Genomic DNA, 84,758 nt, shown 5'->3' on the forward strand with positions numbered 1-84,758 from the left:
CCGGCTCATGGTGATGGGCCGGTTCTATGCTGCTGCCACGATGACGACGTCGGCGTGGTCGTCGAAGCTCGCGTCGCGCGTGCGCCTCACCGACCTGCTCGTGCTGCTCTGGGTCGTCTTCGGCACCCAGATCGGGTGGGTCGGCCTCGACCGCACCGCGAGAGGCTTCAGCGGGTCGCGCGGCGATATCGCCGTCAGTTACACGATCGTCTCGTTCGTCATCGTCGCGGCGTGGATGATCGCGCTCGAACTCTTCGACACGCGCTCGCCGCGCGTACTCGGCCTCGGAACCCAGGAGTACCGGGCGGTCGCCGACTCCGCGGTGCGACTGTTCGGGCTCGTCGCCATCGTGGCCTTCCTGTTCAAGATCGACATCGGTCGCGGCTACATCCTGATCGCATTCCCCCTCGGCGTTCTCGTGCTGGTCTTCTCGCGGTGGATGTGGCGGCAATGGCTCGGGGTCATGCGCCGACGGGGGGAGTATTCATCCCGCGTGCTCCTCGTGGGTTCCGAAGCATCCGTGACCGTGATCGCCCGCGAGTTCGCCAGGATGCCGGAGGCCGGCTACCGCGTCGCCGGGGCGTGCGTGCCCGGCAGTGGTGGCGATCACCTGCCGGGCACACGCATCCCCGTCGAGTACGGAGTCGAACACGCGCTCGCCGTGATGCGCGACTTCGGCGCCGACACCGTCGTGATCACGAGTGCCGATGAGCTCGGACCCGATCAAGTACGTCGATTGAGCTGGGGATTGATCCCCGGCGCTGAGCACCTCGTCGTGGCGCCGAGCCTCATCGACATCGGCGGCCCGCGCATTCACACGAGGCCCGTTGCGGGACTGCCGCTCATGCACGTGGAGACCCCGAGGTTCGAGGGTCGAAAACTCGTGGCGAAGCGGATCTTCGACCTCATCATCTCGTTCGCCATCGTGGTGATGCTCTCGCCGCTCCTGGCGGTGCTCGCCATCTGCGTCAAGGCCACGTCACCCGGCCCCGTCTTCTATCGTCAGGTTCGCGTCGGGCTCAAGGGCCGGCCGTTCACGATGCTGAAGTTCCGCTCGATGAGCGACGGAGCCGACGCGCACCTCGCCGCGTTGCTCGCTCGCGACGGCACCGACACGAAACCGCTGTTCAAGGTGCAGAACGACCCGCGGGTCACGTCCATCGGCAGCGTGCTCCGCAAGTACTCGCTCGACGAGCTGCCGCAACTGTTCAACGTGCTCCACGGCAGCATGAGTCTCGTGGGTCCGCGTCCGCAGCGCAGCGCCGAGGTCGAACTGTACGACCACGCTGCCGGCCGTCGGCTGTTCGTGCAGCCGGGAATGACCGGACTCTGGCAGGTGAGCGGCCGTTCGACCCTCTCGTGGGAGGAGAGCGTTCGCCTCGACCTCTATTACGTCGAGAACTGGTCGATCACGGGCGACCTGACCATTCTGGTGCGGACGTTCCGCGCCGTGATCCTCCCCGGACGGAGCGCGATATGAACGACATCGATGGAGGCAGTGCGGAGCGGATCGTGGATCTCGATGTCGTCATCGTCACGTACGGCAGGAGCGACCTCGTTCGCGAATGCCTGGACTCGCTCGAGTCCGCGAAGCCACGCATCCCCATTCGCGTGTCGGTGGTCGACAACAATTCGCCGGACGACACACCTGCGATGGTCGAGCGCGAGTTCCCCAACGTGTTGCTGACACGCCGATCGGGAAACGACGGGTTCGCGGTGGCGAACAACGTCGTGCTTCGTGAGTCGGCCGCGGCCTATGTGCTGCTGCTCAATCCCGATACTCGCGTGGAGCCCGGCACCATCGATCACCTCATCGAGGTGCTCGAACGAGAAACGGATGTCGGCATGATCGGTTGCCGCCTCCTGACTGCCGACGGCTCGCCTGACCATGCGGCGAAGCGGAGCATCCCGACCCTGTCGACCGCAGCCCACTACTTTCTGCTTCGCGCACTCGGTCGGACCGGCTCCGCCTATGTCCGTCCGGATATCACCGATGACACGGTTGCGGACGTCGATGCCGTCAATGGCGCATTCATGTTGGTGAGGAGGGAGGCGCTGGCCGAGGTCGGCCCGCTCGATGAGCGCTATTGGATGTACGCCGAAGATCTCGATTGGTGCGTGAGGTTTCGGAACACCGGTTGGCGAGTGGTCTACGACGGAAGCGTCATCGCACATCACCTCAAGGGTGGCAGCTCGAGCGGGCCACGGCGTGTTCCGCTGAACTACCAGTTCCACCGCAGCATGGCGCTGTTCTACCTTCGGCACCTGCGATCGCGCAGCGTTGTCGTCGACGTGCTCGTGGTGGCCGCCATCTGGAGCCGGTTCGGCGTGTCGGTGGTCGTCAACGCGATGAGCCGGGGTGCTGGGCGTCTTCGTGCGGTGGCAGTCGGTGCGCATGCCTGACGTGGTGAGCGTGATCATGCCGACGTACAACCGGCTCCACGTTCTCGCACGCGCGATGGACAGTGTGCTCGAGCAGACTGCGGCGGTTCTGGAGCTCATCGTGGTCGACGACGGTTCCACGGACGGCTCGGTCGAATATCTGCGACATCGCGCGTCGGCCGACCCACGGATCAAGGTCATCGAGACCGCGCATGCGGGCGCTGCGGCCGCTCGGAACCGCGGAATCGAGGCTGCCGGTGGCGAGTTCATCGCGTTCCAGGACAGTGACGACGAATGGCATCCCGACTTCATCGAGCGTCTGCTGCCGCATGTACGCGGCCGGTCCGATCTCGTGGCATTCGTCTCGCACAGCGTCCGTTTCCGTGACGGCTCGCAGATGGTCGTGCCCCGATCGGCGATCGAACGACCAGAGCGTGAGCTGCTGTACCGGAGCGTGGCATCGACGCAGACACTGCTCATCCCATCCGTACTGCTGCGTGACGGAGCGTTCGACCCCGCGCTTCGTCGCTTCCAGGACTGGGACCTGTGCCTGAGCCTGCTCGAGCGAGGCGGAGTCACGTTCCGACATGTCCCGGTGATCGCGGCCACCCTGTACCGCTTGGACGACAGCATCTCGGAAGGCAGCACGAAGTTGCGATCCGCGAGCCTCCGCAGAATCCTGCGACGGCATCGGCCGTTGTTCCGGCGGCATCCGCTCGCGCTGGCCAGGCTCCTCGTGCGCGCCTACTTGCGGCCGGGCATCGGATCTCGGAGCACGGCGGTCGATCGGTCACCTGAGGCGGCCGGTCTTCGCGACTTGGGGGCACTGTGAGCCGGGTCGCGACCAGTGCCGCGGTCACTGTTCCTCTGATGCCGACCGCGGCGGCACCATCGCGTCGAGCGGCCACCGGTGTCACGGTGTCCGTCGTCATCGCGATCGTCGGTGCTCTGCTCAGCTACAAGATCGGGGGGCGATTCGCTCTGTCGAATGTGGCGCAGATCGTTGCGGTCGTCGTGCTCTTCGCCTCGCTGCCCCGTCTTCTGCGTGCTCGCGACGTCATGTTCCTGCTGCTCGGTTTCGCGGGAGTGCTGCTCGCCGCCGTGCTCGTCTCGAACGAGTACGGCTACCGGCTCGCTCCCGAGTTCAGCGCGTACTACGGCCTCGCGGCGCTCTGGCTGCTGGGGATCTATCGCGCATGCCGAACCTATGACGCGGGCGCTGCCGTCGCACAGGGGTTCCGCTGGGCGATCCCGTTCGCGCTCGTCTACCTCCTACTCCAACTCGGTCTCGACCTGTCCGGTGGAACTGATCGTCGCCGACTCGGATTCGACGACAAATCGCATGCGTCCGTCTACGCCAGCTTTCTCGCATTCGCGGCGCTTCGCTTCCTTCCGGGGCGTGCTCGGCTGCTGGTCTCGCTGGTGTTCCTGATCGTGGCCTTCCTGACGATCTCTCGGCTGCCGTTCGTGTTCGCGCCGGTGTACGTGCTCGCATTCCTCGTGGAGTACCGAAAGGTGCGTGCTGAAGCGCGGACTCCGTTGGAGGTCTATTTCGCTCACCTCACGCTCGCCGGCACCGTCCTCACGCCGCTCGTGCTTGCCGCGCAGGCCGCAGGTCTCTTCCGCTCGTTCGATCGGTTCTTCGGGTCGGGCGAGTTCACGAACGCGTCCACCACCGCTCACCTACTCCTCCTCCAGTACGCCGCGCAGCTGAAAATCGATACGGTCGGAAACATGCTCTTCGGCATCACGCCGGGTGGGTTCGCGGGCGTTCTCTCTCGAAGCGATATCGACGTCGGCCAATTCGCGATGACCGATCCACCCGGGTATGAGAAGTTGTTGGAGGGCACCGCGCCGATGCATTCGAGCCTCGGTTCGATCGTCCTCGAGTTCCCCTTGTGGGTATCAGTTGCATATCTCGTGCTCGTGGCATGGGCGTTCCTGCGCTTGTATCGCAACCGCGAGTGGGTGATGCTCTGTTTCCTGACGGGGTTCTTCGCGGCGACCATCTTCTACAGCAGCCAGACCGAGCTGTACTTCTGCGTGGCGTGGACGAGCATCATCGCGGTCGCGGCCGCCTCGGTCCCGACGCCAAGCGACTCCGGCGGCCGTGCTCGCCGCTCGCCGCCCCGGGCCGGAGGTGTGCGATGGTGACCAACGAACTCGACGCGCCGACGCAGGAGGCGACCTCGGATGGGGGTCGACAGCGCATCGTGCATGTGTGGCTGAGCGGGCAGAGCGACAACGTCGGCGACTCCATGCTCCGCCGGGTCTATGCCGACCGCCTGCGCGTCTTGGGCCGTCTCTCCGCATGGGTCGGCGCACCAGAGTCGGGATACGCCGCCGGCTTGCGCCTCGGATCCGACGAGGTCGCCTCGAGCTACGCCAAGTGGTGCGCGGAGTTCGCCCGCACGGCCGCGACAGGCAATGGCGTCTTCGCCTTCAACGCGGGTGAATTCGTGCCCACTCGACGCTATGTCGCCGGTGTTGCGGCGCTCCTGCCCCTGATCCTCCTGCTCAAGCTTCGGGGTGGCCACATCGTCTGGCTCGGCGCGGGTGTGCGACGAACACGCCCAGGTTTCACCTGGCCGTTCTCACTCCTCGCTCGGTGGAGCGATCTCCTGCTCTGGCGCGATGCGACGTCTGTCCGACTGATGGGCCGTGGAGGCACGATGCCCGACTGGGCATTCGCGTCGAGGGGGCGCTCCCCTGAGGAGTCCACGGCGACGCGCGACCTCCTGACGGTCTCACTTCGAGGGGATCGAGAGCCGCCTGGAGACCGCTGGGTGGAGGCGGTACGGTCGCTCGCCGAACGACTGGATCTCGCCGTCGTCGTTGTCGTGCAGGTCGCCAGAGACCAGTCTGCGGCCGAGGTGCTGGCCACCCGCCTCGGATCGCCCCTGCACTCGTGGGCGACGGAGAATCATTGGGAGCAGGAACTCGCCGTCCGAGCGTTGTATCGAAGATCGCGTCTCGTGCTCTCCGACCGGCTTCACGCGCTGGTGATGGGCATGACCGAGTCGGCTGTGCCTCTCGGATGGTGCGAGTCGGCGGGTGACAAGATCACGCGGCATTTCGATGTGATCGGTGCATCGTGGGTGAGTACCGGAAGCGTCGACCCGGCGAAACTCGTGGATCGACTCGACGCGAGCAGACTCCTGGAGCTCGAGGAGGCGACCAGATCAGCCCTGTCGACCGCACAGCACGAGATCGAGGGGGTGAGCGTCCGGATGTCACGGCTCACTGGGACGCGCACGTGATCCGAGTTCTGCATACGCTGGCGGCTCCCGACGGGACGACCAGGTACGTCGACCATATGCTCGGTAGCGCTCCGCCCGATGTGCACGTGCTGACATTCTCATGGCCTCGAGCGATCTTCGGGCGCTATGACGTGTTGCACGTGCATTGGCCCGAGTATCTCGTACGTCATCGCAGCCGAGTCGGCCAGTTCGCCAAGCGCACCGCTCTCCGAGTGCTGCTCGCTCGGCTTCGATGGACGCGCACGCCGATCGTTCGCACCGCGCACAACAGAGAGCCGCACGAGAGCGGTTCGGCACGCGAGCACCGACTCATCGCCATGATCGACGAGCGCACGATGTTGTGGATACGTCTGAATCCCACGACGGAGGTTGCTCCAGGCGCAAGCTCCATCGATATTCCTCACGGTCATTATCGAGAGGTGTACTCCGGTGAAGATCACCCACCGGTCGCGGGCCGCATACTGCAATTCGGGCTTCTGCGCCCGTACAAGGGCGTCGAGACGCTGATCTCCGCGTTCCAACTGCTTCACGAGCCTTCGGCGAGCCTGCGACTCGTCGGCCGGCCCTACACCGCCGAATATGGTGCTCGGATCCGAGACCTCTGCGCAGAGACGGCGGCCATCTCATTGAAGCTCGAGTTCGTCCCCGACAGCGAGCTCGCTGAGGAGGTCCGCCGGGCAGAACTGGTCGTCCTTCCGTACACCGAGATGCACAACTCCGGCGCGATCCTCGTCGCGCTCTCGCTCGCCCGACCGGTGCTCGCCCCGAGAACGCGCGCGAACGAGATGTTGGCCGAAGAAGTGGGAGCGGGGTGGATCGAACTCTTCGACGGCGTGCTGGAACGCAGCGACATCGAGTCAGCGCTCCGGGCGATACGGTCGAGCGAGCGCGGCCGGGCCCCCGATCTCTCGTCGCGCGACTGGTCGGTCGTCGGGCAGCGGCATCGCGACGCCTACCTGCGGGCGCTCGACCGACGGGATACCTGATGGCCGAGCCGCTCGCTTCGCTTGCCGCCAAAGGGGCCGTTGTGACGTTGGCCGGACAGATCACACGCTTGATCGTCCAACTCGCCGGCATCGCGATCCTCGCTCGGCTGCTGCTGCCAGAAGATTTCGGTCTCGTCGTGATGGTTGCAGCCGTCATCGGCTTCGGGGAACTCGTTCGCGATTTCGGGCTCTCCAACGCTGCCATCCAGACTCCGCACCTGTCGCGGCAGCAACGCGATTCCCTCTTCTGGATCAATCTCGGGATCGGGGCCCTGCTGGCGGTCGCGACTGCAGCGGCAGCGCCACTGATCGCGGGACTGTACGGCGACGAGCGTCTCGTCGCCGTGACCAGAGCGCTTGCGGTCATCTTCGTGCTGAACGGCCTGGCCACGCAGCATCGAGCAGGTCTTGCGCGTTCTCTGAAGTTCACTGCACTCGCCGTCATCGATGCCGTGACCCCCTTGCTCGGATTGGGCGTCGCCATCACCACGGCGTATCTCGGATGGGCGTACTGGGCGTTGGTCGCACAACAGGTCACGATCGCCGCGGTCGGGGCGGTGTCCGTCATCGCCATCGGCCGATGGTGGCCGGGTCTTCCACGAAGGACCACCGGACTGATGCCGCTCCTCAAATACGGGATGAATCTCCTCGGCGCCCAGATGATCGCCTATCTCGGTCGGAACGCGGACTCGGTCGTGATCGGCGTGCGACTCGGCGCGCAGCCGCTCGGCTATTACGACCGCGCGTTCCAGTTGGTCATGGCGCCGCTCAACCAGATCCAGGCGCCGGCATCGAAGGTCGCCGTACCGGTGTTGTCGAGACTTCAGGGCGAGCAGGAGCGTTTCCGCTCATTCCTCCTGCTCGGTCAATCGATCCTCGTGCACACGCTCATGCCCGCATTCCTCATCGCGGCGGCGCTCGCCGCACCACTCGTGAGCCTGGTGCTCGGGCCGGCGTGGGCGGCGAGCATACCGGTGGTCCAGATCCTCGCGGTGGCCGCGGCAGTCCGTATAGCGGGGTACGCGACGTTCTGGGTCGGCCTCTCGAAGGGATTCACGAGAGTGTCGTTGTACGTGGCGTTGATCAGCACGCCACTGCTCATCGTCGCCGTCCTGGTGGGTTCGGCCGCCGGCATCGTGGGAGTCGCAATCGGGTTCGCGGTCGTCAACGTGGTGATGTGGCCCGTGGGCATCTACATCTACGGTCGGCTCGCTGCAGCGCCGGCAGCGGCGCTGTTCAAGAACGGTTCCGTCGCTCTGGCCGGCTACGGAGCGCCGGCGCTTGCGGCATTCGGCCTCGTGACGGCGGTTGAATCGTCATTCGCCGATTGGGTCCTGCTCGCCGGTGGCCTCGGTGTGTACGGGGTGTTCCTGACCATCGCGATGGTGTGCTGGCCGCAACTCCGAGGTGATGCGCGGCGGGTCATCCGAAGCGGTCGACATCTCAGGCGCTACGTCGAGCGCAGTTGAGGAATGTTGAGCCGTGCGAGCTCGATGGCATGCGGAACGTTCCGATCCAGCGTGGCGCGAGCAGAGGTATCGGCGATCAACTCCGTCAAGCGGCTCCCGAGATCGTCGACGAGACTGCCTCCCGGGTTGATCCAGTAGTCGATGCCGATGAGGGCGTAGAGGCCCGAAACCTTGTCTTGATAGGACAAGGAGAGAGCCGGGGTGCGAGCAACCGAACAGAGGATCGCGAAGTGCATGCGACCGGTGACCGCGACATCGGCGAGCGCAGCCGCGCGAACGATTTCGGCCGGCGCGAGCAGCGAAGGTTGGCGGAAGAGATGTGGCGAAGGCCCCGTCTGAAGAAACAGTCGCTCCTCGTACGTCAGGTCGTTGGTGACGCCCGACGTGTCATGCGGAATGAGCGCGAATGACACACCCGCTGCGAGCCCGTTCGAGAGCACATCGAGATACGCGCGGAACTGATCGGGGAACCAACGCTCCAGATACGGATTGGCGTTCATAAGAACGACGACTCGCCCTGATCTTCGTTCCGCGGCGATCCACTGCTCGAGATCGGTTTCACCGGAGTTCGGGACGGTGAGGAATGCGAGATCCGCCACGTTCACGGCACGCACCGCTCCATCGGCCACGATCCGCTCGAACGACGCTCGATCGCGGAGCAGGTAGTCCACGTGCGGCGAAGTTCGCCGCATCTCACGCAACGCGTGCTTGGTCGGGCTCCGGTTCCAGCTGAACCCGAGGATGCGAGCCGATGTTCCGACACCGGCGGCTTGGCGAGCGGTGCGGAACCGGCGCACCGAACTGGCATTGCTGTAGACGCCGTCCATGGTGTCGGCGCCGATGAACGAGACGCTGGCAGCAGACCGTGCCAGCCTCAGAAATACGAGCAGTTGCGGAAGGCGTCGAATGGGTGACCCGTACAGCAGGTTGGGGAGGAAGACGTATTCGATGTCGGTGTCAAGAACGAGAAGGTCGGATCGCCGCCGAGCAACGACGGTCACCGGTCCTGCGACGTTTCGCGCGAACGCGAGGTACATCGCCTCGTCACCGACGCTGCCGTTGCCTGGCCCGGCGACCAGAACGTGCCCTGCAACCCGACTCCGGCCCGATTTCGCCCGCGTGAAACGGATGACGACCGACTCGGCCACTCGCTCGAGCGACAGAACGGCATTTCGCAACCAAGTCCGCACGCTAACACCGTAGGGCCTCCCTGAAACGGGGTGCACCACTCGCCGCGGAGCGTCGCCATGGATTCGGATCCCGATATCGGGACCGTGCATCACCACCCACGGGCTACGCTACTGATCGTGACGCCGTCTTCCGGGGGTTGGGAGTCGTCGAGTCGGAACCATGGGGATGGGGCATCCGATCGACGCAGTGAATCGAGCCATTCGCGAGAGCCGCGTGCGTCGGCCTCGTCATCGACTCATCATCGTTCGCAACAGTCCGGTTCCGGTCGTTCGCACGGTTCGAGTTCGCGATCCGCTTCAGGGTCGGGGCGCTCCCGTCAGCATCATCGATCGAGCAAGACCCGTCGTGCCAAGCGTCGTCGGCGCATCATCGTCTGGTCCGCGATCGGAGCCGGCGCGCTGCTCCTCTTCGCGGTCGCGTGGGTCGGCATCCGGGCGCTCATCGCGAAGGGGGAGCTCGAGGCAGCCGTACCGCTCGCGAAGACCGCCCAGGCTCAGGTCGTCGGCGGCGACGCTGCGGCTGGGCAGGCTTCGGCCGAAGCGTTGGCCGGCCACGCGGCATCCGCCGCCGCACTGACGAGCGACCCGATCTGGCGCGGCGCCGAACTCGTGCCGTTCGTCGGGCCGAACCTCGAGGTGATGCGGGTCGTCGCGGCATCCGTCGATCTCATCGCCCGCGATGCCGTCGTGCCGCTCGCGACCGGCGCGGGCACGATGGACCTCGCGGCATTCGCACCGACCGGGGGCGCCGTGAACCTGCAGCCCATGCTCGACATGCAGCCCGCCATCCACGACGCCCGGGTCGCCTTCGATGGTGCCTCGACGGCACTCGAGGCTCACGCCGTCGCGAACGCACCGATCATCGCCCCACTCGCGGAAGCACGCGACGAACTCACGTCAATGGTCGTCGATGCCGGCGCGGCGGTGGCGGGCCTCGATCGTGCAGCGCGTCTGCTGCCCGCCATGCTCGGCGCGACAGGGCCACGCGACACGTTGCTGCTGTTCCAGAACAACGCCGAATTGCGCTCGACCGGCGGCATTTCCGGAGCGCTCGCGGTGGTGCATGCCGAAGGCGGCGCGGTCTCCATGACTCAGCAGGCCAGCTCACGCGACTTTCCGAAGTACACGCCGCCGGTCGTGCAACTGCCCATCGAGACGCGCGCACTCTGGGGCGACAACACGGCCAGCTACATCCAGGACGTCAACTTCACGCCGCAGTTCCCGCTCGCTGCAACGATCGCCCGCGAGATGTGGAAGCGGGAGTTCGGCACCGAGGTGCAGTCCGTCGTCGCCGTCGATCCCGTCATGCTGAGCTACCTGCTTCGTGCCACAGGTCCCGTGACCCTCGCCACGGGCGAGGTGCTCACGAGCGAGAACGCGGTGCAGTTCCTGCTGCGCGACGTCTACGAGCGATATCCTGCCGGGGCGCAGGATGCGATCTTCGCGGATGCTGCCGCAGCTGCGTTCGCCGCCCTCACCGCGGGAGGCATCGAGCCGAAGGTGCTCATCGAGGCGCTCGCCCAAGCGGGCGCCGAGCGTCGCATCCTGGTCTGGAACGCCGATGTCGCCGAGCAGGCGATCCTCGCCGACACCACGCTCGCGGGTGGGCTGCCCGTGAGCGATGCCGACCGGCAGACGTTCGGCGTCTACCTCAACGACATGACCGGTTCGAAGATGGACCCATACCTCGCCGTCGAGCTCGCCGCAGGCTCGGTCACCTGCCGCAACGACGGCCTGCCGAACTACGAGATCGTGGTGCGGTTGACGAACACTGCGCCCGCCGATGCCGCGACGAGCCTGCCCGCGTACGTCACGGGCGGCGGTCAGTTCGGCACACCGCCGGGTGCGATCGCGACGTCGGTGCACGTCTACAGCGCACAGGGCACCTACAACCTTGGCGTCATGCTCAATGGCGAGCCGACGGCCTACCACCCCACCTCTGACGCGGGCTACACGCTCAGCAAGATCGTCGCCGAACTCGGGCCCGGGGAAAGCGCCGAATATCGCTTTGGATTCCTCGGCGGGGGAGCAGGCGAGAAGCAGGCGGTCATCGAGTCCACACCACTCGTTTACACGCTCGAAACCTCCAGGGTCGCGCTGACCTGTGAATCTGCCCTATGGTGATTGGGTGTCACCTTTGGGGAGGTGGCACCTCTGGGGGAAATCCGAGCCAGCCTCCCGCAGGGTTCATGAAGCAATACTGGGGGTAACGCAATCATGATCCGAAAGATCTTGGCGACGGTGGCCATCGCGGCCATCGCGCTCGTCGCAGCACCGACCGCGGCTCAGGCGGCGGGCTACACCGGCCAGGGCACCAGCCTGACGCTCACCGTCGGCGAAGTCGGCACCATGACGTTCAGCGGGCTACCGGCCAGCACGCCGTCGACGGCCACTGCGCCCGACGCCGTCACCTTGGCGGTGCTCAAGGCGGCCAGCGCATCCAAGCCGACGGATGCGTCCGGCACCGTCTCGTACAACGTCTCGGCGAACGCACCCGGCACCTACACGATCACCGCGACGGCCGGGCAGTATGTCGCCACCGGAACCCTGACCGTCGTGCCCGCCGACTCGGCGACCAGCACCGGCATCGCCACGACCGGCTACGACGTACCGATGCTGTGGCTCTGGATCGCCGGCGGCGCATTGCTGCTCGGCGCGGCGCTCATCGTCGTGCTCAACACCGTGCGGCGCGCCAGAAATCAGGCCTGAACCTGCTGCGGCGCATCGTTGAGCAGCAGCCTCGCGGCACATCGATCGCGCCGTCGAGACCCGGATCGGCTGGTCCGGGTCTCAGTGCTGCCGCTGGAGCGAGTCGCCACCGATGGCGTTGACGACGACCTCGGCGCGCGTCATCGGCGTCGACACGGCGCGTGGGCTCGCGCTGATCGGCATGTTCGTCGCCCATGTGGCGCCCGTCGTCGCCGATCCGACAGGCGCGGCGCTGCTGGCGATCGCCGATGAACGGCCCCGCCTCCTGTTCGCCCTCACTGCCGGTGTCGGCCTCGGCTTCATGTCGGGCGGCATTCACCCGATCGACGAAGCCGGGCCGGCCCGCGGGGTGCTGCGGAGGCAGATCGCGATCCGTGCGATCGCGCTGATCGTGTTGGGCGTCACCATCGCGCTGACGCTGCACCCGCTCGTGTTCATCATCCTCGACGTCTACGGTGTCGCGTTCCTCCTCATGCTGCCGCTCCTGTTCCTGCCGCCGAGAGTCGCGCTCGGCGTCGGAGTCGGCCTGCTCGCAGTCATGCCGGCGATCGCCGAGATCGCGACCCGCACCGCGTTCGTCGCCGAGGTTCGTGCGACACCGTTCGGCATCATCGCCGACTGGTTCGTCGGCGGCGCCTACCCGGTGATCATCTGGGTGCCGGTGATGCTCATCGGGCTCGCACTCGCTCGCCTGGATCTCGGCTCCCCTCGAACCGTCGGCCTCACGGGACTGTTCGGAGCGGCGTCCGCCGCTCTTCTGCTGCCGCTCGCGGCGATACTGCCCTCGCCGCAGTCACTGCCGGATGCCACGTGGTCGGTCCCGCTGCGCGCTGCCCTCGAGACGGTCGCCAACGTGGGCGTCGGAGCAGCGGTGCTCGCCGTGCTGCTCTGGTTGACGGGCCTCGCATCGACAGGCGTTCGACGGGCCGCCACCGCGGTCGCATCGCCGGTCACGGCGATGGGTTCGATGCCCCTCAGCGTGTATACCGTGCACCTCGTCGTCATCGCGCTGGCCATCCGCACCGACCCCGCGACAGGCATGCCGACCGATGACTCGTGGGGCCTGCTCGTGGGGCTCATCGTCGGGTCGATGTTGTTCGCGTGGCTGTGGCGCAGGTTCGTCGGCCGCGGACCACTGGAGTGGGCGCTGCGAGTGCTGAGCGGACGATCCCGCCGCTCATCGGGCGCATCGACGGGAGACGTCGTGTGACCGAGTGCCGCCGGCGATCGCGAACACGATGGCGACACCGACTGCGACGCCGAGCGTGTTGGCGATGACGTCGGACGCGGTGGCCACCCGGGAGGGGATCGCGAGCTGCACGAGTTCGATGAACGCACTGGCGAGGAACCCGGCAACGACGATCCACCACGACCGCACTCGGTCGAATGCCAGTCTCACCAGCATGCCGAGCGGAATGAATAACGCGATGTTCGCCACGAACTCGAGGACGACTGCGGCGGGGCGCCGTGGCACGCCCCACGACGCGAGCAGGTCGGCGGCCCACCAGACGAACCCCGTGACCCGGGCGGCGTCCTGCGCCGGGGAGAAGACGATGAGTGCCAGCAGTACCACGTACGGCACCAACAGCACCCGCGCGGTGCGGCGCAGACGATCGTGCGGCTGACTTCTCGGCTCGGTCGACGGCCTCGCGGCATCCGTCATCTGCTCGTCGTCCGACTCCATCCCGGCCATCTTAGGGCGACGCGATCCAAAGGTTGCGGGAGTGTGCCGGCGTGAGGTCGTACGAGAGAATGAGAATCCACCCCGAATGAAGGGCGTCCAATGCGCATCTCGGTCATCGGCTGCGGCTACCTCGGTGCGGTGCATGCTTCGGCCATGGCCGAGCTCGGCCACGACGTCATCGGCATCGACGTCGACGCGCGCAAGATCGCCGCGTTGCAGGCCGGTCGACCACCGTTCTACGAGCCGGGCCTGCCCGAGATCCTGAAATCGGCAACCGCGAGCGGCCGCTTGCGCTTCAGCACCGACATCGCGGATGCCGCGGGCGCCGAGGTGCACTTCGTCGCCGTCGGCACGCCACAGGCCGCCGACACATCCGCAGCCGACATCTCGTACGTGGATGCCGCGTTCAGGGGCCTGCTGCCGCATCTCGCCGAAGGCTCGCTCATCGTCGGCAAGAGCACCGTGCCTGTCGGCACGGCCGCTCGTCTCGCGGCGCTGCTCGCTGCAGCAGCACCGCAAGCGAGCCTTGCGTGGAACCCGGAGTTCCTGCGGGAGGGGTTCGCGGTGAAAGACACCCTCGAACCCGACCGGCTGGTCTACGGCGTCTCCGCTGATGACGACGGGCGTGCGGCATCCGTGCTCGACCACGTCTACCGAGCCGCGATCGAGGCAGGCACGCCGCGCATCGTCACGGACTACGCGACCTCCGAGCTCGTGAAGGCGGCAGCGAACGCGTTCCTCGCGACCAAGATCAGCTTCATCAACGCCATGTCCGAGATCGCCGACGTGACCGGAGCGGATGTCACGGCCCTCGCCGACGCGATCGGGCACGACGTGCGAATCGGGCGTCGTTTTCTCAATGCCGGCGTCGGGTTCGGCGGTGGCTGCCTGCCGAAGGACATCCGCGCGTTCACGGCACGCGCCGAAGAGCTGGGTCGCGGCGACGCCGTCGCCTTTCTCAAAGAGGTCGACACGATCAACCTGCGCCAGCGCCAGCGCGTCGTCGACCTCGCGGTGGCGGCGCTCGGCGGCTCGGTGCACCGCAAGAAGATCGCCGTGCTCGGCGTCACATTCAAGCCCGAGTCCGACGATGTGCGCGACTCGCCGGCGCTCGACGTCGCGGTGCTGCTGAAAGGGCTCGGCGCCGACGTCGTCGCGACCGACCCGCAGGGTGTCGAGAACGCGCGCGAGCGGCATCCGCAGCTCGAATACGCCACGGCTGCACGTGACGCGCTCGCCGGAGCCGAACTCGTCGTGCTCGTCACCGAGTGGCGCGAGTACCGCTCGCTCGACCCGGCCGACGTCGGCCGACTCGTCGCGAGCCGGCGCATCATCGACGGGCGCAACGTGCTCGACCCCTCGGTCTGGCGAGCCGCCGGTTGGGAGTACCGCGGTCTCGGTCGCCCGTAGGCGAAATGCAAGAACCCCCTCCGTGAGGAGGGGGTTCTGACCCGGTCGGGGTGACAGGATTTGAACCTGCGACCTCGTCGTCCCGAACGACGCGCGCTACCAAGCTGCGCCACACCCCGGGTCGGCCCTTGCGGGCCTCAACAAGAATAGCCGATAAATGCGCGTCGCCCGACCAACGTGCGACGCCCTGTTCGGTGTCTATTCGGTGGGCACGAGCGTCAACAGCGTCGCTTCGGGCGGGCACGCGAACCGCACAGGGGCGTAGATCGAGGTGCCGAGCCCGGCAGAGACGTTGAGGAAGGCGGCACGGAATCCGTGATGCCAGACGCTGAGACCCTTGACCTGATCGCGGGGGATGTCGCAGTTGGTGACGAGGGCACCGAACCCGGGTACGCAGACCTGGCCGCCGTGCGTGTGCCCGGCGAGCAGGAGTTGCGCTCCATGGTTCACGAACGAGTTCAGCACCCGTTGGTACGGCGCGTGCGTCACGCCGACGGTCACCGTCGGTCGAGCTTCGGATGCCGCGTCGGGCCAGGTCTCGTCGCCGAGCGGGTCGTCGGCGCGCAGTTCGTCGATCGCGGCGGTGATCAGGTCGAGTCTGTCGTAGCCCTTATGGGGGTCGTCGACGCCGAAGAACTCGAAGTGCGTACCCCGGATGTCGAGGGCGGCGGCGGTGTTGTCGAGGTCATGCCAGCCGAGCTCATCGAAGAAGGCGTGCAGCTCGGCGATGTCGAGCGGCTTCGCCCGTGGACCGTATCGGGACGGACCGGTGAAGTACGCGAGCGGATTCTTCACCACCGGTCCGAAGTAGTCGTTCGACCCGTTGACGAACACCCCGGGCACCCCGCGGAAGGGTTCGAGTGCATGCCGAATGCCCTCGATGCCGCGCTCGTGGCCGAGGTTGTCGCCGGTGTCGACGATCAGGTCGGGCTTCAGGCCGGCGAGACTCCGGACCCACTGCTGCTTGTCGCGCTGCCACGGCGCCATGTGCAGGTCGGAGAGATGGAGCACGCGGATCGGCGCCGACCCCGGCGGGAGCACAGGCACCTCGGCCTGCCTGAGCGTCCAGCGTGTGCGCTCGACGAGGCTGCCCCACGCGAATGCCGCGGCACCGGCGGCGGCGATCGCGATGGCGATCGCCGCAACCGGCGAAGTGCGAGGCTTCGTCACCGTTCGCCGACTAGTCGTCGGCGGGCGCATTGCCGCCCGCGGCGAGCTTGCCAACGCTGATCGTGACCTGATCACCCGGCTTGGCTGCGCCGCCCCCGGCGGGGTTCTGCGAGATGACGACGTTGACCTTGGTCGGGTCGGTCGTGTTCTCGTTCTGACGCTGCACTCTGAAACCGGCCTGTTTGAGCGCGGCATCGGCCTGATCGCCGGTCATGCCGACGACGTTCGGCACGCCGACCATCGATCCGTTGCTCGTGAAGACCCGGATGGTGGAGCCCTTGCCGGCCTGACCCGAAGGGTCGGTTCCGGTCACCGTGCCCGCCGGCAGGTTGGAGTCCTGAGGTCCGCCGTCTTCGAAGACGAATCCGGCCGCTTCGATCGCCTGCTTCGCGGCGTCGAGGCTGAGCCCGGCGACCTGGGGGATGTCGGCGAGCACTTGCTTGAACGCGCTCTGGTCGGGCTCGGGGAACTCGTCGCCGCCGTACTTGTTGTCGGCGACCGTCATGATCTGCTTCCACATGCGGTGACGCGCAGTGGCGACGGGGCCGCTGTCCCAGTCGTCGAGTTGGCGCTGATTCGCCGTGCCCGTGACGCTGCCGACCCAGACTGCTGTCGCGACGCGGGTTGATGCGCCGTTCATCCAGGTGTCCTTGTTCTCGTCGGTGGTGCCGGTCTTGCCGATGTGCGGCACACCCGTGCCGGTGCCCGACGCGCTCGCCGTGCCGCTGAACGTCTGCTCCATGGCGTACGCCATCGCGTGAGCGACCTCGGGGGTGACCGACTGCGGGCACTCCGTCTTGGGAACTTCTTTGTCGGCGCCCTTGCTGTCGACGATGCGCGCGATCGCGATGGGGGAACACGTCGCACCGTTGTTGGCGACTCCGGCGAAGGCGGCCACCATGCTCAGCGGCGCGACCTCTTCGGTGCCGAGGATGGCGCTGGGGCCGAAGACATCGTCTGGCGTCGCCTGGCGGGTGCCATCGGCGTTGAAGAGCGGAGCGCCCGTCTCTTTGTCATAGGCAGGCTTCTGGCCCAGGTCGAGGCCGTCGGCCCGACGAACACCGAACGCCTGCGCGGCGTCTTTGATCTTGCAGAGATCGAGTTGCTGCCCCATTGCGACGAAGGCGGTGTTCACGGAGTACTTCGTGGCATCCACCGCATTGTTCGCGCCGCGGCCGTCATCGTTCTTCGGGTCGTAGGCGCCATTCCAGCCGCCGTAGCACGCAGCCGGGAACGACGTGAAGTTGCGTCGTGAACCGTTGAACGTCTCGCGGAGCGAGTGTCCTTCGTTCAGCCACTCCGCGAGCGTGAACACCTTGAACGTCGAGCCGGGCTGGAAGCCGAGGGATCCACCGTGCTCGTAGTCGGTGCTGTAGTTGATCGAGCTGTAGTCGCCGGCGCTCGCGGCGATGACGTCGGGATCCTGCGTGTAGTTCTTGTTCTGCGCCATCGCGAGGATCTTGCCGGTGCCGACTTCCATGCTCACCGCGACCGAGCCGACGTCGAAGCGCGGGTCGGCGAACGGCACGTTCTCACGCATGGTCGCCTCTGCCTCGTTCTGCAGCTCGAGGTCGAGCGTCGTGTAGATGTCGAGCCCGCCCTTCTGCAGCAGGCGGGCGCCCTCGTTGACGTCGGGCGTGGCCGGGTCGTCGTACTTGTCTTTGATGACCCACGTCACGTAATCGCAGAAGAAGGCCGAACCGCCGGCGGTCTGGCAACCGGTGCTCGGTTCCTTGATCACCGGGGCGACGGGAGTCGCGATCGCCACGTCGTACTGCTCTTGCGTGATCTTCTTGAGCTTCAACATCTCGGTGAGGATGTAGTCGCGTCGCTCTTTATTCGCGGCGTAGGGCACCGGTTCGCCCTTGTCGTTGACGGTCGCCGCTCCGTTCTTCTCGTTCTCGGGGTAATCGAGGCGGAACTTCTCGGGGTTGTTGACGATCGCGATGAGGCTCGCGGCCTGCTCCACAGTCAGGTTGGCAGCGGACGTGTCGTTGAAGTAGTACCGAGCAGCGGATTCGATGCCGTACACCCGTCCGCCGAAGTGCGCGATGTTCAGGTAGCTGCGGAGGATGTCGTCTTTCGGGTACTTCTTCTCGATCGAGATCGCGTATCGCATCTCTTTCAGCTTGCGATCGATCGTCGTCTCGGTCGCGGCCTCGTAGGCGGCCTCTTCTTCTTCGGGCGTCGTCGCCTCGGAGATGCCGTCTTGGATCAGTACGTTCTTGACGTACTGCTGCGTGATCGACGAGCCACCCTGCGTGTTGCCCTTCAACACGGTGTTGAGCGCACCGCGCACGGTGCCCTGCACATCGATGCCGCCGTGCTCGTAGAACCGGGGGTCCTCACCGGCGACCGCGGCGTCTTTCACGAACTGAGAGATCGCCTCCCACGGCACTTCTTCACGGTTCTGGTCGTAGAACGACGCCAGCGGGTACGGGGAGCCATCGGGTGCCGTCGCGTACACGGTCGACTTCTGCGCGAGGTCGTCGATCTCGAGGTACCCGGGCAGGTTCTCGAACATCGAGATGCTGTTGTTCGCGGCCATGCCGGTGACGGCGAGGGCCGGAGTCACGGCGGCCGTGACGAGCACGCCGGCGAGAGCACTCATGCCGACGAAGCCGAGGATTCCGGCGCCGACGTCGCTCATCGTACGTTTTTGGGCAGACATATAGTGGAGCTTAACGGAGAAGGCTGACAAATCCCGCTATGCAGGCCGTCGGCCGTTTCGTGGCGCAGGCGCGCCGATCCTCGTGGATCTCGCGCCCATTCGACCTCGCCGCAACGCGTGAACCACTTGACGCGACTGAGCGACCCACAGAGAGACGAGAACCCATGACGACCTGGGAATACATCACCACCCCGCTGCTGATCCACAACACGGCCGCGATCCTGAACAACTGGGGCTCGGAAGGGTGGGAGCTCGTGCAGATCGTGCAGGGCCCCGAGGGCGGGCTCGTCGCCTACCTGAAGCGCCGCACCGGCGGCGAGTCGTCGGCCGCGGCATCCGCGGGCGCAGCGGCGGCCGCACAGGCCGCCAAGCAGTTCGAGGGCGAAGCCTGATGGCCGCCTTCGAGGCGCGACTCGCCGAACTCGGCATCGTCCTGCCCGACGTCGCACCGCCCGTCGCCGCGTACGTGCCTGCTGTCGTCACCGGCACCCACGTCTACACCTCGGGTCAGCTGCCCTTCACCGCGGGCACGCTGCCCGCGACCGGCAAGGTCGGCGACGGCCACGGGCTCGTGCCCGCCGACGACGCGAAGGCGTATGCCCGCACGTGCGTGCTCAACGCCCTCGCAGCGGTGCGGGCGGAGATCGGCTCGATCGACCGGGTCACCCGCATCGTGAAGCTCGTCGGCTTCGTGGCGTCCGACCCGTCGTTCTCGGGCCAGCCCGGCGTCATCAACGGCGCATCCGAGGTGCTCGGCGAGATCTTCGGCGATGCGGGCCGCCACGCCCGCTCCGCGGTCGGCGTCGCCGTGCTGCCGCTCGACTCGCCAGTCGAGCTCGAACTGGTGGTCGAGTTCGCCTAGTCGAACTTCACCACGAACGACGGATGCCGCGTCGGGAGCGATCCCGACGCGGCATCCGTCGTCTCAGGGCTGGTGGCGCCCTACTTCACCTGTTCGCTGATGACCTGCATGATCGAAGTGTCGGCCAGCGTCGTCGTGTCGCCGATCTCGCGGCCCTCTGCGAGGTCGCGCAGGAGCCGGCGCATGATCTTGCCCGAGCGCGTCTTCGGCAGCTCGTTGACGATGAACACCTGACGGGGTCGGGCGATCGCGCCGATCTGCTGGGCGACGTGCTTGCGCAGCTCGTCGCTCGCCGCCGCGATGTCGGTCACCTGGTCGGCCTGGCTGGCCTTCAGGATCACGAATGCGACGACGGCCTGGCCGGTCGCCTCGTCGGAGGCGCCGACGACCGCGGCCTCGGCCGTCCACGGGTGGGCGACGAGCGAGGACTCGATCTCGGCGGTCGAGAGCCGGTGGCCCGAGACGTTCATGACGTCGTCGACCCGGCCGAGCAGCCAGATGTCGCCGTCTTCGTCGCGGCGCGCGCCGTCGCCGGCGAAGTACTTGTCGCCGAACTTCTCCCAGTACGTCTCCTTGAACCGCTCGGGGTCGCCCCAGATGCCGCGCAGCATCGACGGCCACGGCTCGGTGATCGTGAGGAGGCCGCCGCCCTCTCCTTCGATCGGAGTGCCCTCGTCGTCGACGATGTCGATCGAGATGCCGGGAATCGCGACTTGCGCCGAGCCGGGCTTGAGGTCGGTGATGCCGGGCAGCGCCGAGATCATGATCGCCCCGGTCTCGGTCTGCCACCAGGTGTCGACCACCGGGATCGAGCCGCCGCCGATGACGTGGCGGTACCAGATCCATGCCTCGGGGTTGATCGGCTCGCCGACCGAGCCGAGCAGGCGGAGCGATCGCACGTTGAAGTCGCGCACGACGTCGCGGCCCTGCTTCATGAAGGAGCGGATCGCAGTCGGTGCCGTGTAGAGGATCGAGACCTTGTACTTCTCGATGATCTCCCACCAGCGCCCCGCGTGCGGCGTGTCGGGAGTGCCCTCGTAGAGCACCTGCGTGGCGCCGTTCGCGAGGGGCCCGTAGACGACGTAGGAGTGGCCGGTGATCCAGCCGACGTCGGCCGTGCACCAGTACACATCGCGCTCGGGGTGCAGGTCGAACACGTTCTTGTGGGTGAACGCGGTCTGCGTGAGGTAGCCGCCCGAGGTGTGCAGGATGCCCTTGGGATTGCCGGTGGTGCCCGAGGTGTAGAGGATGAAGAGCGGGTGCTCGGCGTTGAATGCCTGCGCCGCGTGCTCGGCACCGACGGCGGCGAGCTGCTCGCTCCACCAGACGTCGCGCCCTTCGGTCCACGCGACGTCGCCGCCCGTGCGGTTGACGACGAGCACCGAGCGCACGGTCGTCTCAGCGGCCTCGATGGCCTCGTCGACGGTGGGCTTCAGCGGGAACGCCTTGCCCTTGCGATAGCCGCCGTCGGCCGTGATGACGACCTCGGCCTGGGCGTCGTCGATGCGGGACTGCAGGCTCTTCGACGAGAAACCGCCGAACACGACCGAGTGCACGGCGCCAATGCGAGCGCAGGCGAGCATCGCGATGACGGCTTCGGGGATCATCGGCAGGTAGATGGCGACGCGGTCGCCGGCCTGCACGCCCAGCGCGATCAGGGCGTTCGCCGCCCGCTTGACCTCGGCGGTGAGCTCGGCGTACGTGATCGAGCGGCTGTCGCCGGGCTCACCCTCGAAGTGGAGGGCGACGCGGTCGCCGAGACCGGCCTCGACGTGACGGTCGAGGCAGTTGTAGGCGACGTTGAGCTCGCCGTCGTGGAACCACTTGGCGAACGGCGGGTTCGACCAGTCGAGGGTCTGCGTGAACGGCGTGCTCCAGGTGAGCAGGTCGCGGGCCTGGTCGGCCCAGAATCCGAGCCGGTCGGCCGCGGCGTCCTCGTAGAGGCGCTCGTCGGCGACGGCTTGGGCGGCGAACTCGGGACTCGGGCGGAATCGCCGGATCTCCTCGAGCGCGTGATCGATCTGAACGGTCATGGTTCTTCAGTCGCTCCTTCGCGAGTGTTCTTCGGATGGGTCGCCTGCCCCACGCAGCACACTACCGGCCGCTCGAAGCGCACGTGGAATCGCATCGTCGCGGGGCGTCGCAAGGCGTTCTCCGGCATGTTCGAAAACGGCTTCCTGTGTGCAAGCGCAGAGATTTCTGTATGTCGGCACAAATGAGGACAGAAAATGCTTGCGCATCCTTCTACAAGCCGTATGCTGATTACCGCCCGAACACTCGTTTCGAGGCCTGCAGCGCTCGTGATTCCCCCCAATCCTTGCGCTGCCGAGGCGGCACCTGTTCCCCCCAATGGGTGCCGCCCCCTTTCGTTAAAGGGTTGCTGAGCAATCAGCAACCTCGGGCCGAGTCCTCCTCCACAACGGTGTGGGGGAGGACTTTTCCGTTTCGGGCGCACGGTCCTTTTCCGCACGCCGCTTCCGTCGTCTCGAGCCGAGTTCTCCTCCACAGGCGTTCGGCGGCGCCGCTTGTCCAGAGCTGTGGCGAACGGATGCTTCGGGCCGCCACCGATTCCTACGCTCGCCTCATGTCTCTTCCCTTCGTGGCGTCTCCCTCCTGGCAGCGCGAGCCGTCGGTGTCGGCCGCGACCGTGCGAGCGTTCGCGCCGAGCTCGACTGATCCAGTCGGCGACGATCCGGCTTCGCAGTCCGACGCGGCTTCGGAGCGGAGGTCGGTCTCCGGAGACAACGTTTCACAGGGAGTCGAGCGATCGGCCGACCGCGGCACCCGCGCCCGCGGAATCGACCTCTCGCTGCTGGGCCCGCTCGAGGCGTTCGCGTCGGCGGGGCCGGTCACCGATCTCTTCGTCAACGGCGAGCGCGGCCTCTGGATCGATCGCGGCTCGGGTGCCGAGCACCAGCCGTCATGGACAGCAGACGAGTCCGAGGTGCGCGCCCTCGCCGTGCGCCTCATCGCGCGCGGCGGTCGGCACATCGACGAGGCGACGCCCGCGGTCGACGTGCGTCTGGGCCAGGGCATCCGAATTCATGCAGTGCTACCACCGGTGTCGACGACGGGCACGACCATCTCGGTGCGGGTGCCGAGGGCCGGCGGTTTCTCGCTCGCCGCGCTCGCGCGAGCGGGCATGATCGCTACCGCGCAGGAGTCGGAGCTGCGGTCTGCAGTTGCCTCGCGCAAGAACCTCCTCGTCACCGGAGCCGGCGGCACCGGCAAGACGACCCTGCTCGCCGCCTTGCTCGCCGAGGCGCCCGAGCACGAACGGCTCGTGATCATCGAAGACGTCGCCGAGCTCCAGGTCGAGCATCCGCATGTCGTCTCGCTCGAAGCGAGACAGGCGAACCTCGAGGGCAGCGGGCGAGTCGGCCTCGATGCGCTGCTCCGCGAGGCGCTGCGCATGCGCCCCGATCGGCTCGTCGTGGGGGAGTGCCGGGGCGCCGAGCTCCGCGAACTCCTCGCCGCGCTCAACACCGGGCACGACGGCGGCGCCGGCACGCTGCACGCGAACTCGCTCGCCGACGTGCCTGCGCGGCTCGAGGCTCTCGGATCGATCGCGGGGCTGTCACCCGACGCGCTCGCCAGGCAGACGGTGAGCGCCTTCGACCTCGTGCTGCACCTCGAGCGGGTCGACGGTCGACGGCGGCTCGCGCAGATGGGTCGCTTCGAGCTGCGCGGCGACCGACTCATCGTCGAGGCGATATGAGGGGGCGGATGCCGCGGCCGCCACGGTTGTTCGAGGGGAGACGCCCGGCCGGCCTGCTCAGCCGGCGCCGCCGCCGTGACCTGGCCGGCGAGGTCGATGCGATCGCCGCCATCACCGAGCGCCTGGCGGTGCTGCTCTCGGCCGGGGTTCCCGCGTCGAGCGCGTGGAGTCACGTCGGTGCCGAGTCGGCGAGCGACGCCGACGCCGGGGTACTCGCGAGTGCGGCCGCAGCTGCCCAGAGCGGCGATCCCGTCGCGCCGGCCATCGCGGCGGCTCGGAGCGAGCGTTCCGAGTCGTCGGCCTCCTGGTCGGTGCTCGCTGCGGCGTGGGCGGTCGCGTCCGAGTCTGGAGCGCCACTTGCCGGCAGCCTCCGAACGTTCGCCGCCGTGCTCCGCGACGAGGCGCAGTTGCGCAGAGAGGTGCGTGCAGCACTCGCGGGCCCTGCAGCGAGCGCCCGGCTGGTCATGGCACTGCCCGCGATCGCGATGGTCTTCGGCGCCACGTTCGGGTTCGACACCCTCAACGTGCTGTTCGGCACTCCGATCGGCATCGCCTGCCTGGTGCTCGGTCTCACGTGCCTCGGCATCGGGCAGCGCTGGAATGCGGCACTCGCTGCGCGGGCCGCGCGCTCCCGCGCCGATGCCGGGCTCGAGCTCGAGCTGCTCGCGATCGCGATGTCGAGTGGAGTGTCGATCGAGCTCGCACGAGACCTGGCGCGTCGATCGATCGAGTCGCACGTGCCGCACGCGGGTGACGGAGCCGAGGTCGAAGCCGTGTTGGGGCTCGCGGCTCGCGCCGGTGCACCGGTCGCCGAACTCCTTCGCGCAGAGGCGTTCCGCCTGCGGCGGGCGGCCCGGTCGGCCGGTGCCGAACGTGCCGCGGCGCTCGGCGTTCGACTCATGGTTCCGCTCGGGCTGTGCGTGCTTCCGGCCTTCGTGCTCCTCGGGGTCGCTCCGCTCATGATCTCGGTCATCACCGGCACCCTCGGGGCACCGGCATGACCGCATTGACTCGTGCCACCCGAGCGCCGGCCGAGCGCCGGCTCCATAGGAAAGGAACACCATGCACGAACACGCTGACCTCCACGCCCGACGAGCCGGCGACCGACCCGACCGGCGCGATCGACGGCGTCGGCTTGCACGGCGATTCACCGCACGCATCGCCGGCGAACGTGGTGCGGCCACGGCCGAGTACGCGGTGGCCACGATGGCTGCGGTCGGGTTCGCGGGGCTGCTCGTCATCATCCTGCGCGGCGACGAGGTGCGCGGTATCCTCACCGACCTCGTGCGGAATGCGCTCACCGTCGGTTGACGGCGAGCGGGGCGGCGTGACCGCGGAGTTCGCGGTCGCGCTGCCGGCGATCGCGCTCGTGCTCGCCACATGCCTGGCTTCGGTGCAACTCGTCGCGCAGCAGGTTCGGCTGACTGATGCAGCAGCAGATGCCGCGCGAGCACTCGGGCGCGGTGAATCGCACGGCGAGGCTGCGGCCATCGCCGACCGTGTCTCGGGTGGTGCCGACCTCTCGGTGGCCACCGATCAGCAGTTCGTGTGCGCAACGCTCAGTGCCTCGGGCGCCGGCCTGCTCGCCGCGATCGAGCTGCGCGCCGAATCGTGCGCGCTGACCGGTGGCCGCTGATGCGAGCGGCAGCCGATGGAGCACGCGGGCGTCGACGATCGCGCCGCTGCTCGCTCGCCGCTGAGGTCGCTGCCCGAGAGACGGGCGCCGCCTCGGTGCTGGCGCTCGGCATCATCGGCGCGGTTGCCGCGCTGACGGTGGCGTTCGTCGCGCTCCTCGGCGTCTTCGTGCTCTCGCAACGAGCCGCCAACGCGGCCGACGCCGCCGCGCTGGCCGCCGCGGATGCGATGTCGGGTGCCGTCGCGGGTGTTCCCTGCGAACTGGCGGCGGAGGTTGCCGCTCGCAACGGGGCGCGACTCGGCGCGTGCGACGGCGAGGGCCCTGCGGCAACCGTCATGGTCAGCATCGCCATGCCCGGGTTCGAGCTCACTGCATCCGCTCGCGCCGGCCCGCCGGGTTGGCCGGGCTGACGCGATCGCGACCTCTGCCGCCCACCCTCACGAGCGTTGTCGTCTCAATCGAAGACGGTCTCCACGAAGCGGTACTCCACCGCGGTGGGGCGTTCATCGTCGGACGACGCGAATTCCATCCCCGCTCCTCGTGCGTACACGTAGTGCTTGCCCTGATCGGTGGGGAGCTCGATGCGCGGGCGAGGATCCCCGGTGTCGAGGAAGGCGGTGGCCACCGTCTTGCCCTCGAGCGGTCCGTCGATCAGCTTCGCGGTGTACGAGCTCGTCGTTGAGGTGTCCATGAGGCCAATTCTCCTCAGCGGAGCATTAACCGCAAGGGGGCGCACGAGGTACCGCCGAAGTGGTCGACCGGTCACCCGGTGCGTGTCCTCCCGGTCAGTATGTGTATGGTGTGGCTGTCGGCGCAGCATTCGCCGGCTGACGGCACACCGCTCGGGGGCGCGGCAACTTCATGTGCGTTTCCGTCTCAATCGTCAACAAAGAGGAGTCTGGTGTCAGGCGCGAAAAAGCTGGTCATCGTCGAGTCGCCGACCAAGATGAAATCGATCGCCCAGTACTTGGGCGACGGCTACGAGGTGCTCTCCTCAGTGGGTCACATTCGTGACCTCATCGAGCCCAAGAACCTGCCGGCCGAACTGAAGAAGGGGCCGCTCGGCAAGTTCTCGGTCGATGTCGACAACGGCTTCGAGCCCTATTACGTGGTGTCGGAATCGAAGAAGAAGACGGTCGCCGAACTCAAGCGTGCGCTGAAGAACGCCGACGAACTCCTGCTCGCAACCGATGAGGACCGCGAGGGCGAGGCCATCGCGTGGCACCTGCTGCAGGAGCTCAAGCCCAAGGTGCCCGTCCGGCGCATGGTCTTCCACGAGATCACCAAAGAGGCGATCGAGAAGGCGAAAGACAACACCCGCGAGCTCGACACCGCGCTCGTCGACGCGCAGGAGACCCGACGCATCCTCGACCGTCTCTACGGTTACGAGGTCTCGCCGGTGCTGTGGCGCAAGGTCGGCCCCGGCCTCTCGGCCGGTCGAGTGCAGTCGGCGGCGACGCGGCTCGTCGTCGATCGCGAGCGCGAGCGCCTCGCCTTCGTCGCTGCCGGCTACTGGGATCTCGCTGCTCGCTTCGCCGCCGAGGCATCCGAGAGCGCCACGTCGTTCGAAGCCAAGCTCGTGCGCCTCGGCGGAGAGCGCGTCGCCAGCGGCCGCGACTTCGATGACGCCGGAACACTGAAGAACAAAGCCGTCGTGCTCGACGAGGCGACGGCTGCCGCGCTCGTCACCGCGCTCTCCGACGATGTCGTGTCGCGCACCGTGTCGAAGGTCGAGTCGAAGCCGTACTCCCGCCGCCCGGCCGCGCCGTTCACGACCTCGACGCTGCAGCAGGAGTCGGCGCGCAAACTCCGCCTCTCGGCGCGTGACACCATGCGCGTTGCGCAGTCGCTCTACGAGAACGGCTACATCACCTATATGCGTACCGACTCGTCGTCGCTGTCGCAGCAGGCGATCACCGCTGCCCGCACGCAGGCGACGAAGCTCTACGGCGCCGACTCGATTCCCGACAAGCCCCGCGTCTACGCCGGAAAGTCGAAGAACGCGCAGGAGGCCCACGAAGCCATCCGGCCCTCCGGCGAAGTCTTCCGCACTCCGTCCGAGCTGCAGAGTGTGCTGCGCGGCAGCGAATTCAAGCTCTACGACCTCATCTGGAAGCGCACCGTCGCCTCGCAGATGGCCGACGCGAAGGGCCAGACCGCCACGGTCACGATCGAGGTCGGTCCGACGGCGACGGATGCTGCGGCTCCCGCCGAGGCGTCCGCCCCGGTCGGCGGCACGATCGCCGAGTTCACCGCCAGCGGCACCGTGATCACCTTCCGCGGCTTCCTCGCTGCATACGAAGAGAGCCGCGACGAGGAACGCAACGCAGAAGAGGCTCCCGGCGAGGCGAAGCTGCCGCCGCTCAAAGAGGGCCAGTCGCTCAGCATGGCCGACCTCGAGGCCAAGGGCCACGAGACCTCGCCGCCCCCGCGCTACACCGAGGCGAGCCTCGTCAAGCGACTCGAAGAGCTCGGCATCGGCCGTCCCTCGACGTTCGCCTCGATCATCTCGACCATCCTCGACCGCGGCTACGTCACGCAGCGCGGCCAAGCACTCGTGCCGAGCTGGATCGCCTTCTCGGTCGTTCGACTGCTCGAGGAGCACTTCGGCGACCTCGTCGAATACGACTTCACCGCCGAGATGGAAGATGACCTCGACCACATCGCCGCAGGCGAGGCCGACCGCGTCGACTGGCTCTCGAGCTTCTACTTCGGCTCCGAGAAGCACCGGGGCCTGCGCCAGGTCGTCGACAACCTCGGCGAGATCGACGCGCGAGAGATCAACTCGGTCGTCATCGCGCCGGACATCACCCTGCGCATCGGCAAGTACGGCCCCTATCTCGAGACGCTCGATGAGGGCGCTGCGCCCGACGCGCCGCCCCGACGGGTGAACCTGCCCGAGGGCCTCGCCCCCGACGAGCTCACCGAGGCGAAGGCGCGAGAGCTCATCGCGGCGCCGGTGCAAGAGGCGCGCGTGCTCGGCGTGAACCCCGAGAACGGTAAAGAGATCGTGGTGAAAGACGGTCGTTTCGGGCCGTACGTCACCGAGCTCGACCCGGCGCCCGTCGCAGTTCCCGAGACGGATGCCGCGGCATCCGCAGCACCAGAAGCCGCCGTCGACCCGGCGACCGGCGAGGTGATCGATGCACCGAAGCCCAAGGCCAAGCGTGCCGCGAAGAAGCCGCCGGCCGAGAAGCCGCGCACTGCGTCGCTCTTCAAGAGCATGCAGGTCGGCGAGATCGACTTCGACACGGCGATGAAGCTACTGAGCCTCCCGCGTGTCGTCGGGCTCGACCCCGAGACCGGTGCCGAGATCACCGCGCAGAACGGCCGCTACGGTCCGTACCTGAAGAAGGGCGTCGAGACTCGCACCCTTCCGAGCGAAGACGCCATCTTCGAGATCGAGCTCGACGCGGCACTCGAGCTGCTCGCGCAGCCGAAGTACGGCGCCAGAGCGGCATCGAGTGCGCTCAAGGAGTTCGAGGCCGACCCCGTGAGCGGCAAGCCGATCAAGGTGAAAGACGGCCGTTTCGGCCCCTACGTCACCGACGGCACCACGAACGCCACCATTCCGCGCGCCGAGTCGGTCGAAGAGATCACGTTCGAGCGTGCCGTCGAGCTGCTGCAGATCAAGCGCGACAAGGGGCCCGCAGCGCCGAAGAAGAAGGCGCCGGCCAAGCGTGCTCCGGCGAAGAAGGCTGCGACCAAGAAGTGAGCGGCGGGCTCTTCATCACCTTCGAGGGCGGCGACGGGTCCGGCAAGACGACCCAGGCCGAGCTGCTCGGTGCCTGGCTCGTGGAGGCCGGACGCACCGTGGTGCGCACTCGCGAGCCGGGCGGCACCGAGGTCGGAGTCGAGGTTCGCGAGATCGTGCTGCACCACCGCGGCGACATCGCGCCTCGCGCCGAGGCCCTGCTCTACGCGGCCGACCGCGCACATCACGTCGCGACCCTCGTGCGGCCGGCGCTCGAACGGGGCGACGTCGTGATCCAGGATCGCTACGTCGACTCGTCAGTGGCGTACCAGGGCGCCGGCCGAGTGCTCGATCCCGATGCCGTCCGCGGCCTCTCGGAGTGGGCGACCGAAGGGCTGGCGCCCGATCTGACGATCCTGCTCGACCTCGACGCCGATGTGGCGCGCACCCGACTCGACAGCGCGCGCACCCGTTACGACCGGCTCGAGGCCGAGGCATCCGCGTTCCACACTCGAGTGCGCGCTGCGTTCCTGGCGCTCGCCGAGGCCGAGCCCTCACGTTTCCTCGTCGTCGATGCCTCACTCCCGGTCGCCGAGATCGCCGCGGCGATCCGCGAGCGCGTGGCGGGCCTGCTCTGAGCACGGAGCACCCGCCGTCGCCGGCTGAGGGTAGCGTTGACGCGTGAGCGTGTGGAGTGAACTGACGGGGCAGGATGCCGCGATCGCGCTCTTCCGCGCCGCAGCGGAGTCCGCCGGGGCGCCGGGCAGCACGCCGGGCCAGCAGATGACGCATTCCTGGCTCGTGACCGGCCCGCCGGGCTCGGGGCGCTCGAACCTCGCCTACGCGTTCGCCACCGCGCTCATCTCGGGCCTGCCCGACGGCGACGAGCGCACCCGCGCCCAGGTCGACGCGCGCAGCCACCCCGACCTGCACGTGCTCGCCACCGAGGGCGTCATCATCAAGCGCGACGATGTGCGCGACATCGTGCGCCGTTCGCACTACGCGCCGTCGATCGGGCGACACCGGGTCATCATCGTCGAAGACGCCGACCGCATGACCGAGCAGACCTCGAACTTCCTGCTCAAAGAGCTCGAAGAGCCGCCCGAGCGCACCGTCTGGATCCTCTGCGCACCGAGCGAGGCCGACCTCATTCCCACGATCCGCTCGCGGGTGCGTTCGGTTCGGCTCCAAGTGCCGAGCGTCGCGGATGTCGCGGCTCTGCTCGAGCGCCGCGACGGTGTCGACCCCGTGCTCGCCGAGCGGGCGGCGCGCGAGGCCCAGAGCCACATCGGCATGGCGCACCGGCTCGCGACCAACGAAGAGGCGCGGCGCCGCCGGTCGGAGACGCTCGAGCTGGCCCTCGCGGTGCGGTCGACGTCGGGGGCCGTGGCCACGGCCGCCAGGTACCTCGAGATCGCGGGCGAAGATGCCAAGGCCATCAGCGAGCTGCGCGACGCCGAAGAACGTGCGCACGCCCTGCACTCGCTCGGCGTGGCACCGGGCCAGGCCGTTCCCAATGCGCTGCGGCCGCAACTGAAGGCGCTCGAAGACGACCAGAAGCGTCGGGCGACCCGAAGCCTCCGCGATGGCATCGACCGCATCCTCGTCGACCTCGCTTCGCTCTACCGCGACATCCTGCTCGTCCAACTCGACGCCGACGTGCCGCTCGTCAATCGCGAGCTCGAGTCGGGCATGCAGCGGGCCGCGGCATCCGCGACGCCGGCTCGCACACTCGCGACGCTCGATGCCATCCAGCTGGCGCGCACACGCATCGACGGCAACGTGCAGCCGGCGCTCGCGCTCGAGGCGATGCTCGTCTCCGCCATTCGACGACCGACCACCGAACGAGGGGCCGCATGAACGACACGACCACTGCCCGACGACGCCTGCCCCGCGCAGCGCGAACCGCAGCGATCGTCGGCGCACTCGCCGCGCTGCTCGCCGTGAGCGGGTGCGCGCCCACGTTCCTGAATCCCCAGCAGCCGGTCTCGACGCCGACCGGTGAAGAGGTCGACGCCGAACTCGAGCCCTTCTACACGCAAGTGCTGAAATGGGAGCGCTGCGGCGACGGCATGGGCTGTACAACGGCCAAGGCGCCTCTCGACTGGAGCGACCCCGCAGCAGGTGAGACCGAGCTCGCGTTCGTGCGACACGTGGCGACGGGCGACAGAATCGGGTCCCTGCTGGTCAACCCCGGTGGGCCGGGCGGCTCCGGTTACGACATGATCATGGATTCCCTCGACTTCGCCGTCGGCCAGCCGCTGCAGGAGCGATTCGACGTCGTCGGGTTCGACCCTCGTGGTGTCGGCCGCTCCGACGGGGTGGCCTGCTACGAGGCACCCGAGATGGACGAATACCTCTACGGCATCACCCCCGGTGAACGCGGCAGCGACGAGTGGATCGCCAACAGCGAGGCCATCGAACGCGACTTCGGTCAGGCCTGCAGCGACCAGACGGGTGAGCTGCTCGCGAACGTCGACACCGAGAGCGCGGCCCGTGACCTCGACCTGATGCGAGCCATTCTGGGCGACGAGAAGCTCAACTACCTCGGGTACTCGTACGGCACCTACCTCGGCGCGACCTTCGCCGATCTCTATCCCGACAAGGTCGGCCGGCTCGTGCTCGACGGCGCCATCGACCCCGCCGCAAGCGGCTCAGAGGTCTCGCAGACCCAGGCCATCGGCTTCGAGAACGCGCTGAGGTCCTACCTCGAGTACTGCCTCGCGGGCAGCGAGTGCCCCTTCGACGGCACCGTCGACGAAGCCGCCGACGAGATCGGCCGGCTCCTGGCATCCGTCGACCAGAGCCCGCTGCGCGGCACCGACGGCCGCCTCGTGGGTGCTGACGCGCTCGTGACCGCGATCATCTACCCGCTCTACAGTGCCGATTCGTGGCAGTACCTCAGCGACATGTTCGAATCGGTGATGTTCGGCGACGCCGACATGGCACTCTCGTTCGCCGACGGCTACAACGGCCGAAGCGAAGACGGCACGTACCTCGACAACTCGACCGAGGCGTTCAGCGCCGTCAACTGCCTCGACTACACCTCCCAGTCCGACGTCGCCGTCATGCGAGCAGAGGCGGCCACTCTCGCAGAGGTCGCGCCGATCATCGGCCCGTACTTCGGGTTCGGCGATCTCGGTTGCATCAACTGGCCGTACCAGGGCGACCGCGAGCGTGTCGAGCTCCATGCTGCCGGCGCAGACCCGATCCTCGTCATCGGCACCACGGGCGACCCGGCGACGCCGTATGAATGGGCCGTGCGACTCGCCGACCAGCTCGAGAGCGGCGCGCTCGTCAGCTACGAGGGCGAGGGGCACACGGCGTACAACAAGTCGAACCAGTGCGTCAACAACGCGGTCGAGTCGTATCTCATCGACGGCACCGTGCCGGCGAGCGACCCGAAGTGCTGACGTGGTCATGAGGGCTCTCGAAACCCGCTAACATTGATTCTCGTGCCAGTCGGTGCGCTTTCGAGTGCGTCGCATGTCACGCCGCCTTAGCTCAGTCGGCAGAGCGTCTCACTCGTAATGAGAAGGTCGTGGGTTCGATTCCCACAGGCGGCTCCACCACCTCGAATCCACCAGGTTCTCTCCCCAGAACGGGAGTGAAGACTGGTGGATTCGGCGTTTGTTCAGCCTCTCTCATTGCCGCTCACTGGTTGGAGGCTCTTCAGGAGATCGACCCCCTGCGCAGCTCACGCCGCCGGGACGATGACGTCACGCACAAGGGCGTCAAGCTGCGCGCCCGCGTCGAGGAACTGCCGGAGCGTGTTGCGTGATGCGCCGAAGTGCTCGAACTCATCCGGAGACATGCCGTCGGTCTCGTACGCGCGTCGGAACTCCGAGAGCCCGCTCAGCTCATCGAGGATCGCGTCTGGAACCGGAGTGTCGATCCGGTGGCCGTCGACCACGATCTTGTTGGCGTTGATGCGCTCCTGCCACTCGAAGGGAGGCGAGATCACCAGGTCCCCGCCGACGAATTCGGAGAACTGGAGGTGGCTGCGGAACGCGGCAGAGAGCATCCGGCTCCGGTAGCCGCGTTCGATGAACATCGCGTACGCGCGCTTGAGGGCGGCGACGCCGGCCCAGTCCAGTACCCCCGGGGTGGTGAGGATGCCCTCGTTGGCCGTCCAGCGCTTCAGCCAGTCGTCCAGGCGGCCACCCATGATCGTCACCACGTGGCCGAACTCCCAGTTGGGAAGGCCTTGCGCGGTTCGGCGATCGAGGGCGCGTTCGAGCGCTGCGCCGACGGCGAGTGCTTGCGGAACCGTGAAGCTCAGCGTCGCGTTGATGCTCACGCCGCGGTACGCCGCCTCCTCCATTGCGACGATCCCGGATGCGGTCGCGGGAATCTTGACGATGATGTTGTCGGCGAGCTTCGAGAACTCCACGGCTTGCTCGACGAGCGCTGCGGTGTCTCGGTGCAATCGGGGGTCGGTCTGGATCGAGAGTCGGCCGTCGCGCCCACCGCTCGCTTCGAACGCTGGCTCGAGCAGGCCGGCCGCCTCGATCGAGAGTGCCTTGACCGCGGCCCAGCCGAGCTGCGATTCACCCCAGGTTGGATGCTCGACAGCGAGGTCGCGGATGCGCGGCACCCAGACATCGGGATGCCGTTTGATCACCGTGTAGGCGATCACAGGGTTGCAGGTCGCGCCCACTGCACCGAAGCTGATGGAGCGCTCGAGCTCGGCGGGGTCCGCGGAGTCGTTCCAGAGAGAGGTCGCGGTCGCGGCGGCGCGCGCCAGCGGCCCCGTGGCGCGATCAGTGAGCGTGGACATCGGCGTCCTTTCGTAGATTCTGTGGGTTCGCCTGGTATGGGTCGGTTCGGCGTCGGGCGGAGAGAACGTCGCGTCAGTCGAGGTCGACCGGGACGGCGACGTGTTCGGTGGCGGATCGCTGTGCCGCGTCGGCGAGGATCAGCGCAGCCCGGCCGTCCTCGAACGTCGGGCTCGTCGAGGGTTCGCGGCGCACGAGTCGCACGAATTCGCGCAGTTCGGCCCGGTACGCGCCGGCATATCGTTCGAGGAAGAACTCGAGGTAGGGCGGTTTGGCCTCGACGGCGTGCGCGGTCGAGAGGCTCACGAGGCTGCTCGGCGCGTTGGCGACCTGCAGCATCCCGTCGGCGCCGAACGCCTCGATGCGCTGGTCGTACCCGACCGCGCTGTGCCGTGAGTTCGTGATCGTGACGATGGCACCGGATGCCGCGCGGAGCACGGTCACCGCCGTGTCGAAGTCGCCGTGCGTGCGGGCTCCCACGTCGAACGCGGCGGTGGCCACGGCCGACACCTCGATGATGTCGGGCAGGAAGAAGCGGGCCATGTCGAAGTCGTGGATCGTCATGTCACGGAAGATGCCGCCCGAGGCCGCGATGTACGACGCAGGCGGCGGCGCGGGGTCGCGGCTGATGATCGCGAGTTGCTCGAGCTCGCCGATCTCGCCGGCCGCCACGCGCCGGCGAGCGCTCGCGAAATCGGCGTCGAAGCGCCGGTTGAACCCGAGTGCGACGGGGATGCCCGAGGCGGCGATCTTGGGCCGGAGCGCGTCGACTCGTGCGATGTCGAGGTCGATGGGCTTCTCGCAGAGCACGGGTATGCCGGCGTCGACGGACCGCTCGATGAGATCGACGTGCGTCGGCGTCGGCGATGCCACGAGCACGGCGTCGACCTCGCCGGAGGCGAAGAGCTCCTCGGCAGTGTCCGTGACGGAGCCGCCGTACCGCGCGGCGACCGTACGCGCGCCGTCGACGATTGGGTCGCACACCCATGCGAGGGTGGCGTCGGGGTCGGCGGCGATGCTCGCCGCGTGGACCTGCCCGATCCGGCCGGTGCCGATGAGTCCGAAGCGCAAGGGGCGCTCAGTCATGTTCCCTCTCTCTTCCCTGTCGGCTCACGCCCAGCGGCGGAGCGCCTCGCGGTTCCGGCGCTGGTCGTCTGCGCGTTCCGCCTCGAATGCGGCGAGGGAGACGTCGTCACCGTTGAGCACGTCCTGCTCGACGACGATCCAGCCGTCGTAGCCGTGCTCGTCGATGCCGGCCATCACGCCCGCCAAGTCGATGTCGCCGCTGCCGAAGGTCACGAAGGAGCCCGACTGCCAGACTTCGCGCATCCCGCCGCCCGCGGCGAGCACACGCCGGAGCTCGGCGAGGTCGACGTCCTTCAGGTGCAGGTGATTGATGCGCGCACCCCATCGGCGCACGGCCTCGACCGGGTCGCCGCCGGCGATGAGGAGGTGCCCCGTGTCGAGGGTCAGGTCGATGTCGACCTCGGCGAGGAAGCGATCGATCTCCTCCTGCGACTCCACGAAGGTCCCGGCATGATGGTGGAACGTCGGCTCGAATCCGGCGTCGCGCACGATTTCGGCAGCGCGCCCTGCGTTGGCGACGAGCCGATCCCAACGAACCGTGTCGAGCGGGTCGGTCTCGGCACCACGCCCGGGAAGCGCACGACGGGCGGCTGAGCCATCGTCGGCAAGCGTCGGCAGTGGCAGCCGCGTCGGCCCCGACTCGGCGGCAGAGACGAATGCGCGCAGCGCCTCGTCGAGTGCGGGGAGTGACGCGGCGAACGCCTCGTCGTCGGAGAACGGCAGTTGCACCCAGCCTCCGGCGAGCTCGAGCCCGAAACGCTCGAGTCGGCGGCGAAGCGCGGCGTCGCGGCCGAGGTAGCCGACGGGGCCGAGGTCCACGCCGCCGTATCCGGTCTCGACGAGGATCGCGAGCAGGTCGTCGGGCGCGACCGTCTCCGCGCCCTCGGGCGTCAGCTCGAAGACGCCGAAGCTGACCGGGGCGCCGGCCACCGTCGCCCTCATTCCGGGCCCTCCGTGCCGAGCAGCGGTCGCTGCGCCTGCCGGAGTCGGTCGTACTCCGCGCGGGCTCGCTGCGTCGATTCGAGTGTGGATGCGCCGGGCACCGGAACGTCCCACCATCCCTCGCCGCCGGGTCCGTAGATCAGCGGGTCGCTGTGCACCTGGATGAACGTGCCGCGGTCGGACGCCTTCGCGGCGACGACCGCCACATGCAGAGCGTCGATCGACCCGGGTCCCGGCGGGATCTCGACGACGTCGATGCCGTAGCTGCGTGCGTTCATCGCGAGGTCGACGGGCAGGACCTCGCCCTGGAAGTTCCGCGTCTCGGGGTCGTACATGCGGTACTTGGTGCCGAACCGCTCCGACCCCACGGTCTCCGAGAGATGGCCGATCGAGGCGAAGCCGTGGTTCTGGATGAGGATCACGATGACCTTGATCCCCTCGGCCACGGCCGTCAGGAGCTCGGAGTTCAGCATGAGGTAGGAACCGTCGCCGACCATGATGATCACGTCGCGATCGTCACCCGACGCCGTGAGCCCTCGCTTGACGCCGAGTCCGCCCGCGATCTCGTACCCCATGCATGAGTACGCGTACTCGACGTGGTACCCGAGCGGGTCGCGTACGCGCCAGAGCTTGTGAAGGTCGCCCGGAAGCGATCCGGCCGCCTGCACGATGACGTCCGCGGGGCCCGTCGCCGACTGCACCGCGCCGATGATCTCGGGCTGGCCGGGCAAGTCGCGACCGGATGGCGCGAACGCTGCGTCGACCGCGTCATCCCATTCGGCCTTCTCACGCGCGATGCGCTCGGCGTAGGGGGCCTCGACTCGATGCCCGGCCAGTTCGCCGGCCAGGGCGACGAGCGTCTCCCTGGCGTCCGCGATCACCGGCAACTGCGTGCCGTGCTTGTACGCGTCGAACGCCGCCACGTTGATGTTGACGAACTGCACACCCGGATCTCGGAACGCCGTGCGGGACGCGGTCGTGAAGTCGCTGTACCGCGTGCCGATGCCGATGACGAGGTCGGCCTCGGAGGCGAGCCGGTTGGCCGCGGTCGTGCCGGTCGCACCGACCGCGCCGACATACAGCGGATGGTTCCACACGAGCGAGCCGCCGCCCGCCTGCGTGGTACCGACCGGGATGCCAGTGGCTTCGACGACCGCCTTCAGGGCTTCCTCTGCCGTGGAGTAGATCACTCCGCCGCCTGCGACGATGAACGGTCGCTTCGCGCTTCGGATCGCGGCGACTGCCCGCGCGAGTGCGCCGGGCTCGGGCAGAGGCCGACGCAGGTGCCATTCGCGTTCCTGGAGGAACGAGACGGGCACGTCGAGCGTCTCGGCCTGGACATCCTCCGGGAGCGCTATGGTGACCGCGCCCGTGTCGGCTGGGTCGGTGAGCACCCGCATCGCGCCGAGCGCGATCGAGTAGAGCTGCTCGGGACGCTGCACCCGATCGAAGAACTTCGACAGCGGCCGGAATGCGTCGTTCACCGTGAGCCCGATGTCCCACGGCTGCTCGAGCTGCTGAAGCACTGGATCTGCCACGCGCGTGGCGAACGTGTCGCTCGGCAGCAGGAGGGCGGGCAAGCGATTGGTGGTGGCGAGCGCCGCCCCGGTGAGCATGTTCGTCGCGCCGGGCCCGACGGATGCCGTCGATGCGAACGTCCCGCGCCGCCGATGCATGCGCGCATAGCCGACCGACTGGTGCACCATGGCCTGCTCGTTGCGCGCCTGGTGGTACGGCATGAGGTCGGGCTGGTCCACGTTCAACTGCCTGAGCGCCTGGCCCACGCCCGCGACGTTCCCGTGGCCGAAGATGCCGAACACGCCGGGGATCGTGCGTTCCCGGATCTCGCCGTCCACGGTCCACTGGTTCGCCAGGAACTCGATGAGCGCCTGGCTGACCGTCATCCTTCTCGTCGCCGCCATCAGTGCAGGCCGTCCTTCCCGTACGGCAGCCGTGGATCCACACGCTGCCCTTTCCAGGTGTCGCGCACCCATGCATGGGCCGGATCGTCGCTGATGAGCCACTTCCGCTCGGGGTCGGGACCGGCCATCACGTTGAGGTAGTAGAGGTCATAGCCCGGCGCCGCGACGGCCGGGCCGTGGTAGCCGTACGGCACGAGGGCGATATCGCCGCTGCGCACCATCGCGTTGATCTCGATCTCGCCGGCCGGCGACGAATATGTGCTGAAGAGCCCGAAGGCGCCCCCGGACGTTCCGCCCGTGCTGCCTCGAGAAGGCTCGGCCTCGAAGTAGTAGATCTCCTCGAGTCGCGACTCGACGCCGGGTACGTGCTCGTCGTGCTTGTGCGGCGGGTACGACGACCAGTTCTCGGCTGGCGTGATCACCTCGCACACGATCAGCCGTGCGGCATCCAACGCCTGGGGGGTGCCGAAGTTGTGCACTTGGCGGCTGGATGCCCCGGCACCGCGCGACTCGATCGGCACTTCGGCCACGGGGAGGTATCGGCTCGGCCGAACCTCGTTCGTCGGCGAGGTCGCGATGGCGACCCGACCATTCCCCTCGAGCACGCCTGTCGCGGCCGCTGACAGGTACAGCACGTCGGTGGGCCCCGCGAACACTGAGGCGCGGCCGTCGAGCCGGGTCGTGGCGCGCCGCCCCTCTTCGGTATGCAAGACCGTGAACGAGCCGCGCAGCGGAACCACGATCCGCTCCACGCCGGTCTCGTCGAGCGCAAGCGCGTCGCCCGGCGCGAGCTCCGCCACGCGGATACCCGTGTGTCGCCACCCTGGGATCGTCTGATCGACGACGCTCTCCCAGCCATCGCGCGCGAGGTCGCCACGTTGGTGGAACCAGCGCTCGTCGGTCGTCATGCGGTCGCCCTCATGTCTCCGGGCGCTGCGCGCGGTCGAAACTCGAATCCTTCATCGCAGGAGCACGCCGATCTCAGTGAAGGCCTGGGTGTACCGATCGAGGAGCGAACGCGCCACCCCAACCGAGTCGACGAGCGGATGCGCCGCGAACGCGCGCCAGGCCTGCTCGCGCGACCCCTCGTGCACGGCGCTGATGATGAGCCGCTCGGCGGACTTCACCTGCGTGATCAGGCCGAGCATCTCGCCCGAGACCGGGGCGATGGGCCACGGGTGCACGCCGTCGCCGTCGACGACGCAGCCCACCTCGACGACCGCGTCTTCGGGCAGCTGCGGCACGAGCGAGTTGTTGCGGACGTTCAGGATCATCGTCGACGATCGGCCGGTGGCGAGGGCTGCCATGAGATCGAGTGCGACCTCGTGGTACCCGCCGCCGTCGACATCCGACTCGAGGCGCTCCTCGTCGTCAGGTCGGCTCTCGGCCATGTAGCTCGACTCGCGCTCGTGACGGGCGCGTATCCACGTCGCGAGCGGGTCGTCGCCGGGGGCGGCGTAGAAGGCCGACTGCTGGCGGTCGAGGAACTCGCCGCGGGTCGACGGCGCCGAGCGGATGCGTTCGGTCGCCTCGCGGGTGAAATAGTAGTAGTAGAGGTACTCGTTCGGCAGGGCGCCGAGCGCTCGCACCCAGTCGAAGCCCATCAGGCGGGCCTCTTCGATGCTCTCGAGCGACTGATCGGATTCGAGCAGCTTCGGCAGCAGGTCTTCGCCGCCGGCGGTCATCGAGCGGAGCCACCCGAGGTGGTTCAGGCCCACGTAGTCGAAGTCCACGCGGTCGGCGGTGCCGCTCACGGCGGTGGCTGCGCGACGGATGAGTCCGATGGGGGTGTCGCAGATGCCGACGACGCGGTCGCCCAGCACGCGCTGCATGGCCTCGGTGACGATACCGGCGGGGTTCGTGAAGTTGATCACCCAGGCGTCGGGCGCGACATCACGGATCGTCTCGGCGAGCCGGGTCATGAACGGCACGGTGCGGAGCGCGTAGGCGAGGCCGCCGGGGCCGACCGTCTCCTGGCCGAGCACGCCGAGGTCGAGCGCCGTCTTCTCGTCGAGGATGCGGCCGCGGGTGCCGCCGATGCGCACGGCGCTGAAGACGAAGTCCGCGCCGCGGAGCGCCTCTTCGAGGTCGGTGGTCAGCGTGATGGTCGGCACGTGGCGCTTCTCGCGGGCGAGGCGCGTGAGGATCGCACCGATCGTCTGCAGACGGGACTCGGAGACGTCGTAGAGGCTCAGCTCGTCGATGCGCACGGGAGCGTGGTCGGCGGAGACGGCCTCGAACACCTGGGGGACGCGGAAGCCGCCGCCCCCGATGATGGTGAGCTTCACGCGACCATCACCTCGACACCGGCCTCGCGGAGCACCTCGAGGGTCGAGGCATCCGCGTCGTCGTTCGTCACGATCGCCGAGATCTGCCCGGGGCCGCAGACGCTCAGTACCCCGACGCCCGGGAACTTCGAGGCGTCGGCCAGCACGACGGTGCGCTGCGAGGACTCGATCATCGCGAGTTTGATCGGCACCTCCATGCCGGTCGTGTCGGAGATCGTGCCGTTCGCCCGGATTCCGCTCGTGCCGAGGAAGCACGTGGTCGCCCGGATCTGCGCGAGCGCCTGCTCGGTGAGGGTGCCGATCATCGAGTTGTAGTTCTTGCGCACGGCGCCGCCGAGCACGATGAGCTCGACCATGTCGTCGTCTCGCAACTCGTCGATGACCGCGAGGCTCGCGGTGATGACCGTGATGCGTCTGCCGCGCAGCTGGCGCGCGAGGAGGGCGGTCGTCGTGCCGATGTCGATGATGATGACGTCGCCCTCGGCCACGAGTTCAGCAGCCTTCTCGGCGATGCGCGACTTCTCGGGGTGGTGCTGTCGTTCGACGTCGGTGAACGGGATCTGGTCGGGCTCGATGCTGCCGCCGCCGCGCACGCGTCGGAGCAGGCCCTCGGCACTGAGGGTGTTGAGATCACGGCGGATGGTCGAGAGCGAGACGCCGAACTGCTCGGCGAGCTCTTCGACGGTGACTTCGCCGTCAGTGCGCAAGGAGTTCAGGATGTGCGCCTGTCGCGTTGCTGTGAGCATGTGAAACAGCGTAGCAGTCAACTTCGCGCACGAATTGACGCAAGACCATTCATTCGAGAGTATGTTCAGTCAAAGGTCATCGACGATCGTTCATGCGATCGAACCCGAGGAGGATCCGTGACGGAACGCGCTGCCGACGACATCGTCGATGTGCTGCTGACCGGGCCGGTCTTCTTCGATCTGATCTTCACCGAGCTGAACGCGGCGCCGCGACCGGGCACCGAGGTGCACGCGGAGGCACTTGCGAGCAGCCCGGGTGGAGTGGCCAATCTCGCCGTCGCGACCGCCCGCCTCGGCCTGAGCACAGCGCTCGCCGCAACGCTCGGCGACGACCTGTACGGGCGCTGGTGCTGGGAGTTCCTCGCCGACCGCGAGGGCATCGACCTCTCGTCGTCGCAGCTCGTCGAGAACTGGCCGACGCCCGTCACGGTGTCGATCGCGTCGAACGGCGACCGCAGCATGATCACGCGCGAGGAGCCCTCGCCCGTGGCCGCCGGCGCGCTCGTCGGCGACCGGGTCGCCGCCCGCGCGACCTTCGCCGACCTCGGCGCGATGTCGCGCGGAGCGCGCGCCGACGACGCCTGGTGGCAACCGGCGGCGCGCGCAGGCACGAGGATCTTCGCCGACATCGGCTGGGACTCCTCCGAGCGCTGGGATGTCGCCGACCTGCAGCCGCTCGCCGACTGCTTCGCCTTCACGCCGAACGAGTCGGAGGCGATGGCGTACACGCGCACGGAATCCGCCGTCGCGGCCGCGCGTGTACTCGCCGATCACGTGCCGCTCGTCGTGGTGACCCGGGGCGGCGACGGGGCGGTCGCGATCGACTCCGCGAGCGGCGAAGAGGTGACCGTGCCCGCGGTGCCGGCGAACGGCCGCGATGCGACGGGCGCGGGCGACGTGTTCGGGGCCGCGCTCGTTCTCGGCACGCTGCGCGACTGGCCGCTCGTACAGCGACTGTCGTTCGCCGCGCTGTGCGCCGCTCTCGCCGTCGAGCACCCCGGCGGCGCGCTCGCGGCGCCCGGATGGGGCGACCTCGCCGACTGGTGGGACCGCACGCGCGCCGGCGGCGATCGCGAGCTCGTCCCGCGGTTCTCGTTCCTCGCCGACGTGCTACCCGAGACCCTCGGCCGCCGCAGGTCGGAATCCACGTTCCCCTTCGCCGACTACCGAGCCACAGCAGCCCGGCGATCGTTCCCCGACAAGAGAGGTACATCATGAAGCGAAACATCCGACTGAACGCAGCCGCACTGGGAGGTGCCGCGCTCGTCATCGCACTCGCCGGCTGTGCGCCGGGAACCGGGAGCACCGGCGGCACCGAGAGCACCGGTGAGATCAGCACCGACATCTCCGGCGTCGGCGACGTCACCCTCACCGTCTGGGACCAGGAGGTGCGCGGCGGCCAGAACGAGCAGATGGAGCAGCTCAACGCCGCGTTCATGGAGAAGTACCCGAACGTGACGATCGACCGCAACTCGCAGTCGTTCGACGACCTCGCGACGACGCTTCGACTCGCCCTCACCGACGCCGACGCGCCCGACGTCGTGCAGGCCAACAACGGCCGTAACACGATGGGGCAGTTCGTCGCGGCCGATCAGCTGCGCCCGCTCGACGACTACGCCGAGGCCTACGGCTGGGGCGACCGCTTCTCGTCGTCGGTGCTGCAGTACTCGACCTACAGCGATGACGCGAAGGTCTTCGGCGATGGCAGCCTCTACGGCCTCCCGCAGGTCGGCGAGGTCGTCGGCATCTTCTATTCCAAGAGCAAGCTCGAGGGCCTCGGCCTCGAGGTGCCCACGGACTGGACCGAGTTCGACGCCGCGTTGAAGGCGGCGAAGGCGGCAGGGGAGACCCCGATGCAGCTCGGCAACATCGAGAAGTGGCCGGCGCTGCACGTGTTCGGCCCGCTGCAGGGCGACGACGTCGACGCCGAGGTGATCACCGATCTCGGGCTCGGCAACGCCGGCCAGAGCTGGTCCACGCCCGAGAACGTCGAGGCCGCGGCAGCGCTGCAGGGCTGGGTCGATGCGGGTTACTTCAACGACGGCGTGAACGGCACCGACTACGACGCCGCGTGGCAGGCCCTCGCGGGCGGCGACGGCGTGTTCCTCATCGGCGGTTCGTGGCTCGCCGCCGACCTCGGCGACGCGATGGGCGACGACGTCGGGTTCTTCATCCCGAACACGGGCGACGGCACCCCGGCGACCACCGGCGGCACGGGCCTGCCCTTCACGATCACCTCGGCTGCCGACAACACCGATGTCGCCGCGGCCTACCTCGACTTCATCACGAGCGACGAGGCGATGGACGTGCTCGCCGAGACGGGCAACCTTCCGGTGAACCGCACCGCGGAGCTCGCCCCCGACTCGGGCGTGCTGGCCGACGTGTTCACGGTGTTCGGCAACGTCACCGGCGACGGCAGCCTGCTGCCGTACCTCGACTACGCGACGCCGACGTTCGGCGACACGATGGGTCAGGCACTGCAGGACCTGCTGGCGGGCCAGGCGACTCCCGAGCAGTTCACGGAGACGCTGGAAGCCGACTACTCGGAGTTCGTCGCAAGCAATGAGTGACGGCACCACCACGGTCGGGCGGAGCGCCACTCGGCGCTCCGCCCGATCGGGCTGGGTCGCGTGGGCGTACCTCGCACCCGCCCTGATCATCTACGGCGCGTTCCTGCTCTTCCCGCTCGGCCGGGCGGCCCAGTACTCCCTCTTCGAGTGGGACGGGCTGGGGGAGTCGACGTTCGTCGGCCTCGACAACTACGTCGAGATCCTCTTCGACGAACGCCTTCGCGTGGCGTTCTGGCACGCGCTCGTGCTCGTGTTCTTCTACGCGGTGCTGCCGCTCGTCATCGGCCTCGTGCTCGCCGCGCTGCTCACGCGCTCGCAGGTGCGAGGGCTCGGTTTCTTCCGCAGCGTCATCTTCCTGCCGCAGGTGATCGCCATGGTCGTCGTCGCCGTCACCTGGCGGCAGATCTACGCTCCCGACGGCCCGCTCAACGGCTTCCTCCGGCTGATCGGTCTCGACTCGCTGACCCGGCCGTGGCTCGGCGACTACACGTTCACCCTGCCCGCCGTCGGACTCATCGGCACCTGGGTGTGCACCGGTCTCGTCACCGTGCTGCTCATGGCCGGCATGAGCCGCGTGCCGCGGGAACTGTACGAGGCGGCGCGGCTCGACGGATCGGGGCCGGTGCGCGAGTTCTTCGCCATCACCCTTCCGACCGTTCGCGGCGAGATCACGGTCGCGCTCACCCTCACGATCGTTGCCGCCCTGAAGACCTTCGACCTCGTCTACGTCACGACGAGCGGCGGCCCCGGCACGTCGACCACCGTGCCGAGCTACGAGATCTACCGCCGGGCATTCCAACTCGGGGATGTCGGCGTCGCCACCGCCGTCGGCATCGTGCTGACCATCATCGTCTTCGCCATCAACGGCGTCGTCAACATGATCGGAGACAGGAAATGAAGGTCTCCCCGATCGAACGAGGCGCGAACTACCTCGTGCTCATCGGGTTCGCGCTCGTCGTGCTCGGCCCCATCGGCGTGATCGTCACGATGGCGTTCGGGCCGAAGGACGCCTCCGCAGGTCGCGAGGGCGGCGCGTTCCACCCCGAGAACTTCCCCGAGGCATGGGAGATCGGCCGATTCGGCCAGTACATGCTGACCTCGGTGGTCGTCGCGACGATCGTCGTCGTCGTCTCGGTGCTCTGCTCGATCCTCGCGGGCTACGCGCTCGGGACGATGCGATTCCGCGGTGCGACCCTCGTCTTCTACGTGTTCCTCCTCGGCATCATGGTGCCGACCGAGGCGTTCATCGTGCCGCTCTACTTCGACCTGCGCGTGCTCGGGCTCACCAACACCGTCTGGGGCGTCGCGCTGCCGCAGATCGCGATGTCGATCGCCTTCGGTACGTACTGGATGCGCACGTACTTCCGCAGTTCGAGCACGGCGCTCATCGAAGCGGCCCGCCTCGACGGGGCGAACTCGATGCGTATCCTCTGGCAGGTGCTGGTGCCGATCGGGCGACCCGCGATCCTGACCCTGGTGCTGCTCGTCTTCATGTGGACCTGGAACGAGTTCCTGATCCCGCTCGTGATGTCGCCCAACGGAGCGGTGCGCACGGCGCCGCTCGGCCTCGCATTCTTCCAGGGCCAGTACACGCAGGGCACGGCGCTGCTCGCGGCGGGCGCGGTCATGGTCGCCCTGCCGGTGGTCCTGCTCTACGTCTTCCTGCAGCGCCACTTCATCAAGGGCATGATCGAGGGCGCAGTGCGCGAATGATCAAGTCATCACGCACCTGCGCGCGCCATTCTGCGTGCAATTGCACGCTTGTGCTTGCAAGGTGACTGATACTGCTCTAGCTTGAGGGGGATCGGGCGGCAGTCCGCCGTACCGAGCGTCCAACGGAGGACCGCATGAAACGTCATCACGCAATCCTGCTCACTTCGCTGATCGCCGTCGCCGCACTCATGGGACAGGGCACAGCCGTGGCCGCGACGATGGGCAACGGCAGTTCGGGGCCACCGGATGCGGCCGTGAAGCTCGAGGTCGGCGACCCGGCGATCGCCACGGAGACCGAGCGTCAGAAGATCGACATCATGGGCATCTGGGCCCACCCCGACGACGACGCCGGGTTCACCACACCATGCGGGGTCTGGAACGACCTCTACGGCGTGCGCTGCGGCATCATCATGGCCACGCGCGGCGAGGGCGGATCGAACTCCGTCGGCCCCGAGGCCGGCCCCGACCTCGGCCTGCGCCGGGAGAACGAGGACCGCACCTCGCACATCCGCTCCGGCACGGTCGACATCTTCAACCTCGACCGCGTCGACTTCTTCTACAACACCTCGGCGCCGCTCACGGCGAAGGTCTGGGATGCCGAAGAGACGCTCAGCCGCACCGTGCGGATCATCCGCGAGACGCGGCCCGAGATCCTCGTCGGCAGCACGCCGTCGCTCGCCGCCGGGCACGGCAACCACCAGTACGCGCAGGGACGCATGATCTGGGAGGCCGCGGCCGCCGCCGCCGACCCCGGCAAGTTCCCCGAGCAGCTCACCGGCGTCGGAGCCGTGGAGCCGTGGCAGGTCAAGAAGATCCTCGCGGGCGGACTGACCACCGGCACCGGCGGTGTCGCCGCCGCCAATTGCAACGCCGGCTTCGTGCCCGCCGCGACGAACCCCTTCACGGTCGTCGGCACCTGGACCGGCCACGAGTCGCCTTACGTCTGGGCCGAGGGCAACCTCGCCGGGCGAGCCGCCGGATCCGCGAAGACCTGGGCCCAGGTCGGCCGCGAGGGCGGCCGGGCGCACCCCACGCAGGCGCGCACCATGCAGACCGCCCTCGTCGACCCGACGTGCCAGCGCTACGGCGTCTCGCAGTCGATCGTGCCGATGCAGCCGAACTCGTCGCCGGCCTCGGCGAACGACGATGCCGTGCTGTACGGCGCCGTCATCGCCGACCCGGGCGGCATGCCCCTCGGCTCCGAGTTCTCAGTCGAGGCCGAGGAGTACTTCGAGGCCGCGGGGGAGCCGTTCACCACGACGGTCGCCCTTCGCTCCGGCGACGGGCAGCTCGGCGCCGGCACGGTGAAGCTCGTCGTGCCCGCCGGTTGGCAGGTCTCCGCGCCCGTCGAGGTCGACGGCGTCGGCGACACGGATGCCACGCAGGCGACGTTCACCGTGACGCCCGCGAGCGACGCGGCACCGGCCGTCTACAAGCTCTCGGCGGAGTTCGCCGGCGAGGGCATCACCGCGTACAACGACACGCGGATCGAACTCGTCGCACCGGTCGAGGGGCGCTTCGAACGCTGGGGCACCGCGGCCGAGTACGAGCAGTGGACAGAGGACAACGACGCGTACGTCGGCGGTCGCTCGAAGGCCGTCGCCCAGGTCGGCGCCGGCGAGACGGTGACCGTGCCGGTCGTGGTCGCCAACCGCACCGCCGTCGACGAGTCGGGCACGGTGGACCTCGCAGTGCCGGCCGGGTTCGTCGTCGACGCGGCGAGCAAGCCGTTCGCCGACCTCGCACCCGGCGAGACGACGACGATCCCGTTCGTCGTCACCCACACCGATCCGGCCGACCCCGGCAGCAGGACGGAGACCTTCGCGGCGACCACCACCTCGGGTGCCGGCGTCTCGACCGAGAGCGAGACGGTCTACCTCGTGCCGACCGTCGTGATCCCGCAGCTCGGTGCCGCGCCGGCGATCGACGGCACCGCCGACGAGCTCTACGTCGGCCAGCCGATCGACGTGGGCACGCGCTGGGAGGGCGCCGAGTGCGCCGCCGACGGAGTGGACTGCGGTGACGGCGGCGTCGCCCGACTGGGCTGGCACGACGACGCGCTGTACGCGCAGATCCGGGTGACCGACGACGTGGCCAGCGCCGCGTCGACACCCGACCGCTGCTTCGGCCACTGGCTCGTCGACTCGGTCGAGCTGCTGCTCGATCCGCGCGGCGACTCGATCGACACCTCGTCGACGTTCAAGCTCGGCATGTTCCCGTTCACCGATGACGCCGACGGCGCCAACGGCAACGGAACCGACGGGCCGTGCTGGTCTCGCGACGCCGACAACCATCAGGGCTTCTCGACCGGCCCGCTCGCCGAGACGGTCGAAGGCGGCCTGAACGCCGAGGGCGTCGAGGTCGCGGTCCAGGTCGTGCGTCAGGCCGACGGCACGTACGCCGGCGGTGGATACGACATCGAGGTGAAGGTGCCGCTCTCCACCCTCCCGGCAGCCGTCGGCCCGACGAGTGCGGCGCCCCAGGGTGATGCAGCGCTGAACGACGTCGATCCCGACTACCTGGGACTGAACGTCACGCCGTACGACTCCGACACGCAGAACTTCATCGGGCAGACCCGAACCGCGTGGTCGGCCTTCGGCAGCCAGCAGTCGGAGCCGTACCGATGGGGTCACGCCTACCTCGACGGGTACGCGCCACCGGCTGACCGGTCGACCGAGTCGGCGGAGCCGATCATCCCCGACACGGCCCTGCAGGGCGTGCAGTCGCCGCAGACGGTCGCCCAGTCGGCGACGCGTGGCGGCACGATCTCGGGAGTGCAGCCGAGTGATGCGATGGCCTTCACCGATGTGAAGATCCAGCAGAAGAAGGTCACCTTCTCGTATCGCTCGGAGGAGGCCGGAACCGTGCGGGTCTTCCTGTGGAAGGGCGACACATCGTTCATCCCGGTGTGGACCTCGAGCTGCGCCGGCGACATCTACGGCTTCGAGGCCTGCTCCCCATCGGACGGCGCGGCTCCGCCATGGGCCCCTGACATGAGCGGCCGTTTGCTGGGGTCGTTCGAACAGGAGGTCGCCGCGGGCAAGGGCAGCCTGGCGGTGCCGATTGATGCGAGCATTCGTTCCGCTCTTGCGGACGATGCGCGGATCCTTATCTCCTACGCGGACGAGCAGCCGGAAGGCGCGGCGCCGGGTGGCGGCGTCAATGCATGGAGTTTCCCGATCGAATCGCGGCTGCCCGGCAGAGGCTGAGGCTGAGGCTCGATCGAAACCCTGAGGTGCGGGCGAGTCGAACTCGTCCGCACCTCAGCGCGGCAACTGAAAGCGAAGGGTCGCCCGCCGCCCCGTATCGCCGGCGCTTCGCACCACACACGAACGGCCCGGGATCACCGGGCCGTTCGTGTGTGCGCTGGAGAAACATCGGCGCCAGATCACGCTAGAGCGATCGCGCGCCGGCCGCAGCTCCCCGAACAGGGGCGTTCGAGGCACTCCACGTTCAGGTCGAGCCAGTGGCAACGGCGCAATAGGCTGTCGGTCATGACCGAACGACTGCGCTGGGGCATCCTCGCGACCGGGGGCATCGCCCACGCCTTCACCAACGACCTGAAGCTCAACGGATTCACGGTGCAGGCGGTCGGCTCGCGCTCGCAAGATGGCGCCGATGCGTTCGCCGCCGAGTTCGACATCCCGAACGCGCACGGCAGCTACGAGTCGCTCGTGGCCGACCCCGAAGTGGATGTCATCTACGTCTCCACGCCGCACCCGATGCACGCCGCGAACGCGACGCTCGTGCTCGAGGCCGGCAAGCACGTGCTCGTCGAGAAGGCGTTCACGGTCAACGCCCGTGAGGCACGCGCGGTGGCCGAGCTCGCGGCATCCAAGGGCCTGCTCGTGCTCGAGGCGATGTGGACCAGGTACCTGCCGCATATGGCGCGCATTCGCGAGATCATCGCGGCGGGCACCATCGGCGAGGTTCGCACGCTCATCGCCGATCACACCCAGCTGCTCTCCGACGACCCGGCGCACCGCATCAACGCGCTCGAACTCGGTGGCGGTGCGCTGCTCGACCTCGGCATCTACCCGATCTCGTTCGCGTGGGATCTCTTCGGCAAGCCAGGCACCATCCAGGCGTCGGCGACGTTCAAGCAGACCGGCGCCGACGCGCAGCTCGCCACGATCTTCGGCTACGAGGGCGCGCGCATGGCCGTGACGCTCTCGGCGAGCGACACCAAGGGGCCGAACAACGCGGTGGTGCTCGGCACCGAGGCGCGCATCGAGATCGATCACGTCTGGTACACACCGACGACGTTCCGCGTGATCGCCGCCGACGGAACTCAGCTCGAGGAGTTCCACTCCGAGGTCACCGGGCGGGGCATGCACTTCCAGGCCGCAGCGGTCGAGCGGCTCGTCGCCGCGGGCACGCACTCGGGCGACCTGCTGACGATCGACGACACGATCGGCATCATGGAGACGCTCGATGAGATCCGCCGGCAGATCGGGCTGGTCTACCCGGGCGAATAGCCCGATCAGCGCCGCTTCAGGCGCATGGTCAGGTTCTCTGGAGGATGGCGCGCGTAGGCTTTCGGGGTGACCGACGAGACGGATGCCGCGGGGGAGACCCCCGACCTCGGCGACCCCTCGACCGGCACTCCGCCCGAGTCACCCACCGCGACCGGCGGCCTGCTGAGTCGCATCTCCGCTTTCGCACGCACCCATCGCCTGCCGATGACGATCGCGGGCGGCGTGCTGGCGTTCGCCCTGCTCGGCGGGGGCGCCGTCGCCGTGGGGGCTGCGAGCAACGGCGGCGAGGCGGCATCCGCCCTGCCGACCGAGACACCGACTCCGACGCCCACCGCCGACCCCGGCCGGCCCTTGCCAGCCGCGGCGTCCGCGGTCAGCCGCCTGCGCACCTGCTCGGTCGCCGATCGTGCGGGCGACGGCCGACTCGCCAATCTGCAAGCGCAGGTGATGAACGCGGCCACCGGCGAGGTGCTGTACGACCGCGGCGGCACGACCCCGTCGCGCACCGCGAGCGTCATGAAGGTGCTGACCTCGGCCGCCGCGCTCTCGGTGCTCGGCCCCGACTACCGCACTCCGACGACCGTCGTGAAGGGCGCCGAGCCCGGCTCGGCCGTGCTCGTCGGCGGCGGCGACGTCACGCTCTCGCGCACGCCGAGCGGCACCGAGACGGTGTACCCGGGCGCCGCCCACCTCGACGACCTCGCCGCTCAGGTCGAGGCGGCGTGGGCGGCAGACCCCGCAAACCCGCCGCTCACCAAGCTCATCCTCGACGCGAGCTACTTCGCCGGCGACGAGTGGGAGCCGAGCTGGAACCTCAAAGAGCGCGAAGACGGCTACATGTCCAACATCGCAGCCCTCATGGTCGACGGCGATCGCGACAACCCCGGCTCGAACACCTCGTGGCGCGGCGGCGACCCGGTGGCCCGCGCCGGCGACGCGTTCGCGAGCGAACTCGGCGGCATCGACGTGATCGAGCGGGGCACGGCTCCGGCCGGCGCGCAGCAGCTCGGACAGGTGCACTCGCCCACCGTCGCGCAGCTCGTCGACAAGGCGCTCGTCGTCTCCGACAACACCGCGGCCGAGATGCTCGCCCGCCTCGTCGCGATCGAGACCGGGGCGGGCAACACCTTCGGCGCGATCAACGCGGGCGTGCTGCAGGGCCTCGCCGCCTACGGCGTCGACACGGCGGGCATCACCGTCGTCGACGGCTCGGGGCTCTCCGACAACAACGCCGTGCCGCCCTCGTACCTCACCCGCCTGTTCGTGAAGGTCAACGCTCGCGAGGGCGACCTCGGCGTGCTCATGGACGGCCTGCCGGTCTCGGGCGAGCGCGGGTCGCTCGGCTACGACGACCGGTTCTCGGGCGACAACTCGGCCGCCGACGGTGCCGTCTCGGCGAAGACCGGCTGGATCGACACCGGCTACACGCTCTCGGGTGTCGTACGCGCGCAAGACGGTTCCACCCTGACGTTCGCGATCTACGCCCTCGGCGACGTCACCGACGAGGCGAAACAGGCGATCGACACGCTCACCACCGGCTTCTACCTCTGCGGCGACAACCTGTCGAACCAGTGACCGGCGCCGGTGCCCGTGCCGGCGCCCGCGCTGAACCCGCCTTCGCCGAGGGCTGAACCGCTGTGCCCGAGCGCCAGACGCTGAAAGAATGGAAGCGACGGCCGAACCGGGCCGCGATCGACGTGCGAAGGAGCAAGCCATGACCCGGGCCCTGTTCATCATCGACGTGCAGAACGACTTCACCGAGGGCGGTGCACTCGGCGTCGAGGGCGGTGCCGCGGTCGCCGCCGGCATCACCGAGCTGCTGGAACGCCACCGGGGTGAATACGACCTCGTCGTGGCATCCCGAGACTGGCATTCGGGTGACGACGACAACGGCGGCCACTTCGCGGTCGATGCCGAGCCCGACTTCGTCGAGACGTGGCCGGAGCACTGCGTCGCCGGCACGCCGGGCGCCGAATACCACCCAGACCTCGACACCTCGAGCGTCGACGTGCACATCCGCAAGGGTCAGGGCGTACCGGCCTACTCGATCTTCGAGGGCACGGATGACTCGGGCGCGAGCATGGCCGAACTGCTCGTCTCGCACGGCATCACCGACGTCGACCTCGTGGGCATCGCCACCGACTACTGCGTGCGCGCCAGCACCCTCGACGCGGTCGAACACGGTCAGCACGTGCGAGTCTTCACCGATCTGGTGGCCGGCGTCGCCGCCGAGACGTCAGAGGCCGCGCTCGCCGAACTCGGCCACGCCGGCGCCGTCATCACCGAATCGACCGTGCTCGACGAGGCCGCGCAGTGAGGCCCGCCGGCGCCGTGGACGCTCCGACGCCGACGCTCTACGCCGAATCGCCCGACGGGGTGCTCATCGGCTATCGCGTGCACGAGAACTCGGGCGGCGACCCGTCGGGCGACGCGCTGCCGCCCGTGCTGCTCGTGCACGGGTTCGCCTCGAACGCCGCCGTCACGTGGGAGGGCACCGGCTGGGTGGCGGCGCTCGGCGATGCGCAGCGATCGACGATCACCCTCGATCTGCGCGGCCACGGTGAGAGCGACAAGCCCGTCGACGCCGATTCCTACACGCCTGCGACGCTCGGCGCCGATCTGATCGCCGTGCTCGACTCCGCCGGTGTCGACGTGGTCGATCTCGTCGGCTACTCGATGGGCAACCGAGTGATCTCCGCATTCGCCGCGCTCGCGCCCGAGCGTGTGCGACGCGTCGTCGTCGGTGGCGCCGGCCCGAACGAGCTCTTCGCCTCGTGGAACCTCGACGACGCCCGCGCCGTGCTGCTGCGGGGCGAATCGTCGAGCGATCCGGTCATCGAGCAGGTGTTGCGCCCCGCGATCGCCGCCGGTGCCGATCGGGAGGCGCTCCTCGCCGTGATCGAGGGGGTCTCCGGCGCGCCGCTCGCGATCCCCGCCGGCATCCCGGTGCTGTTCGTCGCCGGCGAGAACGATCCCGTGCCCGCCGGCGTGCAGCAGCTCGCCCGCGAGCGGGGCGCCGACTTCGTGTCGATCCCGGGCCGCGACCACGTGTCGACGCTCACCGCGCGCGCCTTCAAGAACGCCGCGATCGAGTTCCTGGCCGCGGACTGACGCGAGGCGGCGGCGCCGGTTCGCCCCGCTGCCCCGCGTCGTGAGCCGATTCGAACGTCAGATCGCGGCCTGCTTCGGCGCCAGCGGCGTCGGCTGCATCGGCTGGTCGTTCGCCGTCAGGTCGATGCCGAGGTCGCGTGCGTAGACCACGCGGGTGGCGATGTCGACCTCCTCGCCGGCCTGCGTGAGCTCGAAGACGCGCCCGCCGCGCATGCGGTTCCGCTCGGCGCCCGAGAGCCCGTAGGCACCGAAGCCCGTGCCGGGCGCATAGCCGAGCAGCACGCCGTAGTAGTTGCCGACGTAGTCGTTGACGTGGTCGTGCCCGACGAACACGCCCTTGACGTCGCCGCGCTCGAGGATCGCGTTGTACATGCCCGAGTTGAAGGGACCGGGGCACTCGTCTTCATTGCGCTCGCCGACGATGGCGTGACGGGTGCGTCCGCGCGCGGCATCCGCTTCGGTGCGGGTGTCGACGCCGCCCCACCACATGAAGCGGTGCTCCCAGAGCGCGATGTGGACGAACATGAGGCCCGGCACCTTGCGCTTGAACTTCTTCTCGAGTCGCTGCGACTCCGAGCGGTACCACGAGACCTGGTCCATGCGCAGCCAGTCCCAAGTCGGGTAGCCGTCGAAGTTCTGGCCGTCGATGTCGCCCGGCGCGTACCGGCCGGAGTCGAGCAGCCAGAGGCTGAAGGCGGTGTCGTTGCCGCGGCCGGCCGAGCGGATCGGCACGATCGTGTTGCCGGTGCCCGTGACTCCCGCGATGTTCTCGGCGTTCATGTTGAAGTCGTAGCTGCGGTAGAAGTCGAGCATCATCGCCTCGTCGACCCCCGACTGCGGCAGCGAGTCCTCGTCGTGGTTGCCGTACGTGACGGCCCACGGGATGCCGCGGCTCTCCATCGGCCAGACGACGTTGTTGATCGCCTGCTTCACCGCGAGGCGGGTCTCGCAGCCGCCGGTGATGACGTCGCCGTTGATGAGCACGAAGTCGGGCGCCTCGGCGTCGAGCGTCTTCTCGATGAGCTCGACGGTGCGCCGGTCGGTCAGCTCGTCGTCCTGCGTGTCGTTGAACTGCACGACCTTGAACGTGCCGTCGTCGCGGAAGCGCAGCTTCGGCGCCTTCGGCTTCGGCTGACCGGTGGCCTGCATCTCGCCGCCCGCCTCTTCGGCGTGCGCGACCGTCGGCAGCGCCGCGCCGAGCACGCCGAGCCCTCCGGCGGTGAGGATGGTTCGGCGGCTGAACGGTGTCTTCTCCGGCATCGTGCGTTCTCCTGTTCGTCGGTGGCGGCGCGACGGCGCGCCGCCACCGACGGTAGGGAGTCCGGATGACTCGGGGGAGACGAGCAGGTGAACGAGCCGCGCGCCCGGTTGCTGCGCCGCGCGCCGGCGCAGGCAACCGCTCAAAACTCCGGATCCGAGCCGCGACTCGCCGGCTCGTGCACCCGTGCGTCGGCGTGTCGCGAACCTCCTCCGGAGTTCCGCACGCAGAGCGCCGTGACGCCGCGTCGCGACTCGCCCTCAACAGCGCGGCCGATCGCACGAACCCGACATCGCGAGTCGAGTCGCACGGGGACGCGGTCGTACGCCGCCATGATCTGGGCCATGACAGATGCTCGAACGGTCGTCCGCGCGCACGGCGGCGTGTGCACGACGGCGCAACTGCTCGCGTCTGGCATCAGCCGGCGGTCGATCACGGCGGCGGTCGATCACGGCGGCATCGAGTGCCCTCGCCGAGGGGTGTTCGTGGAGCGGGATGCGCCGCCGGCCGCGAAGCGGGCCGTCCGTGTCGGCGGCCGTCTCGCCTGCGTGTCGGCGGCGCGATTGCACGGGCTGCGGGTGCTCAACGAGCCCGGCGAGCTGCACGTGCACGTCGGGGCGCACGCGACACGCCTGCGCGATCCCGACGCACGATTCACACCCTTGCACTCGGGCGACACCCGAGTGAGGCTGCACTGGGAACGGCTCGGCCCCGCGTCCGGCCTCATGGTGCCACTCGAGGCGTGCCTCGCGGAGATGCTCGCGTGCACGCCCGAGATCGATGCGCTGGTGGCGCTCGACTCGGCCCGGGAGCGCGTCGAATGGAGGCCCGAACGGCCGCAGCTTCTCGACGATCATGCATTCGATCGACTTCTCGATCGGCTACCGGCCTCGCTCCAACGTGTCGCCGAGCGTTCGTGCACGAGCAGCCAGGCGGTCGCCGAGACTGTTGCGCGTGAACGCTTCCGAGTGGGCGGGATCCCGGCGAAGCCTCAAGCGGCTCTGCCCGGCGGATTCTGGGCCGACTTCCTCATCGGCGAGCGGCTGATCTTCGAGGTCGATGGCGAGGGGCCGCACACGGCGCCCGGCGCGTTCGATCGTGATCGAGGCCGGTGGGCGTGGGTGAAGGCGATCGGATACGCCCATGTCTCGTTCAGCCACCGGCAAGTACTGCATGACTGGGAATCCGTTGAGTCGGTCGTGCGCATGCTCATGGCACGCGGGGCTCATCTCGCGCCTGCGGCTGTGCGCTCCTCCGGATTCGCAGGGTGACTCGCCGCCCCGGGAGGGGTCACGGACGGCGAGTCGCGCAGTCGATCCGGCGTTGCGTAGCGCTGAGTTCCAGTGCGCTGCCAGAGGGCACCCGCCTACAGCGTGTTGCCGAGCTTGAAGCCGTGCGCCTCGTCGTCTTTGCGGGTGTACGAGAATCCGTCGGCGCCGATCGTGACCTCCATCTCGGAGTCCTCGGTGCGGGCGACCACGGGCTGGAGCTCGCCGTCGAGATCGAGCACCGGCGAGGCATCCGTGTACCAGCTCGGCACGACGGGGTTGCCCCACCAGTCGCGTCGCTGGTTGTCGTGCACATCCCACGTGACGACGGGATTGTCGGGGTCGCCCGTGTAGTAGTCCTGCGTGTAGATCTCGATGCGGTGGCCGTCGGGGTCGCGCAGATACAGGTAGAACGCGTTCGAGACGCCGTGCCGGCCGGGGCCGCGCTCGATGGCGTCGCTGCGGCGAAGAGCCCCGAGCTTGTCGCAGATCGCGATGATGTTGTGCTTCTCGTGGGTCGCGAAGGCGACGTGGTGCATGCGGGGGCCGTCGCCGCCGGTCATGGCGGTGTCGTGCACCGTGGGCTTCCGGCGCATCCACGCGGCGTACGTGGTTCCGTGCTCGTCTTGGATGTCCTCCGTCACGCGGAAGCCGAGGTCTTCCATGTAGGCGACGGCGCGCGGCACGTCGGGCGTGACCTGGTTGAAGTGGTCGAGGCGCACGAGCGCGCCCGGCGTGTAGAGGTCGTAGCGCCACGAGAGCCGCTCGACGTGCGCGACGTCGTAGAAGAACTCGTACGGGAAGCCCAGCGGGTCTTCGACGCGCACGGAGTCGCCGATGCCCGTCGTGAAGCCCTCGGCACGGCGCTCGACGCGGCAGCCGAGCTCTTCGTAGAACGCAACGGCGAGGTCGAGGTCGTGCGGGCTGCGCACCCGGTACGCGAAGGCGGCGACTGCGGCGACCGGGCCTTTGCGCAGCACCAGGTTGTGGTGGATGAACTCCTCGAAGGAACGCAGGTAGACGGTGTTCTCGTCTTCCTCGGTGACGATGAGGTCGAGCACGTCGACGTAGAAGGCACGCGAGGCGGCCAGGTCGGTGACGACGAGCTCCATGTACGCGCAGCGCAGGATGTCGGGGGCGGGCGCCACCGGCGTCGGGATGCGGTTCAAGGGAGCGGGAATCGGGTCGTCGGCGGTGACGACGGGTTCGGGCGAATCGCGGGAGATGATGGGGTCGGTCATGATCGTGCCTTCTCTTCGTTGAGCGGATGCCGCGGGGTGGCGGGTCTCGATACGCTTCGCTACTCGACCGGCGAGGCGCCGAAGCGCGGCGAGTGCGCCTCGTTGAGCGTGATGTGCACGGCCTGCTGGTCGGTGTAGAAGTCGATCGAGCGGTAGCCGCCCTCGTGCCCGAGACCCGAGGCCTTGACGCCGCCGAACGGGGTGCGCAGGTCGCGCACGTTGTTCGAGTTGAGCCACACCATGCCGGCCTCGACCGACTGCGCGAAGTTGTGCGCGCGCTTCAGGTTGTTGGTCCAGATGTAGGCGGCGAGCCCGTAGCGCGTGTTGTTCGCGAGCTCGAGCGCCTCCTCGTCGGTGTCGAACGGCGTGATGGCGACGACGGGGCCGAAAATCTCCTCCTGGAAGATCCGGGCGTCAGGTGCGACATCCGCGAACACCGTGGGCGCGACGTAATTGCCCTGCTCGAGGCCCTCGGGCCGGCCGCCGCCGGCGACGAGGCGCGCCTCGGCCTTGCCGATCTCGACGTATCTCATGACCTTGTCGTAGTGCTCGGGGTGCACGAGCGCGCCGACCTCGGTCGCGGGATCGTGGGGGTCGCCGACCACGATGCTTCGAGCGCGCTCGGCGTAGCGGGCGACGAAGTCGTCGTAGATCGAGCGCTCCACCAGGATGCGCGACCCGGCGGTGCAGCGCTCGCCGTTCAGCGAGAACACGCCGAAGACGGTCGCGTCGAGGGCGGCGTCGAGGTCGGCGTCGGCGAAGACGACGGCGGGCGACTTGCCGCCGAGCTCCATCGAGAGGCCCTTCAGGAACGGCGCGGCGTTGCCGAAGATGATCTGGCCGGTGCGGCTCTCGCCCGTGAAGGAGATGAGCGGTACGTCGGGGTGCTTGACGAGCGCGTCGCCCGCCTCTTCGCCGAGGCCGTTGACGAGGTTGAAGACGCCGTTGGGCACGCCCGCCTCGCGGAAGATCTCGGCCCAGAGCGACGCCGAGAGCGGCGTGAACTCGGCGGGTTTCAGCACGACGGTGTTGCCGGTCGCGAGGGCAGGGGCGAGCTTCCACGATTCGAGCATGAACGGGGTGTTCCACGGCGTGATGAGGCCGGCGACGCCGATCGGCTTGCGGTTCACGTAGTTCACCTGCCGGCCGGGCACCTTGTAGGTGTCGTCGCGCTGGGCGACGATCAGGTCGGCGAAGAAGCGGAAGTTCTCGGCGGCGCGCTGCGCCTGACCGAGCGCCTGCGTGATCGGCAACCCGGTGTCGAAGGTCTCGAGCTCGGCGAGCCGGGCGTCGCGCGACTCGACGAGGTCGGCGACCCGGTGCAGCACGCGCGAGCGCTGGCGGGGGAGCATGCGCGGCCAGGGGCCGTCGGTGAAGGCACGGCGCGCGGCGGCGACGGCGAGGTCGATGTCGGCCTGCTGGCCCGCGGCGGCCTGCACGTACGTCTCGTTCGAGACGGGGTCGAGCACGTCGAACGTCTCGCCGCCGACGGAGTCGACGAACTCGCCGTCGATGAAGTGGCGGATGCGGTCGGGCAGGCCCTCGGGAACGTAGTGCGTCATGGGGTTTCCTCGTTGCTGGTGGCGGCCAAGACCGGGGCCGCAGCGGATGCCGCGGCATCCGTCTCGCTCGAGGCCTTCTGCGCCGACTGGTAGGCGAGCACGGCGTCGAGCGTCGCCGTGCGGTGCATGCGTGCGGCGAGCTCGATCTCGAGCGGAGCGGCACCCCGCTCGATGAGCGAGACGATGCGCTCGTGCTCATCGACGGACTCGTGCGCCCGGCGCGGCACGAAGCTGAACGACGAATCGCGCAGCACCTGCATGCGGCGCCAGCCGCGGTGCACGAGGTCGAGCAGGTGCGGGTTCGGGCACTCCTCGAAGAGCACGGCGTGGAACTCGAGGTTCAGTTCGGTGAAGCGGTGCGGGTCGAACTCGTCGAGCGTGCGCCGCATGCGTTCGTTGATCTCGCGCGCTCGCCGAAGGTGGTCGGCGGTCAGGTGCGGCGCCGACAGCGACGTCGCGGCGCCCTCGACGATCGAGAGCGTCTGCATGGTGTGCAGGTACTCGGTCTCGTTGATGAGCGCGACCTGCGCCCCGACATTGCGCTCGAAGGTCACGAGGCCCTCGGCCTCGAGCCGCCTGATCGCCTCGCGCACGGGCACGACGCTCACGTCGAGCTCGCGCGCGATCGAGCCGAGCACGAGGCGATACCCGGGCACGTAGCGGCCGCCGTCGATTCGTTCGCGCAAGAAGCGGTACGCCAGCTGCGACTTGCTCTCGACGCTCATCGTGCGCCGCCCTCGGCGCGGTAGGTCGCGAGCCACTCGGCGTTCATGGGGAACAAGCCGTCGACGGATGCCCCGGCCGCCACCTGCTCGGCGACCCACGCCTCCTGTCGCTCCTGCTCGACCGCCTCGGCGACGACCTCTTCGACGAGCTGCGGCGGAATGACGATGACGCCGTCGCCGTCGCCCACGATGACGTCGCCCGGCTGCACCGCCGCGCCGCCGCAGGCGATCGTGACGTCGACCTCCCACGGCACGTGCTTGCGGCCGAGCACGCTCGGGTGCGGGCCTTGCGAGAACACCGGGATCTCGAACCCGGCGACGGCGTCGAAGTCGCGCACTCCGCCATCGGTGACGATGCCGGCGGCGCCGCGCACCTGGGCGCGCAGGGCGAGCACGTCGCCGACGGTGCCGGTGCCGCGCTCGCCGCGGGCGTCGATGACGAGCACCTCGCCGGGGGCGACGGTGTCGAACGCGAGCTTCTGCGCGTTGAAGCCGCCGCCGTGGCTCTGGAACAGATCGGGCCGGAACGGGATGAAGCGCAGGGTCTTCGCGACACCGACGATGCGGTCGCCCGCGTGGTTGGCGTGCACGCCCTCGATGAAGATGTCGTGGTAGCCGCGCTTGCGGAGCGCGACCGAGAGCGTCGCGACGGCGACCGCGCCGATCGCGGCCTTCAGCTCGTCGGTGAGCACGAACTCGTCGCTCCTTGAGCCTGTCGAAGGGAGCTCGCCTGATGCGCCCGCCGCGACAGGCTCAGTGAGCGAGCCGGGTGTCGAAGCACGCCCCGTTGCGACGGCGGTGGCGAGCTCCTCCTCGGAGCCCCACGCCTCGACGCGCTGGAGTTCGTCGACCGCGGGTTTCGCACCGAAGTCGGCGAACGCTGCGTTGCCGGCCGTCACGGTGGTCACGAGCCGGCGACTGCTCGGCGCGCCCGGCGCATCCGGCGCATCGACCTCGACCTCGACGACATCGCCCGGCACGACGACCGATGAGCCCGCGGGCGTGCCCGTGAGAATCACGTCGCCGGTCTCGAGGGTCAGGTGCTGCGAGAGGTCGGCGACGAGCCGGCCGAAGGAGAAGAGCAGGGTGTCGCTCGTGTCGTCTTGCACGAGGGCCCCGTTGACCCAGGTGCGCACGCGCAGACCGTCCGGCGTGACCGAAGTTGCCGGGATCAGCCGTGGACCGAGCGGCGTGAACCCGTCGCCACCCTTCGACCGCAGGTTCGAGCCCTTGTCGGCGGAGCGCAGGTCGTAGAGGCCGAAGTCGTTGGCAGCGGTGACGGATGCCACGTGGCCCCAGCCCTCGTCGGGGGAGACGCGTCGTGCCGGCTCGCCGATGACGATGGCGATCTCGCCCTCGAAGGCGAGCAACTCGGTGCCGGCTGGGCGCTCGATCGTGCCGCCGGTCGCTGCGATCGACGACGCCGGTTTCAGGAAGTAGCTCGGCTGGGTCGGTGTACGACCCCGTTGAGCCGCACGGGACGGGTAGTTGAGGTGCACGGCGATGATCTTGCCGGGTGCGGGAATGCCGTCGGTCATCGACGTCGTCGTCTCTGCATATTTGAAATAATATACGATCGCTGAGTTCGTGTCGAGTGGTGTTGTCGAGTGGGCGACCTCGGCGAGAACTCGCCGCTACCCTTTGCCAGGGTCGCCCACTCGATCGCGGGTTGTCAGTAGCTCTCGGTGGGGGCGGCGGCATTCACTGCGCCGAAGCGATCGGCGAGCGCCTCGGTGGCGCGGGCGAGCAGCGCGACATCGGCGCCGACGAGCACGAACGCCGCGCCGGCCGCTGCGTAGCGGTCGGCCGCAGCCGGAGCGAAGGCGTTGACGCCGGCGGGCTTGCCCGCGGCTCGTGCGGCGTCGATCGAGCGCAGCACGCCCGCGACGACGTCGGGGTGCTCCTGCTGGCCGATGAGCCCCATCGAGGCGGCGAGGTCGGCCGGACCGATGAGGATGCCGTCGACCCCGTCGACCGCGGCGATCCGCTCGACCTGGGCGAGCGCGGCCGCCGACTCGATCTGCACGAAGAGCGACACGGTCGACGACGCCTCGGTGAGGTAGTTCTCGACCCGGTTCCAGCGCGATGCGCGAGCGAGCGCGCTGCCGACCCCGCGAATGCCGTGCGGCGGATAGCGCACCGCGCGAACCATCGCCTCGGCGTGCTCGACCGAGTCGACCATCGGGATGAGCAGGTTCTGCACCCCGATGTCGAGGTACTGCTTGATCACGACCGGGTCGCCGAACGGCGGTCGCACGAGCGGCGCGACGGGGTAGGCGGCGACGGCCTGCAGCTGCGCGAGGATCGTCTCGAGGCTGTTCGGCGAGTGTTCGGCGTCGATGAGCACGACGTCGAGGCCGCTGCCGGCCACGATCTCGGCGTTGACGGCGCTGCCCGAGCACACCCATGCCCCGAACTGCGTGCGATCGGATGCCGCGATCCGCGCGCCGAGCGTCGGCGGCAGGGTCATTCGAATCGGCATGTGACGGCTCCCAGGTCTCGGTAGTCGGCGTGCACGGTGTCGCCGCGCTCGACCCACATCGGACGGGTGAACGAACCCGCGAGGATGATCTGGCCCGCCTCGAGCGACTGGTCGTGCTGGGCGAGCTTGTTCGCGAGCCAGGCGACGCCCAGCGCCGGGTGTCCGAGCACCGCTGCGGCGACGCCCGACTCCTCGATCGTCTGGTTGCGGGAGAGCAGGGCCGAGACCCAGCGCAGGTCGACCTCGTCGACCTTCACGGGCCGGCCGCCGAGCACCATCGCGCCCATCGCGGCGTTGTCGCTGATCGTGTCGACGATCGTGCGGCCCGTCATCTCGATGTGCGAGTTGAGGATCTCGAGAGCCGGCACGACGTAGGCCGTGGCGTCGAGCACGTCGAAGATCGTGACATCCGGCCCTTGGAGCGGCTTCTCGAGCACGAAGGCGAGTTCGACCTCGACGCGCACGTTCGAGAAGCGGTCGAACTCGACGGATGCCCCGGAGTCGATCACCATGTCATCGAAGATGACGCCGTAGTCGGGCTCGGTGATTCCGGTCGCGACCTGCATGACCTTCGAGGTGAGGCCGATCTTGCGGCCGATGATGCGCCGCCCGGCGGCGGCGCGGCGCTCGGCCCACAGGTGCTGCACGGCGTAGGCGTCGTCGACGGTCATGTCGGGATTCCGGGCCGTGAGCAGCGGCACGATCGTGCGATCGCGGTCGGCCGCGACGAGTTCGTCGGCGATCTCTGCGATGCGTGCTGGTTCGAGCAAGCGCGGCTCCACTTCGTTGTCAGGACTCGCTGCGATCGTATACGACACCGGTTCGCCACCGGTGTCGAAGCCGGTCATGAGCGGTTGCCGCGGCGCGCACGGCAGAATGGGCGGGTGAAGACGATCCAGTTGCGCCGATACACCCTTGTCGATGGTCAGTACGATGCGTTCGTCGAGTGGTGGCAGCGCTGGATGCCCGGCGTGCGACCAGCGGCCGGGTTCGCGATCGAGTTCGCCTACGGCCTGCGCGAATCGAACGAGTTCGTCTGGGCGGTGAGCGCACCCGGTGATCGCGACGAGTTCACGCGTCTCGAGCAGGCGTACCTCGCCTCGCCCGAGCGCGCCGCGGCCTTCGACGGGGTGCCGCAGCGGGTCGCGAGCTCCGACATCGGGTTCGTCGACGACGTGCCGCCGGCCGGCTGAACGCGGGCTCAGCCGAACACCGTAGAATTCACGGCATCCCCTGAAGATTTGACGTGGTCGACGCTGCCCACCTGCACGCGCTCGACCGAGAAGGAAGACCGTGAGCAACGAGTTCGACGCCCGCCGCACCGAATGGATCGCCAAAGAGGAGCTCGCCGAGCGGATGATCCCGCTCATCGGCGGCCTCTACCGAGATCACGGGGTGGTGACCTCGATCCATGGGCGACGGCTCATCAACCGATCAGCGATCGCGCTGCTCAAGGCGCATCGCTTCGCGCGGCAGGCGGGTGAGGTCGAACTCGACCTCGCCGACACCATGCGCGTGCTCGAAGTGCTGCGCGACATCGCGCCCGGCCCGGCATCCGTCGACGTCGCCCGGCTCGTGGCGCGCTACGCCGACGCCGTCGGCGAGGGCGATGCCCGCGAGCTCGCCGACTTCGTGCGCGACGAGTTGGCGCCGGTCATCGCCGCCGAGGGCGAGCCCGAGGCATCCGGCACCGATGTCGTGCTCTACGGCTTCGGCCGCATCGGACGCCTGCTCGCCCGCATCCTCATCTCGCATGCCGGCAACGGAAAGGGGCTGAGGTTGCGCGCGATCGTCGTGCGCAAGGGGTCCGACAACGATCTCGTCAAGCGCGCGAGCCTCTTGCGCCGTGACTCGGTGCACGGCCCCTTCGCCGGCACGATCGAGGTCGACGAGGTCGCGAACACGATCCTCGCCAACGGCACCCTGATCCAGGTGATCTACTCGAATGACCCCGCGTCGATCGACTACTCGGCCTATGGCATCGACGACGCCATCGTCGTCGACAACACCGGCCGCTGGCGCGACGAGGCCGGGTTGTCGCAGCACCTGCAGTCGAAGGGCGTCTCCCGGGTGCTGCTGACCGCTCCCGGCAAGGGCGCGATCAAGAACATCGTGCACGGCATCAACCACGACGACATCGCCGAGACCGACACGATCCTCTCAGCCGCCTCGTGCACGACGAACGCCATCACGCCCGTGCTGAAGGCGATCGACGACGCCTACGGCGTCGTGCGCGGCCACGTCGAGACGGTGCACTCGTTCACGAACGACCAGAACCTGATCGACAACTTCCACTCGGGCGACCGGCGTGGGCGCTCGGCAGCTCTCAACATGGTCATCACCGAGACCGGGGCCGCGAAGGCCGTCGCGAAGGCGCTGCCCTCGTTCGCCGGCAAGCTCACCGGCAGCGCCATCCGCGTGCCGACGCCCGACGTCTCGCTCGCGATCCTGAACCTGCAGCTCGAGCGGCCCGCATCGAAGCAGCAGCTGAACCGCTACCTGCGCCAGGTCTCGCTCACCTCGCCGCTGCGCCAGCAGGTCGACTACATCGAGTCGCCCGAGGTGGTCTCCACCGACTTCGTCGGCTCGAACCGGGCCGGCATCGTCGACGGGCTCGCGACGATCGCCGACGGCACCGACGCGATCGTCTACGTCTGGTACGACAACGAATACGGCTACTCGTGCCAGGTCGTGCGCGTCATCGAGGCGATGGCGGGCAGCCACCCCGTCGTGCTGCCCGAGCGGCAGCCCGTCGTGCTCGAGCGCGAGGTCGTCGCCGCAGTCTGACTCACCGTCGGGTGGCATCGAGCGGATGCCCCGGCGCAGGCGGATGCCCGGGCATCCCTCGGGAGACCGTCGTAGGCTGGGAGCATGAGCACCGAAGCCGTCATCGTCGACGTCGTCCGCACGCCCGTGGGCCGGGGAAAGCCCGGAGGCATCCTCTCCGAGGTGCACCCCGTCGACCTGCTCGCGGGTGTGCTCGACACGCTTGTGAACCGCAACGACCTCGACCCCGCTCTCATCGACGACGTCATCGGCGGGTGCGTCAGCCAGATCGGCGAGCAGAGCTACAACATCACCCGCAACGCCGTGCTGGCGGCCGGATTCCCCGAGAGCGTGCCGGGCACGACGATCGACCGCCAGTGCGGCTCGAGTCAGCAGGCAGCGACCTTCGCCGCGCAAGCGGTGCTCGCGGGCCAGGCCGACATCGTGATCGCCTGCGGCGTCGAGTCGATGAGCCGCGTGCGGCTCGGATCGAGCACCTCCGGCGCCGATCCCTACGGCAGCCGCATCCGCACGCGCTACCCCGACGGCCTCGTGAACCAGGGCGTCTCGGCCGAGCTCATCGCGGCGAAGTGGGGTTTCTCGCGCGCCGAGCTCGACGACTTCGCGGCGCACTCGCACACTCTCGCCGCCGTCGCCCAATCGACCGGCGCGTTCGCGAGCGAGGTCGTGCCCGTGCCCGGCGTCGACACGCTCACCGACGAGACGGTGCGGCCCGCGACATCCGTCGATTCGCTCGCCGGCCTCAACCCGGCATTCCGCACCGACGAACTCGCCGAGCGATTTCCCGAGATCGAGTGGCGCATCACCCCCGGCAACTCCTCGCCGCTCACCGACGGCGCCTCGGCCGCCCTCATCATGAGCGCCGAACGTGCCGAGCAACTGGGGCTGACCCCGCGGGCGCGATTCCGGGCGTTCTCGGTGGTCGGCAGCGATCCGCTGTACATGCTCACCGGCGTCATTCCGGTGACGGCGAAGGTGCTCGAGCGCGCCGGGCTCCGCCACGACGACATCGATGCCTACGAGGTCAACGAGGCGTTCGCGTCGGTGCCGCTCGCATGGCTGCGCGAGACCGGCGCGGATGCCGCGAAGCTGAACCCTCGCGGCGGCGCGATCGCCCTCGGCCACGCGCTCGGTTCATCGGGCACGCGGCTGCTCACGACGCTCGTCAACCAGCTCGAGGCCTCGGGCGGCCGTTACGGGCTGCAGACGATGTGCGAGGGCGGCGGCATGGCGAACGCCACGATCATCGAGCGCATCTAAGGCGCGTCGACGGTCGGCATGCTTGACGCTGCGCGCTGCTGAGAGGGCGAAGACACGCGGTGCGGCGGCCGCCGGAGGGCGTGTCTTCGCCCGCTCACGACGAACGAACGGTACTCACGACAAGGGAGCAGACATGGAACTCGACGGCGTATCGGCGATCGTCACTGGTGGCGCATCCGGCCTCGGGCGCGCCACCGCTCGAGCACTCATCGACGGCGGGGCATCCGTCGTGCTCATCGACCTGCCCGGCCCGCGAGGCGAAGAGGCCGCGGCCGAGCTCGGCGAGCGTGCGCGGTTCGTCGCAGCGGATGTCGCAAGTGAGGCCGAGGTGCAGGCCGCCGTCCACGCGGCATCCGCCCTCGCACCGCTGCGGGTCGCCGTGAACTGCGCCGGCATCGTCACCGCGGGGCGCACGGTCGGCCGCGACGGCCCGGCCCCGCTCGAGGCGTTCGAGCGCACGATCCGGGTGAACCTCATCGGCACGTTCAACGTGACCCGCCTCGCCGCTGCGGCGATGGCCGCGAACGAGCCCGTGTCGGGAGGTGTCGCTGGCGGCCCGGCCACCGCCGAGCGCGGCGTCATCGTGAACACCGCGTCGGTCGCGGCGTTCGACGGTCAGATCGGCCAGGCCGCCTATTCGGCGTCGAAGGCCGCGGTCGCCGGCATGACCCTGCCCATCGCACGCGACTTGTCGAAGCTGCTCATCCGGGTCGTCACGATCGCGCCCGGCATCTTCGAGACGCCCATGATGGCCGGCATGGCCGACGACGTGCGGGCCTCGCTCGAGGCACAGGTGCCGCATCCGTCTCGGCTCGGCCACCCCGCCGAGTACGCCGCACTCGTGCGATCGATCATCGCGAACCCGATGCTCAACGGCGAGACGATCCGCCTCGACGGCGCGATCCGCATGCAGCCGAAGTAGTCGACTGCGAGCGTCGTCTGCGACGCACGGATGCCGCGTGGCCGCCCGATCAGGGGCTGGCACGCGGCATCCGTGGTCTTCGGGTCGATCGTGTCGTGCTTGTGCTCGTCAGGCCGTTGCCCGCGCTGCGCCACGCGCACGCACGGTCTTGATCACGCCGTCGATGACGTCCCACAGCGCACCGCCGATCGCGACCAGCACGACGATCGTCACGATGATCGGCGCGGAATCACCCCACGGCCACCGCATCGCCTCGAGCGCCGTCTCGTTGATGAGCTGCCCCGTGAGGAACAGCCACAGCGCCGGCAGGGTGAAGGCGATGTTCAGCACGAGGTTGCCGGCGGCGAGCCACCAGTTCCAACCCCAGGCGTAGATCGCGACGGCGAAGAGGATCTCGAGGCCGATCAGCCCGAGGAAGTAGGGCAGCCAGAACGACCACAGCGCGGGATCGAGGATCGGCACCGAGGCGAGCTCCGGCACCCACGGGACGCCGAACTGCTGCACGACGATCGCCGCGGCGAAGACGACAAGGAACACGACCGACGAGATGAGTTCGGCGAGGCGCGACGCCTTGCCGGGCTCGGGCAGTGCGGGCAGCATGTCGAGGGTCCAGGCCACGTCGATGCCCCGACGGCCGGCAGGCGCCGGCGTGCGTTCGAGGATCGCGAACACGAGCGTGGTCCAGAAGGCGATGTGCACCCCGACCGAGATGCCGACGCCGATGACCGCACCGATGATGCCGCCGACGGTGGCGCCCGTGACGGCCTGCGCGATCGCGATGCCGATGGCCGCGAAGGGCAGCACGGTGATGAGCAGGAGCTTCAGCAGACGCCACCACGCGAGGAAGTAGCGCGGCCCGATGAGGTGCAACGGCCGGTCGACGTAGTGCGCGGCGAGTGCCGCGGGGTCGCCGAGTTCGGTGAGCGCTGCTCGCTCGGCGTCGTCGGGCGACGCACCGGCCTCGATGAGCGCGTCGGTCGCGTCGCCGATGCGCTCGCGGAGCTCACGGTCGAACTCGGCGCGCTGCGCTTCGGGCAGGGTGCGGGCGGCGGCCCACATGTAGCGGTCGGTGAGGATGGTCATTTCTCGTCTCCGGTCGTGAGTCCGGCGAGCGCATCGTCGATGCGACGCCAATCGGTCATGAGGGCATCGGCGAGCTGCTCGCCGCTCGGGCTCGTTCGGTAGAACTTGCGGGGTCGCGCCTCGTCGGTGTTCCACTCGCTGGTCAGCAGGCCCTGCTTCTCGAGTCGCCGCAGCAGGGGATAGAGCGTGTTCGCGTCGACGAGGATGCCGAGCGTGTTCAGCGACTCGAGCAGCGCGTAGCCGTAGTCGGGGATGCGCAGGCGCACGAGGCACGCGAGCACGACGGTGCCGCGGCGGAGCTCCTGCAGGTGCCCAGCGGTCGTCTCTTCGGGGTTCATGTGTCACACGATACTGTGTGACACACACTAATGCAACCGAGACTTCATAGTGCTGCGGATGCCGTGGAATTGCGCGGGCTACTGCTCGGCGTGCGCCTCGAGGAACTGGTACACCGAGGAGTCATCGACGCCGGGGAAGGTGCCCGACGGCAGCGGCGAGAGCACGTGGGCGTGCAGGCGAGCGCTCGGCCACGCGCGCCCGGCCCAGCGTTCGGCGAGCTCCGATGGCGCGCGCCGGCAGCACGACTCGTCAGGGCAGGTCGACACCGCGCGCTGGGTGGTCTCGCGACCCCGGAACCACTTGGCCTGGTTGAACGGCACCCCGACCGAGATCGAGAACTCCGCGGCATCCGTTCGCCCGGTCTGCGTCGCGCACCAGAAGGTGCCGACCGAGGTGTCGGTGTACTGGTAGTTCTCGGTCGTGCGGTTGGTGTGCCGGAACGCGGTGCGCGCGCTCCACTTCTTGCACACCCACTGGCCCTCGATCGAGCCGGTGACATCGGTCGGCAGCGGCAGGCCGTCGTTCTCGTAGCCCTTCAGCAGTGCGCCGTCGCCCGCGACGCGCAAGAAGTGCAGGGTCATGTCGAGGTGCGTGGTCGCGAGGTTCGTGAACCGCAGGGCGGCAGCCTCGTGCGTGACGCCGAACGCGTCGCGGAAGTCCTCGATCGCGAGCCGCTTCTCCTTCTTCGCCGCCTGGAGGAAGGCGACGGATGCCTCGCGCGGCATCAGGCACGCGGCCGCGAAGTAGTTGATCTGCAGCCGCTGCCAGAGGAACTCGGCGTAGCTCGCCGGACGCTCGTGGCCGAGCAGTCGGTGCGCCACGGCCTGGAGGGCCATCGAGCGCAGCCCGTGCCCGCCGGGGATCGACGCCGGCGGCAGGTAGATGCGGCCGTTCGCGATGTCGGTGATCGAGCGAGTCGAATCGGGCAGGTCTTCGACGTAGATGAGCTGGAAGCCGAGACGCTCGGCCATGACGCTCACCTCGCGGTGCGTGAGGGCGCCCGAGCGGTGCCCCGAGGCGCGCACCTGGTCTTCGGCGAGTTGCTCGATGTCGTCGAGGTAGTTGTCGCGTTCGCGCATGAGCTCGCGCAACTCGGTGTTGGCGCGCCGGGCTTCTTCAGGGGTGGCGATGGCCTCGCTCGCGCGCCGCTGCAGCTCGCGGTGGAGTCCGACGATCGCCTCGAGCGATTCGTCGGTGATGCCGCGCCCCGGCTTGATGGCCGGCAAGCCGAGGCTCGCGTAGAGGGCGCTCGACTGCGCTCGGCCGAGCTCGAGCTCGAGGGCGGCCCTTCGGCTCGGGGCCTCGCGCGCGAGCAGGTCGGCCAGCTCGACGCCGAGCGCGGCGGCGAGCGCGTCGAGCGTGGAGAGCTTCGGTTCGCGCTTGCCGTTCTCGATGAGCGAGAGCTGGCTGCCGGCGAGCCCGATCGCCTCACCGAGCTGGTCGAGCGTGAGGCCGCGCTCGCCGCGGAAGTGACGGATGCGCTGGCCGAGGGTCGCGAGGTCTGGGGAGCCTGCCTTCATGGATTAAGAATAGCGAAAGATCACGAGTTCTTAACACCTCATTTGGTCGAACGGATGCTCCAATCGCGCGCATTCTTGAAGTACGAACCATTTCCGGCCACGGTCGGCACCACCTTGGAAGGGACGACGATGACCATCTCCGACTTCTCGATCGGCACCGAGGCATCCGACGCCACTCGCGCCTCGCGCGGCACCACTGACCCCGCCCTGCGCGCCTGGGTCGATGAGATCGCCGGGCTCACGAAGCCCGACGAGATCGTCTGGTGCGACGGATCACAGCACGAGGCCGACCTGCTGACGAAGCAGCTCGTGGCCGAGGGCAAGCTCATCAAGCTCAATCCCGAGTGGCGCCCGAACAGCTACCTCGCGCGCACCGATGCCCGCGATGTCGCTCGCGTCGAAGACCGCACATTCATCTGCTCGACCTACGAAGAGGATGCCGGTCCGACCAACAACTGGCGCGACCCCCGCGAGATGCGCGGCGAACTGCTCGACGTGTTCGACGGCTCCATGAAGGGCCGCACGATGTACGTCGTGCCGTTCTCGATGGGCCCGCTCGGCGGCCCCATCTCGCAGCTCGGCGTCGAGATCACCGACTCGCCCTACGTCGTGCTCAGCATGGGCATCATGACGCGCATGGGCGACGCCGTCTACCGCCTCATCGAGGCCGCTGAGCCGTGGGTTCGCACCGTGCACTCGGTGGGCTACCCGCTCATCGACGGCATCGGGCACCGCCGGGCCGAAGCCGACTGGCCCTGCAACGAGACGAAGTACATCGTGCAGTTCCCCGACTCGCGCGAGATCTGGTCGTACGGCTCGGGCTACGGCGGCAACGCCCTGCTCGCGAAGAAGTGCTTCGCGCTGCGCATCGCCTCGGTCATGGCCCGCGACGAGGGCTGGCTCGCCGAGCACATGCTGCTCATCAAGATCACTTCGCCCGCGGGCAAGGCGTACCACGTGGCCGCGGCGTTCCCGTCGGCGTGCGGCAAGACGAACCTCGCGATGCTGCGCCCGACGATTCCCGGCTGGAAGGTCGAGACCATCGGCGACGACATCGCGTGGATGCGCCCCGGCGAAGACGGCCGCCTCTACGCGATCAATCCCGAGGCGGGCTTCTTCGGCGTCGCTCCCGGCACCGGCGAGACCACCAACCCGACCGCCGTGCAGACGCTCTGGGGCAACACGATCTTCACGAACGTGGCACTGCGCCCCGACGGCGACATCTGGTGGGAGGGGCTCACCGACGAGGCTCCCGCCGAACTGACCGACTGGGAGGGCAAGCACTGGACGCCGGCCTCCGGCCGCCCCGCCGCGCACCCGAACTCGCGCTTCACGGTCGCCGCCGCGCAGTGCCCGCAGATCGCCGACGACTGGGATGCCCACGACGGCGTGCCGATCGACGCGATCCTGTTCGGTGGCCGGCGCGCCACCAACGTGCCGCTCGTGGCCGAAGCGCGCTCGTGGAAGCACGGCGTGTTCATGGGCGCGACGATCTCGTCGGAGCAGACCGCGGCGGCCGAGGGCACCGTCGGCGAGCTGCGACGCGACCCGTTCGCGATGCTGCCCTTCTGCGGCTACAACATGGCCGACTACTGGGGTCACTGGGTGAAGATGGGTCGCGTGCTCGGCACGAACGCGCCCAAGATCTTCCAGGTCAACTGGTTCCGCAAGGGCGCCGACGGCTCGTTCCTCTGGCCCGGATTCGGCGAGAACTCGCGCGTGCTCGAGTGGGTCGTCGGCCGCCTCGAGGGCTCGAGCGACGCCGTCGATTCGCCGATCGGCCTGCTCCCGGCCTCCGATTCGCTCGACCTCGACGGCCTCGAGATCGAGGATGCCGCGCTCGAGCAGCTCTTCGATGTCGACCGCGACTCGTGGCTGGCCGAGTGCGACCTCACCGAGGAGTACTTCGCCCAGTTCGGCGACCGGGTGCCCGCGGCGCTGCGGGCCGAGCTCGCGAGCCTGCGCTACCACTTGCAGCACCAGGGCGCGTAGCGGGCTGACGACGAAGCGCCCCACGAATTCCGCGGGGCGCTTCGTCGTGCGCCGGGATCGCGGCACGTCGCGCGCACCGCTGGTGCCTGCGGCGCTAGCGTGTGCCCGAAGGCAGTCGGCGAGGGGGTCTCATGGAGTTCGGCAGCATCATCGAAGCGGTCGGCGAGATCATCGACGTGCTGGGGGTCGCCGCGATCGTCATCGGCGTCGTCTACGCGGTGCTCGACGCCGCGCTGCGCGGGCTTCGCCGGGTGAGTCCCGTCTACACCCGGTTCCGGCGCGTGCTCGGTCGTGCCATCCTGCTCGGCCTCGAGCTGCTGGTCGCCGCGGACATCATCAAGACGGTCGCCGTCACGCCGACGCTCGACTCGGTCGCGGTGCTGGCCGTGATCGTGCTGATCAGAACCTTCCTGAGCTGGTCGCTCGAACTCGAGATCTCGGGCCGCTGGCCGTGGCAGAAGCGCGGTGCGCCTGTCGAGGCCGAGCCGTCGGCCGCCGAATAGTCGGTGCGGGCCGGCCTGCGCCGCCGCTCAGACGAGCAGCTGGTGCGCCGCCAGGTCGCGGTAGAGCGGCACCGCGGCGACGAGCTCGGCGTGCGTGCCCTCGCCGATGACCCGGCCCTCGTCGAGCACGATGATGCGGTCGGAGTCGATGACCGTCGAGAGCCGGTGCGCGATCACGATGAGCGTGCGGCCGGCCGAGACGGCGTCGATCGCTTCGCGCATCATGCGCTCGTTGACGCCGTCGAGTGACGACGTCGACTCGTCGAGCAGCAGCACCGGGGGAGCGGCCAGCAGTGCCCGGGCGATCGCCAGTCGCTGCCGTTCGCCGCCCGAGAGCATGATGCCGTCTTCGCCGACCGCGGCGTCGAGGCCCGCGGGGTCGCGGTCGAGCACGCTGCCGAGGTTCACCGCGCGCAGCACCTGCTCGCACGCGGCGTCGGTGGCGTCGGGGCTGCCGAGCTTGAGGTTGTCGCGCAGGCTGCCGGCGAGCACGGGTGCGTCCTGCTCGACGTAGCCGATCTGGGCCCGCAGCTCTGCGCGATCGAGCGAGCGCAGGTCGAGCCCGCCCATGCGCACCATGCCGACCGAGGGGTCGTAGAACCGCTCGATGAGCGCGAGGATCGTCGACTTGCCGGCGCCTGAGGGGCCGACGAGTGCGATGCGCTGCCCGCGCGGCACCTGGAACGAGACGCCGCGCAGCACCGGCTGCCGGTCGGTGACGTCGGGCTCGGGCAGGTGCTCGTCGTCCGAGTCATTGCCCGGGTCGGCGGGATCCGAGCGCGTCGTCGCGTAGGCGAAGTGCACGCCGTCGAACTCGATCGCTGCGGCGCCCGGAAGCACGGCGGCGTTGGCCTCGCCCACCATGAGCGCGAGCGGCGCGAGCTCGCGGTCGTGCGTGTCTTCGTCGGGCAGGTCGAGGATCTCCTGGATGCGGCCGAGGGCGCCGAGCGCCTGGTTCACCGAGGTGATCGCACCGAAGAACAAGCCGAGCGGCATGATCATCATGAACAGGAACAGGATGAACGCCACGAGGCTCGAGACCTCGATGGCGCCCGATGCCACCCGGAAGCCGCCGACGCCCAGTACCACGAGGAACGACACCTGCATCGCGATTCCGGCGACCGGCACGATGAGCGCCGAGATCTTCGCGACCTTCACGCCCATCTGCCACGCGCCCTCGGCCTCGGCCTCGACGTCGCGGATCTCGCGCTCGGTCGCGCCCGCTGCACGGATCGTGCGCACGGCGCTGATGGCGCGTTCGACGGATGCCGCGACGTCGCCGATCTTCTCCTGCGCCGCGTGCGACGCCTCGCGCACCCGGCGCGACAGCAGTGTCACCGTCGTGATGGCGACGGCGATCACGAGCACCGTCAGGCCGAGCAGCACGGGGTCGATGATGAGCATCGCGATGAGCGCCCCGACGAAGGTGACGGTGCCGCCGACCGCCTCGACGAGCCCCTGGGTGAGTACTGCGCGCAGCATCGTCGTGTCGCTGCCGACCCGCGAGACGAGGTCGCCGGTGCGCCGGGTGTCGAACTCGGCGATCGGCAGCCGCAGCAGCTTGCCGATGAGTCGCTTGCGGCTCGAGAGCACGACGCCTTCGCCGGTGCGCTGCAGCAGGTAGTGCTGGTACCCGGTGATGACGCCGCTGATCACGACGAGCGCGATGAGCGCCCAGACGATGCCGCCGAGCGGACCGCCTGCCTCGACGATCGAGATGACCTGGCTCACGAGCAACGGCTGGGCGAGGCTCGCGAGGGCGCCGATGACGCTCAGTACCGCCACGACGACGAGCACCGGCCGGTGCTCGAAGATGAAGGGCAGCAGTTGCCGGAACGTCGCGCGCGGCCCCGGTGGGGTCGCGCGCCGGCTGAAGGGGGAACGTCGGGTGTCGGTGTCGCTCATCTTCGCTTCCTGGTCGCACGGCGAGCGGATGCCGCATCCGCTCGGGTTCCGCGAGTCGCCGCATTGCAGCTTACGTGGCCTAGCTGCGCCCGTACTTCTTGTGCACCGCCTGCTTGGAGACCTCGAGGGCGAGGGCGATGAGCTGCCAACTCGAGCCCGCGGCGCGTGCGCGTCGCACGGCGATGGCCTCGGCGCGATCGAGATCGCGGGTGAGTTCGAGGCGAGCGCGATGCAGGTCTCGGAGCGCTCGGTAGGGGTCGTCGCCGTCGGCCGCCGCGATCGCGGTGCGGAGCGTGTGGTCATCCATGCCGTCAACGGTAGTTGACGATGCGCGGCGTGTCAATCGTGGTTGACACTCGACCCCGACATCGACGTTTGGCGGCGCGAGCCGGGGCACGGCACGATGGAGGCATGGACTTCACCGGGGCCGCGCTCGTCGGCATCTCGCATGGCACGGCGTCGGCTGACGGACAGGCAGCGGTGCGCGCGCTCGTCCATGCCGTCGAGGCGGCGGTCGAGGCGCGAGCCGGCACGCTCGCCACCGCAGCGCCCGCGACGGTGCGCCTCGGTCACGTCGACGTGCAACAGCCGGATGTCGCGGCGACACTCGGCGAGCTGCCCGACACGCTCCCGGCGGTCGTCGTTCCCCTGTTGCTCTCGGCGGGGTACCACGTGCACGTCGACCTGCGGCGGGAGATCGAGGCGATCCCCGAGCGATCGGTGCGGCTCGCTGCCGCTCTCGGTCCCGACGATCGGCTCGTCGAGGTGCTGCGCCGCCGGCTCGACGAGGCCGGCGCGACCGCCGACGACCTGATCGTGCTGGCCGTCGCAGGCTCGAGCGACGTGCGCGCCGTCGACGACTGCCACGACATGGGCGCGCGGCTCGCTGCGGCACTCGGGATGCCGGTGACGGTCGGTTTCCTCTCGGCGGCCGAACCACGGCTCGGCGACGCCGTCGCTTCGGTGCGGGAGAGCGGCGGTGGCCGCCGGGTCGTCGCGGCGAGCTATCTGCTGGCGCCGGGCTACTTCCAGGATCTCGCGGCGGCCGCGGGCGCCGGCCTCATCACCGAGCCGCTGCTCACCCCGCACGACACTCCGTCGCCGCTCGTCGAGATCGTGCTCGATCGCTACGCGGCGGGGGTGGTGGCGGCGGGTACCACCCCGGAGACGGACCAGGGAGCTTAGCGTCTCACGCGCCGGGAACTCTAGCGTCTCGCGTCGTCGGCGACGGAATGTGACGCCGTGTTGCCCGAGTTGACGTCGTGTGTCCTTCCTTGCCGTGATGTGACGACCGGCGTTCCGGCGCTCGGCGATCGCGCCTAGCCTCGGTCGAACCCGCAACTCGCGGGCGACCGAGGAGAGACATGACGCAGGAGACGATCGACGCGCCGAGCCGGCCGACGCCCCGTTCCGGTGAGCGTCCGCCGCGTCCCGCGAGCCGTCCGCACGGGCAGTGGAAGGTCGACGGCACCGCGCCGCTCAACGGCAACGAGGAGTGGAAGCAGGTCGACAACGGCCTGAGCGTGCGCGACCGTATCGAGAAGCTCTACTCGAAGGGCGGGTTCGCCTCGATCGACCCGACCGACCTGCACGGCCGCTTCCGGGTGTGGGGCCTGTACACGCAGCGAAAGCCGGGCATCGACGGCGGCCGCACCGCGACCCTCGAGCCGCACGAGCTCGAAGACGAGTTCTTCATGCTGCGCGTGCGCATCGACGGCGGGCAGCTCACGACCGAGCAGCTTCGCGTGATCGCCGACATCTCGATCGACTTCGGGCGGGGTACCGCCGACCTCACCGACCGCCAGAACGTGCAGCTGCACTGGATCCGCGTCGAGGACGTGCCCGAGATCTGGCGCCGCCTCGAGGCCGTCGGCCTCGGAACGACCGAGGCCTGCGGCGATGTGCCCCGCGTGGTGCTCGGCTCGCCGGTCGCCGGCATCGCCGCCGACGAGCTCATCGACCCCACAGCGCAGATCGACGCGATCACGAGCCGGTTCATCGGCGACGAGTCGCTCGCCAACCTGCCGCGCAAGTTCAAGACGGCAATCACCGGCCACCCGAGCCAAGACGTCGTGCACGAGATCAACGACGTCGCCTTCGTCGCGGTCCACCACCCCGACCTCGGCATCGGCTACGACCTGTGGGTCGGCGGCGGGCTCTCCACATCGCCGAGGCTCGCCGAGCGGCTCGGTGTCTTCGTCGCTCCCGAGCGCGTGGCAGAGGCCTGGCACGGCGTCGCCCAGATCTTCCGCGACTACGGCTACCGGCGCCTGCGCAACAAGGCGCGCCTCAAGTTCCTGCTCGCCGACTGGGGCACCGAGAAGTTCCGCCAGGTGCTCGAGACCGAGTACCTCGAGTCGCCGCTGCCCGACGGACCCGCCGCGCCCAAGCCGCTCGCGCACGGCGATCACGTCGGCGTGCACCGTCAGAAAGACGGCCGCTTCTACGTGGGCGCGACGCCGATCGTCGGCCGGGTCTCGGGTCCGACGCTCGCGAAGCTCGCCGAGCTCATCGAGGCGCACGGCTCCTCGCGCCTGCGCACGACGCCGCACCAGAAGATCGTCATCCTCGACATCCCCGAAGACCGCGTCGAGTCGCTCATCACGGGCCTCGACGAGCTCGGCCTCTCGGCCCGCCCGAGCCTCATCCGCCGCGGCACGATCGCCTGCACGGGCATCGAGTTCTGCAAGCTCGCGATCGTCGAGACCAAGGCGTTCGCGACCGCGGCCGTGCTCGACCTCGAGCGCACACTCGACGGCTTCGACCTGCCGCACCCGATCAGCCTGCACGTCAACGGCTGCCCGAACTCGTGCGCCCGCATCCAGACGGCCGACATCGGCCTCAAGGGCCAACTCGTCATGAGCGACGCCGGCGAACAGGTTCCCGGCTACCAGGTGCACCTCGGCGGCGGCCTCGCGACGGCTGATCGCGAAGAGGCGGGCCTCGGCCGCACGGTGCGCGGACTCAAGGTCGAAGCCGACGGCATCGCCGACTACGTCGAACGGGTCGTCAAGCGCTTCCTCGCGAGCCGAGCCGCCGAGGCCGACGAGACGTTCGCCGAATGGGCCCACCGAGTCGACGAGGAGCAACTGCGATGAGCGTCTCCCTGGTCCCGCGGGCGACCGTGCGCCGCACGCACGACGAACTGCGTGCGCTGGCCGACGCGGGCAACGCCGAACTCCGCAGCCTCGCCGCCGACGAGGCATCCGCCTACGAGGTCATCGCCTGGGTCGCGCGCAACTTCGATGCGGATGCCGCGGCCGTTGCCTGCTCGATGGCCGACGCCGTGCTCCCGCATGTCGTGGCCCAGTCGTTGCCGGGCATCGACGTGCTCTTCCTCGACACGGGCTATCACTTCGCGAAGACCTACGAGACGCGCGACCGGGTCGCGGCGGAGCTCGATGTGCGCGTGGTCGACGTGCTGCCAGAGCTCTCCGTTCCCGAGCAGAACGCGAAGTTCGGGCTCGAGCTGTTCGCCCGCGACGCCGCGGAGTGCTGCGCCATGCGCAAGGTCGCGCCGCTGCACGATGCGCTCACGGGCTACGAGCTGTGGTTCACCGGCGTGCGCCGCGACGAGGCGCCCACTCGCACGAACACTCCGCTCGTGACGTTCGACGAGCGCAACGGGCTGGTCAAGGTCAACCCGCTCGCGGCGTGGAGCTTCGACGAGCTGATCGACTACTCGAACGCCTTCGGCGTGCCGGTGAACGACCTTCTGACCCAGGGCTATCCGTCGATCGGTTGCGAGCCGTGCACCCGGCGAGTGGCCGAGGGCGAAGACCCCAGAGCCGGCCGCTGGTCGGGCCTCGACAAGACGGAATGCGGGTTGCACGTATGAGCGAGACGACATCCGTGCGGGTCGAGCCCGCCGACACCCCGACGCCGGCCGGCAGGTCGCTCTCGGCACTCGACGCGCTCGAGTCCGAGGCGATCCACATCATCCGCGAGGTCGTCGCCGAGTTCGAGCGGCCCGTGCTGCTGTTCTCGGGCGGCAAGGACTCGGTCGTCGTGCTGCACCTGGCCGCGAAGGCGTTCTGGCCGGCCCGCGTGCCGTTCCCGGTGCTGCACGTCGACACCGGCCACAACTTCCCCGAGGTCATCGCGTTCCGCGACGAGACCGTCGCGCGTCTCGGCATCCGCCTCGAGGTGGCCTCCGTGCAGGACTACCTCGACGACGGCCGTCTCCAGGAGCGCGCCGACGGCACCCGCAACCCGCTGCAGACCCAGCCCCTGCTCGATGCGATCGCCGCGGGTAGGCACGATGCCGTCTTCGGCGGCGCGCGCCGCGACGAAGACAAGGCGCGTGCCAAGGAGCGCATCATCAGCCTGCGCGACGAGTTCGGCCAGTGGGATCCCCGGAACCAGCGACCGGAGCTCTGGGACCTGTACAACGGCCGCCACACGGTCGGCCAGCACGTGCGCGCCTTCCCGATCTCGAACTGGACCGAGCTCGACGTCTGGCGCTACCTCGAGCGCGAGCAGATCGCGCTGCCGCCGCTCTACTTCGCGCACGAGCGCGAGGTGTACCTGCGCGACGGCATGTGGCGTGCGGTGAGCGACGTGTCGCCCGCCCGGGCCGACGAGGTCATCGAATCCCGCACGGTGCGGTACCGCACGGTCGGCGACATGAGCTGCACCGGTGCCGTCGAGTCCGATGCGGCATCCGTCGCCGATGTCGTGCGCGAGGTCGCCACCTCGACGCTCACCGAGCGCGGGGCGACCCGGGCCGACGACCGCATCTCAGAGGCCGCCATGGAGGATCGCAAGAAGGACGGGTACTTCTGATGACGTCGACCGCCACCGAGAGCACGCTCTTCCGCTTCGCGACCGCAGGCTCCGTCGACGACGGCAAGTCGACCCTCGTCGGCCGCCTGCTGCACGATTCGAAGGCGATCCTCGCCGATCAGCTCGAGTCGGTCGCCCGCACCTCGGCCGAGCGCGGCTTCGGCGGCGAGCCGGGCGCGATCGACTTCGCGTTGCTCACCGACGGCCTGCGCGCCGAGCGCGAGCAGGGCATCACGATCGACGTCGCGTACCGCTACTTCTCGACGGGTCGCCGCTCGTTCATCCTCGCCGACTGCCCGGGACACGTGCAGTACACGCGCAACATGGTCACGGGTGCCGCCACCGCCGATGCCGTGATCGTGCTCATCGACGCGCGCAAGGGCGTGCTCGAGCAGACGCGCCGGCATCTCGCGGTCGTGCAGCTGCTGCGGGTTCCCCACGTGATCGTCGCGGTGAACAAGATCGACCTGCTCGACTACGCCGAGGCGGCGTTCGCCCCGGTGGCGGCAGAGGTCACCGCGCTCACCCGCGAACTCGGGCTCCCCGAGGCGCACGTCATTCCGGTGTCGGCGCTCGCCGGAGACAACATCGTCGAGCGATCGGCGAACACGCCGTGGTACCAGGGGCCGAGCCTCCTCGAACTGCTCGAGACGCTGACCTCCCTCGACGAGCTCGAGTCCGAGCTCGAAGCGCTGCGGATGCCGGTGCAGCTCGTCATCCGCCCGCAGGGCGCCGTGGCGCACGACGTCGACGACCCCGAGCAGTTCCGCGACTACCGGGCGTTCGCCGGGCGCATCGCCTCGGGCACCGTGCGACTCGGCGACGAGGTGCAGGTCTTCCCGGGCGGCGCCACGACGACGGTCGTCGGCATCGACGCCGGTTCGGCCCGGCTCGAGGCGGCGTCGGCCCCGCAATCGGTCTCGCTGCGCCTCGCCGATGAACTCGACGCCGCGCGCGGCGCGGTCATCGCGGCATCCGGCTCGCTGCCGGTGGCCCGGCGCGAGTTCGAGGCATCCGTCTTCCAGCTCGACCCGCGGCCGCTCACGCCAGGCGCGCGCGTGCTCGTGAAGACCGGAACCTCGACCGTGCAGGCACTTGTCACCTCGATCGACGGTCGCCGCGACCTCACGACGCTCGGCCTCGACCCGGCCGATCGCCTCGAGGCCAACGACATCGGGCAGGTCTCGCTCAAACTCTCGGCCGAGCTTCCGCTGGAGGCCTACGCCGATCATCGCCGTGCCGGTGCGTTCCTCGTGATCCACCCGCAAGACGGAGCGACCCTCGCGGCCGCGATCGTCACCCGGCCCGTCGCGTGAGCGACGAGCCGACCACCCCAACCGAACCGCAACACCAGCACCGAAGGAGCAGCAGCATGAACGCAACATCCCGCGTCGGCACCCGCATCGGCCTGGTGGGCGGCATGATGCTCGCCGCGGCGATCATCGCCGCGGCCGTGCTCGCGCTGAGCGGCTGCGCTCCGGCGGCGGCTGGACAGACGGGGGAGGCGTCGGCCTCGACGGCTCCGGCAGAGGAATTGCGCCTCGGCTACTTCGCCAACGTCACGCACGCCCCGGCACTCGTCGGCCTCGAAGAAGGGCTCTTCGCCGACGCGCTCGGCGACACGAAGCTCACGACCCAGGTCTTCAACGCCGGGCCGGCGGCCATCGAGGCGCTCTCGGCCGGTGCCATCGACGCGACCTACATCGGCCCGAACCCGTCGATCAACACCTTCATCCAGTCGGGCGGGCAGTCGGCGCACATCGTCGCCGGCGCGGCGACGGGCGGCGCCGCGCTCGTCGTTCGCGAGGGCATCGACTCGGCCGACGACCTCGACGGCACGACGATCGCCACGCCGCAGCTCGGCAACACGCAAGACGTGGCGCTGCGCGCCTGGCTCGCAGACGAGGGCTTCGAGACCGACACGACGGGCGGCGGCGACGTGCACATCACGCCGACCGAGAACGCGCAGACGCTGGCGCTCTTCCAGCAGGGCGGCGTCGACGGTGCCTGGCTGCCCGAGCCGTGGGTGTCGCGGCTCCTCGCCGACGGTGGCAACGGCGCGCACGTGCTCGTCGACGAGGCCGAGCTCTGGCCCGGCGGCGCCTTCCCCACGACGGTGCTCCTCGTGCGCGCCGAGTTCCTCGAGGCGCACCCCGAGACGGTGCGGGCGCTGCTCGACGGCCACGTGGCATCCGTCGCCTGGCTCGGCGATCACGCCGACGAGGCGCCCGCCGTGATCAACACCGCACTCGAGGCCGAGACGGGCAAACCGCTCGCCGACGCGGTCATCACCCGCGCGCTCGAGCACGTCACCTTCTCGGTCGACCCGCATGCCGAGACGTTCGAGACGCTCGTCGCGAACGGCCTCGAGGCGGGCACGCAGAAGGACGGCTCGATCGACGGACTGTTCGACCTGCGCCTGCTCAACGAGCTGCTCGAAGCCGACGGCGCCGAGCCGGTCTCGGCCGGCGGCTTGGGCGAGGAGTAGCCACCATGAGCGGGCAGGCGGCCATCCGCATCGAACAACTGGGCAAGCGCTTCGGCGCCGGCCCGCTCGTGCTCGACGACGTGAACCTGTCGATCGAGAGCGGCGAGTTCGTCTGCCTGCTCGGCGCATCGGGCTGCGGCAAGTCGACACTGCTGAACCTCATCGCGGGGCTCGACCGGCCGACGACGGGCGCGATCGACGTGCCGGCCGAGGGCGCCGCCGTGATGTTCCAGGAATCGGCGCTCATGCCGTGGCTCACCGCCCGCCAGAATGTCGAGCTCGCGCTGCGCCTGCGGGGCGTGGCTCGCACGGCACGGCGCGCGGAAGCGCTCGAACTGCTCGACACGGTCAACCTCGCGGATGCCGCGGAGAAGCGCCCGCACGAGCTGTCGGGCGGCATGCGGCAGCGCGTCGCACTCGCCCGGGCGCTCGCGCAGGACCGACCGGTGCTGCTGATGGACGAGCCCTTCGCGGCGCTCGACGCCATCACCCGCGACCTGCTGCACGAGGAACTCGAGCGGGTCTGGCGCCGCACCGGCCGCACCATCGTCTTCGTCACGCACAACGTGCGCGAGGCCGCCCGGCTCGGGCAGCGCGTCGTGCTGCTCTCGAGCCGCCCCGGCCGCGTCGCCGGCGAATGGCGCATCGCCGAGACCTCCGGCCGCCGCATCGAATCGCCCGAGGTCGCGGCGCTCTCGATCGAGATCACCGAGCAGCTCCGAAAGGAGATCCGCCGAAATGCCGCATGACGACATCGCCGGTCGAGGAACGCAGGACCCCACCGCCGGTCGAGTAGCGACGAAGGAGCGTACCGAGACCCCCGCCGCAGACCCCGCCTCATCCGGTCTCGATACGCTCGCTGGCGCTCGCTACTCGACCAACGAAGCCGACGACCTCCGCAGCCTCGAGGCCGGTCTCGACCGCCTGCAGACCGACGACGCGCGCGGCACGAACGCGTGGCGAACCTTCACCACGAGCGTGCTGCCGCCGATCATCTTCGTGGTCGTGCTCATCGCGGCGTGGCAGGTCTACGTCTGGATCGTGCAGCCCCGCCCCGACATCGTGCCGAGCCCGATCAGCGTGGTCACCGCGATCTCCGACGCCTGGCAGTCGGACCGCCTGCAGACGGCCGTGCTCACGAGCCTCGAGCGCGGCGTCTTCGGATTCCTCATCGCCGTGGTCGTCGGAACTCCGCTCGGCCTGCTCCTCGCCGAGGTCAAGCCGTTGCGCCGCGCCATCGGCCCGATCATCTCGGGCCTGCAGGTGCTGCCCTCGGTCGCGTGGGTGCCTGCGGCGATCCTCTGGTTCGGGCTCACCGATGCCACGGTGTACTTCGTCGTGCTCATGGGCGCAACGCCCTCGATCATCAACGGCCTGATCTCGGGCGTCGAGCAGGTTCCACCGCAGTTGCGGCGCGTCGGCACCGTGCTCGGAGCCGGCCCTGCGCGGCTCGCCACCCTCGTCGTGCTTCCCGCTGCGCTGCCCGGCTACGTCGCGGGCCTCAAGCAGGGCTGGGCGTTCTCGTGGCGCTCGCTCATGGCCGCCGAGATCATCGCGACCGGCGGCACGATCGGCTTCGGACTCGGCTCGATGCTCGACCAGAGCCGAGAGCTCGCCGACCTCGCTGGCGTGCTCGCGACCATCCTCGTGATCCTCGCCATCGGCATCCTGATCGAGCTCGTCTTCTTCGCTCCGCTCGAGCGCCGCATGCTGCGCCGTCGCGGCCTGCTGCAGGGCGGCACCAAGTGACCGCCGACGGCCGCGTCACCCTCGTCGGGGCCGGCCCAGGCGACGCCGGGCTGCTCACGATCCGCGGCCTGCGCGCCCTCGAAGCGGCCGACGTCATCGTCGCCGACCGGCTCGGCGCGCGCGGCGTGCTCGACGGGCTGGCCGCCGAGGGCGTCGAGCTCACGGCCGAGGTCGTCGACGTCGGCAAGCTGCCCGGCCACCACGCCGTGCCCCAAGACGCGATCAACGCCCTGCTCGTCACGCTCGCGCGCGACGGCAAGCAGGTCGTACGGCTCAAGGGCGGCGACCCGTTCATCTTCGGCCGTGGCGGCGAAGAGCTCGCGTTCTGCCGGGACGCGGGCATTCACGTCGAGGTCGTCCCCGGCATCACGAGTGCGATCTCGGTGCCCGCGATCGCCGGCATCCCGCTCACGCACCGCGGGCTCGCGACCACGTTCACCGTGGTCACCGGCCACGAGCAGATCCGTTCGCTCGGCGGAGGCCCCGATCACACCGTCGTGCTGCTCATGGGCATCGGCACGCTCGCCAACTCCGCGATCACGCTCGCCCGGGGCGAGCGCGGCGCCGACTGCCCGGTTGCTATCATCGAAGACGGCTACGGCCCGCGCCAGCGGGTCACGGTGGGCACGCTCGACACGATCGCGCTGCAGGCCGCCCGCCGCGGCATCCGCTCGCCCGCCGTCGTCGTCGTCGGCGATGTCGTCAGGCTCAGCCCGTATGCTGAACCGCTGGTCGAGGAAGGAGCGCAGCGACCGTCTCGAGACCGCTCGACCGAGCATCAGACATCCCGAGAAGTTCCCTCGTCGCTCTTCGACCCACACGTTCCGAACCGAGAGGCCACCCAGCAATGACCCGTTCCCTTCGCGTCGCGATCGTCGGAGCCGGCCCAGCCGGCATCTACGCCGGCAACATCCTCAATCGTCAGGCCACCGAGGCCGGCGCCGAGGTCGCGATCGACCTGTTCGAGTCGCTTCCGGCCCCGTACGGGCTCATCCGCTACGGCGTCGCGCCCGACCACCCGCGCATCAAGGGCATCGTCAAGTCGCTGCACGAGATGCTCGACGCCGGCACCATCCGCCTGATCGGCAACGTCGAGGTCGGCAAAGACATCACGGTCGACGAGCTGCGCGAGCGCTACGACGCGATCATCTTCGCAACCGGCGCGCTGAAGGATGCACCGCTGAACATCCCCGGCATCGACCTGCCCGGCTCCTACGGCGCCGCTGACTTCGTGGCCTGGTACGACGGCCACCCCGACGTTCCGCGCGAGTGGCCGCTCGAGGCGCAGTCGATCGCGGTCATCGGCAACGGCAACGTGGCCCTCGACGTCGCTCGCGTGCTCGCCAAGCACCCGAGAGACATCCTGTCGACGGATGTGCCCGCCAACGTCGTCGCCGGGCTCGAGGCGTCGCCCGTGACCGACGTGCACGTGTTCGGCCGCCGCGGCCCCGGCCACGTCAAGTTCACGCCGATCGAGCTGCGCGAGCTCGGCGAGGTGCCCGACGTCGACGTCGTGGTGTATGACGACGATTTCGAGCGCGCTGCGAACGACCCGCACGCCGAAGCCCTGTTCGCGTCGAACAACCAGGTCAAGGTGATGACCCGCACGCTGAACGGCTGGCGCAAGCCCGCCGATCATGACTACACCGCATCGCGCCGCCTGCACCTGCACTTCCTGCACACGCCCGTCGAGGTGCTCGGCAGCGAAGCCGTCGAGGCCGTGCGCTTCGAGCGCACCCGCCCGGTCGGCGACGGTTCGGTCGAGGGCACCGGCGAGTTCGTCGAGGTGCCGGTGCAGGCCGTGTACCGCGCCGTCGGCTACGCGAGCTCGCCGATCGATGGGCTGCCCTTCGACGAGCGCGCAGCGGTCGTTCCCAACGCGGGCGGTCGGGTGACCGATGCCGCCGGCGCTCACCTGCCGGGCGTCTACGCGACCGGGTGGATCAAGCGCGGCCCGGTCGGACTCATCGGCCACACCAAGGGCGACGCGCTCGAGACCATCACGAATCTGATGGCGGATGCCGCGGCGGGCGCGCTGCCCGCCCCGCTCGTCGACGCCGCAGGCGGCGCCGAGGTCTTCGAGCTGCTCGAGGAGCGAGAGGTCGCGTTCACGACGTGGCAGGGCTGGCTCGCCCTCGACGCGCACGAGCGCGAGCTCGGCGAGACGTTCGAGGCGCCCGAGCACTACGCGGGCGTCGTGCGCGAGCGCGTGAAGGTCGTGCCCCGCGACGAGCAGGTCGAGATCTCCCGTTCGGCAGCACTGGCCCTCTCGTGACGTACGTCATCGCGCTGCCCTGCGTCGACGTCAAAGACCGTGCGTGCATCGACGAGTGCCCGGTCGACTGCATCTACGAGGGTGAGCGTTCGCTCTACATCCACCCCGACGAGTGCGTCGACTGCGGGGCCTGCGAGCC

The 84,758-nt window shown here is 69.0% G+C and carries 73 protein-coding genes, 2 tRNA genes and 2 pseudogenes; 50 read left to right on the forward strand and 27 right to left on the reverse strand.

The features are described 5' to 3' along the window. The first annotated feature begins 40 nt into the window (after positions 1–40). From H521_RS23805 to H521_RS23820, 7 genes are all read left to right on the forward strand, one after another. A complete protein-coding gene (locus H521_RS23805; RefSeq protein WP_245561007.1) occupies positions 41–1,480 on the forward strand; it encodes a sugar transferase in 1,440 nt (479 codons plus the stop codon). Beyond that, on the forward strand, positions 1,477–2,403 hold the full coding sequence (locus H521_RS23810) for a glycosyltransferase family 2 protein (protein ID WP_022894015.1): 927 nt from the start codon (positions 1,477–1,479) through the stop codon (positions 2,401–2,403). Before H521_RS23805 ends, H521_RS23810 begins: the two co-directional genes overlap by 4 nt. Beyond that, positions 2,396–3,214 (forward strand): glycosyltransferase family 2 protein, encoded by an 819-nt coding sequence (locus H521_RS23815; protein ID WP_156891499.1) that lies wholly within the window; start codon positions 2,396–2,398, stop codon positions 3,212–3,214. Before H521_RS23810 ends, H521_RS23815 begins: the two co-directional genes overlap by 8 nt. 38 nt (positions 3,215–3,252) lie before the next feature. Further along, positions 3,253–4,536 carry a hypothetical protein gene (locus tag H521_RS0115935; protein ID WP_022894017.1) on the forward strand — a complete coding sequence of 428 codons (1,284 nt, stop codon included), beginning with the start codon at positions 3,253–3,255 and terminating at the stop codon, positions 4,534–4,536. Next, a complete protein-coding gene (locus tag H521_RS0115940; RefSeq protein WP_022894018.1) occupies positions 4,530–5,642 on the forward strand; it encodes a hypothetical protein in 1,113 nt (370 codons plus the stop codon). Before H521_RS0115935 ends, H521_RS0115940 begins: the two co-directional genes overlap by 7 nt. Positions 5,643–5,959: 317 nt before the next feature. Further along, complete coding sequence (locus H521_RS0115945; RefSeq protein ID WP_169514003.1) at positions 5,960–6,628, forward strand: glycosyltransferase; 669 nt, start codon at positions 5,960–5,962, stop codon at positions 6,626–6,628. Beyond that, positions 6,628–8,097, forward strand: coding sequence for a lipopolysaccharide biosynthesis protein (locus H521_RS23820; protein WP_022894020.1), 1,470 nt, complete (start codon positions 6,628–6,630; stop codon positions 8,095–8,097). The genes H521_RS0115945 and H521_RS23820 overlap by 1 nt, the downstream gene beginning before the upstream one ends. Here the strand turns inward: H521_RS23820 and H521_RS0115955 are convergent. Next, on the reverse strand, positions 8,079–9,377 hold the full coding sequence (locus H521_RS0115955) for a polysaccharide pyruvyl transferase family protein (RefSeq protein WP_084512498.1): 1,299 nt from the start codon (positions 9,375–9,377) through the stop codon (positions 8,079–8,081). The two genes, H521_RS23820 and H521_RS0115955, sit on opposite strands and share 19 nt — an antisense overlap. 207 nt (positions 9,378–9,584) lie before the next feature. Continuing rightward, positions 9,585–9,842: a hypothetical protein gene (locus H521_RS26120; RefSeq protein WP_169514006.1), complete on the reverse strand. Its 258-nt coding sequence runs from the start codon at positions 9,840–9,842 to the stop codon at positions 9,585–9,587. Between H521_RS26120 and H521_RS23825 the strand changes: the two genes are divergently transcribed. The 3 genes from H521_RS23825 (at position 9,831) to H521_RS0115970 (ending at position 13,206) form a co-directional block, all read left to right on the forward strand. Continuing rightward, positions 9,831–11,411: a DUF4012 domain-containing protein gene (locus H521_RS23825; RefSeq protein ID WP_169514007.1), complete on the forward strand. Its 1,581-nt coding sequence runs from the start codon at positions 9,831–9,833 to the stop codon at positions 11,409–11,411. The two genes, H521_RS26120 and H521_RS23825, sit on opposite strands and share 12 nt — an antisense overlap. A 93-nt stretch (positions 11,412–11,504) precedes the next feature. Then, positions 11,505–11,996: a hypothetical protein gene (locus tag H521_RS0115965; RefSeq protein ID WP_022894023.1), complete on the forward strand. Its 492-nt coding sequence runs from the start codon at positions 11,505–11,507 to the stop codon at positions 11,994–11,996. Between the two features lie 112 nt (positions 11,997–12,108). Further along, positions 12,109–13,206, forward strand: coding sequence for a heparan-alpha-glucosaminide N-acetyltransferase domain-containing protein (locus tag H521_RS0115970; RefSeq protein ID WP_022894024.1), 1,098 nt, complete (start codon positions 12,109–12,111; stop codon positions 13,204–13,206). Here the strand turns inward: H521_RS0115970 and H521_RS23830 are convergent. Beyond that, positions 13,174–13,680: a VanZ family protein gene (locus tag H521_RS23830; protein WP_022894025.1), complete on the reverse strand. Its 507-nt coding sequence runs from the start codon at positions 13,678–13,680 to the stop codon at positions 13,174–13,176. The genes H521_RS0115970 and H521_RS23830 overlap by 33 nt on opposite strands. A gap of 99 nt (positions 13,681–13,779) precedes the next feature. On the opposite strand from H521_RS23830, the gene H521_RS0115980 reads away from it, so the two are divergent. Then, entirely contained in the window at positions 13,780–15,090 is a 1,311-nt protein-coding gene (locus H521_RS0115980; RefSeq protein WP_022894026.1) for a UDP-glucose dehydrogenase family protein, read from the forward strand. Positions 15,091–15,135: 45 nt separating this feature from the next. Here H521_RS0115980 and H521_RS0115985 read toward each other — a convergent pair. The 3 genes from H521_RS0115985 to H521_RS23835 form a co-directional block, all read right to left on the reverse strand. Beyond that, positions 15,136–15,209, reverse strand: a tRNA-Pro gene (locus H521_RS0115985). A 79-nt stretch (positions 15,210–15,288) separates the two neighbouring features. Next, on the reverse strand, positions 15,289–16,260 hold the full coding sequence (locus H521_RS0115990; RefSeq protein WP_022894027.1) for a metallophosphoesterase: 972 nt from the start codon (positions 16,258–16,260) through the stop codon (positions 15,289–15,291). 10 nt (positions 16,261–16,270) lie between these two features. Continuing rightward, positions 16,271–18,910 carry a transglycosylase domain-containing protein gene (locus H521_RS23835; protein ID WP_022894028.1) on the reverse strand — a complete coding sequence of 880 codons (2,640 nt, stop codon included), beginning with the start codon at positions 18,908–18,910 and terminating at the stop codon, positions 16,271–16,273. 185 nt (positions 18,911–19,095) lie between these two features. Here H521_RS23835 and sp36 point away from each other — a divergent pair, with 185 nt between their 5' ends. Together sp36 and H521_RS0116005 are read left to right on the forward strand one after the other, a co-directional pair. Continuing rightward, positions 19,096–19,323, forward strand: coding sequence for a Sp36 family protein (sp36, locus tag H521_RS0116000; RefSeq protein WP_022894029.1), 228 nt, complete (start codon positions 19,096–19,098; stop codon positions 19,321–19,323). After that, positions 19,323–19,793 carry a RidA family protein gene (locus H521_RS0116005; RefSeq protein ID WP_022894030.1) on the forward strand — a complete coding sequence of 157 codons (471 nt, stop codon included), beginning with the start codon at positions 19,323–19,325 and terminating at the stop codon, positions 19,791–19,793. Before sp36 ends, H521_RS0116005 begins: the two co-directional genes overlap by 1 nt. A gap of 80 nt (positions 19,794–19,873) precedes the next feature. Here the strand turns inward: H521_RS0116005 and acs are convergent, their stop codons facing one another. Next, complete coding sequence (gene acs / locus H521_RS0116010; protein ID WP_022894031.1) at positions 19,874–21,826, reverse strand: acetate--CoA ligase; 1,953 nt, start codon at positions 21,824–21,826, stop codon at positions 19,874–19,876. Positions 21,827–22,377: 551 nt separating this feature from the next. Between acs and H521_RS23840 the strand changes: the two genes are divergently transcribed. The 5 genes from H521_RS23840 (at position 22,378) to H521_RS0116035 (ending at position 25,557) form a co-directional block, all read left to right on the forward strand. After that, positions 22,378–23,511: a TadA family conjugal transfer-associated ATPase gene (locus H521_RS23840; protein WP_084512532.1), complete on the forward strand. Its 1,134-nt coding sequence runs from the start codon at positions 22,378–22,380 to the stop codon at positions 23,509–23,511. A gap of 8 nt (positions 23,512–23,519) precedes the next feature. Then, positions 23,520–24,512: a type II secretion system F family protein gene (locus tag H521_RS0116020; RefSeq protein WP_022894033.1), complete on the forward strand. Its 993-nt coding sequence runs from the start codon at positions 23,520–23,522 to the stop codon at positions 24,510–24,512. Positions 24,513–24,573: 61 nt separating this feature from the next. Further along, positions 24,574–24,822 carry a DUF4244 domain-containing protein gene (locus tag H521_RS26610; protein ID WP_022894034.1) on the forward strand — a complete coding sequence of 83 codons (249 nt, stop codon included), beginning with the start codon at positions 24,574–24,576 and terminating at the stop codon, positions 24,820–24,822. A gap of 16 nt (positions 24,823–24,838) precedes the next feature. Next, a complete protein-coding gene (locus H521_RS0116030) occupies positions 24,839–25,147 on the forward strand; it encodes a TadE family type IV pilus minor pilin (RefSeq protein WP_245561008.1) in 309 nt (102 codons plus the stop codon). Continuing rightward, positions 25,147–25,557, forward strand: a complete 411-nt coding sequence (locus tag H521_RS0116035; RefSeq protein ID WP_022894036.1) for an Rv3654c family TadE-like protein — start codon at positions 25,147–25,149, stop codon at positions 25,555–25,557. Before H521_RS0116030 ends, H521_RS0116035 begins: the two co-directional genes overlap by 1 nt. A gap of 44 nt (positions 25,558–25,601) precedes the next feature. Here H521_RS0116035 and H521_RS0116040 read toward each other — a convergent pair whose 3' ends face one another. Next, positions 25,602–25,838: a hypothetical protein gene (locus H521_RS0116040; RefSeq protein ID WP_022894037.1), complete on the reverse strand. Its 237-nt coding sequence runs from the start codon at positions 25,836–25,838 to the stop codon at positions 25,602–25,604. A gap of 210 nt (positions 25,839–26,048) precedes the next feature. Here H521_RS0116040 and topA point away from each other — a divergent pair, with 210 nt between their 5' ends. The 5 genes from topA to H521_RS0116065 all read left to right on the forward strand — a co-directional run bounded on the left by topA (position 26,049) and on the right by H521_RS0116065 (position 32,410). Continuing rightward, positions 26,049–28,862, forward strand: a complete 2,814-nt coding sequence (gene topA, locus H521_RS23850) for a type I DNA topoisomerase (RefSeq protein ID WP_022894038.1) — start codon at positions 26,049–26,051, stop codon at positions 28,860–28,862. Next, positions 28,859–29,479 carry a dTMP kinase gene (gene tmk, locus H521_RS0116050; protein ID WP_022894039.1) on the forward strand — a complete coding sequence of 207 codons (621 nt, stop codon included), beginning with the start codon at positions 28,859–28,861 and terminating at the stop codon, positions 29,477–29,479. The genes topA and tmk overlap by 4 nt, the downstream gene beginning before the upstream one ends. 43 nt (positions 29,480–29,522) lie before the next feature. Continuing rightward, positions 29,523–30,701: a DNA polymerase III subunit delta' gene (locus H521_RS0116055; RefSeq protein WP_022894040.1), complete on the forward strand. Its 1,179-nt coding sequence runs from the start codon at positions 29,523–29,525 to the stop codon at positions 30,699–30,701. After that, positions 30,698–32,254, forward strand: coding sequence for an alpha/beta hydrolase (locus H521_RS0116060; protein ID WP_022894041.1), 1,557 nt, complete (start codon positions 30,698–30,700; stop codon positions 32,252–32,254). Before H521_RS0116055 ends, H521_RS0116060 begins: the two co-directional genes overlap by 4 nt. Positions 32,255–32,334: 80 nt before the next feature. Beyond that, positions 32,335–32,410: transfer RNA gene (locus tag H521_RS0116065), tRNA-Thr, on the forward strand. Between the two features lie 128 nt (positions 32,411–32,538). Here the strand turns inward: H521_RS0116065 and H521_RS0116070 are convergent. The 7 genes from H521_RS0116070 to H521_RS0116100 all read right to left on the reverse strand — a co-directional run bounded on the left by H521_RS0116070 (position 32,539) and on the right by H521_RS0116100 (position 40,603). Further along, the gene (locus H521_RS0116070; protein WP_022894042.1) at positions 32,539–33,621 is read right to left on the reverse strand and encodes a transaldolase family protein; all 1,083 of its coding nucleotides are present in this window, start codon (positions 33,619–33,621) and stop codon (positions 32,539–32,541) included. Positions 33,622–33,694: 73 nt separating this feature from the next. Continuing rightward, a complete protein-coding gene (gene iolG / locus H521_RS0116075) occupies positions 33,695–34,705 on the reverse strand; it encodes an inositol 2-dehydrogenase (RefSeq protein WP_022894043.1) in 1,011 nt (336 codons plus the stop codon). Positions 34,706–34,729: 24 nt separating this feature from the next. Further along, positions 34,730–35,647 (reverse strand): sugar phosphate isomerase/epimerase family protein, encoded by a 918-nt coding sequence (locus H521_RS0116080; RefSeq protein WP_026482373.1) that lies wholly within the window; start codon positions 35,645–35,647, stop codon positions 34,730–34,732. Next, positions 35,644–37,551, reverse strand: a complete 1,908-nt coding sequence (iolD, locus tag H521_RS0116085; protein WP_022894045.1) for a 3D-(3,5/4)-trihydroxycyclohexane-1,2-dione acylhydrolase (decyclizing) — start codon at positions 37,549–37,551, stop codon at positions 35,644–35,646. Before iolD ends, H521_RS0116080 begins: the two co-directional genes overlap by 4 nt. Before the next feature lie 17 nt (positions 37,552–37,568). Then, complete coding sequence (iolB, locus tag H521_RS0116090) at positions 37,569–38,477, reverse strand: 5-deoxy-glucuronate isomerase (RefSeq protein ID WP_022894046.1); 909 nt, start codon at positions 38,475–38,477, stop codon at positions 37,569–37,571. Between the two features lie 51 nt (positions 38,478–38,528). After that, positions 38,529–39,857 carry a 6-phospho-beta-glucosidase gene (locus H521_RS0116095; RefSeq protein ID WP_022894047.1) on the reverse strand — a complete coding sequence of 443 codons (1,329 nt, stop codon included), beginning with the start codon at positions 39,855–39,857 and terminating at the stop codon, positions 38,529–38,531. After that, entirely contained in the window at positions 39,854–40,603 is a 750-nt protein-coding gene (locus H521_RS0116100; protein WP_022894048.1) for a DeoR/GlpR family DNA-binding transcription regulator, read from the reverse strand. The genes H521_RS0116095 and H521_RS0116100 overlap by 4 nt, the downstream gene beginning before the upstream one ends. A 117-nt stretch (positions 40,604–40,720) precedes the next feature. On the opposite strand from H521_RS0116100, the gene H521_RS23855 reads away from it, so the two are divergent. From H521_RS23855 to H521_RS0116145, 9 genes are all read left to right on the forward strand, one after another. Continuing rightward, the gene (locus tag H521_RS23855) at positions 40,721–41,821 is read left to right on the forward strand and encodes a carbohydrate kinase family protein (RefSeq protein WP_022894049.1); all 1,101 of its coding nucleotides are present in this window, start codon (positions 40,721–40,723) and stop codon (positions 41,819–41,821) included. Beyond that, positions 41,818–43,173: an ABC transporter substrate-binding protein gene (locus tag H521_RS0116110; RefSeq protein WP_022894050.1), complete on the forward strand. Its 1,356-nt coding sequence runs from the start codon at positions 41,818–41,820 to the stop codon at positions 43,171–43,173. Before H521_RS23855 ends, H521_RS0116110 begins: the two co-directional genes overlap by 4 nt. Next, on the forward strand, positions 43,166–44,071 hold the full coding sequence (locus tag H521_RS23860) for a carbohydrate ABC transporter permease (RefSeq protein ID WP_022894051.1): 906 nt from the start codon (positions 43,166–43,168) through the stop codon (positions 44,069–44,071). The genes H521_RS0116110 and H521_RS23860 overlap by 8 nt, the downstream gene beginning before the upstream one ends. Then, complete coding sequence (locus tag H521_RS0116120) at positions 44,068–44,886, forward strand: carbohydrate ABC transporter permease (RefSeq protein WP_022894052.1); 819 nt, start codon at positions 44,068–44,070, stop codon at positions 44,884–44,886. The genes H521_RS23860 and H521_RS0116120 overlap by 4 nt, the downstream gene beginning before the upstream one ends. 134 nt (positions 44,887–45,020) lie before the next feature. Continuing rightward, entirely contained in the window at positions 45,021–48,095 is a 3,075-nt protein-coding gene (locus H521_RS23865) for a sugar-binding protein (RefSeq protein ID WP_022894053.1), read from the forward strand. Positions 48,096–48,380: 285 nt separating this feature from the next. Then, positions 48,381–49,364, forward strand: coding sequence for a Gfo/Idh/MocA family protein (locus H521_RS0116130; protein ID WP_022894054.1), 984 nt, complete (start codon positions 48,381–48,383; stop codon positions 49,362–49,364). Positions 49,365–49,430: 66 nt separating this feature from the next. Beyond that, positions 49,431–50,939 (forward strand): D-alanyl-D-alanine carboxypeptidase/D-alanyl-D-alanine-endopeptidase, encoded by a 1,509-nt coding sequence (locus H521_RS23870; RefSeq protein ID WP_022894055.1) that lies wholly within the window; start codon positions 49,431–49,433, stop codon positions 50,937–50,939. Between the two features lie 139 nt (positions 50,940–51,078). Next, positions 51,079–51,681, forward strand: coding sequence for an isochorismatase family protein (locus H521_RS0116140; protein ID WP_026482376.1), 603 nt, complete (start codon positions 51,079–51,081; stop codon positions 51,679–51,681). A gap of 14 nt (positions 51,682–51,695) precedes the next feature. Then, on the forward strand, positions 51,696–52,475 hold the full coding sequence (locus tag H521_RS0116145; RefSeq protein ID WP_022894057.1) for an alpha/beta fold hydrolase: 780 nt from the start codon (positions 51,696–51,698) through the stop codon (positions 52,473–52,475). A gap of 57 nt (positions 52,476–52,532) precedes the next feature. Here H521_RS0116145 and H521_RS0116150 read toward each other — a convergent pair whose 3' ends face one another. Then, positions 52,533–53,735 carry a metallophosphoesterase family protein gene (locus H521_RS0116150; protein ID WP_022894058.1) on the reverse strand — a complete coding sequence of 401 codons (1,203 nt, stop codon included), beginning with the start codon at positions 53,733–53,735 and terminating at the stop codon, positions 52,533–52,535. 342 nt (positions 53,736–54,077) lie between these two features. Between H521_RS0116150 and H521_RS0116160 the strand changes: the two genes are divergently transcribed. Then, on the forward strand, positions 54,078–55,004 hold the full coding sequence (locus H521_RS0116160) for a type IV toxin-antitoxin system AbiEi family antitoxin domain-containing protein (RefSeq protein WP_169514008.1): 927 nt from the start codon (positions 54,078–54,080) through the stop codon (positions 55,002–55,004). Between the two features lie 95 nt (positions 55,005–55,099). On the opposite strand, the gene hpaD is transcribed toward H521_RS0116160, so the two are convergent. From hpaD to hpaH, 6 genes are all read right to left on the reverse strand, one after another. Beyond that, complete coding sequence (hpaD, locus tag H521_RS0116165) at positions 55,100–56,242, reverse strand: 3,4-dihydroxyphenylacetate 2,3-dioxygenase (RefSeq protein ID WP_022894061.1); 1,143 nt, start codon at positions 56,240–56,242, stop codon at positions 55,100–55,102. A 59-nt stretch (positions 56,243–56,301) separates the two neighbouring features. Next, positions 56,302–57,804, reverse strand: a complete 1,503-nt coding sequence (gene hpaE / locus H521_RS0116170; protein WP_022894062.1) for a 5-carboxymethyl-2-hydroxymuconate semialdehyde dehydrogenase — start codon at positions 57,802–57,804, stop codon at positions 56,302–56,304. Further along, the gene (locus H521_RS23875) at positions 57,801–58,529 is read right to left on the reverse strand and encodes a GntR family transcriptional regulator (RefSeq protein ID WP_022894063.1); all 729 of its coding nucleotides are present in this window, start codon (positions 58,527–58,529) and stop codon (positions 57,801–57,803) included. The genes hpaE and H521_RS23875 overlap by 4 nt, the downstream gene beginning before the upstream one ends. Next, on the reverse strand, positions 58,526–60,067 hold the full coding sequence (locus H521_RS0116180) for a fumarylacetoacetate hydrolase family protein (protein WP_022894064.1): 1,542 nt from the start codon (positions 60,065–60,067) through the stop codon (positions 58,526–58,528). Before H521_RS0116180 ends, H521_RS23875 begins: the two co-directional genes overlap by 4 nt. Positions 60,068–60,201: 134 nt before the next feature. Beyond that, positions 60,202–61,011, reverse strand: a complete 810-nt coding sequence (locus H521_RS0116185; RefSeq protein ID WP_026482378.1) for an aldolase/citrate lyase family protein — start codon at positions 61,009–61,011, stop codon at positions 60,202–60,204. Then, positions 60,996–61,781: a 2-oxo-hept-4-ene-1,7-dioate hydratase gene (gene hpaH / locus H521_RS0116190; protein ID WP_026482379.1), complete on the reverse strand. Its 786-nt coding sequence runs from the start codon at positions 61,779–61,781 to the stop codon at positions 60,996–60,998. Before hpaH ends, H521_RS0116185 begins: the two co-directional genes overlap by 16 nt. A 114-nt stretch (positions 61,782–61,895) precedes the next feature. On the opposite strand from hpaH, the gene H521_RS0116195 reads away from it, so the two are divergent. The 4 genes from H521_RS0116195 (at position 61,896) to H521_RS0116210 (ending at position 65,980) form a co-directional block, all read left to right on the forward strand. Next, positions 61,896–62,204, forward strand: a complete 309-nt coding sequence (locus H521_RS0116195; protein ID WP_026482380.1) for a hypothetical protein — start codon at positions 61,896–61,898, stop codon at positions 62,202–62,204. Positions 62,205–62,367: 163 nt separating this feature from the next. Further along, positions 62,368–63,798: a glyceraldehyde-3-phosphate dehydrogenase gene (locus tag H521_RS0116200; protein ID WP_245561011.1), complete on the forward strand. Its 1,431-nt coding sequence runs from the start codon at positions 62,368–62,370 to the stop codon at positions 63,796–63,798. An 84-nt stretch (positions 63,799–63,882) separates the two neighbouring features. Then, complete coding sequence (locus tag H521_RS0116205) at positions 63,883–65,058, forward strand: thiolase family protein (protein ID WP_022894069.1); 1,176 nt, start codon at positions 63,883–63,885, stop codon at positions 65,056–65,058. Positions 65,059–65,191: 133 nt separating this feature from the next. Then, complete coding sequence (locus tag H521_RS0116210; RefSeq protein ID WP_022894070.1) at positions 65,192–65,980, forward strand: SDR family NAD(P)-dependent oxidoreductase; 789 nt, start codon at positions 65,192–65,194, stop codon at positions 65,978–65,980. A 108-nt stretch (positions 65,981–66,088) separates the two neighbouring features. Here the strand turns inward: H521_RS0116210 and H521_RS0116215 are convergent, their stop codons facing one another. The 3 genes from H521_RS0116215 to H521_RS0116225 form a co-directional block, all read right to left on the reverse strand. Further along, positions 66,089–67,063 (reverse strand): permease prefix domain 1-containing protein, encoded by a 975-nt coding sequence (locus H521_RS0116215; protein ID WP_022894071.1) that lies wholly within the window; start codon positions 67,061–67,063, stop codon positions 66,089–66,091. Continuing rightward, complete coding sequence (locus H521_RS0116220) at positions 67,060–67,401, reverse strand: PadR family transcriptional regulator (protein ID WP_022894072.1); 342 nt, start codon at positions 67,399–67,401, stop codon at positions 67,060–67,062. The genes H521_RS0116215 and H521_RS0116220 overlap by 4 nt, the downstream gene beginning before the upstream one ends. 78 nt (positions 67,402–67,479) lie before the next feature. Next, positions 67,480–68,922 carry an XRE family transcriptional regulator gene (locus tag H521_RS0116225; RefSeq protein WP_022894073.1) on the reverse strand — a complete coding sequence of 481 codons (1,443 nt, stop codon included), beginning with the start codon at positions 68,920–68,922 and terminating at the stop codon, positions 67,480–67,482. A 129-nt stretch (positions 68,923–69,051) separates the two neighbouring features. Between H521_RS0116225 and H521_RS0116230 the strand changes: the two genes are divergently transcribed. Both H521_RS0116230 and H521_RS0116235 read left to right on the forward strand, forming a co-directional pair. Continuing rightward, positions 69,052–70,914 (forward strand): phosphoenolpyruvate carboxykinase (GTP), encoded by a 1,863-nt coding sequence (locus tag H521_RS0116230; protein ID WP_026482382.1) that lies wholly within the window; start codon positions 69,052–69,054, stop codon positions 70,912–70,914. 131 nt (positions 70,915–71,045) lie between these two features. Beyond that, positions 71,046–71,417, forward strand: coding sequence for a DUF1622 domain-containing protein (locus H521_RS0116235; RefSeq protein WP_022894075.1), 372 nt, complete (start codon positions 71,046–71,048; stop codon positions 71,415–71,417). Between the two features lie 27 nt (positions 71,418–71,444). On the opposite strand, the gene H521_RS0116240 is transcribed toward H521_RS0116235, so the two are convergent. Both H521_RS0116240 and H521_RS0116245 read right to left on the reverse strand, forming a co-directional pair. Beyond that, positions 71,445–73,322, reverse strand: coding sequence for an ABC transporter ATP-binding protein (locus tag H521_RS0116240; protein WP_022894076.1), 1,878 nt, complete (start codon positions 73,320–73,322; stop codon positions 71,445–71,447). Positions 73,323–73,401: 79 nt separating this feature from the next. Beyond that, complete coding sequence (locus H521_RS0116245; protein WP_022894077.1) at positions 73,402–73,629, reverse strand: hypothetical protein; 228 nt, start codon at positions 73,627–73,629, stop codon at positions 73,402–73,404. Positions 73,630–73,733: 104 nt separating this feature from the next. Between H521_RS0116245 and H521_RS23880 the strand changes: the two genes are divergently transcribed. From H521_RS23880 to H521_RS26505, 11 genes and pseudogenes are all read left to right on the forward strand, one after another. Continuing rightward, complete coding sequence (locus tag H521_RS23880; RefSeq protein WP_022894078.1) at positions 73,734–74,507, forward strand: sirohydrochlorin chelatase; 774 nt, start codon at positions 73,734–73,736, stop codon at positions 74,505–74,507. 179 nt (positions 74,508–74,686) lie between these two features. Continuing rightward, complete coding sequence (locus H521_RS0116255; protein ID WP_022894079.1) at positions 74,687–76,420, forward strand: nitrite/sulfite reductase; 1,734 nt, start codon at positions 74,687–74,689, stop codon at positions 76,418–76,420. Next, positions 76,417–77,160: a phosphoadenylyl-sulfate reductase gene (locus H521_RS0116260; RefSeq protein ID WP_022894080.1), complete on the forward strand. Its 744-nt coding sequence runs from the start codon at positions 76,417–76,419 to the stop codon at positions 77,158–77,160. The genes H521_RS0116255 and H521_RS0116260 overlap by 4 nt, the downstream gene beginning before the upstream one ends. After that, complete coding sequence (cysD, locus tag H521_RS0116265; protein ID WP_022894081.1) at positions 77,157–78,107, forward strand: sulfate adenylyltransferase subunit CysD; 951 nt, start codon at positions 77,157–77,159, stop codon at positions 78,105–78,107. The genes H521_RS0116260 and cysD overlap by 4 nt, the downstream gene beginning before the upstream one ends. Continuing rightward, positions 78,107–79,423 (forward strand): sulfate adenylyltransferase subunit 1, encoded by a 1,317-nt coding sequence (locus H521_RS0116270; protein WP_022894082.1) that lies wholly within the window; start codon positions 78,107–78,109, stop codon positions 79,421–79,423. Before cysD ends, H521_RS0116270 begins: the two co-directional genes overlap by 1 nt. Before the next feature lie 56 nt (positions 79,424–79,479). Further along, the gene (locus tag H521_RS0116275; RefSeq protein ID WP_022894083.1) at positions 79,480–80,595 is read left to right on the forward strand and encodes an ABC transporter substrate-binding protein; all 1,116 of its coding nucleotides are present in this window, start codon (positions 79,480–79,482) and stop codon (positions 80,593–80,595) included. A gap of 116 nt (positions 80,596–80,711) precedes the next feature. Next, positions 80,712–81,344, forward strand: a pseudogene (locus tag H521_RS0116280) (ABC transporter ATP-binding protein); the annotation flags it as partial. After that, on the forward strand, positions 81,334–82,344 hold the full coding sequence (locus tag H521_RS23885; RefSeq protein ID WP_022894085.1) for an ABC transporter permease: 1,011 nt from the start codon (positions 81,334–81,336) through the stop codon (positions 82,342–82,344). The pseudogene H521_RS0116280 and the gene H521_RS23885, both read left to right, overlap by 11 nt. Then, entirely contained in the window at positions 82,341–83,195 is an 855-nt protein-coding gene (gene cobA / locus H521_RS23890) for a uroporphyrinogen-III C-methyltransferase (RefSeq protein ID WP_022894086.1), read from the forward strand. Before H521_RS23885 ends, cobA begins: the two co-directional genes overlap by 4 nt. Next, entirely contained in the window at positions 83,192–84,619 is a 1,428-nt protein-coding gene (locus H521_RS0116295; RefSeq protein WP_022894087.1) for an FAD-dependent oxidoreductase, read from the forward strand. The genes cobA and H521_RS0116295 overlap by 4 nt, the downstream gene beginning before the upstream one ends. Beyond that, positions 84,616–84,758: pseudogene (locus H521_RS26505) on the forward strand (ferredoxin); the annotation flags it as partial. The gene H521_RS0116295 and the pseudogene H521_RS26505, both read left to right, overlap by 4 nt.

Origin of the sequence: Agromyces subbeticus DSM 16689, assembly GCF_000421565.1 — a bacterium.
GTDB lineage: Bacteria > Actinomycetota > Actinomycetes > Actinomycetales > Microbacteriaceae > Agromyces > Agromyces subbeticus.

Bases quoted from the DNA above. Each gene is read 5' to 3' on its own strand.
- H521_RS23805 (WP_245561007.1), top strand. From the start codon at position 41: ATGACGACGTCGGCGTGGTCGTCGAAGCTCGCGTCGCGCGTGCGCCTC.
- H521_RS23810 (WP_022894015.1), top strand. From the start codon at position 1,477: ATGAACGACATCGATGGAGGCAGTGCGGAGCGGATCGTGGATCTCGAT.
- H521_RS23815 (WP_156891499.1), top strand. From the start codon at position 2,396: ATGCCTGACGTGGTGAGCGTGATCATGCCGACGTACAACCGGCTCCAC.
- H521_RS0115935 (WP_022894017.1), top strand. From the start codon at position 3,253: ATGCCGACCGCGGCGGCACCATCGCGTCGAGCGGCCACCGGTGTCACG.
- H521_RS0115940 (WP_022894018.1), top strand. From the start codon at position 4,530: ATGGTGACCAACGAACTCGACGCGCCGACGCAGGAGGCGACCTCGGAT.
- H521_RS0115945 (WP_169514003.1), top strand. From the start codon at position 5,960: ATGATCGACGAGCGCACGATGTTGTGGATACGTCTGAATCCCACGACG.
- H521_RS23820 (WP_022894020.1), top strand. From the start codon at position 6,628: ATGGCCGAGCCGCTCGCTTCGCTTGCCGCCAAAGGGGCCGTTGTGACG.
- H521_RS0115955 (WP_084512498.1), bottom strand. From the start codon at position 9,377: ATGCACGGTCCCGATATCGGGATCCGAATCCATGGCGACGCTCCGCGG.
- H521_RS0115965 (WP_022894023.1), top strand. From the start codon at position 11,505: ATGATCCGAAAGATCTTGGCGACGGTGGCCATCGCGGCCATCGCGCTC.
- H521_RS0115970 (WP_022894024.1), top strand. From the start codon at position 12,109: ATGGCGTTGACGACGACCTCGGCGCGCGTCATCGGCGTCGACACGGCG.
- H521_RS23830 (WP_022894025.1), bottom strand. From the start codon at position 13,680: ATGGAGTCGGACGACGAGCAGATGACGGATGCCGCGAGGCCGTCGACC.
- H521_RS0115980 (WP_022894026.1), top strand. From the start codon at position 13,780: ATGCGCATCTCGGTCATCGGCTGCGGCTACCTCGGTGCGGTGCATGCT.
- H521_RS23835 (WP_022894028.1), bottom strand. From the start codon at position 18,910: ATGAGCGACGTCGGCGCCGGAATCCTCGGCTTCGTCGGCATGAGTGCT.
- sp36 (WP_022894029.1), top strand. From the start codon at position 19,096: ATGACGACCTGGGAATACATCACCACCCCGCTGCTGATCCACAACACG.
- H521_RS0116005 (WP_022894030.1), top strand. From the start codon at position 19,323: ATGGCCGCCTTCGAGGCGCGACTCGCCGAACTCGGCATCGTCCTGCCC.
- acs (WP_022894031.1), bottom strand. From the start codon at position 21,826: ATGACCGTTCAGATCGATCACGCGCTCGAGGAGATCCGGCGATTCCGC.
- H521_RS23840 (WP_084512532.1), top strand. From the start codon at position 22,378: ATGTCTCTTCCCTTCGTGGCGTCTCCCTCCTGGCAGCGCGAGCCGTCG.
- H521_RS0116020 (WP_022894033.1), top strand. From the start codon at position 23,520: ATGCCGCGGCCGCCACGGTTGTTCGAGGGGAGACGCCCGGCCGGCCTG.
- H521_RS26610 (WP_022894034.1), top strand. From the start codon at position 24,574: ATGCACGAACACGCTGACCTCCACGCCCGACGAGCCGGCGACCGACCC.
- H521_RS0116035 (WP_022894036.1), top strand. From the start codon at position 25,147: ATGCGAGCGGCAGCCGATGGAGCACGCGGGCGTCGACGATCGCGCCGC.
- H521_RS0116040 (WP_022894037.1), bottom strand. From the start codon at position 25,838: ATGGACACCTCAACGACGAGCTCGTACACCGCGAAGCTGATCGACGGA.
- H521_RS0116060 (WP_022894041.1), top strand. From the start codon at position 30,698: ATGAACGACACGACCACTGCCCGACGACGCCTGCCCCGCGCAGCGCGA.
- H521_RS0116070 (WP_022894042.1), bottom strand. From the start codon at position 33,621: ATGTCCACGCTCACTGATCGCGCCACGGGGCCGCTGGCGCGCGCCGCC.
- iolG (WP_022894043.1), bottom strand. From the start codon at position 34,705: ATGACTGAGCGCCCCTTGCGCTTCGGACTCATCGGCACCGGCCGGATC.
- H521_RS0116080 (WP_026482373.1), bottom strand. From the start codon at position 35,647: ATGAGGGCGACGGTGGCCGGCGCCCCGGTCAGCTTCGGCGTCTTCGAG.
- iolD (WP_022894045.1), bottom strand. From the start codon at position 37,551: ATGACGGTCAGCCAGGCGCTCATCGAGTTCCTGGCGAACCAGTGGACC.
- iolB (WP_022894046.1), bottom strand. From the start codon at position 38,477: ATGACGACCGACGAGCGCTGGTTCCACCAACGTGGCGACCTCGCGCGC.
- H521_RS0116100 (WP_022894048.1), bottom strand. From the start codon at position 40,603: ATGCTCACAGCAACGCGACAGGCGCACATCCTGAACTCCTTGCGCACT.
- H521_RS0116110 (WP_022894050.1), top strand. From the start codon at position 41,818: ATGAAGCGAAACATCCGACTGAACGCAGCCGCACTGGGAGGTGCCGCG.
- H521_RS23860 (WP_022894051.1), top strand. From the start codon at position 43,166: ATGAGTGACGGCACCACCACGGTCGGGCGGAGCGCCACTCGGCGCTCC.
- H521_RS0116120 (WP_022894052.1), top strand. From the start codon at position 44,068: ATGAAGGTCTCCCCGATCGAACGAGGCGCGAACTACCTCGTGCTCATC.
- H521_RS23865 (WP_022894053.1), top strand. From the start codon at position 45,021: ATGAAACGTCATCACGCAATCCTGCTCACTTCGCTGATCGCCGTCGCC.
- H521_RS0116130 (WP_022894054.1), top strand. From the start codon at position 48,381: ATGACCGAACGACTGCGCTGGGGCATCCTCGCGACCGGGGGCATCGCC.
- H521_RS0116140 (WP_026482376.1), top strand. From the start codon at position 51,079: ATGACCCGGGCCCTGTTCATCATCGACGTGCAGAACGACTTCACCGAG.
- H521_RS0116150 (WP_022894058.1), bottom strand. From the start codon at position 53,735: ATGCCGGAGAAGACACCGTTCAGCCGCCGAACCATCCTCACCGCCGGA.
- H521_RS0116160 (WP_169514008.1), top strand. From the start codon at position 54,078: ATGACAGATGCTCGAACGGTCGTCCGCGCGCACGGCGGCGTGTGCACG.
- hpaD (WP_022894061.1), bottom strand. From the start codon at position 56,242: ATGACCGACCCCATCATCTCCCGCGATTCGCCCGAACCCGTCGTCACC.
- hpaE (WP_022894062.1), bottom strand. From the start codon at position 57,804: ATGACGCACTACGTTCCCGAGGGCCTGCCCGACCGCATCCGCCACTTC.
- H521_RS23875 (WP_022894063.1), bottom strand. From the start codon at position 58,529: ATGAGCGTCGAGAGCAAGTCGCAGCTGGCGTACCGCTTCTTGCGCGAA.
- H521_RS0116180 (WP_022894064.1), bottom strand. From the start codon at position 60,067: ATGACCGACGGCATTCCCGCACCCGGCAAGATCATCGCCGTGCACCTC.
- H521_RS0116185 (WP_026482378.1), bottom strand. From the start codon at position 61,011: ATGCCGATTCGAATGACCCTGCCGCCGACGCTCGGCGCGCGGATCGCG.
- H521_RS0116200 (WP_245561011.1), top strand. From the start codon at position 62,368: ATGATCCCGCTCATCGGCGGCCTCTACCGAGATCACGGGGTGGTGACC.
- H521_RS0116205 (WP_022894069.1), top strand. From the start codon at position 63,883: ATGAGCACCGAAGCCGTCATCGTCGACGTCGTCCGCACGCCCGTGGGC.
- H521_RS0116210 (WP_022894070.1), top strand. From the start codon at position 65,192: ATGGAACTCGACGGCGTATCGGCGATCGTCACTGGTGGCGCATCCGGC.
- H521_RS0116215 (WP_022894071.1), bottom strand. From the start codon at position 67,063: ATGACCATCCTCACCGACCGCTACATGTGGGCCGCCGCCCGCACCCTG.
- H521_RS0116220 (WP_022894072.1), bottom strand. From the start codon at position 67,401: ATGAACCCCGAAGAGACGACCGCTGGGCACCTGCAGGAGCTCCGCCGC.
- H521_RS0116225 (WP_022894073.1), bottom strand. From the start codon at position 68,922: ATGAAGGCAGGCTCCCCAGACCTCGCGACCCTCGGCCAGCGCATCCGT.
- H521_RS0116230 (WP_026482382.1), top strand. From the start codon at position 69,052: ATGACCATCTCCGACTTCTCGATCGGCACCGAGGCATCCGACGCCACT.
- H521_RS0116235 (WP_022894075.1), top strand. From the start codon at position 71,046: ATGGAGTTCGGCAGCATCATCGAAGCGGTCGGCGAGATCATCGACGTG.
- H521_RS0116240 (WP_022894076.1), bottom strand. From the start codon at position 73,322: ATGAGCGACACCGACACCCGACGTTCCCCCTTCAGCCGGCGCGCGACC.
- H521_RS0116245 (WP_022894077.1), bottom strand. From the start codon at position 73,629: ATGGATGACCACACGCTCCGCACCGCGATCGCGGCGGCCGACGGCGAC.
- H521_RS23880 (WP_022894078.1), top strand. From the start codon at position 73,734: ATGGACTTCACCGGGGCCGCGCTCGTCGGCATCTCGCATGGCACGGCG.
- H521_RS0116255 (WP_022894079.1), top strand. From the start codon at position 74,687: ATGACGCAGGAGACGATCGACGCGCCGAGCCGGCCGACGCCCCGTTCC.
- H521_RS0116260 (WP_022894080.1), top strand. From the start codon at position 76,417: ATGAGCGTCTCCCTGGTCCCGCGGGCGACCGTGCGCCGCACGCACGAC.
- cysD (WP_022894081.1), top strand. From the start codon at position 77,157: ATGAGCGAGACGACATCCGTGCGGGTCGAGCCCGCCGACACCCCGACG.
- H521_RS0116270 (WP_022894082.1), top strand. From the start codon at position 78,107: ATGACGTCGACCGCCACCGAGAGCACGCTCTTCCGCTTCGCGACCGCA.
- H521_RS0116275 (WP_022894083.1), top strand. From the start codon at position 79,480: ATGAACGCAACATCCCGCGTCGGCACCCGCATCGGCCTGGTGGGCGGC.
- H521_RS23885 (WP_022894085.1), top strand. From the start codon at position 81,334: ATGCCGCATGACGACATCGCCGGTCGAGGAACGCAGGACCCCACCGCC.
- H521_RS0116295 (WP_022894087.1), top strand. From the start codon at position 83,192: ATGACCCGTTCCCTTCGCGTCGCGATCGTCGGAGCCGGCCCAGCCGGC.